Origin of the sequence: Nocardia donostiensis (genome assembly GCF_002081715.1) — a bacterium.
GTDB classification, from domain to species: Bacteria; Actinomycetota; Actinomycetes; order Mycobacteriales; family Mycobacteriaceae; genus Nocardia; species Nocardia donostiensis.
The window spans coordinates 115344-230686 of record NZ_MUKP01000002.1 but is presented as its reverse complement, the minus strand read 5'-3'; the positions used below and the strand labels follow the sequence as shown (position 1 = coordinate 230686).

Annotated in this window: 104 protein-coding genes (2 of these 104 cut by a window edge); 63 read left to right on the top strand and 41 right to left on the bottom strand. The window is 67.5% G+C overall.

What is annotated here, in order from left to right:
* Positions 1–259: the 3' portion of a PH domain-containing protein gene (locus B0T44_RS02535; RefSeq protein ID WP_081511485.1), read on the top strand. 251 nt of this gene lie to the left of the window's left edge; only the last 259 of its 510 coding nucleotides appear in the window; the start codon falls outside the window, past its left edge; the stop codon is at positions 257–259.
* A gap of 9 nt (positions 260–268) precedes the next feature.
* Here the strand turns inward: B0T44_RS02535 and ggt are convergent, their stop codons facing one another.
* Positions 269–2221 (bottom strand): gamma-glutamyltransferase, encoded by a 1953-nt coding sequence (ggt, locus tag B0T44_RS02530; RefSeq protein ID WP_077115065.1) that lies wholly within the window; start codon positions 2219–2221, stop codon positions 269–271.
* A 95-nt stretch (positions 2222–2316) separates the two neighbouring features.
* Here ggt and uvrC point away from each other — a divergent pair, with 95 nt between their 5' ends.
* The 7 genes from uvrC (at position 2317) to tpiA (ending at position 11139) form a co-directional block, all read left to right on the top strand.
* Positions 2317–4461: an excinuclease ABC subunit UvrC gene (uvrC, locus tag B0T44_RS02525; protein WP_077115064.1), complete on the top strand. Its 2145-nt coding sequence runs from the start codon at positions 2317–2319 to the stop codon at positions 4459–4461.
* A 153-nt stretch (positions 4462–4614) separates the two neighbouring features.
* A complete protein-coding gene (gene rapZ, locus B0T44_RS02520; RefSeq protein ID WP_077115173.1) occupies positions 4615–5535 on the top strand; it encodes an RNase adapter RapZ in 921 nt (306 codons plus the stop codon).
* Positions 5532–6578, top strand: coding sequence for a gluconeogenesis factor YvcK family protein (locus tag B0T44_RS02515; RefSeq protein ID WP_077115063.1), 1047 nt, complete (start codon positions 5532–5534; stop codon positions 6576–6578). The genes rapZ and B0T44_RS02515 overlap by 4 nt, the downstream gene beginning before the upstream one ends.
* On the top strand, positions 6569–7552 hold the full coding sequence (gene whiA, locus B0T44_RS02510; RefSeq protein ID WP_077115062.1) for a DNA-binding protein WhiA: 984 nt from the start codon (positions 6569–6571) through the stop codon (positions 7550–7552). The genes B0T44_RS02515 and whiA overlap by 10 nt, the downstream gene beginning before the upstream one ends.
* Before the next feature lie 545 nt (positions 7553–8097).
* On the top strand, positions 8098–9117 hold the full coding sequence (gene gap / locus B0T44_RS02505; RefSeq protein WP_077115061.1) for a type I glyceraldehyde-3-phosphate dehydrogenase: 1020 nt from the start codon (positions 8098–8100) through the stop codon (positions 9115–9117).
* A 12-nt stretch (positions 9118–9129) separates the two neighbouring features.
* Positions 9130–10353: a phosphoglycerate kinase gene (locus B0T44_RS02500; protein WP_077115060.1), complete on the top strand. Its 1224-nt coding sequence runs from the start codon at positions 9130–9132 to the stop codon at positions 10351–10353.
* A complete protein-coding gene (tpiA, locus tag B0T44_RS02495) occupies positions 10354–11139 on the top strand; it encodes a triose-phosphate isomerase (RefSeq protein WP_077115059.1) in 786 nt (261 codons plus the stop codon).
* A 429-nt stretch (positions 11140–11568) separates the two neighbouring features.
* On the opposite strand, the gene B0T44_RS02490 is transcribed toward tpiA, so the two are convergent.
* Entirely contained in the window at positions 11569–12378 is an 810-nt protein-coding gene (locus B0T44_RS02490) for an META domain-containing protein (protein WP_077115058.1), read from the bottom strand.
* A 126-nt stretch (positions 12379–12504) separates the two neighbouring features.
* Between B0T44_RS02490 and B0T44_RS02485 the strand changes: the two genes are divergently transcribed.
* Positions 12505–14109, top strand: a complete 1605-nt coding sequence (locus tag B0T44_RS02485) for an MFS transporter (protein WP_245839165.1) — start codon at positions 12505–12507, stop codon at positions 14107–14109.
* A gap of 110 nt (positions 14110–14219) precedes the next feature.
* Complete coding sequence (gene secG, locus B0T44_RS02480; RefSeq protein WP_077115172.1) at positions 14220–14453, top strand: preprotein translocase subunit SecG; 234 nt, start codon at positions 14220–14222, stop codon at positions 14451–14453.
* A gap of 17 nt (positions 14454–14470) precedes the next feature.
* Here secG and B0T44_RS02475 read toward each other — a convergent pair whose 3' ends face one another.
* Positions 14471–15316 carry an SDR family NAD(P)-dependent oxidoreductase gene (locus tag B0T44_RS02475; protein ID WP_077115056.1) on the bottom strand — a complete coding sequence of 282 codons (846 nt, stop codon included), beginning with the start codon at positions 15314–15316 and terminating at the stop codon, positions 14471–14473.
* A gap of 78 nt (positions 15317–15394) precedes the next feature.
* On the opposite strand from B0T44_RS02475, the gene B0T44_RS02470 reads away from it, so the two are divergent.
* On the top strand, positions 15395–16348 hold the full coding sequence (locus B0T44_RS02470) for an alpha/beta fold hydrolase (protein ID WP_245839164.1): 954 nt from the start codon (positions 15395–15397) through the stop codon (positions 16346–16348).
* A gap of 7 nt (positions 16349–16355) precedes the next feature.
* Here B0T44_RS02470 and B0T44_RS02465 read toward each other — a convergent pair whose 3' ends face one another.
* The 8 genes from B0T44_RS02465 to tkt form a co-directional block, all read right to left on the bottom strand.
* On the bottom strand, positions 16356–16829 hold the full coding sequence (locus tag B0T44_RS02465) for an SRPBCC family protein (RefSeq protein ID WP_077115171.1): 474 nt from the start codon (positions 16827–16829) through the stop codon (positions 16356–16358).
* A 458-nt stretch (positions 16830–17287) separates the two neighbouring features.
* Positions 17288–19588 carry a thiamine pyrophosphate-dependent enzyme gene (locus B0T44_RS02460; protein WP_077115054.1) on the bottom strand — a complete coding sequence of 767 codons (2301 nt, stop codon included), beginning with the start codon at positions 19586–19588 and terminating at the stop codon, positions 17288–17290.
* Between the two features lie 21 nt (positions 19589–19609).
* Positions 19610–19885, bottom strand: coding sequence for a DUF1330 domain-containing protein (locus B0T44_RS28445; RefSeq protein WP_217697426.1), 276 nt, complete (start codon positions 19883–19885; stop codon positions 19610–19612).
* A gap of 196 nt (positions 19886–20081) precedes the next feature.
* On the bottom strand, positions 20082–20843 hold the full coding sequence (pgl, locus tag B0T44_RS02450; RefSeq protein WP_077115053.1) for a 6-phosphogluconolactonase: 762 nt from the start codon (positions 20841–20843) through the stop codon (positions 20082–20084).
* Positions 20833–21744, bottom strand: coding sequence for a glucose-6-phosphate dehydrogenase assembly protein OpcA (gene opcA / locus B0T44_RS02445; RefSeq protein WP_077115170.1), 912 nt, complete (start codon positions 21742–21744; stop codon positions 20833–20835). The genes pgl and opcA overlap by 11 nt, the downstream gene beginning before the upstream one ends.
* Entirely contained in the window at positions 21744–23309 is a 1566-nt protein-coding gene (gene zwf / locus B0T44_RS02440; protein WP_077115052.1) for a glucose-6-phosphate dehydrogenase, read from the bottom strand. Before zwf ends, opcA begins: the two co-directional genes overlap by 1 nt.
* Positions 23310–23314: 5 nt before the next feature.
* Positions 23315–24454 (bottom strand): transaldolase, encoded by a 1140-nt coding sequence (tal, locus tag B0T44_RS02435; RefSeq protein ID WP_077115051.1) that lies wholly within the window; start codon positions 24452–24454, stop codon positions 23315–23317.
* 6 nt (positions 24455–24460) lie between these two features.
* Positions 24461–26602 (bottom strand): transketolase, encoded by a 2142-nt coding sequence (gene tkt, locus B0T44_RS02430; protein ID WP_077115169.1) that lies wholly within the window; start codon positions 26600–26602, stop codon positions 24461–24463.
* Positions 26603–26953: 351 nt separating this feature from the next.
* Here tkt and B0T44_RS02425 point away from each other — a divergent pair, with 351 nt between their 5' ends.
* Positions 26954–27967: a heme o synthase gene (locus B0T44_RS02425; RefSeq protein WP_425436818.1), complete on the top strand. Its 1014-nt coding sequence runs from the start codon at positions 26954–26956 to the stop codon at positions 27965–27967.
* Here B0T44_RS02425 and B0T44_RS02420 read toward each other — a convergent pair.
* Positions 27886–28395, bottom strand: coding sequence for an FAD-dependent monooxygenase (locus B0T44_RS02420; RefSeq protein ID WP_077115049.1), 510 nt, complete (start codon positions 28393–28395; stop codon positions 27886–27888). The two genes, B0T44_RS02425 and B0T44_RS02420, sit on opposite strands and share 82 nt — an antisense overlap.
* Positions 28396–28478: 83 nt before the next feature.
* On the opposite strand from B0T44_RS02420, the gene B0T44_RS02415 reads away from it, so the two are divergent.
* Positions 28479–29078, top strand: coding sequence for a TetR/AcrR family transcriptional regulator (locus B0T44_RS02415; protein WP_077115168.1), 600 nt, complete (start codon positions 28479–28481; stop codon positions 29076–29078).
* 6 nt (positions 29079–29084) lie between these two features.
* On the opposite strand, the gene B0T44_RS02410 is transcribed toward B0T44_RS02415, so the two are convergent.
* Positions 29085–30050 (bottom strand): quinone oxidoreductase family protein, encoded by a 966-nt coding sequence (locus B0T44_RS02410; protein WP_077115048.1) that lies wholly within the window; start codon positions 30048–30050, stop codon positions 29085–29087.
* A gap of 119 nt (positions 30051–30169) precedes the next feature.
* Between B0T44_RS02410 and B0T44_RS02405 the strand changes: the two genes are divergently transcribed.
* Both B0T44_RS02405 and B0T44_RS02400 read left to right on the top strand, forming a co-directional pair.
* The gene (locus B0T44_RS02405; RefSeq protein ID WP_077115047.1) at positions 30170–30520 is read left to right on the top strand and encodes a hypothetical protein; all 351 of its coding nucleotides are present in this window, start codon (positions 30170–30172) and stop codon (positions 30518–30520) included.
* 156 nt (positions 30521–30676) lie between these two features.
* Positions 30677–31915, top strand: coding sequence for a PucR family transcriptional regulator (locus B0T44_RS02400; RefSeq protein WP_077115046.1), 1239 nt, complete (start codon positions 30677–30679; stop codon positions 31913–31915).
* A gap of 9 nt (positions 31916–31924) precedes the next feature.
* Here B0T44_RS02400 and B0T44_RS02395 read toward each other — a convergent pair whose 3' ends face one another.
* Genes B0T44_RS02395 through mptB form a run of 4 tightly spaced genes read right to left on the bottom strand, consistent with a single transcriptional unit; the run spans position 31925 to position 36398 of the window.
* Positions 31925–32899: a COX15/CtaA family protein gene (locus B0T44_RS02395; RefSeq protein ID WP_081511491.1), complete on the bottom strand. Its 975-nt coding sequence runs from the start codon at positions 32897–32899 to the stop codon at positions 31925–31927.
* Positions 32900–32959: 60 nt separating this feature from the next.
* Positions 32960–33751, bottom strand: coding sequence for an ABC transporter permease (locus tag B0T44_RS02390; protein ID WP_077115044.1), 792 nt, complete (start codon positions 33749–33751; stop codon positions 32960–32962).
* Positions 33748–34680 carry an ABC transporter ATP-binding protein gene (locus B0T44_RS02385; protein ID WP_077115043.1) on the bottom strand — a complete coding sequence of 311 codons (933 nt, stop codon included), beginning with the start codon at positions 34678–34680 and terminating at the stop codon, positions 33748–33750. Before B0T44_RS02385 ends, B0T44_RS02390 begins: the two co-directional genes overlap by 4 nt.
* A complete protein-coding gene (gene mptB / locus B0T44_RS02380; RefSeq protein WP_077115042.1) occupies positions 34677–36398 on the bottom strand; it encodes a polyprenol phosphomannose-dependent alpha 1,6 mannosyltransferase MptB in 1722 nt (573 codons plus the stop codon). The genes B0T44_RS02385 and mptB overlap by 4 nt, the downstream gene beginning before the upstream one ends.
* A gap of 224 nt (positions 36399–36622) precedes the next feature.
* On the opposite strand from mptB, the gene B0T44_RS02375 reads away from it, so the two are divergent.
* The 13 genes from B0T44_RS02375 (at position 36623) to B0T44_RS02315 (ending at position 49553) form a co-directional block, all read left to right on the top strand.
* On the top strand, positions 36623–37654 hold the full coding sequence (locus B0T44_RS02375; RefSeq protein ID WP_175647933.1) for a helix-turn-helix transcriptional regulator: 1032 nt from the start codon (positions 36623–36625) through the stop codon (positions 37652–37654).
* Complete coding sequence (gene sufB, locus B0T44_RS02370; protein ID WP_077115040.1) at positions 37651–39087, top strand: Fe-S cluster assembly protein SufB; 1437 nt, start codon at positions 37651–37653, stop codon at positions 39085–39087. The genes B0T44_RS02375 and sufB overlap by 4 nt, the downstream gene beginning before the upstream one ends.
* Positions 39087–40265, top strand: coding sequence for a Fe-S cluster assembly protein SufD (sufD, locus tag B0T44_RS02365; RefSeq protein WP_077115039.1), 1179 nt, complete (start codon positions 39087–39089; stop codon positions 40263–40265). Before sufB ends, sufD begins: the two co-directional genes overlap by 1 nt.
* A 44-nt stretch (positions 40266–40309) precedes the next feature.
* Positions 40310–41080 (top strand): Fe-S cluster assembly ATPase SufC, encoded by a 771-nt coding sequence (sufC, locus tag B0T44_RS02360; RefSeq protein ID WP_077115038.1) that lies wholly within the window; start codon positions 40310–40312, stop codon positions 41078–41080.
* A gap of 1 nt (position 41081) precedes the next feature.
* Positions 41082–42347 (top strand): cysteine desulfurase, encoded by a 1266-nt coding sequence (locus B0T44_RS02355; protein ID WP_077115037.1) that lies wholly within the window; start codon positions 41082–41084, stop codon positions 42345–42347.
* A gap of 43 nt (positions 42348–42390) precedes the next feature.
* The gene (sufU, locus tag B0T44_RS02350) at positions 42391–42861 is read left to right on the top strand and encodes a Fe-S cluster assembly sulfur transfer protein SufU (RefSeq protein WP_077115036.1); all 471 of its coding nucleotides are present in this window, start codon (positions 42391–42393) and stop codon (positions 42859–42861) included.
* A complete protein-coding gene (locus B0T44_RS02345) occupies positions 42858–43253 on the top strand; it encodes a metal-sulfur cluster assembly factor (RefSeq protein WP_077115035.1) in 396 nt (131 codons plus the stop codon). The genes sufU and B0T44_RS02345 overlap by 4 nt, the downstream gene beginning before the upstream one ends.
* Before the next feature lie 906 nt (positions 43254–44159).
* Positions 44160–45680, top strand: coding sequence for an ATP-binding protein (locus tag B0T44_RS02340; protein WP_077115034.1), 1521 nt, complete (start codon positions 44160–44162; stop codon positions 45678–45680).
* Positions 45680–46114, top strand: coding sequence for a roadblock/LC7 domain-containing protein (locus tag B0T44_RS02335; protein WP_077115033.1), 435 nt, complete (start codon positions 45680–45682; stop codon positions 46112–46114). Before B0T44_RS02340 ends, B0T44_RS02335 begins: the two co-directional genes overlap by 1 nt.
* Complete coding sequence (locus B0T44_RS02330) at positions 46111–46458, top strand: DUF742 domain-containing protein (RefSeq protein ID WP_077115032.1); 348 nt, start codon at positions 46111–46113, stop codon at positions 46456–46458. Before B0T44_RS02335 ends, B0T44_RS02330 begins: the two co-directional genes overlap by 4 nt.
* Positions 46433–47056, top strand: coding sequence for a GTP-binding protein (locus B0T44_RS02325; RefSeq protein ID WP_077115031.1), 624 nt, complete (start codon positions 46433–46435; stop codon positions 47054–47056). Before B0T44_RS02330 ends, B0T44_RS02325 begins: the two co-directional genes overlap by 26 nt.
* Positions 47057–47070: 14 nt before the next feature.
* A complete protein-coding gene (locus B0T44_RS02320) occupies positions 47071–48321 on the top strand; it encodes a cytochrome P450 family protein (protein ID WP_245839163.1) in 1251 nt (416 codons plus the stop codon).
* Between the two features lie 11 nt (positions 48322–48332).
* Positions 48333–49553, top strand: coding sequence for a cytochrome P450 family protein (locus B0T44_RS02315; RefSeq protein WP_077115029.1), 1221 nt, complete (start codon positions 48333–48335; stop codon positions 49551–49553).
* A 37-nt stretch (positions 49554–49590) separates the two neighbouring features.
* Here B0T44_RS02315 and B0T44_RS02310 read toward each other — a convergent pair whose 3' ends face one another.
* Entirely contained in the window at positions 49591–52194 is a 2604-nt protein-coding gene (locus B0T44_RS02310) for a winged helix-turn-helix domain-containing protein (protein ID WP_175647932.1), read from the bottom strand.
* Positions 52195–52458: 264 nt separating this feature from the next.
* On the opposite strand from B0T44_RS02310, the gene B0T44_RS02305 reads away from it, so the two are divergent.
* Positions 52459–52869: a DUF7144 family membrane protein gene (locus tag B0T44_RS02305; RefSeq protein WP_077115027.1), complete on the top strand. Its 411-nt coding sequence runs from the start codon at positions 52459–52461 to the stop codon at positions 52867–52869.
* A 39-nt stretch (positions 52870–52908) separates the two neighbouring features.
* A complete protein-coding gene (locus tag B0T44_RS02300; protein ID WP_077115026.1) occupies positions 52909–53964 on the top strand; it encodes a glucose 1-dehydrogenase in 1056 nt (351 codons plus the stop codon).
* Here the strand turns inward: B0T44_RS02300 and B0T44_RS02295 are convergent.
* The 8 genes from B0T44_RS02295 to B0T44_RS02260 all read right to left on the bottom strand — a co-directional run bounded on the left by B0T44_RS02295 (position 53945) and on the right by B0T44_RS02260 (position 62947).
* Positions 53945–54817 (bottom strand): universal stress protein, encoded by an 873-nt coding sequence (locus tag B0T44_RS02295; RefSeq protein WP_077115025.1) that lies wholly within the window; start codon positions 54815–54817, stop codon positions 53945–53947. The genes B0T44_RS02300 and B0T44_RS02295 overlap by 20 nt on opposite strands.
* 46 nt (positions 54818–54863) lie before the next feature.
* A complete protein-coding gene (locus tag B0T44_RS02290) occupies positions 54864–55871 on the bottom strand; it encodes an Acg family FMN-binding oxidoreductase (protein WP_077115024.1) in 1008 nt (335 codons plus the stop codon).
* A gap of 76 nt (positions 55872–55947) precedes the next feature.
* Positions 55948–57198, bottom strand: a complete 1251-nt coding sequence (locus B0T44_RS02285; protein WP_139347663.1) for a DUF8176 domain-containing protein — start codon at positions 57196–57198, stop codon at positions 55948–55950.
* A gap of 99 nt (positions 57199–57297) precedes the next feature.
* Positions 57298–58050 (bottom strand): L,D-transpeptidase, encoded by a 753-nt coding sequence (locus tag B0T44_RS02280; RefSeq protein ID WP_077115022.1) that lies wholly within the window; start codon positions 58048–58050, stop codon positions 57298–57300.
* A 24-nt stretch (positions 58051–58074) separates the two neighbouring features.
* Positions 58075–60186 carry an amylo-alpha-1,6-glucosidase gene (locus B0T44_RS02275; RefSeq protein ID WP_077115167.1) on the bottom strand — a complete coding sequence of 704 codons (2112 nt, stop codon included), beginning with the start codon at positions 60184–60186 and terminating at the stop codon, positions 58075–58077.
* Complete coding sequence (locus B0T44_RS02270; protein ID WP_077115166.1) at positions 60183–61388, bottom strand: glycosyltransferase family 4 protein; 1206 nt, start codon at positions 61386–61388, stop codon at positions 60183–60185. Before B0T44_RS02270 ends, B0T44_RS02275 begins: the two co-directional genes overlap by 4 nt.
* A 226-nt stretch (positions 61389–61614) precedes the next feature.
* Entirely contained in the window at positions 61615–62001 is a 387-nt protein-coding gene (locus tag B0T44_RS02265; RefSeq protein WP_077115021.1) for a hypothetical protein, read from the bottom strand.
* Between the two features lie 283 nt (positions 62002–62284).
* Positions 62285–62947 carry a cyclodeaminase/cyclohydrolase family protein gene (locus B0T44_RS02260; protein WP_081511483.1) on the bottom strand — a complete coding sequence of 221 codons (663 nt, stop codon included), beginning with the start codon at positions 62945–62947 and terminating at the stop codon, positions 62285–62287.
* Positions 62948–63057: 110 nt separating this feature from the next.
* Here B0T44_RS02260 and B0T44_RS02255 point away from each other — a divergent pair, with 110 nt between their 5' ends.
* Complete coding sequence (locus B0T44_RS02255) at positions 63058–64098, top strand: LLM class F420-dependent oxidoreductase (protein WP_077115020.1); 1041 nt, start codon at positions 63058–63060, stop codon at positions 64096–64098.
* Positions 64099–64169: 71 nt separating this feature from the next.
* Here the strand turns inward: B0T44_RS02255 and B0T44_RS02250 are convergent, their stop codons facing one another.
* The 7 genes from B0T44_RS02250 to mftR form a co-directional block, all read right to left on the bottom strand.
* Positions 64170–64505, bottom strand: a complete 336-nt coding sequence (locus B0T44_RS02250) for an STAS domain-containing protein (RefSeq protein ID WP_077115164.1) — start codon at positions 64503–64505, stop codon at positions 64170–64172.
* Between the two features lie 222 nt (positions 64506–64727).
* A complete protein-coding gene (locus B0T44_RS02245) occupies positions 64728–67010 on the bottom strand; it encodes a SpoIIE family protein phosphatase (RefSeq protein ID WP_077115019.1) in 2283 nt (760 codons plus the stop codon).
* Between the two features lie 16 nt (positions 67011–67026).
* Positions 67027–67656: a SpoIIE family protein phosphatase gene (locus B0T44_RS02240; protein WP_077115018.1), complete on the bottom strand. Its 630-nt coding sequence runs from the start codon at positions 67654–67656 to the stop codon at positions 67027–67029.
* Complete coding sequence (locus tag B0T44_RS02235) at positions 67649–68047, bottom strand: anti-sigma regulatory factor (RefSeq protein WP_175647936.1); 399 nt, start codon at positions 68045–68047, stop codon at positions 67649–67651. Before B0T44_RS02235 ends, B0T44_RS02240 begins: the two co-directional genes overlap by 8 nt.
* Before the next feature lie 4 nt (positions 68048–68051).
* Positions 68052–68441 (bottom strand): STAS domain-containing protein, encoded by a 390-nt coding sequence (locus B0T44_RS02230; protein WP_077115016.1) that lies wholly within the window; start codon positions 68439–68441, stop codon positions 68052–68054.
* 12 nt (positions 68442–68453) lie between these two features.
* Positions 68454–69356, bottom strand: a complete 903-nt coding sequence (locus B0T44_RS02225; RefSeq protein WP_077115015.1) for an STAS domain-containing protein — start codon at positions 69354–69356, stop codon at positions 68454–68456.
* 124 nt (positions 69357–69480) lie between these two features.
* Positions 69481–70095, bottom strand: coding sequence for a mycofactocin system transcriptional regulator MftR (gene mftR / locus B0T44_RS02220; protein ID WP_077115014.1), 615 nt, complete (start codon positions 70093–70095; stop codon positions 69481–69483).
* Positions 70096–70154: 59 nt separating this feature from the next.
* Here mftR and mftE point away from each other — a divergent pair, with 59 nt between their 5' ends.
* On the top strand, positions 70155–70832 hold the full coding sequence (gene mftE / locus B0T44_RS02215; protein ID WP_217697431.1) for a mycofactocin biosynthesis peptidyl-dipeptidase MftE: 678 nt from the start codon (positions 70155–70157) through the stop codon (positions 70830–70832).
* A 15-nt stretch (positions 70833–70847) separates the two neighbouring features.
* A complete protein-coding gene (gene mftD / locus B0T44_RS02210; RefSeq protein WP_077115163.1) occupies positions 70848–72113 on the top strand; it encodes a pre-mycofactocin synthase MftD in 1266 nt (421 codons plus the stop codon).
* 218 nt (positions 72114–72331) lie between these two features.
* On the opposite strand, the gene B0T44_RS02205 is transcribed toward mftD, so the two are convergent.
* The gene (locus B0T44_RS02205; protein ID WP_077115012.1) at positions 72332–72802 is read right to left on the bottom strand and encodes a MarR family winged helix-turn-helix transcriptional regulator; all 471 of its coding nucleotides are present in this window, start codon (positions 72800–72802) and stop codon (positions 72332–72334) included.
* 204 nt (positions 72803–73006) lie between these two features.
* Between B0T44_RS02205 and B0T44_RS02200 the strand changes: the two genes are divergently transcribed.
* Positions 73007–74683 (top strand): fumarate hydratase, encoded by a 1677-nt coding sequence (locus B0T44_RS02200; protein ID WP_081511482.1) that lies wholly within the window; start codon positions 73007–73009, stop codon positions 74681–74683.
* 135 nt (positions 74684–74818) lie between these two features.
* Positions 74819–75310, top strand: coding sequence for a M15 family metallopeptidase (locus tag B0T44_RS02195; RefSeq protein ID WP_077115010.1), 492 nt, complete (start codon positions 74819–74821; stop codon positions 75308–75310).
* 167 nt (positions 75311–75477) lie between these two features.
* On the opposite strand, the gene B0T44_RS02190 is transcribed toward B0T44_RS02195, so the two are convergent.
* Positions 75478–76713: a helix-turn-helix domain-containing protein gene (locus B0T44_RS02190; protein ID WP_245839161.1), complete on the bottom strand. Its 1236-nt coding sequence runs from the start codon at positions 76711–76713 to the stop codon at positions 75478–75480.
* 206 nt (positions 76714–76919) lie between these two features.
* On the opposite strand from B0T44_RS02190, the gene B0T44_RS02185 reads away from it, so the two are divergent.
* Positions 76920–77225: a hypothetical protein gene (locus B0T44_RS02185; protein ID WP_077115009.1), complete on the top strand. Its 306-nt coding sequence runs from the start codon at positions 76920–76922 to the stop codon at positions 77223–77225.
* A 7-nt stretch (positions 77226–77232) separates the two neighbouring features.
* On the opposite strand, the gene B0T44_RS02180 is transcribed toward B0T44_RS02185, so the two are convergent.
* Entirely contained in the window at positions 77233–78126 is an 894-nt protein-coding gene (locus tag B0T44_RS02180) for a PAC2 family protein (RefSeq protein WP_077115008.1), read from the bottom strand.
* 154 nt (positions 78127–78280) lie between these two features.
* On the opposite strand from B0T44_RS02180, the gene metH reads away from it, so the two are divergent.
* From metH to hisG, 8 genes are all read left to right on the top strand, one after another.
* A complete protein-coding gene (metH, locus tag B0T44_RS02175) occupies positions 78281–81877 on the top strand; it encodes a methionine synthase (protein WP_077115007.1) in 3597 nt (1198 codons plus the stop codon).
* Between the two features lie 245 nt (positions 81878–82122).
* Positions 82123–83796 carry a serine/threonine-protein kinase gene (locus B0T44_RS02170; protein ID WP_077115006.1) on the top strand — a complete coding sequence of 558 codons (1674 nt, stop codon included), beginning with the start codon at positions 82123–82125 and terminating at the stop codon, positions 83794–83796.
* A gap of 23 nt (positions 83797–83819) precedes the next feature.
* The gene (locus tag B0T44_RS02165; RefSeq protein ID WP_077115005.1) at positions 83820–84521 is read left to right on the top strand and encodes an HAD family hydrolase; all 702 of its coding nucleotides are present in this window, start codon (positions 83820–83822) and stop codon (positions 84519–84521) included.
* Positions 84522–84611: 90 nt separating this feature from the next.
* Positions 84612–85472, top strand: coding sequence for a HalD/BesD family halogenase (locus B0T44_RS02160; RefSeq protein ID WP_077115004.1), 861 nt, complete (start codon positions 84612–84614; stop codon positions 85470–85472).
* Between the two features lie 34 nt (positions 85473–85506).
* Entirely contained in the window at positions 85507–86313 is an 807-nt protein-coding gene (locus B0T44_RS02155) for a class I SAM-dependent methyltransferase (protein ID WP_139347659.1), read from the top strand.
* 26 nt (positions 86314–86339) lie between these two features.
* The gene (locus tag B0T44_RS02150) at positions 86340–88154 is read left to right on the top strand and encodes a choline/carnitine O-acyltransferase (RefSeq protein ID WP_077115003.1); all 1815 of its coding nucleotides are present in this window, start codon (positions 86340–86342) and stop codon (positions 88152–88154) included.
* A gap of 85 nt (positions 88155–88239) precedes the next feature.
* A complete protein-coding gene (locus tag B0T44_RS02145; protein WP_077115002.1) occupies positions 88240–88503 on the top strand; it encodes a phosphoribosyl-ATP diphosphatase in 264 nt (87 codons plus the stop codon).
* A gap of 48 nt (positions 88504–88551) precedes the next feature.
* Complete coding sequence (gene hisG, locus B0T44_RS02140) at positions 88552–89412, top strand: ATP phosphoribosyltransferase (RefSeq protein ID WP_077115001.1); 861 nt, start codon at positions 88552–88554, stop codon at positions 89410–89412.
* Between the two features lie 27 nt (positions 89413–89439).
* Here the strand turns inward: hisG and B0T44_RS02135 are convergent, their stop codons facing one another.
* The gene (locus B0T44_RS02135) at positions 89440–90345 is read right to left on the bottom strand and encodes a RecB family exonuclease (RefSeq protein WP_077115000.1); all 906 of its coding nucleotides are present in this window, start codon (positions 90343–90345) and stop codon (positions 89440–89442) included.
* Between the two features lie 92 nt (positions 90346–90437).
* On the opposite strand from B0T44_RS02135, the gene B0T44_RS02130 reads away from it, so the two are divergent.
* The gene (locus B0T44_RS02130) at positions 90438–91271 is read left to right on the top strand and encodes a tRNA (adenine-N1)-methyltransferase (protein ID WP_077114999.1); all 834 of its coding nucleotides are present in this window, start codon (positions 90438–90440) and stop codon (positions 91269–91271) included.
* Between the two features lie 122 nt (positions 91272–91393).
* On the opposite strand, the gene B0T44_RS02125 is transcribed toward B0T44_RS02130, so the two are convergent.
* Positions 91394–91879, bottom strand: coding sequence for a WKL family lipoprotein (locus B0T44_RS02125; RefSeq protein ID WP_245839159.1), 486 nt, complete (start codon positions 91877–91879; stop codon positions 91394–91396).
* Between the two features lie 224 nt (positions 91880–92103).
* Between B0T44_RS02125 and arc the strand changes: the two genes are divergently transcribed.
* From arc to B0T44_RS02100, 5 genes are all read left to right on the top strand, one after another.
* The gene (gene arc, locus B0T44_RS02120; protein ID WP_077115160.1) at positions 92104–93864 is read left to right on the top strand and encodes a proteasome ATPase; all 1761 of its coding nucleotides are present in this window, start codon (positions 92104–92106) and stop codon (positions 93862–93864) included.
* Between the two features lie 190 nt (positions 93865–94054).
* The gene (locus B0T44_RS02115; RefSeq protein ID WP_077114997.1) at positions 94055–95593 is read left to right on the top strand and encodes a glycosyltransferase family 39 protein; all 1539 of its coding nucleotides are present in this window, start codon (positions 94055–94057) and stop codon (positions 95591–95593) included.
* Positions 95594–95614: 21 nt separating this feature from the next.
* The gene (locus B0T44_RS02110; RefSeq protein ID WP_077114996.1) at positions 95615–95983 is read left to right on the top strand and encodes an arsenate reductase family protein; all 369 of its coding nucleotides are present in this window, start codon (positions 95615–95617) and stop codon (positions 95981–95983) included.
* 246 nt (positions 95984–96229) lie between these two features.
* Positions 96230–96904 carry a TIGR00266 family protein gene (locus B0T44_RS02105; protein ID WP_077114995.1) on the top strand — a complete coding sequence of 225 codons (675 nt, stop codon included), beginning with the start codon at positions 96230–96232 and terminating at the stop codon, positions 96902–96904.
* 94 nt (positions 96905–96998) lie between these two features.
* Entirely contained in the window at positions 96999–97379 is a 381-nt protein-coding gene (locus B0T44_RS02100) for a nitroreductase family deazaflavin-dependent oxidoreductase (protein WP_077114994.1), read from the top strand.
* Between the two features lie 17 nt (positions 97380–97396).
* Here the strand turns inward: B0T44_RS02100 and B0T44_RS02095 are convergent, their stop codons facing one another.
* Entirely contained in the window at positions 97397–98560 is a 1164-nt protein-coding gene (locus B0T44_RS02095) for a DUF418 domain-containing protein (RefSeq protein WP_077115159.1), read from the bottom strand.
* 135 nt (positions 98561–98695) lie between these two features.
* On the opposite strand from B0T44_RS02095, the gene dop reads away from it, so the two are divergent.
* The 11 genes from dop (at position 98696) to B0T44_RS02040 (ending at position 111339) form a co-directional block, all read left to right on the top strand.
* Positions 98696–100195, top strand: a complete 1500-nt coding sequence (gene dop / locus B0T44_RS02090; RefSeq protein ID WP_077114993.1) for a depupylase/deamidase Dop — start codon at positions 98696–98698, stop codon at positions 100193–100195.
* 337 nt (positions 100196–100532) lie between these two features.
* A complete protein-coding gene (locus tag B0T44_RS02085; protein ID WP_040790983.1) occupies positions 100533–100727 on the top strand; it encodes a ubiquitin-like protein Pup in 195 nt (64 codons plus the stop codon).
* A 14-nt stretch (positions 100728–100741) separates the two neighbouring features.
* Positions 100742–101581 (top strand): proteasome subunit beta, encoded by an 840-nt coding sequence (gene prcB / locus B0T44_RS02080; RefSeq protein ID WP_077115158.1) that lies wholly within the window; start codon positions 100742–100744, stop codon positions 101579–101581.
* A gap of 118 nt (positions 101582–101699) precedes the next feature.
* The gene (prcA, locus tag B0T44_RS02075) at positions 101700–102485 is read left to right on the top strand and encodes a proteasome subunit alpha (RefSeq protein WP_077114992.1); all 786 of its coding nucleotides are present in this window, start codon (positions 101700–101702) and stop codon (positions 102483–102485) included.
* Between the two features lie 288 nt (positions 102486–102773).
* Positions 102774–104132 carry a Pup--protein ligase gene (pafA, locus tag B0T44_RS02070; protein ID WP_175647931.1) on the top strand — a complete coding sequence of 453 codons (1359 nt, stop codon included), beginning with the start codon at positions 102774–102776 and terminating at the stop codon, positions 104130–104132.
* A gap of 58 nt (positions 104133–104190) precedes the next feature.
* Complete coding sequence (locus B0T44_RS02065) at positions 104191–105186, top strand: helix-turn-helix transcriptional regulator (protein ID WP_077114990.1); 996 nt, start codon at positions 104191–104193, stop codon at positions 105184–105186.
* Positions 105187–105256: 70 nt separating this feature from the next.
* Entirely contained in the window at positions 105257–106243 is a 987-nt protein-coding gene (locus B0T44_RS02060; protein ID WP_077114989.1) for a helix-turn-helix transcriptional regulator, read from the top strand.
* Positions 106244–106382: 139 nt separating this feature from the next.
* Complete coding sequence (gene tatA, locus B0T44_RS02055; protein WP_077114988.1) at positions 106383–106646, top strand: Sec-independent protein translocase subunit TatA; 264 nt, start codon at positions 106383–106385, stop codon at positions 106644–106646.
* Between the two features lie 140 nt (positions 106647–106786).
* Positions 106787–107758, top strand: a complete 972-nt coding sequence (tatC, locus tag B0T44_RS02050) for a twin-arginine translocase subunit TatC (RefSeq protein WP_077114987.1) — start codon at positions 106787–106789, stop codon at positions 107756–107758.
* 3 nt (positions 107759–107761) lie between these two features.
* Positions 107762–110473 carry a DEAD/DEAH box helicase gene (locus B0T44_RS02045; RefSeq protein ID WP_077114986.1) on the top strand — a complete coding sequence of 904 codons (2712 nt, stop codon included), beginning with the start codon at positions 107762–107764 and terminating at the stop codon, positions 110471–110473.
* Between the two features lie 77 nt (positions 110474–110550).
* On the top strand, positions 110551–111339 hold the full coding sequence (locus B0T44_RS02040; protein WP_077114985.1) for a DUF4333 domain-containing protein: 789 nt from the start codon (positions 110551–110553) through the stop codon (positions 111337–111339).
* Between the two features lie 407 nt (positions 111340–111746).
* Here B0T44_RS02040 and B0T44_RS02035 read toward each other — a convergent pair whose 3' ends face one another.
* Positions 111747–112718 (bottom strand): 5'-3' exonuclease, encoded by a 972-nt coding sequence (locus B0T44_RS02035; protein ID WP_077114984.1) that lies wholly within the window; start codon positions 112716–112718, stop codon positions 111747–111749.
* 70 nt (positions 112719–112788) lie between these two features.
* Between B0T44_RS02035 and B0T44_RS02030 the strand changes: the two genes are divergently transcribed.
* On the top strand, positions 112789–113916 hold the full coding sequence (locus B0T44_RS02030) for a M24 family metallopeptidase (protein WP_077114983.1): 1128 nt from the start codon (positions 112789–112791) through the stop codon (positions 113914–113916).
* On the opposite strand, the gene B0T44_RS02025 is transcribed toward B0T44_RS02030, so the two are convergent.
* Entirely contained in the window at positions 113903–114307 is a 405-nt protein-coding gene (locus tag B0T44_RS02025; protein WP_077114982.1) for a PPOX class F420-dependent oxidoreductase, read from the bottom strand. The genes B0T44_RS02030 and B0T44_RS02025 overlap by 14 nt on opposite strands.
* A 437-nt stretch (positions 114308–114744) precedes the next feature.
* On the opposite strand from B0T44_RS02025, the gene dprE2 reads away from it, so the two are divergent.
* A protein-coding gene (gene dprE2, locus B0T44_RS02020; protein ID WP_077114981.1) for a decaprenylphospho-beta-D-erythro-pentofuranosid-2-ulose 2-reductase crosses the window boundary here: on the top strand, positions 114745–115343 show its 5' portion. The gene runs 166 nt beyond the window's last position; the window shows 599 of its 765 coding nt (coding positions 1–599); the start codon lies at positions 114745–114747; the stop codon falls past the right edge of the window.

Below are 115343 nucleotides of genomic sequence, written 5' to 3'. Positions count from 1 at the left end.
GCTGTTGTTGACGCGGCCGCGGGTGCGGGTGGGTCCGCGCGGGGTTGTGGTGCGTAATGTGCTGGGCGACAACGAGTTCGGCTGGCAGCATATTCGCGGCGTGTCGTTCCCGGATCGTAAGTCGTGGGCGCGGCTCGAATTGGTCGGCGACGAGTATGTGCCGATGCTGGCGATCCGTGCCAACGACAAGGAGTATGCGGCGGCCGCGTTGCAACGGTTGCGGGAGTTGGGTGCGAAGTACAGCGAAGCGGGTCGGTGACGCCGCGTTTCAGCGAGTGTCGCCGAGTACTTCGCCCTCGCGGCGCGGGTCGGCGCCGCCGATCCATCCCGCGTCCCCGTCGCGTTGCAGGGTACTCAGTCCGCTGGACTGCGGTGCGACCGACACTTGATGGCCGAGTTCGCGTAATCGCTGTACCAGCGGGTCGTGGGCTCCGTCGTCGCGGGGGTTTATCGATGGATGTTCACCGCCGACGCCGGTGACGGGCGTGTTGGCCGCACCGAACGCTACCGCCGAGACCGCCTGCTGGGGGTCGAGCCCCCAATCCAACATCCCGACCAGTGTTTTCACCACGAACTGGATGATCACCGAGCCGCCGGGGGAACCGGTGACATGGGTGAGCGCGCCACGCTCGCCGTCGGGGCCGCGGTCGAACACCAGGGTCGGGCTCATCGAGCTGCGGGGACGTTTTCCGGGTTCCACGCGGTTCGCGACGGGCAGCCCGTCCGCACCGAGCGGGTCGGCGGCGAAATCGGTGAGCTGGTTGTTGAGCAGAAAACCGTCGACCATGTGGAACGAGCCGAAAGCGGATTCGACGGTGGTGGTCATAGCGGCCGCGTTGCCGTGGGAGTCGACGATCGAGATATGGCTGGTGCCGTGCTCGGGAGGTTGCGGTCCTACGCCGACGGGGACGGGGCCGAAATCGCCGGGTTGCGCCGTGCCCATACTGCTTTCCGGATCGATGAGTTTCGCGCGCTGGGACAGGTAGCCGTCATCGAGCAGGGTCTGCGCCGAATTGCCTGGCAGTGGTACGAAATCGGTATCGGCGACGTATTTGTCGCGGTCGGCGTAGGCCAGACGTTCGGCCTCGGAGATCAGGTGCACCGCCTCGGCTGTCGGTTTCCCGCCGTTGCGGTCGACGTCGTGCGGGCCGATCGCGGCGAGGTCGAAGTTCTCCAGGATGCCCAGCGTCGCGGCCACGGTGATCCCGCCCGACGACGGTGCTGGCATACCGCAGATCTCGTGTTCGCGGTAACCGGTGCACAATGCGGTCCGTGTCTTCGGCTGGTAGCCGGCGAGGTCTTCGGTGGTGATCAGGCTCGGGGTGCGGTCGCCGGTCTGCGACGTCGCGACTGCCACTATGTCGCGGGCGATGGGGCCGGTGTAGAAGGCGTCCGCGCCGTCGGCGGCGATGGAGTTCAACGTTTTCGACATCGCCGGATTGGTCAGCATCGTGCCCGCAGGCTTCGCCGAGCCGTCCGGTTCCAGGAAATAGTCCGCCGCGGCGGGGTCGCGGGCAAGGTCACCGGCGGATGCGGCGATCTGGCTCGCCAGCCGCGGGCTGATCTGGAAACCTTGGTCGGCCAGTGACACCGCCGGTTCGAACAGGTCCCGCCACGCGGTCTCGCCGTGCTCGCGATGGGCCGACTCCAGCATGCGCAGTACGCCGGGCACGCCGATCGACCGACCGCTGGCACGGGCATTGGGTTTCGGTTCACTGCGGTCGGTGTCGCTGATCCAGCGCAGATAGTTCTGGGTGGCTGCCGCGGGCGCGGTCTCGCGACCGTCGTAGGCGGTGACGGCGCCGTCACCGGCATCGTAATACAGCAGGAAGGCGCCGCCGCCGATACCGGAGGCCTGCGGTTCCACCAGACCCAGCACGGTCTGGGCGGTGATCAGCGCGTCGGCGGCGGTACCACCGTCGCGCAGCACCCCGCAAGCGGCCCGGGTGGCCAACGGATTGGCGGTGGACACCGCGTAGCTCGCCGTGCGCACCGCCGTCATATCGCTGCGGTAGCCGGTCGCGATCTCGGGATTGGTGGCGAGGTTCTGCGTTGTCGGCGAGCTCGTGCCCGGCGCTGCGGTGGTGGCGACCGGGGTGCCGTTGGGCACGCTCACACATGCGTCCGCCCGATCGGTTTCGCTGGAACATCCGCTCGTCACTCCGGCGATCAGCGCCAGCGCCAGCGCCGCCCCACCCCAGATCCGTCGCGCTCGCTTCATAGGCGGACTGTAACCGCAGCCACCGACACCCGACACGGTTTTCGTCGCGCCCCGGCCCTGCCCAGGCTGTCGGTGCCGCTCGATAGGCTGGTTTCGTGGCAGATCCCGCGACGTACCGGCCGAAGCCGGGCACGATTCCCGTCGAACCCGGTGTCTACAAATTCCGCGACGGGTACGGCCGAGTCATCTACGTCGGCAAGGCCAAGAGCCTACGCGCCCGGTTGAACTCCTACTTCGCCGATATCGCGTCCCTGCACCCGCGGACCAGGCAGATGGTGACCACCGCGGCGAGTGTCGAGTGGACGGTGGTGTCCACCGAGGTCGAGGCGCTGCAGCTGGAATACAACTGGATCAAAGAGTTCGATCCGCGGTTCAACGTGCGTTACCGCGACGACAAATCCTATCCGGTGCTGGCCGTCACCCTGAACGAGGAGTATCCGCGTCTGTTCGTCTACCGCGGGGCACGCAAGAAAGGCGTCCGCTATTTCGGCCCGTACGCGCATGCGTGGGCCATCAGGGAAACGCTGGACCTGCTGCTGCGAGTGTTCCCGGCGCGCACTTGTTCCAGCGGCGTATTCAAACGGCACAGCCAGATCGGGCGTCCCTGCCTGCTCGGTTACATCGACAAATGCTCCGCGCCGTGTGTGGGCCGGGTGGATGCCGTCGAGCATCGGCGCATCGTGGACGACTTCTGCGATTTCCTCGCCGGACGCACCGACCGGATGGTGCGTGATCTGGAGAAGCGGATGCATGCCGCCGCCGAGGAGCTGGACTTCGAAACCGCCGCCCGGCTGCGCGACGATGTGCAGGCGCTGCGCCGCGCCCTGGAGAAACAGGCGGTGGTGCTCGGCACCGGCACCGATGCCGACGTCATCGCCTTCGCCGCCGACGAGCTCGAGGTCGCGGTACAGATCTTCCACGTCCGCGACGGGCGGGTGCGTGGCCAACGCGGCTGGGTGGTCGACAAATCCGGCGACGCCGTCGACGTCCCGGAAGCCGGCGGTGAACTGGCCGCGCTGGTCGAACAGTTCCTGCCCCAGTTCTACGGCGAACAGGTGGCGGTGGCCCAGCAGAGCGCAGGCGAACAACCCGCCGCCGTGGTACCGCGCGAAGTGTTGGTGCCCGCGCTGCCCGCCGACAGCGAAGAACTGCAGGAGTGGCTGACGCGGTTGCGCGGGTCCGCCGTGCAGCTGCGCGTACCGCAGCGCGGGGACAAGAAAGCGCTCGCCGAAACCGTGCAGCGCAATGCGCACGAAGCGCTGGCCCAGCACAAGCTGCGCCGCGCGGGCGACCTGACCTCCCGGTCGGCCGCCCTGCAGGATATCCAGGACGCACTCGACCTGGACACCGCGCCGTTGCGTATCGAATGCGTCGATATCAGCCATGTACAGGGCACCGATGTGGTGGCATCCCTGGTGGTGTTCGAGGACGGGTTGCCGCGCAAATCCGAATACCGTCACTACGCGATCCGGGAGGCGGCCGGCGAAGGCCGCTCCGATGACGTCGCCAGCATCGCGGAGGTGACCAGGCGCCGATTCATCCGGTTACGCCGCGACCGCGACGCCGCCGAACGCGCGGAACTCGACACCGCGGAGACCTCCGGCGGGCACACGATCACCGGGAGTGTCACAGACACCGGCACTGCCGATAGTGCGCGCGACCATGCGACCGTCCCTGGCCTCGCCGAGGAAGAGACCGGTCCGGCGGATCCGGGCATCGGTTCGGGTGGGCTGCTCGACACCGACGCCGAACTCACCTCCCGGCCCGGTATAGACCCGCAGACCGGCCGCCCACGAAAATTCGCCTACCCGCCCAACTTGTACGTGGTCGACGGCGGCGCACCGCAGGTCGCGGCGGCCGCCGAGGTGCTCGACGAGCTGGGTATCACCGACGTGGCAGTGATCGGCCTGGCCAAACGCCTCGAAGAAGTATGGGTGCCGGGCGAACCGGACCCGGTGATCATGCCACGCACCAGCGAAGCGCTGTATCTGCTGCAGCGGGTGCGCGACGAGGCACACCGTTTCGCAATCACCTTCCACCGCAGCAAACGCTCGCGCCGGATGACCGCATCCGCTCTGGACTCGGTGCGCGGGCTGGGCACGGCACGACGAACCGCGCTGGTCACGCACTTCGGTTCGGTGGCCCGAATCAAAGAAGCGACGGTGGAGGAGATCACCGAGGTACCCGGTATCGGCCGGGCAACCGCCGAAGCGGTGCTGGCCGCGCTGCACGGAAGTTAGGGGCGGGCTATGCCCGGCGACGCCCATCGGGGTGCGTCGCGTACGTTGTGTCTGCGCCGGATAGCAGTACCGGTGCGGGATGATCGAAAGGCAGCCTAGACACAGATCCGGTGGTACATGACACGCGTCGAATCGAACAACAGTGCGGCAAACATGGGGGACCGAGCCAGACAGCTCGGCGCTCGGGTGGAAGTCGTCATGGTCACCGGGCTATCCGGTGCGGGACGCGGTACCGCCGCCCGGGTGCTGGAAGATCTCGGCTGGTACGTCACAGACAACCTGCCTCCAGAGCTGATCGGGCGGATGGTCGAACTGGGCGCCTCGGCGGACCCGCCGATCCGGCGGCTGGCCATCGTGATGGACGTGCGCAGCCGGTTCTTCACCGGTGACCTGTCCGTCGTCACCGAACAGTTGCGGGCGCGCGGCGTGCCCACCCGGGTGCTGTTCCTGGAAGCCTCCGACGATGTGCTGATCCGCCGCTTCGGTTTCGCCCGCCGCCGCCATCCGCTGCAGAGCGAAAGCGACGACGGCACCCTGTCGGCGGGTATCGCCGCCGAACGGGTCCGGCTCTCGACGGTGAAAGCCGCGGCCGACGTCGTCATCGACACCACCGAACTGTCGATCCACCAGCTGCACCGCAAACTGGAAGAGGTCTACGGCGGCGGCGCGCCCGCCGCGCTGCAACTGACGGTGCAATCGTTCGGATTCAAGTACGGTGTCCCGCTGGACGCGGACATGGTGTTGGATGTGCGTTTCCTGCCCAATCCGCATTGGGTGCCCGAACTCCGGCAGCACACCGGGCAGGAGACCGTGGTCAGTGAGTACGTGCTGTCCCGACCGGGTGCCGAGGATTTCCTGCGCACCTGCCACCACCTGCTCGACCTGACCACGAACGGTTACCGCCAAGAGGGGAAGCGATACATGACGGTCGCAGTGGGCTGCACCGGTGGTCGGCACCGCAGCGTGGCGATCGCCGAGGCGCTGGGCCAACTGATGGGCGACGGCATCGAAACCGACAGCGATGCTCCGGTCGACGTGGTGCGGGTGGTGCACCGGGATCTGGGGCGCGAATGACGGGCTGGGAGGCCAACCCCGCCATTGTCGCCCTCGGCGGCGGGCACGGCCTGTACGCGACGCTGAGCGCGGTACGCCGATTGACGAGGAAGATCTGCGCGGTGGTCACGGTCGCCGACGACGGCGGTTCCTCGGGCAGGCTACGCGCCGAACTGGGCGTGCCGCCGCCGGGCGATCTGCGGATGGCACTTGCGGCGCTGGCCGCCGAATCCGACGGCGTATGGACCCGCACCGTGCAGCACCGGTTCGGCGGGACGGGGGCACTGGCCGGTCATTCGGTCGGCAACCTGATCCTGGCCGGGCTCACCGAGGTGCTGGGCGACCCGGTGGCCGCCCTGGACCAGATGGGGACAATGCTCGGGGTGACCGGGCGGGTGCTGCCCATGTCGTCCATCGCCCTCGACATCGAGGCCGATGTCTCCGGACTGGAAGCCGACCCCCGCGTGAGTCGCTGTATCCGCGGCCAAGTGGCTGTGGCCACAACGCCGGGCAAGGTGCGGCGGGTGCGGTTGATCCCATCGGACCCGCCCGCCTGCCCCGCAGCCACCTCGGCCATCGAACACGCCGACGTGATCGTGCTCGGCCCCGGATCATGGTTCACCAGTGTGATACCGCACGTGCTGGTGCCGGAACTGCGCGACGCACTGGTGTACACCAGGGCGCGAAAAGTGCTGGTGCTCAACCTCGCCGCCGAACCCGGGGAGACAGCCGGATTCTCCGCGGAACGGCACCTGCATGTATTGTCCCAGCACGCACCGGATTTCGCGGTCGACGATGTACTGGTCGACGCGGGATGCGTGCGCGAGGGCCGGGAACGCGAACATGTGGCAAGGGCTGCCGAACAGTTGCGGGCACGAGTAGTCTTTTCCGATGTCGCCGACGCGGGAACGGACCGGCATCATCCCGGGAAACTTGCCGCCGCACTGGATCAACTGATCCGGGAACCTCGGCCGCAAATGTCAGGGCTTCGAGTCGAGGGACGGCACATGGGTCAGGATGTGCGGTCCGGGTTGGGTGGAAAGGAGCGCGTCTCGTGGCGATGACAGCCGAAGTGAAGGACGAGCTGAGCAGACTCGCCGTAACACAGGTGAGCGCGCGCAAGGCGGAGCTGTCCGCCTTGCTGCGGTTCGCCGGAGGCCTGCACATCGTCGGTGGGCGAGTGATCGTCGAAGCCGAAGTGGACATGGGCTCCATCGCGCGCAGGCTGCGCCGCGAAATCTTCGAACTCTACGGTTACGGTTCGGATGTACATGTGCTCGGCGCGGGTGGGCTACGCAAAACCTCCCGCTACGTGGTACGAGTCTCCAAGGAAGGCGAGGCACTGGCCCGCCAGACCGGGCTGCTCGATGTGCGAGGCCGGCCGGTACGCGGACTGCCCGCCCAAGTCGTCGGCGGCAGCATCGGCGACGCCGAAGCCGCATGGCGCGGAGCGTTCCTCGCCCACGGTTCACTCACCGAACCCGGCCGCTCCTCAGCACTCGAAGTCAGCTGCCCAGGACCCGAAGCAGCGCTGGCTCTGGTCGGGGCGGCCCGCAGACTCGGCATCTCCGCCAAAGCCCGCGAAGTACGCGGCACCGACCGAGTCGTAGTCCGCGACGGCGAAGCCATCGGCGCGCTACTCACCAGAATGGGCGCCCAAGACACCCGACTGACCTGGGAAGAACGCCGAATGCGGCGCGAAGTGCGCGCCACCGCCAACCGACTGGCCAATTTCGACGACGCCAACCTGCGCCGCTCAGCTCGCGCCGCCGTCGCCGCAGCCGCCCGAGTGGAACGCGCCCTGGAACTACTCGGCGACGATGTACCCGCCCACCTGGCCGCGGCAGGCAAATTGCGCGTCCAACACCGGCAAGCATCCCTGGAAGAACTCGGCCAGCTCGCCGATCCACCAATGACCAAAGACGCTGTAGCGGGCCGTATCCGACGACTGCTGTCGATGGCAGACCGGCGCGCCAAGGAACTCGGGGTGCCCGATACCGAATCGGCAGTCACCGCAGAGCTGCTCGACGAGGCTTGAGTTTATGGTCGCGCCTCCGGCGCGACGGGGTTTGCGGCCCCTTTGTGGCTCGCGTTTCAGCCCTCGCGACTCGCGCTTTCGGCGCATGCGCTGCGAGGGTTGAAACGCGAGCCGGGCCGCAAACCGGAGGGGGCTGGGAGTGGGGAACGGGCCGCGGTTCAGGAGCTCCAAGGAGTGCGGCGCGGGGGCTGCGAGAGCGGAACCGTGAGCTGGGCCGCAAAACGGGTGAGCATTTCCGCGATTCGCCAGGTCTCGGGTCGGTGCAGCGGTATCGGAACAGCGCCTCGCGGCGAGTGTGCTGACAGCGGTCGTAGCCGGTACGGGGGCGCTTCCGGTGCGATGCCGGGTTTGCCTGAAATCGCATCGGCTGTCCGGTGGTGAGCGTGCCGGGCTCGGGTATATCGGAATCGCCCTTCGTATGGTGCTGCGCTGCCCGGGCTCGGAGGGTACCCATCGGGGCGAGCCGCATGCCGGTGAGGTGAGGGCCGGGCACTACTGTAAACAGACATCGGAACAAATCCGTTTGAAAGCTGAGGAGCGATATCGTGACTGTCCGGGTAGGCATCAACGGCTTCGGTCGTATCGGCCGTAACTTCTTCAGGGCGGTCGAAGCGCAGAAGGCGCTCGGCACCACCGACATCGAGATCGTCGCGGTCAACGACCTCACCGACAACGCGACCCTGGCCACGCTGCTGAAATACGACTCGATCCTGGGCAGGCTGCCCAAGGAGGTGTCGCTCGACGGCGAGGACACCATCGTGGTCGGCGACCAGCGGATCAAGGCGCTGGCCATCAAGGAAGGCCCCGCCGCGCTGCCGTGGGGCGACCTGGGTGTCGACGTCGTCGTCGAATCGACCGGCATCTTCACCGACGCCACCAAGGCCAAGGGCCACCTGGCCGCCGGCGCCAAGAAGGTCATCATCTCGGCCCCCGCCAAGGGCGAGGACCTGACCGTGGTGATGGGCGTCAACGACAGCGCCTACGACGGCAGCCAGAACATCATCTCCAACGCGTCCTGCACCACCAACTGCCTCGGCCCGCTGGCCAAGGTGCTGCACGACGAGTTCGGCATCGTCAAGGGCTTGATGACCACCATCCACGCCTACACGCAGGATCAGAACCTGCAGGACGGCCCGCACAAAGACCTGCGTCGCGCCCGCGCCGCCGCGGTGAACATCGTGCCGACCAGCACCGGTGCGGCCAAGGCCATCGGCCTGGTGCTGCCCGAACTCAACGGCAAGCTCGACGGCTACTCGCTGCGGGTGCCGATTCCCACCGGCTCGATCACCGACTTGACCGCGGACCTCGAGAAGAAGGCCACGGTCGACGAGATCAACGCCGCGTTCAAGGCAGCCGCCGAGGGTCCGCTGAAGGGCATCCTGAAGTACAGCGTCGACCCGATCGTCTCCAGCGATATCGTCACCGATCCACACTCCTCGATCTACGATGCGCCGCTGACCAAGGTCATCGACGACCAGGTGAAGGTCTACTCCTGGTACGACAACGAGTGGGGTTACTCCAACCGCCTCGCCGACCTCATCGGCCTCGTCGCCAAGTCGCTCTAGGAACCGGCGACAGTGACTGTCAAAACTCTGCAAGATCTGCTGGCCGACGGGGTCGCAGGCCGGGGCGTGCTGGTGCGCTCCGACCTCAACGTCCCCCTCGACAACGGCGTCATCACCGACCCCGGCCGCATCATCGCCTCGGCGCCCACGATCCGGGCACTCGCCGAGGCAGGCGCCAAGGTCGTGGTCACCGCGCATCTGGGCCGCCCGAAGGGCGAACCGGATCCGGCCCTGTCGCTGGCGCCGGTCGCGGACCGGCTCGGCGAGGAACTGGGCCGCAACGTCCAGCTGGCCGGTGATGTGGTCGGCCAGGACGCCCTCGCCCGATCCGAAGGCCTCACCGACGGTGATGTGCTCCTGCTGGAGAACATCCGCTTCGATCCGCGCGAAACCAGCAAAGACGACGCGCAGCGGGCAAAACTGGCTGTCGCGCTGGTGGAACTGGTCGGTGACGACGGCGCGTTCGTCTCCGATGGCTTCGGTGTGGTGCACCGCAAGCAGGCCTCGGTCTATGACGTGGCGAAGCTGCTGCCGCATTACGCGGGCACCCTCGTCGCCGCCGAGGTCGATGTGTTGGCCAAGCTGACCGAGAACACCGAACGTCCCTACGCGGTGGTGCTCGGCGGCTCCAAGGTGTCGGACAAGCTGGCCGTGATCGAGGCGCTGGCCCCGAAGGTCGACACCCTGGTCATCGGTGGTGGCATGTGCTTCACCTTCCTTGCCGCGCAGGGGCTTTCGGTGGGTTCGTCGCTGCTGCAGGAAGAGATGATCGACACCTGCACACAGCTGCTCGAACGCTACGCCGATGTCATCCATCTGCCTCGCGATATCGTGGCGGCCGCCGCGTTCGGCGCCGACGCGGAGGCGAAGATCGTCCCGGCCAACGAGATTCCCGACGGTTGGATGGGACTGGACATCGGGCCGGAATCGGTGGACCGCTTCGCCGCATTGCTCACCGAGGCACGCACCGTGTTCTGGAACGGTCCGATGGGCGTGTTCGAGTTCGAGAAGTTCGCCGCGGGCACCCGTGGTGTCGCCGAGGCGATCGTGACCGCCACCGGTAAGGGTGCGTTCACCGTTGTCGGCGGTGGCGACTCCGCGGCCGCGGTGCGGGCACTTGGGTTGCCGGAGGACGGTTTCTCGCATATCTCCACCGGTGGCGGTGCGTCGCTGGAGTACCTGGAGGGCAAGGAACTTCCCGGTATCAGCGTGCTGGACGAGACGGAGGAAACGTAGATGGCCAGGAAACCGCTCATCGCGGGCAACTGGAAGATGAACCTCAACCATCTCGAGGCCATCGCCCTGGTGCAGAAGATCGCGTTCGCCTTGCCGGACAAGTACTTCGACGCCGTCGATGTCACGGTCATCCCGCCGTTCACCGATATCCGCAGCGTGCAAACGCTGGTGGAAGGCGACAAACTGCGCATCACCTATGGTGCGCAGGATGTTTCGGTGTACGAGGCGGGCGCCTACACCGGCGAGGTCAGCGCCTCCATGCTGGCCAAGCTGGGCTGTTCGTTCGCGGTGGTGGGGCATTCGGAACGACGCCAGTACCACAACGAGGACGACGCCACGGTGCTGGCCAAGGCCAAACAAGCGCTGAAGAACGAGATCACCCCCATCGTGTGCATCGGTGAGGGACTCAACGTCCGGGACGCGGGCACGCATGTCGAGTACAACCTCGAACAGTTGCGTGGTTCGCTCAAAGGGCTGACGGCCGAGCAGATCGCGCAGGTCGTCATCGCCTACGAGCCGGTGTGGGCGATCGGCACCGGCAAGGTCGCCACCCCTGCCGACGCCCAAGAGGTGTGCGGCGCCATCCGCGGCGAGCTGGCCCAGCTGGCCTCGCCGGAGGTGGCCGGGGAGGTACGGGTGCTCTACGGCGGTTCGGTGAACGCCAAGAACGTCGGTGAACTCATCGCGCAACCCGATATCGATGGCGCCCTCGTCGGCGGCGCGTCACTCAAGGGTGACGAGTTCGCCACCCTGTCGGCGATCGCGGCGGGCGGGCCACTGCCCTGACCCTGGCGAGCCGACCGCTCGAACGGGATATCGACACGATGCCCGGCAGCGCGATTCGTAACCGCGCTGCCGGGCATCTGCCGTTTCGTGTGCGGCATTCGCCCTGCGTAGTTTCTGAGTCGATCTGCTGGTGTCGGGGCGCACCTTCACGACTTATCCGCCGAGTCGCAGTTCTCCGATGCGCTGCCATGGGGCGCCGCGGTGCAAGGCCGGGACGAACGCCGCGATCAGCACTGGTTTCGCCTGAGGGCCGGAGATGAGCTGCCGAACAAGTATGAACAGGGCCAGCGAAGGCAACCAACGCCGAGGATCTGCCGCAGAACGAGTTCGCGAACTCGGATGAGCAAGGGTTTCGTCGAGGTCACCTCGGCGAAGGTGAGCGGAGCGTCCCGGGACAATTGAGGAGGGGCCGCCTCGCCAGGGTTGCCCTCATTGCGCGCGCAACTCGAGGCCATACCCGTTCGCGTTACGCAGGGTGAGGGTGTCGGATTCGATGGTGGCTCGCACCGTGCCGTCGAGCGCGCGGAGCACCGCCTGCTCGACCTCCATCACCTCCGGCGGGCACATCGTCTCGGTGGTGGCGACACGGAAGGCGATCTCGGTGCCGTCGGAGGTCTCGGTGACCGTGGCCTGTCCGGTGATGTCGTTGCAGCCGGTCGAACCGGAGAGCGCGCCGTCCTCGGCGATGGTGAGGGTGGGTTTCGATTCCTCGATGGTCCGGGAGCGGATATGCGCGTCGGGGGTGAGCAGGGCGTTGACCGTCCAGGTTGTGCCGCGTAGCGGGCGGTCCGGATTCACCACACGCTGATCCAGCATGGTGACGGTCGACTCGTCGTTGCGCAGGATCAGGGTGCTGTCGTCGAGTTCCCACGACGGCGTGGAACTCAGCAGGCCGACGAGCCATTCGTCGGCGTGCCTGCGCTCGCCCGGACATCCCATCAGGGTGCCCGCCAGATCCGATACCGCGACCTTGTGGTCGGCGAGTTCGACCGAACCGGAATGGGTGTTGCAGCCGGCCGAGCCGGAGATCCGGTCGTCCCGGAAGGTGAGTTTCAATGGGCCACCGCCGGGAATGGGTGGCCCCTGCACCTCGGTGGAGACGAAGGTGCGCCCCATCGGCGTCGCGGGTTCCTCGCCCTTTTCCCCGGAATCCTCAGTGCAAGCGGTCCCCACGGCGAGAGTCACCGCAGCGAGTGTGATCGCCAGGACCGGACCCCACCGCAGCCAGTTCGCCGACATACGGCCGATCCTACCGATGCAGGGCACCCGCCCGCTGGAACGGCGGAGAACGACACTCTCGACGAGCCGCCGCCCGGACACTCTCGGCCGGAGGGAGGGCACCCGAGCCCGACTATGCTCTGATTGGTGACCACGACAGCACCGTCCACCTGGGCGCCGCTGCGGTCGCGGGTCTACCGGGCGCTGTGGATCGCGCAGCTGGTGTCGAACCTGGGCACCTGGATGCAGACGGTCGGAGCACAGTGGGTCCTGGTGGACGAACCGAATGCGGCGGCGCTGGTCGCGTTCGTACAGACCGCGACGACGCTGCCGGTGATGCTGCTGTCCATTCCGTCGGGAGTGATCGCCGACCTGGTCGACCGGCGCCGGTTGCTGCTCGGCGCCCAGTCGGCGATGGCGCTGGTGGCCGCGGTGCTCGCGGTAACGACCGCGACCGGGCGGACCACGCCCGCGGTGCTGCTGGCGCTGCTGTTCCTGCTCGGTTGCGGGCAGGCCCTCACCGCCCCCGCCTGGCAGGCGATCCAGCCCGAACTGGTGCCGCGGGAACAGATCCCCTCCGTCGCCGCGCTGGGCAGTATGAACATGAATATCGGCCGCGCGGTCGGTCCTGCCGTCGCGGGTGTTCTGGTCTCGCTGTCCGGGCCGACGCTGGTGTTCGCTCTCAACGCGCTGTCGTTCGGCGGGATAGTGGCCGCGCTGACACTGTGGCGCAGGCCTGCGGTGGCTCGGTCGCTGCCCAGCGAACGGCCGCTGGCCGCGTTGCAGGCCGGTACCCGCTTCATCCGCGCCGCGCCCGCGATCCGGCGTGTGCTGCTGCGGTCGATCCTGTTCATCGCGCCGGGCAGTGCGCTGTGGGCGCTGCTGCCGGTTGTCGCGCGTGACGAACTCGGTCTCGGTTCCTCCGGTTACGGGTTGATGCTCGGCGCGCTGGGCGTCGGCGCGGTACTCGGCGCGCTCTTCCTGGCGCGGCTGCGCTCTCTGTTGACGCCCACCCAGCAGTTGGCCGTCGCCGCCGTGCTGTTCGGCGTGGCTACCACCGGCTCCGCGCTGCTGGACCAGGTAGCGCTGGTGTTGGGGCTGCTGGTGGCGGCCGGGCTGGCCTGGCTGCTCGCGTTGTCGACGATGAACTCGACCATGCAGTTGCTGTTGCCCGCGTGGGTGCGGGCGCGCGGTTTGTCGGTGTACATGCTGGTGTTCATGGGTGGGCAAGCGCTCGGCTCGTTGCTGTGGGGACTGGTCGCGGGCGCGTTCGGGGTGGTCACGACACTGCTGGCGGCTGCGGTACTGCTGGGTTGCTGCGCGCTCAGCACGGTGTGGCTGCCGATCCGGCACGACGCCGAGGTGTTGGATCTGACCCCGTCGGCGTTCTGGCCGGAACCGCAGCTGGTGGTGGAGCCCGACCCCGATGACGGACCGGTCATGGTGTTGCGTGCCTACGAGGTGCCGCCGGAAGACCTGCCCGACTTCTTGTCCGCGATGGCCTATGTGGGCCGGTCCAGGCAACGCACCGGCGCTATGGAGTGGCGGCTCTACCGCGATGTGGGCGAGGTCGATCGCTATGTGGAGTCGTTCGTGGTGCGTTCCTGGTCGGAGCATATGCAGCAGCATCAGGTGCGGTTGACCGCGCAGGACCGGATCAGGGAGCGTGCGGTCGCCGGATACGCTCGCAGCCCGGAATCGGCCACGCATCTGGTGTCGATGCCGGTGCGCCAGCTCCGGGCCATGCGCTGATCCGTGCCCGCCCCGGGTCGCCCGAGCCGGACTGGCCCCGGTCTGCGTCGGGTACTCGGCCCCGGCGGGCGATTCGGCTACTGCGCGCGGTGGCGCATACACTGTCGGCCATGCGGATGTTCCTGGATATCCTCCTGATCATCACCAGCGTGCTGCTGGTGCTGCTGGTGCTGCTGCACCGGGCCAAGGGTGGAGGTCTGTCCAGCCTGTTCGGTGGTGGGGTGCAGTCCAGCCTGTCCGGTTCGACGGTCGCCGAAAAGAACCTCGACCGCGTCACCATCTTCGTCGGCCTGATCTGGTTGATCGCCATCCTGGGCATCGGCTTGGAGATCAAGTTCGCCTGATCGACTCGCAGGCCGGGTCAGTTGCGTGGCACCCGCCCGTCCACATCGGTGAAACCGTAGACGTCGGCGAGGTCGGCCACCCGCCACGCGCGGCCCGTGCGCTCGAGCCGGCTGGAGTCGGTGGCCAGCGCCACCACAGCGCGGCCGGGGAAGCGGGGTGTTTCCGCGCAGGTCAGGTCGAAGGTGCCCTCACCGGGCAGCGTCACCTGACGCCTGCCCTGCTCGTCGGCGGGGATCAGCTGCAGTAGTTCGGTGTCGACGATGCCGGGCCACAGCGAAACGACCGTCACCCCGGTGTCGGCGAGGTCGTGCGCCATATCCGCGGTCAGCCGATCCAGCGCTGTTTTCGCGACCCCGTATACCGCGTTGTGCATATAGCGTTCGGCTCCGGGCGAGGAGATATTGACGATCAGCCCGCCGGATTCCCGTAGCAACGGGGCCGCGAACACACTCGCCGCGTAATGGGAGCGGACGCCGACATCGAACGTCTCATCCCACGCCGCCGGCGGCACCTCCCAGAACGGTTTGCCCAGCCAGCGGGCCGCGGCGGGAGAGTTGTAGACGTTGTTCACCAACACATCGAGCCTGCCGTGCTCACTGCGGACCAGATCGAACAACCGCTCGGTCGCATCGTCATCACGGTGGTCGCAGACGAACGGCACGCCGGTACCACCGAGTTCGTCGATCGCGGCCGCCGTCTCGTGCACGGTGCCGGGCAGTCGTGCCGGGGTCGCCGACCGTCCGGTGACATACACCGTGGCCCCGGCCGCACCCAGCTCTACCGCAATGCCCTTGCCGATACCGCGGCTGGCTCCGGTGACGACCGCGACCCGGCTTTCGAGTTGTTTGGGTATTCCGCTCACGGTCCGGGAACATTACCGTGAAACTGAAACGCGTTCTATATTTTCGGGAGGTTGCCGGTGGAACCGACACATCGCTTCGTGACGGTCGACAGGACCCGTCTGCATATCGCGGAGCAGGGCAGCGGTGTTCCCGTGATCTTCTGTCACGGTTTCCCGCACACCTGGTTCGTCTGGCATCGCCAGCTCGCGGCAGTGGCGGCCGCCGGCTATCACGCGATCGCGCCGGACCTGCGTGGCGCAGGCCGCACCGACACCCCGGACGAGGTGGACGCGTTCACCAACCAGGCGGTGATCGGTGATCTGCTCGCCCTGCTCGACGATATCGGCGCAGAACAGGCGGTGTTCGTCGGCGTCGATTTCGGGGCCGCGCTGCTGTGGGAGCTGGCGTTGCGCGAACCGCAGCGGGTGCGCGGGCTGGTGGTGCTGAACAATCCTTTCGTCCCGCGGCTGACCCGCCCGCCGTCGGGGCTGTGGGCGAAAATGGCCCAACAGCATTTCGTGCACCTGCACTACTTCCAGCAGCCCGGCGTCGCCGACGCCGAACTCGCGGCGCACCCGCGGGAATTCCTCGCCCGCGTGTACTACGCGCTCAGCGCCGACTACCACTACCTCGACACCTGGCAATTCCCACCCGGCAGCCGGTACCTGGAGGCGCTGCCCGAGGCGCCGCCGCTGCCATGGCCTTGGTTGTCGGTCGAAGAGTTCGACACACTCGCAGCAGACTTCGAGCGGACCGGGTTCACCGGCGGACTGAATTGGTATCGCGCACTGGACCGCAACTGGGAGCTGACCGCCGAATACGCCGGCGCCGCGCCCAAGGTCCCCGTCTATTTCCTGTACGGCGAGCACGACCCGGATATGGAAGGCTTCAGCGGCCGCGACCCGCTGGAGGTGATGCGTGCGCTGCTGCCGGATCTGCGTGCCGTGGAACGGGTCGCCGGAGCCGGGCATCTGGTCCAACTGGAACGCACCGCAGACGTCGACGACTTCCTGAAACGCAGCCTTGCCGACCTCGCCACGGACACCCGCTGACAGACACTCAGCGGTATTCGGCGGTCACATCGGGATACTCGGGCCAACGGGGCACCGGCTTGCGCTCCAGATAGGCGGTGAACCGGTCGAGCAGGAACTGCCAGCGCGGGCCGACGACGGCCGCCGCGCCCGCGTGGATACGCCGTCGCACGAGTTCCAGATTGGTTACCACCCCGACCTGGTCCAACCGCAGCTCCAGCGCAGCATCACCGATCTCGGCGACGAGTTCGTGCGGAGCGATACAGCGTTCGATGCGCAGCTCGATGGGCTCATGGAACGGTCCGTCGACCGGTTCGACGGACCGTTCGTTGCCGCTGCCGCTGATCGCACCGAGCCAGCACAGCAACTGCCGGGGTTCGGTACATGCCGCCCACACCTCGAGCACCGGCCGCCGGAACGACCGCAGATAATGCAGCGACACCAGGTCGCCTGCGCAGTCGTGCTCCGGCCGTACCTCACCCAGCGTCGACATCGTTGCCATCACCGCACCTCCTGCCGCAGGTATGCCCGTCATCGCCCACTGTATTTCCACCGTCGCATGCTCGAACCCGTACGCCGCCGATCGTCGAGATCGTGTCCTGTTGGTCCCACCGTCGTCGACGTCCAGCGGACCACAGATCGTTCGCGAATCAACCGGCACGCAGTACCAGAGGTGCCCCGGCAGAGTGAAAAGTCTTCACCGCGGGCGGCCAACAGGGGTGCGACCGGGCGGCTGAGGCCCGATGTACAACAAGACGACCTGCTCGGCGGTTCTGACGGGGAGCCGAGTCGTTTGGCAGCGGCCGACCGCGCTGTGGCAGTCGTGCGATGGATGGCGACGCCGGCGTGCCGGGCGAGGTGGGCCGGTGTCTTGCGCGCCTTCGAACGTTGCGGCAATGCGGTGAGAGGGCCGATCGCGGGGATTTCGACGAGTTGCTCGGTGACCGGCGGTGTACCGGCTCACTCTGCGGTGGCAAGAGCGTGGGCGGCGGTTTCCACGTCGGACTCGCCGAGCAGCACAGTAGCCGCTGCGGGACCGAGAGGAACGAAGCTGTCCGCGCTGGTCACCCGAACCAGTTTGCCGGTGAACCCGTCGTCGTTCAGCGCGGTGCAGACCGTCTCGGATACACCGCCGCTGCGCCGGGTTTCGTCGGCGATGAGGACCCGGCCGGTGATCTCGGCGTGCCGGAGCAGATCCGCGCGGGGGAGTGGGGACAGCCAGCGCAGGTCGAGGACGCGGGCGCCGATACCGCGGTCGGCGAGCCGGCGCGCGACGCGCAGGCTCATCGGTACCGAGTTGGCGAAGGCGACGATCGTCAGATCTGTTCCGTCGCCGTAGACGCGAGCCCGGCCGATCGGCACGTGGGCACCGGTAACCGGCGCCAGCCACCGTTCGTCGCCGGGTGCGTACAGGTCACGGGTGTGGTAGAGGGCGATGGGTTCGAGGAATACGCAGACCCGGCCGTCCACCCTGGCGGCGGAAACACAAGTGCGCAGCATGGCGGCCGCGTCGTCGGCGCGGGCGGGGGATGCCACCACCACACCGGGAATATCGCGCAGCGCGGCCACTGAATTGTCGTTGTGGAAATGCCCGCCGAAACCCTTCTGGTACGCGTACCCGGCGACCCGCACCACCATCGGGTTGCGGTAGCGCCCGGACGAGAAGAACGACAACGTCGCGGCTTCACCGCGCAACTGGTCGAGCGCATTGTGCAGGTAGGCCAGGTATTGGATTTCCGGGATCGGCACGAAACCTGCCAGGCCGGCACCCAGGGCGGTGCCGAGAATGCTTTGTTCGTCGAGCAGCGTGTCGAACACCCGGCGGGCGCCGAACTGGGTGCGCAGTCCCTTGGTCACGCCGTAGACGCCGCCCTTGCGGGCAACATCCTCGCCGAAGACGAGTAGGTCGGAATCTCGCTCCAGTAATGCGGCGAGGGTGCGGTTGATCGCTCGAGCCAGCGTCACCGGAGGTGGAGTGGGCATCTCTGGGAAGGCGGGGCCGCTGTCCGCCGCGCCGTCTCCGGTATCCGTGGTGTCTTCACGCCGAGGCACCGTATCGTCCGAGGAGCGCATCGCGGCCGGGCGGGAAAGGTGATCCGTCGCAGATACCGTTCGATCCAGCGGTTTCTTCCGCTGGACATCATCGCGCACCTGCTCCGGATGTGCGGGCGCCAGCGGTGCGATCACCGCGTCGGCGGCGGCGAGCTTCGGTTCCGCGCGCACCTGTTCCGCGGTGGCGGCTACCCGCTCGGCGATGCGGTCATAGCGGCCGAGGACTTCGTCCGGCGTGCATACGCCCTCGGTGATCAGGAGCCGGGCTGTCGCGATAACCGGATCGCGCGCCAGATCGGCGTCGATGGCGGCTGGTTCGCGGTAGGCGGTTTCCACATCCGACCCGGCATGCCCGAATAGCCGCACCGTGCGCAGGCGCAGGAACGCCGGGCGGCGGTGGCTGCGAACCCAGTCCACTGCTGCGGCGGCGGTGGTGACGGCGTCGAGGAGTGCACAGCCGTCGGCGGTGAAATAGCGCAGGCTCGGGCGGTGCCCGTAGGCGTGCTCGATCCAGTCGGGTGGGGTGGGCACACTGATCCCGATCCCGTTGTCCTCGCAGACGAACAACACCGGAACTGCGACTCCGAGATGCGCGGTGTGTATCGCCGTGTTGATCGCGCCTGCCGCGGTGGAATGGTTGGCCGAGGCATCCCCGAAACTGCACAGCACCACCGAATCCGACTGCCACGGGCAGGCGATACCAAGCCGTGCGGCGCGATCGATCGCGAAGGCCAGTCCCAGTGCGCGCGGCAGATGTGAGGAGATAGTGGAGGTTTGCGGGATAACGTGCGCCGCCGCACTGCCGAACACCTTGTGCCGACCACCGGAGATCGGGTCGGCCGCGGCGGCGACCACCCCGAGAAGCAGATCCCGGACGGGGTCGGCACCCCCCGCCCGGCGGACTCGATGTATGAAGAGCGCACCGGAACGGTAGTGCGGCAGTACGGGATCGGTGACGCGGCTCGCCGCGGCCAGCGCCACGTTACCCTCGTGGCCGGAGGATCCGATGCTGTAGAAGCCGTGCCCGCTCGCGGTCAAACTGCGTGCGGCCAGGTCGGCGTGGCGGCTCGTCACCTGAGATACGAACAGCTCGAGGCACTCTCGGCCGGTGATCCCGGGAGCGAGTTGCCGGTCGGGAGTTATCGACGGCGCAGCCCGCAGCTCCGCGATCTCCGCACGGAACCGCTGCTCGGCCTCCTGGGTACTCACTGGACCCTCACCGCTACCAGCCTAAGGCGTATACGGTGATTCAAGGGTGTTGTCGCGGCACGTCGTGAGTCTGCTGTCCGGGTGTCCGCGCGCGGTTGCCGGGATCGAGGGTGTGGTGAGGACGAGACCGAGAAGCCCTCGGGCGGCGCTCCCTCGGCGAACAGCATCTGCACCCACACCTTGCCGTCCCGGATCTCCCGGGGCCCGCCGGTACTCGGGGGAGTCGTACCACTGCCGAATCCGAGCCATACCGGGGAACTCGATGATCAGGATCCAGGTGACTCCCGGTCGCCCCATCCGGTTTGCGGCTCGGCTCGCGTTTCAGCCCTCGCAGCTTGGAGTGCCGGGGCGGACGAACGTCCGACACTCGCTGGGAGCGCCGGGGCGGACGAACGTCCGACACTCGCGCATGCCCCGAAGGCGCAAGTCGCGAGGGCTGAAACGCGAGCCACCAGGGGGCCGCGAACCCGCCGCGACGAAGTCGCGGCCAAAATTACAGCGCGCCCGCAGCGCCCTGGTCGAGTAACCAGGTGGTCGATTCGCTCCCGCTGGCCCCTGCCGCCGGTATGTCCACAGCCTGTGCCCCGTTGAGCGCGGCAGCTACTGCCTCGGCTTTCCCTTCGCCGGACACCACGAGCACCACGTGCCGGGCTCGGCGGACCGCGGGCAGGGTGAGTGTCACCCGCACCGGCGGGGGTTTGGGGGAGTCGGTGACGGCGACGACGAGTTCGTGGTCTTCGCGTACTGCATCGGTGTGCGGGAACAGCGAGTTGATATGCCCTTCCCCGCCCATCCCGAGCAGATGCAGATCGAATCCGTCGTGTGCGGCGAGGTGCGCGTGCACGGTCGCGGAGTATTCGGCTGCGGCTTCGACGGGGTCGGGGTATTCGCTGTCGGAGGTGGCGACTGGGTGGACGCGCGCGGGGTCGACCGGCACGTGGTCGAGTAGCGCTTCCCGCGCCTGTAGCTCGTTGCGTTCGGGGTCTCCGGCGGGGACGAATCGTTCGTCGCCCCAGAACACGTCCAATCGGGACCAGTCGATATCACCGGGTGATCGGCGCACTCGTTCGAGCAGCGCGATACCGGTCCCGCCTCCGGTCAGCACCACCGACGCGGTGCCGTGGGCGGTTTGTGCGGCGGTGATGACGCCGACGAAGCGGGCTGCGGCGGCGTCGAGCAGCGCGTCGGTGTCGAGGTGGACTTCGACGGTGTCGCCGGGGAACGAGGAGTCGGTGCTACTGGCGCTACTGGTCATAGGTCACCCTTTCGATTCCGGCGAGCGCTTCGGCGTAGATATCGTCCGCGTCGAGCCTGCGTAGTTCTTCGGCGAGACAGTCGCGGGTTTCCCGGCGCGCCAACGCGATCCGCTGGTCAGGCTCCCCGGTGCGGGTCAGGGTGGCGGTGACGCCGGTCTGCGGGCGGGCGATGGCGATCGATACCGATGACCGGCGCAGTTCGACGCGCAGCGGACCGGTGCGCCGGTGGACCGCGCAGTCGAGCCGGGAGGCCAGCCAGCCTGCGAGTATATCCAGGGCGGGTTCGTCGCGGAGGCCGGAGACGGTCACCGACCGTACGGGCTCGTAGGGCGGCTCGTCCATCGCGGCGGTCAGCAGCGCCCGCCAGTAGGTGATCCGGCTCCACGCCAGGTCGGTGTCACCGACGGCGTAGGAGCAGCGGCGGCGTTTGATGGTTGCTTGCGGGTCGGCGGCGAAAGTGGCATCGGTGATGCGCCGCGCCGCCAGCCGTCCCACCGAGTCCTGGGACGGGAATTCCGGCGCTCCGCGCGGCCACCAGGCCACCACCGGGGTGTCGGGCAGCAGGAAGGGGATGACCACGCTGTCCTCATGGTTCACCAATTGGCCCTGTAACCGCAGCACGATCACTTCGGCCGCGCCCGCGTCGCCGCCGACCCGGATCTGGGCGTCCAGCCGGGTCTCGGTCTCCCGGTCGCCGCGGGCGAGTACCACCACCCGGCAGGGGTGTTCGTGGCTGGCCTCGTTGGCGGCTTCGATGGCGCCCTCGGCTTCGGAGCTGTCGAGGGTGCAGACGACGAGGGTGAGCACGCGGCCCATGGTGATGACGCCGAAGTCCTCGCGCAGCCGCACCAACCGTTTGGTGACCTCGCCGGTGGTGGTGCCGGGCATATCGATGATCATTACGGCCGCCGCCATTCCCGGCCGGTACGGGCCAGTATCTCGTCGGCGGACGCAGGCCCCCAGGTGCCTGCGGGGTACTGTTCGGGGGCGCCGTCGGCGGCCCAGTGTGCCAGCACCGGGTCCAGGATGCTCCAGGACAATTCGACCTCCGCGTTGACCGGGAACAGCGACGGCTCTCCGAGCAGGACGTCCAGGATGAGCCGTTCGTAGGCTTCCGGCGAGGATTCGGTGAATGCTTCGCCGTAGCTGAAGTCCATGTTCACGTCGCGCACTTCCATACTGGAGCCGGGGACCTTCGACCCGAACCGCATGGTGATGCCTTCATCCGGCTGCACCCGGATGACCAGCGCGTTTTCGCCCAGTTCCTCGGTCATGGTGGCGTCGAACGGTAGATGCGGTGCGCGTTTGAACACGACCGCGATCTCGGTGACCCGCCTGCCAAGCCGTTTACCGGTGCGCAGATAGAACGGAACACCCGCCCAGCGGCGGGTGTCGACCTCGAGGGTGATCGCGGCGAAGGTCTCGGTGCGCGAGTGCGGGTCGAAACCTTCCTCGTCGAGCAGGCCGACCACCTGTTCGCCGCCCTGCCAGCCGGCCGCGTACTGGCCGCGGGCGGTGGTCTCGTCCAGTGGTTCGACCAGTTTGGTGGCGGAGAGGACCTTGATCTTCTCCATTTGCAGCTGTGCGGGGGCGAAGCTGATCGGCTCCTCCATCGCGGTCAGCGCGAGCAGTTGCAGCAGATGGTTCTGGATGACGTCGCGGGCCGCGCCGATACCGTCGTAATAGCCCGCGCGGCCACCGAGCCCGATGTCCTCGGCCATGGTGATCTGCACATGGTCGACGTAGTTGGCGTTCCAGATCGGGTCGAACAGCTGGTTGGCGAACCGCAACGCCAGAATGTTCTGAACCGTCTCCTTGCCCAGGTAGTGGTCGATACGGAACACCGTCTCCTCCGGGAACACCCGGTTGACCAGCGCGTTGAGCTCGCGGGCGCTGTCCAGGTCGTGCCCGAACGGTTTCTCGACCACCACCCTGCGCCACGGTTCGCGGCCGGTGCCGTGCACCGATTTGGCCAGCCCGTGTTGGGAGAGCTGGTCGAGCACCACCGGGAACATATCCGGTGGTATCGACAGGTAGAAGGCATGGTTGCCACGGGTGCCGCGTTCGGCGTCGAGCCGGGCCAGGGTGTCGGCCAGCTGCGCGAACGCCGCGTCGTTTTCGAACGTGCCCTGGACGAAGCGGAAACCCTCGGCCAGGTGGTCCCAAACTTCCTGCCGGAACGGGGTCCGCGCATGCGCTTTGACCGCATCCAGCACGATCTGCGCGAAATCCTCGTCCGCCATATCCCGGCGGGCGAACCCGATCAGCGCGAAACCCGGGGGCAGCAGCCCCCGGTTCGCCAGATCGTAGATGGCCGGCATCAGCTTCTTACGTGACAGATCACCGGTGACCCCGAAGATCACCATGCTGCACGGGCCCGCGATGCGGGGTACCCGCTTGTCCCGTTCGTCACGCAGCGGGTTGCGCCATCCGGCCGTGGTCGCCTGCTCCGCGATGCCGGCCATCGGTGTCAGTTACCTCCGGAGGTGGATGCGGCCTGCAACTCCTCGGTCGTGGCGGTCAGCAGCTCTTCCCACGACTTCTCGAACTTGTCCACGCCTTCGCGTTCGAGCACGGCGAACACGTCGTCGAGGTCGATGCCGACCGCGGCGAGTTTGTCGAAAATCGCTTGCGCGGCTTCGGCGGTACCGGAGACGACGTCGCCGCGCACCTCGCCGTGGTCGGCGACGGCTTCCAGAGTTTTCTCCGGCAGCGTGTTCACCGTGTTCGGCGCGACCAGTTCGGTGACGTAGAGGGTGTCGGGGTAATCCGGGTTCTTCACCCCGGTCGACGCCCACAGCGGCCGCTGGCGGTTACCGCCGACAGCGGCCAGATGCTGGTAGGTCGAGATGTGCGCGCCGCCGTCGAACACATCCTGGTATTCGGCGTAGGCGAGGCGGGCGTTGGCGACCCCGGCTTTCCCGCGCAACTCCAGCGCCTCCGGGGTGCCGATGGCTTCGAGTCGCTTATCGATCTCGGTATCGACTCGGGACACGAAGAACGAGGCAACGGAGTGGATCGTGGCCAGATCGTGGCCCGCCACCTTGGCCTTGCGCAGTCCGTCCAGGTAGGCACCCATCACGGCGCGGTAGCGCGCGACCGAGAAGATCAGCGTGACATTGACGCTGATGCCCTGCGCCAGCGTCGCGGTGATCGCGGGCAGCCCCTCCTCGGTGGCCGGGATCTTGATGAACAGGTTGGGCCGGTCGACGATCTTCCACAGCTCGACCGCCTGCGCGGTGGTCTTCTCGGCGTCGAACGCCAGCCGCGGATCGACCTCGATGGATACCCGGCCGTCTACTCCGCCGGTTGCGGTGAACACCTCGGCCAGCACGTCGCAGGCCGCGCGCACATCGTCGGTGGTGATGGTGCGGATCGCGGATTCGGTGTCGGCGCCCTGGGCGGCCAGTGCCTTGACCTGCTCGTCATAGGCGTGGCCCTTGCTGAGTGCGCTCTGGAAGATGGTCGGGTTGGTGGTGACCCCGACGACGCCGCGGGTGGCGATCAGCTCGGCCAGGTTGCCGGAGTTGATCCGGTCCCGCGACAGGTCGTCCAGCCACACCGACACCCCGGCGGCGGCCAAGGCGGCGATGTTCTCGTTCTGTGCCATATGCGCTTATCCCTTCACGTTGTCGAGCGTGCGCTGCGCAGCGGCCACGACAGCTTCCGGTGTGAAGCCGAACTCGCGGAACAGGGTCTGGTAGTCGGCCGAGGCGCCGAAATGCTCGATCGAGACGATCTCGCCTGCGTCGCCGGTGAACCGGTGCCACGGCATCGCGATTCCGGCCTCGACGGCCACCCGGGCGGCGATCGCCGGGGGCAACACCTCGTCGCGGTAGGCCCTGTCCTGTGCGTCGAACCACTCCACACATGGCATCGAGACCACCCGGGTGCCGATGCCCTGCTCCTCCAGCGTAGTGCGGGCGGCGACGGCGAGCTGCAGCTCCGAACCGGTGGCGATCAGGATGACCTGCGGGACACCGGTGGAGGCTTCGGCCAGGATGTAGCCGCCCTTGGCGACACCGTCGTAGCTGGTGCCTTCCAGCACGGGCAGATTCTGGCGGGTCAAGGCCAGCGCGGCGGGGCCGCCGGTGCCGACCGCATCGGAGGAGACGAACGGCGAGTTGTGCTTGCCGCTGTGTTTGTCGATGACCGCACGCCAGGCGTACGAGGTTTCGTTGGCATCGCCGGGGCGGACCACGCTCAGGCCGGGGATGGCGCGCAGCGCGGCCAGATGCTCGATGGGCTGGTGGGTGGGGCCGTCCTCGCCGAGGCCGATGGAGTCGTGGGTCCAGACATAGGTGACCGGGACCCGCATCAGCGCGGCCAGCCGCACCGCCGGACGCATGTAATCGGAGAACACCAGGAAGGTGCCGCCGTAGGGACGGGTCGGCCCGTGCAGGGCGATGCCGTTGAGGATGGCGCCCATCGCGTGCTCGCGCACCCCGAAGTGCAGGGTACGGCCGTACGGGTTGGCCTTCCACATGCCGGTGGAGATCGATTCGGGGCCGAAGCTGCGTGAGTCGGGGATGGTGGTGTTGTTGGATTCGGCGAGGTCGGCCGAGCCACCCCACAGTTCCGGCAGCACGGGTCCGACGGCGGCGAGCACCTTCGCCGAGGCCTTGCGGGTGGCCAGTCCCTTGGCGTCGGGTTCCCAGACCGGCAGATCGGCGGTCCAGCCGTCGGGCAGCTGACCGTTGAACAACCGATCGAACAGCTTCTTGCCTTCGGGGACCCGCTGCGCCCACGCCTCGAATTCCACGATCCAGTCCGCGTGGGCCTGCGCGCCGCGCTCGGCGGCCTTGCGGGTGTGCGCGATGACGTCGTCGTCTACGGCGAAGGTGCGCTCCGGGTCGAAGCCGAGTGCCTGCTTGGTCGCGGCCACCTCGTCCGCTCCCAGAGCGGCGCCGTGCGAGGCACCGGTGTTCATCTTGTTCGGCGCCGGGTAGCCGATGATGGTGCGCAGCAGGATCAGCGACGGCTTGCCGGTTTCGGCCTTCGCCGCGGCCAGCGCCGCCTCGATCGCGACGACGTCCTCACCGCCCTCGACCACCTGCACGTGCCAGCCGTAGGCCGCGTAGCGCGCCGCCACGTCCTCGGTGAACGCGATGGTCGTATCGTCCTCGATGGAGATCTTGTTGTCGTCGTAGATCACCACCAGGTTGCCCAGTTGCTGGGTGCCCGCGATCGAGGACGCCTCGGAGGTGACTCCCTCCTGCATATCGCCATCGGAGGCGACCACGTAGATGTGGTGGTCGAACGGGCTGGTTCCCGGTGCTGCGTCGGGATCGAACAGCCCGCGTTCGCGCCGGGCCGCCATCGCCATGCCCACCGCCGAGGCCAGGCCCTGGCCCAGCGGCCCGGTGGTGATCTCGACACCCTTGGTGTGGCGGTACTCCGGGTGGCCTGGAGTCAGCGAACCCCAGGTGCGCAGATTCTTCAGATCGTCGAGTTCGAGCCCGAAACCGGCCAGGTACAGCTGGATGTACAGCGTCAGGCTGGAGTGCCCGCAGGACAGCACGAAACGGTCGCGCCCGACCCATTCCGGGTCGGCGGGATCGTGGCGCATCGTCCGCTGGAACAGGGTGTAGGCCAGCGGTGCCAGGCTCATCGCGGTGCCGGGGTGGCCGTTGCCGGCGTTCTGCACCGCGTCCGCGGCCAGCACCCGGACCGTGTCGACGGCTTTGGTGTCCAGATCCGTCCAGTCGCCGGGGTGGTTCGGCTGGGTGAGGGCGCGGATGTCGTCTGTCACAGACACGACGGTGTTTCTCCTGACGTTGATTTCGTCGACGATGGCGGTAGGGGCGGCGAACGCACGACGACCGCGCATGGTGCCGCGTACACCACATACCCTAAATGCGCCCGGCTACCCCTGCGCACGACCCCTCTGTTGTTCGGCCGCTGCTCGCCTCGCGCCGCTGCGTCCCACCGGTTCGCCGGTCGGACATGGGATGAACTGCGGCGGAGCGAGCGCATGAGTGCAGGGGCATCCGTGGTGTGCGCCGGATCTCGAGGGGCGCGGGGCGGGACGCTGCGGCTGTGGGTCTACCATCGGCTGTAGTAGTGGCCGCGTCGCAGCCGTGCGCTGCTCGTTCCACAGCCGGATGCGATGCACAGCGTGCGAGGAGAAACAGTGCGGATCGGTCAACAGCCGGGGGTCGGGAGCGCACACGGTTCCGCACCGGCGTTCGCGGATCGGATGACAGGCGACGGCCCGCTTTCCCGGCTTCTGCGTCGGCCCCTGGCCTATCTGGCACTCACCAAACCGCGGGTGATCGAGCTGCTGCTCGTCGCCACCATCCCGACGATGCTGCTCGCCGATCGCGGCACTATCGACATCGGGCTCATCCTGGCCACCCTTTTCGGTGGCTGGATGGGCGCGGCCAGCGCCAACACCCTCAACTGTGTGGCCGACGCCGATATCGACAAGGTGATGAAGCGGACCGCAAAACGCCCGCTGGCCCGCGAGGCGGTGCCGACATCGCACGCCTTCGTGTTCGGTCTGCTGTTGGGCATCGGTTCGTTCGCCTGGCTGTGGTGGCAGGCCAACCTGCTCAGCGGTGTGCTCGTGGTGGTGACGATCCTGTTCTACGTTTTCGTCTACACCCTCGGCCTCAAACGTCGCACCGCGCAGAACGTGGTGTGGGGCGGTGCTGCCGGATGTATGCCCGCCCTGGTCGGCTGGGCGGCGGTGACCGGGACCATCGGCTGGCCTGCGCTGGCGCTGTTCGGCGTCATCTTCTTCTGGACTCCGCCGCACACCTGGGCGCTGGCCATGCGTTACAAGGAGGACTACCGCGCGGCCGGGGTGCCCATGCTGCCGGTGGTTGCCACCGAACAGACCGTCACCAAGCAGATCGTCGTCTACACCTGGCTCACCGTGCTGACCACGCTGGTGCTGGTCCCGGCCACCGGCGTCGTCTACGCCGCGGTAGCGCTGGTGGCCGGGGCCTGGTTCCTGCTGATGGCGCACCAGCTCTACTCGGGTGTGCGGCGTGGGGAATCGGTGAAACCGCTGCGGTTGTTCCTACAGTCGAACAACTACCTGGCGGTGGTGTTCTGCGGTTTGGCCGTGGACTCGGTGCTCGGCTGGACCACCATCGGCGACATTCTGTTCGGCTGACCGGGGTCGTCGGCCAGTATCACGCGTCCGGCCGGTACTCCCGGACGGGCCCGCGAGTGGGCGATACTGCGCCACACCAGGTCGCGGCCGTCGTCCGCGCCGATCAGGTAGGAGAAGCGGGCGGTCTCGGTGCCGCCGGATCGGGCCAGCACAGCTGTGACGCCGGTCTCGTCCTGCTCCAGTGACAGCAGCGTGGTGTCCAGATCGACCGCGACGCCGAAGTCGGCCAGCCTCGCGGGCAGCGCGTCGGCGATCCGACGGCGGTCGGCTGCGGTCATCTGGGCCATGGCCGCGGCAAGGCCCGGTTGAGCGCCTGCCGCGAACAGGCTTTCGGCGGCCTCGATGACGCGCACCGCGATACCGCGCCGGGACAGTGTGGTGGCCAGGGGCAACCCGATCGGTCCTGCCCCCACGATGAGCACCTGCACGGCACCCTCCTATGAATTAGGATTCAATGAATGTGTATTCATAGTGGGAGTTGGTACGTTTCGCTGTCAAGGAGGTGGTGTGGGTGACGAGCCGCCGGGAGCGTTCGGCCGAGACCGAACAGGCACTGAAGGACGCGGCGCGGCGAGTGTTCGCCGAGCGCGGATACCTGAACACCAAGATCACCGACATCACCGCGGCGGCCGGTCGTGCCGCAGGATCCTTCTACAACCACTTCACCGGCAAGGACGATCTGCTGCGGGCGTTGCTGGAAGATATGGCCGTCCAGAGCAGCGGCCTGGGCGGCGAACCGGGGCACAACCCCGATTTCAGCGACCCCGAGGCGGTCCGCGCCCATATCGCCGACTACTGGTCGTTCGCCCGGGCCAACGAACCCGTGCTCCGGGCGATGAACCAGGCGGCGATCATCAACGACGAGTTCGCCCGGCTCGTCGCCCGCTTCAGCGCCGATGTGCGCCGGGATGTCGCCGACCATCTCGACGGGCTGGCAGACAAGGGCTTGACGCTGCCTGCCGCGCCCGACGCGAGCCTGGCCATGGTGTTCCTGGTGGTCAGCCAACTACTACAGGCCGTGGTCGACGGTACGGTCCAGATCAGCGACGAGCAGGCCGTCGACGGCCTCACCCGTTTCGTCTACCGGGGGCTCACGGGACGCGACTTCTGACCGGGGTCAGGGCAGCAGCACGATCGAACCGGTCGTCTTGCGGCCCTCCAGATCGCGATGGGCCCGTTCGGCCTCGGCCAGCGGATAGGTGGCGCCGACCCGAATGGCCAGCGAGCCGTCCGCGATCGCCTCGAAAACCTCACCTGCCCGCCACAGCAGTTCGGCGCGATCGCGGGTGTAGTGGGCCAGCGTCGGCCTGGTGACGAACAGCGAACCGGCCTGATTCAGCCGCTGCAGATCGAACGGCGGCACCGGCCCGCTGGCCGCACCGAACAAGGCCAGCATGCCCCGGACCCGCAACGAGGCGAGGCTGGCCTCGAAGGTTGCCGCGCCGACACCGTCGTACACCGCGGCGACTCCGCCCCCATCGGTCAGGGCCCGCACCCGCTCGGGCAGATCGTCGCCGTAGCGCAGTACCTCCCACGCCCCTGCCGCCCGCGACAGCGTTTCCTTCTCATCCGATGACACGGTGGTGATGACCTTGACCCCGCGTGCGGTGGCCCACTGGGTGAGCAGCAGCCCGACCCCGCCGGCGCCCGCGTGTACCAGCACCGTATCGGTCTGCTCCGGCCGGTACACCGACTCGAGCAGGTAGTGCGCGGTCATGCCCTGCAGCAGCGCCGACGCCGCCACCGGCGCATCGACCCCGTCGGGCACCGCGACGGCGACCGCCTCGTCGACGGCGACCAATGGCGCGTAGCTGCCTTGCGCTGCCGCCCACGCGACCCGGTCGCCGACCGCGAATTCGGTGACGCCTGTGCCGACCTCGGCCACCACGCCGGTGCCTTCCGAGCCCGGGATATAGGGGAGTTCGCGCGGATAGGCGCCGGTGCGGAAATAGGTGTCGAGGAAATTGATGCCGATCGCCTCGGTCTCGACCAACAGTTGGCCCGGACCGGCCTGCGGGTCCGATACCTCGGTGTAGGTGAGCACTTCGGGACCGCCGTGTTCGGAAACCTGGATGGCGCGCATGGGTTCCAGTTGTACACCGGGGCACGGTGGTGTGGTTCGCGCATCGCCGCCCCGGGGCGGGATGGACCGTATGGCCCGGCGGGCGTGTGGCATGTCTACTGGCCGGTAAACTCCCGGGCATGAGTGCAGATGTCGCTACCGTCGCCACGCGGGCCCCGCGTGCAGTTGTGGACTCGGTCAAGGGGTTTGTTACCGAGCACGGAGGCTCCGCGTCCGCGGTGCTCCAGCCGGTGGGCCGGGCCGGTGTCCGGATCACCCTGGTCGGTGCCGATGGTGTCCTGGGTGACCGGATGGTCGCCGATCTCGAGACCGCGCAGGCACTGGTGGAATCGATCGACGGGCTCACCGAGGCCGAGGAATGGGACCGCGAGTTGACCTCGGTGGTCACTCCGCGTCGCGGCCACTGGGCCAAGATGGCGGGCTGGGTGGCGAAGCAGAGCCGTTTCCCCAAGGCGCGCAACGAGAAATGAGCTCGCGGGCGAGCGGTCGCGCCGCTGTGTGCGATCACAGACGTGAGCGGTGTCCCTCTGGCCGAGGGACAGATTCGTCGCCAATACCTACTGACGGGTAACCGTTTTGCGATACCGTTATCGCTCCGAGATCCATTGGGGGCAAAAGGAGTCGATATGACGGTTATTGATCCGGCACGCTCACGTCTCACGGTGTCCGGCCGTCCGATTTCGGCTCACCTGCGAGACATTTCGACCTTGTCGCGACAGATGGTCGGCCATTTCGCCGAAAACGTCGCGCCCTGCGGCACGCTGCCCGGCGACGCGCTGCAGGGCGATGTCACCGCGGTGACCAGAGTGTGCCTGGAACTGACGCTCAGCAGGCTCGACGGGCAGGAATTGCCGGAGCAGGTCGAACAGATCCGCGATGCGGCAGCCGAATGGGCGCGGGAGGGCATCCCGATCGACACCATCAACCACGCCATCCACGAGGGCTTCAAACTCGGTTTCGACCGGATCCTGTCGAACGCATCACCCGCCGACTCCGCGACCCTGGTCGCCACGGCGCGGCGGTTGCTGGAGATCCTCGACACCATCACCTCGGCGGTAGCGGTGGCGTATGTGCGCGAAAACCGCATGGTCGTCGGCGAACACCACACCGCCGTGCACACGCTGACCTCGGCGCTGCTCGGCGGGCACAGCACCTCCACCATGGCCCGCGAATGCGGTATCGAGATCGCCGAATCGTATTCGGTGCTCGCACTGGCCGTTCCGCCGCATCCGGACGAGTCCGAGCCCGATGTCAACGGCGCCGTGGTGGCCCGCCGCAAACTGCGCCGTGTCCAGGCCGAACTGGCGACCCGCTGTGGGGACCGGGCACTGTCGCTGCTGAGCGTCGACGGCGGCACCCTGCTGCTGCCTGCCGACGACTTCGCCGGAGACACTCTCGACGAACTGATCGCCTATCTGTCGGAGGCGGCGCGGGTGCCGATCACCGCGACCGTGGTCACCGCCGCGCCCGCCGATATCCCCGCCGCCACCGAGCAGGCGCACGAACTGCTCGACACGGTGCAGCGGCTGACCGGCGGCGGGGGACTGCACCGCTTCAACGACCTGGCGCTGGAATTCCAGATCACCCGACCCGGGCCGGCGCGCGAACATCTCAGCTCGATACTCGATCCCCTGGACGAGCATCCCGAACTGCTCGACACGCTGCGCCAGCACATCGCCAACAATTTCAACCGGCAACGCACGGCCCGGCTCATGCACATGCACACCAACACCCTCGACTACCGGCTGAAACGGGTGCGTCTGCTCACCGGTTTCGACCCGACCACACCGTCGGGGCTGTGGTATCTGACCTCGGCACTGGTGGCACGCAGCTATCGCGCGCCACAGGCGAAGACCGGCACGTGAGGTAACGCGTCAGGCCGGTTGTGCGGCGGCGTCGGGCAGTGACGAAGGCACCGGTTCCCGGGTTCGCAGCGAGGCCCACACCGCGGCGGTGGCAGCCGTGCACAGCGCGGCGCCGCCGACGTGCACGGCCACCAGCGCGGCGGGCACGTCGGTGAGGTACTGCACGACCCCGACGAGCGCTTGCGCGGCCACCAAGCCCAGCAGCACCCAGATCCGGGTGCGCACCGCGGCAGTGATACCGACGGCGTAGAGGCCGAAGGCGAGCCCGATCAGCAGAGCGAGATAGCCGACGAGCAGTTGTGAGTGCAGGTGCACCAGGGTCACGATCTCGACTTCGAGCCGCGCCACCGGACGGTCGATGCTCTTGTCGCCTGCGTGCGGTCCGGCCGCGGTCACCAAGGTGCCCGCGATGAGTACGGCGGCCAACGCGACTCCGCTGAGCGCGGTGAGCCAGCGCAGCGGCGCGGGCGCGCGCACCGTTTCCACTCCGTCGTCGGGTTCGCTGATCTTGGCGTACATGACCACCGCGATCCACACCATCACCATCGACGCCAGCAGGTGCAACGCGACCGTCCACCACAGCAACCCGGTGAGCACCGTGATCCCGCCGATGATCGCCTGTACCGCCGTGCCGCCCGGCATCAGCCACGCGTACACCAGCACCTCGCGCCTGCGCCGGGCCCGGGTGACGGCGAGCACGATCAGGGCCGCGAACAGCGTGACCACGAACGTGAGCAACCGGTTGCCGAACTCCACCGTCTGGTGCAGGACCGGAACCTCCGATACCCCGACCGGGGTGAAGCTGCCGGGGAAGCACTGCGGCCAGGTCGGGCAGCCGAGTCCGGAGGCGGTGACCCGCACCACCGCGCCGGTCACCGAGATGCCTGCCTGGGTGGCGATCACCGCGAGCGCGAGCAACTGCTGCGCGCGCAGCGAGGGCAGCGGAAGGCGGTCGACGAGTCGCAAGAAGGCGCGATAGAGCACGTCACGATGGTAGCCCTCGGCCATCACGCCCGATCACCCGGACTACTACAAGGCGTCGTTTCAGTCGAAGCGGAAGAACCGGGACGCAAGGAAACCCGCGCCCACACCCCAGACCGCGAGCACCGCGAGACCGAACCAGTCGACGCTGGTGCGCAATGCGTCGTCCAACGCCTCGGCGAGTGCGCCGGAGGGAACCAGCCGGACGATGACGTTCACCGCGGTAGGCAGATCGTCGGCGGCGAACACCACGCTCGCCACGCCGAGCATCACGAACCAGAGAATATTCGCCAGCGCCAGCACGATCTCGGCCTTGAGAGTGCCGCCAAGCAGCAGTCCCATTGCCGCGAAGGTCGCGGTGCCTGCCACGATCAGCACCGCGCCCAACGCCAAGCCCGCCGGGCTCGGCCGCCAACCCAGTGCGACACCGATCGCACCGAGCAGCACCGACTGCAGGATCACCACCAACAGCACCGCGGCGCTTTTACCGGTGACGATGCCCCAGCGCGGCAGCGCGGTCGCGCCCAGCCGTTTGAGCGCGCCATAGCGACGATCGAAACCGACCGCGATGGCCTGACCGGTGAACGCGGTGGACATGACGGCCACCATCATCACCGCGGGCACGATCCGGTCCACCCGGTGCTCGCCCATCTCACCGAACGGCAGCAGGGTCAGCCCCACCAGCAGGGTGATCGGGATGAACATGGTGAGCAGCAGTTGTTCACCGTTGCGCAGCAGCAGCACCAGTTCGAGCCGGGTCTGCGCGGCCAGCATCGGGATCCGAGCGTTGGGGCGCGGAGCAGGGGTGAAAGTGCCCGCTGGGAAACGGTTGCGGCTCGTGTCAGGTGTGGTCATCCGCGCAGATCCCGTCCGGTCAGCTCCAGGAACACGTCTTCCAGGCGGCGCTGGTCGATCCGGATATCGGTGGCCAGCACATTCACCCGCGCGCACCACGCGGTGACGGTGGCCAGCACCTGAGGATTGATCTCACCCTCCACCAGGTATGAGCCGGGGCTGGTCTCGCGCGGGGCGAAACCTTCCGGCAGCGCCGACTCCAGCAGGCTCAGGTTCAGCCGCGGCGGCGCGCAGAACCGCAGCTGACCGGCCGCGCCGTGTGCCGTTACCTCGGCGGGGGTGCCGGAGGCGACGATCCGTCCCTGATCGATGATCACCAGCTGGTCGGCCAGTTCCTCGGCCTCGTCCATCAGGTGGGTGGTGAGCAGCACGGTCACTCCGTCCCGGCGCAAGGCATCGATCAGCTCCCACACCATGAGCCGAGCCTGGGCGTCCATGCCCGCGGTCGGCTCGTCGAGGAAGACGATCTCCGGCCTGCCGACCAGCGCGCAGGCCAGCGACAGCCGCTGCTGCTGGCCGCCGGAGAGTCTGCGGTAGGGGGTGCGCCTGCTGTCGGACAGTCCGAGCGTGCGCAGCAGCCAGTCCGGGTCGAGCGGGTCGGCGGAATAGGAGGCGACCAGGTCGAGCATTTCCCCGGCTCGGGAGCCGGGATAGGCGCCCCCACCCTGCAGCATCACCCCGATTCGCGCGCGCAGCCGCTCCGAATCCGCGATCGGATCCAGGCCGAGCACCCGCACCGAGCCGGCGTCGGGTGTGACGAAACCTTCGCACATCTCGACCGTGGTGGTCTTACCTGCGCCGTTGGGGCCGAGCAGGGCGAAGACCTGAGCGTGTTCGACATCGAAACCGATTCCGTCCACGGCTGTGGTCTCACCGTATTTTTTGACGACGCCATCCACGCGCACGGCGGAGGCGGAGGCAGCGGTCACGATGTGACACCGTAAGCGCTGGCCTCCTGTGACGGAGCCGACACCCCCGGCTGGCCCCGCCACGGCAGCGCATTGCGGGTCACCACGATGAACAACACCGATACGGTGACGGTCGCGATCGCGGCCCCGACGATCTGGAACACCTCCAGGTCGGCCCCGCGCGGCATCAGGATGACGCTGACCACCGCCGAGAACGCGACCGCGGGCACCCGGAACACCGGCCGGGTCGCCCATGCCGCCAGCGGCACGATCGCCCACAGCAGGTACCAGGGCTGCACCACCGGGAACAGCAGCACGATCGCGCCGAGGGACACCCCGAGCGCGCCGACCGGATGCAACCGCCCGGTCCAGGTGGCCACCAGCATGCGCACGGTGATGAAGGCCGCCACCACCGCCGCGATCGGGCGTGTGATGCTCAGCAGCGCCGTGGTGTGATCGCCGAGGCCGAGTAGAACCCCGCCGAAACCGGTGATGATGCCCAGCGCGGTGGGCAGCGACATCCAGCTGCGCACCGCACTCGCGGTGTTGAGAGTGTGTACCCAGCCGAAACCGAGTCCGCTGACAATGCTGACCAGCAGCGTGGTCAGCACCGCGATCACGCCCAGCAGCGCCGCAGCGGTACACAGCGCGCGTAACCCGCCACCCCATCGCCTGGCCAACGCCATCCCGACGAACCCGAGCGCGATAATGGAGGTGATCTTGATCGAGGACGACAGGCTTATCGCCACCGCACCCCCGATGAGCAGCGCGTACCCGCGGCCGTCCAGCGGCGGCCGCACCGGCGAATTCGCGTCGCCGTGCATGGCGCGCAGCGCGAACTCCAGCCCGGCCAGCATCAGGCCCAGCATCAGCGCGTCGTTGTGCACCCCGCCCACCAGATGGAACAGCACCAGCGGATTGGCCGCACCCAGCCACAGCGCGCTCACCGGTGCGACTCCGCAGCGCACCGACAGCCGGGGCAGCGCCCAGACGATCAACGCTACCCCGGCCAAGGCCAGCAGCCGGTGCACCCAGACGCCGGCGATGATGTTGTCGCCGGTCAGATGCGCAATACCTCTGCCGACCCACAGGAACAGCGGCCCGTAGGGTGCGGGCGTGTCGCGCCAGATCGTGGGGACATTGTTGGTGAGCACGTTATCGATGCCCAGGCCCGCGACCGGCCCCTCTTTATAGGGGTCGATGCCACGCGCGGCGATCTCGCTCTGGGCCAGATACGAGTAGACGTCGTTGCTGAACAACGGCGGCGCGACACTGAGCGGGATGATCCACAGCAGCAGCGTGCGGTCCAGTTGCGAGCGGGTCAGCCGGTGGAGCGGGGAGCCGCCGATACCGCCCACCGCGAACCGGCCGAGCAGCAGCCAGGCCAGCACCACCGTGACTGTGCCGACCATGCACATGGCCAGTGAACCGGTGTGTGCGCGGGCGAAGATGCCGAGCACCCGCACACCCGATGTCGGGTTCTGGTGCACCGGCTGCGCCCCGATACCGAGCGCACTGATCGCCATGAGCACGGTGCCGGTGGCGCCCATCAGCCGGATCCGGTCCAGTTGCGCCAGCTCCTTGCGGTTGAGGCCGGGGGCTTCGGACTCGTCCCGGTGCAGTACCGCGATGGTGTGGTCGGCGGTGGGTACGTCCAATCCCAGCGCCCGACGGCCCAGTGTCACTGTGTTGCGTCGCAGTGTCAGCGTGCTGCGCCGTGCGTCCTCCAGTACCGCCACGACGAGCAGCCTAGTTCGCGCACGCGCCGCTCACGCGGTCGGTCGGGCGCTCGAAGGGGACCGGAGTGGCTCGCCGCGCTGCGCTCACCGGCGTCCGCGGCGGCCCTCGTGGCACCCCGTTCCCGGCCGGGTGAGTGAACGTGATGTGCTTCACTCGGCGATCTCATGCGGGTGCCCTATCTGCATGTCCCTCGTAAATCCGGTGGTCGGGGGCGGGTCGGGTGATGGCGCGGGCACGTGGCCCGAGGCAAGCCAGGTCACCCTTATTGGATTTCGGGAACGAATTCCGACACACTGATGTTGTGAAAACCGTGGGTTTGCCGAACACTGACGAAAGGGCTGGTCGCCGGGCCGGTACCCTGTCGGCTGCCGTCCCTGCGGTGCGTGGGGGAGAGGGCCACACCCGGGCGGCGATCATACGACTGCTGCTGGAGGAGGGCCCGATCACCGCGACAGCGATCAGCACCAGGCTGGGACTGACCCCGGCCGGTGTGCGCAGGCACCTGGACGCGCTCATCGATTCGGGCCAGGCCAGGGCGAGTCGCTCGGCGCCGTGGCAACAGAAGGGTCGCGGACGTCCGGCCAAGCAGTACCAGCTCACGGCCGCGGGCCGCGGGCAGCTCGGCCACGCCTACGACGATCTGGCCGGTGCGGCCATCCGGCAGCTCGGCGAGATCGGCGGCGATCAGGCGATCACCGAGTTCGCCCGCAAACGTGCGCGGACCATTGTGGCCGGGATCGAACCGCTGCGCGAGCACGGACCGCAGATTCCGAGCCGCGCTGCCGACGAAGCCGATCCCGCTGGGGCCGAGGCTGAGACTACGGCCGAGGCTGAGACTACGGCCGAGGCTGAGACTACGGCCGAGGCCGGGATGGTGGCCAAAGCCGAGGAGATCGCCGGAGCGCTCAGCGACTCCGGGTTCGCCGCGAGCACCCGCAAGGTGGGCGCGGGCGTGCAGATCTGCCAGCACCACTGCCCGGTCTCGCACGTGGCCGAGGAATTCCCGCAGCTGTGCGAGGCCGAGCTCGAGGTGTTCCGGGAACTGCTCGGCACGCACGTGCAACGCCTGGCGACAATCGCCAACGGCGACTGTGCCTGCACCACGCACGTCCCGCTCACGGCGGTACCCGCCGCCGGGCGGACCGCGCAGGCGAAGGCCCGCGCATATACCGAACCGAAGACAACTTCCCCATCGGCCGTTGCACAGCCCGCAACGGTAGGAACGAACGACGACTCCGGAAGGAGTGCCGAATGACGACGACCACCGACCAGGTGCAGCCGCTCACCCAGGAAGAGACCATCGCGTCCCTGGGCAAATATGGTTACGGCTGGGCCGACTCGGATGCGGCCGGCGCCAGTGCGCAACGAGGTCTGTCCGAGGAGGTCGTCCGCGACATCTCGGCCAAGAAGAACGAGCCGGAATGGATGCTGGAAAGCCGGCTCAAGGCGCTGCGCATCTTCGACCGGAAACCGATGCCGCACTGGGGCTCCAACCTGGAGGGCATCGACTTCGACAACATCAAATACTTCGTCCGCTCCACCGAAAAGCAGGCCGCCAGCTGGGACGATCTGCCCGAGGACATCAAGAACACCTACGACAAGCTGGGCATCCCAGAAGCGGAGAAGCAGCGGCTGGTTGCCGGTGTCGCCGCCCAGTACGAGTCCGAGGTCGTCTATCACCAGATCCGTGAGGACCTCGAAGCCCAGGGCGTGATCTTCCTCGATACCGACACCGGTCTGCGGGAGCACCCGGAGATCTTCCAGAAGTACTTCGGCACCGTGATCCCCGCCGGGGACAACAAGTTCTCGGCGCTGAACACCGCCGTATGGTCGGGCGGCTCCTTCATCTACGTGCCGCCTGGTGTGCACGTCGACATTCCGCTGCAGGCCTACTTCCGGATCAACACCGAGAACATGGGCCAGTTCGAGCGGACCTTGATCATCGTCGACGAGGACGCCTACGTGCACTACGTCGAGGGCTGCACGGCACCGATCTACAAATCGGACTCGCTGCACTCCGCAGTGGTGGAGATCATCGTGAAGAAGGGCGGCCGCTGCCGCTACACCACCATCCAGAACTGGTCGAACAACGTCTATAACCTGGTCACCAAGCGGGCCAAGGCCGAGGCGGGCGCGACCATGGAATGGATCGACGGCAATATCGGTTCCAAGGTGACCATGAAGTACCCGGCCGTGTGGATGACCGGCGAGCACGCGCGCGGCGAGGTGCTGTCGGTGGCGTTCGCGGGTGAGGGCCAGCACCAGGACACCGGTGCGAAGATGCTGCACCTGGCCCCGCACACCTCCTCGACCATCGTGTCCAAGTCGGTGGCACGCGGCGGCGGCCGGGCGTCCTACCGCGGCCTGGTCCAGGTGAACAAGGGCGCCTACGGCTCCAAGTCCACGGTGAAGTGCGACGCGCTGCTGGTGGACACCATCAGCCGCTCCGACACCTACCCCTACGTCGACATCCGCGAGGACGACGTGACGATGGGCCACGAGGCCACTGTCTCCAAGGTGTCCGAGGATCAGCTGTTCTATCTGATGAGCCGCGGCCTCACCGAGGACGAAGCGATGGCGATGGTGGTGCGCGGCTTCGTCGAGCCCATCGCCAAGGAACTGCCGATGGAATATGCCCTCGAATTGAACCGCCTGATCGAACTGCAGATGGAAGGAGCCGTCGGCTGATGGCCGTCGAGAATGTCGCCGAAGCCGCCGAGGCGAAGACCCCAGCGATCAACAAGGGCGAGGTCTTCACATCGTTCGACGTGAACGCGTTCGAGGTGCCCTCGGCCAAGGACGAGGCGTGGCGGTTCACTCCGCTGCGCCGGTTGCGCGGACTGCACGACGGCAGCGCCGCGGCCGACGGCATCGCCACCGTCCAGGTGACCCCCACATCGGGTGTGACCGTGGAAACCGTCGACCGCGACGACACCCGCCTCGGCGAGGCCGGCGTGCCTGCCGACCGGGTCGCTGCCCAGGCGTATTCGGGATTCGCATCGGCCACCGTCGTCTCCGTCGGCAACGAAACCGAGATCGACGACCCGGTCGTAGTCACCGTCACCGGCCCCGGCGCGGGTAAGACCGCCTACGGCCACCTGCAGGTCCGGCTCGGTGCCTTCGCGAAGGCCACGGTCGTGATCGACCAGCACGGTAGCGGCACCTACGCCGAGAACGTGGAGTTCGTGCTCGGCGACAGCGCCCAGCTGACCGTGGTCGCCGTCCAGGAATGGGACGACGACGCGGTGCACGCCACCGCCCATCACGCCCGGCTCGGGCGCGACGCCACCCTGCGCCACACCGCGGTCACCCTCGGCGGCGACCTGGTGCGCCTCACCGGCACCGTCCGCTACGACGGCCCCGGCGGCGACGCCGAACTGCTCGGCCTCTACTTCGCCGACGCGGGCCAGCACTTCGAACAGCGGCTGCTGGTGGACCACGCAGTGCCCAACTGTAAATCCAATGTGCTGTACAAGGGCGCGCTGCAGGGCGATCCCGCATCGTCCAAGGGCGACGCACGCACGGTATGGGTCGGTGATGTGCTGATCCGGGCGGCCGCCGAAGGCACCGACACCTTCGAGATCAACCGCAACCTGGTGCTCACCGACGGTGCCCGTGCCGACTCGGTGCCCAACCTCGAGATCGAAACCGGTGAGATCCTTGGTGCCGGGCACGCCTCGGCCACCGGACGTTTCGACGACGAGCAGCTGTTCTACCTGCGTGCGCGTGGTATCCCGGACGAGGTCGCCCGCCGCCTGGTGGTACGCGGCTTCTTCCACGAGATCATCCAGAAGATCACCGTCGAACAGGTCAGACAGCGGCTCGCGGAAGCGATCGAAGCCGAACTCGCCGCCATCGGCGCCTGACCCGACCCCCGACTGCACAGCCCCGCAAAGGAAATCGGAAACCTATGACCACCCTGGAAATCAAGGACCTGCACGCCGAGGTAGCCACTCCCGACGGCGAGACCGTCAAGATCCTCAACGGCGTGAACCTCACCGTGAAATCCGGCGAGACGCACGCCATCATGGGTCCCAACGGCTCAGGTAAGTCCACGCTGTCCTACGCCATCGCGGGTCACCCCAAGTACACCGTCACCTCCGGGTCGATCACCCTCGACGGTGAGGACGTGCTGGCCATGTCGGTGGACGAGCGGGCGCGTGCCGGCCTGTTCCTGGCCATGCAGTACCCGGTCGAGGTGCCCGGTGTGTCGATGTCGAACTTCTTGCGTACGGCCGCCACGGCGGTGCGAGGCGAGGCCCCGAAGCTGCGGCACTGGGTCAAGGAAGTCAAGGAGTCGATGAGCGAACTCGACATCGACGCCGCCTTCGCCGAGCGCAGCGTGAACGAGGGCTTCTCCGGTGGTGAGAAGAAGCGGCACGAGATCCTGCAACTCGGCCTGCTGCAGCCGAAGATCGCGATCCTGGACGAGACCGACTCCGGCCTCGACGTGGACGCGCTGCGCATCGTGTCCGAGGGCGTGAACCGCTACAAGGAACGCAACGACGGTGGTGTCCTGCTGATCACCCACTACACCCGGATCCTGCGCTATATCCAGCCACAGTTCGTGCACGTGTTCGTCGGCGGACGCATCGTCGCCGAGGGCGGCCCCGAACTGGCCGAGGAACTCGACGCCAACGGTTACGTGCGCTTCACCCAGACCGCTACCGCCGGAGCGTGATATGACCACAGCACCCATCACTGGTCACACCCTCGATGTGGCCCACATCCGGGCCGACTTCCCGATCCTGAACCGCACGGTCCGGGACGGGAAACCGTTGGTGTACCTGGATTCCGGTGCGACCGCGCAGCGGCCGGTGGCGGTGCTCGAAGCCGAACGCGACTTCCTGATCACCCGCAACTCGGCCGTGCACCGTGGCGCACACCAGCTGGCCGAGGAGGCAACCGACGCCTATGAGGGCGCGCGCGCCGATATCGCCCGGTTCGTCGGTGTGGACGCCGACGAAATCGTGTTCACCAAGAACGCGACCGAATCACTGAACCTGGTGACCTACGCGTTCTCCGACGACCGGTTCCCGTTCCATCTTGGGCCCGGCGACGAGATCGTCATCACCGAGCTGGAACACCACGCGAACCTGGTGCCCTGGCAGGAACTAGCCCGGCGTACCGGGGCGACGCTGCGCTGGTACGGCGTGACCGACGACGGGCGTATCGATCTCGATTCACTGGAGCTGTCGCCGGCCACCAAGGTCGTCGCCTTCACCCATCAGTCGAATGTCACCGGTGCCGTGGCGCCGGTGGAGGAGCTGGTGCGCCGCGCCAAGGCGGTGGATGCGCTGGTGGTGCTCGATGCCTGTCAGTCGGTGCCGCATATGCCGGTCGATTTCCGTGCGCTCGACGTCGATTTCGCGGCTTTCTCCGGGCACAAGATGCTGGGTCCGTCCGGTGTCGGTGTGCTGTACGGGCGCCGCGCGCTCCTGGCCGACGTGCCCCCGTTCATCACCGGCGGTTCCATGATCGAAACCGTCACCATGGAGGCCACCACCTACGCCCCGCCGCCCCAGCGGTTCGAGGCCGGTGTACCGATGACCTCCCAGGTGGTCGGGCTCGGCGCGGCGGTGCGATATCTGGACGATATCGGGATGAAGGCCGTCGCGGCGCATGAGCACGAGCTCGTCGCTGCGGCGCTGGAAGGCCTCGGCGGTGTCGACGGGGTGCGGATCATCGGCCCGACCGAGAACGTGGACCGCGGCGGCGCCGTGGCGTTCGTGGTGGACGGCATCCACGCGCACGATGTCGGCCAGATCCTCGACGACGAAGGGGTCGCGATCCGCGTCGGTCACCACTGCGCCTGGCCGCTGCACCGGCGTTTCGGTATCGCCGCGACGGCGCGGGCCTCGTTCGCGGTGTACAACACCCTCGACGAGGTCGACAAGCTGGTGGACGCGGTGCGCAAGGCGCAGAAGTTCTTCGGAGTGAGCGACTGATATATGCGAGTGAACGACCACTAGATAGGGCGCTGGATTCCTTATGCGTATGGAGCAGATGTACCAGGAAGTGATCCTGGACCATTACAAGCATCCGCATCACCGCGGGCTGCGGGAGCCGTACGGCGCCGAGGTGCACCATGTGAACCCCACCTGCGGTGACGAGGTCACGTTGCGCGTGCAGCTGGACGACAACGGTGATGTCGCCGATGTCTCCTACGACGGCCAGGGCTGTTCGATCAGTCAGGCCTCGACCTCGGTGCTCACCGATCAGGTGATCGGGCTTCCGGTACAGCAGGCGCTGAAGGTGGTCGATTCGTTCAGCGAGATGATCGGCAGCCGAGGCACCGTCGAGGGTGATGAGGACGTGATCGGTGACGGTATCGCCTTCGCCGGTGTCGCCAAGTACCCGGCGCGGGTCAAATGTGCGCTGCTGGGCTGGATGGCGTTCAAGGACGCGGTGGTCCGGATCGACACCAACGGCGCAGACAACAGGAACGGGGAAACGATATGACCGAGACACCGGCAACCGAAACGACCGGACAGCTCGCGGACGCGGCGCAGACCGAGCAGGCCGAGCTGTCGCCCGAGGACATCAAGCATCTCGAGGACCTCGAGGAGGCCATGCGTGATGTGGTCGACCCCGAGCTCGGTATCAACGTCGTCGACCTGGGCCTGGTGTACGGGCTGAAGCTCGAAGGCCAGACCGCCGTCATCGACATGACCCTGACCTCGGCGGCCTGTCCGCTCACCGATGTCATCGAGGACCAGTCTCGTAATGCCCTGGTGCGCAGCGGCCTGGTCGACGAGCTGAAGATCAACTGGGTCTGGATGCCGCCGTGGGGTCCGGACAAGATCACCGAGGACGGCCGGGAACAACTGCGCGCTCTCGGCTTCACCGTCTAGGCCCTGGTCTCGCGGTCACCTACATGCCCACCGCCCCATCGCGATGTAGTTCGCGGTGGGGCGGTGGGCGCTTGCTGTGTCGCAGAAACGAAAGATACGCCCATGCCGGCCCATGGTTCGCGGCATGGGCAACGGAGAAAGTCTCGATGTTCACCGACGGCGCCCGAGTGACGCACTAAAGCGGTGTCGAGTCGAATGCGGTTTCCGGCCGGAGGTATCGGAGCATTCGCGGTGAATGGGGTTCTGGGGGTTTGTCGGGTTCTGCGTTTCCGCGTTTCTGTGAGCGGTTGTAGATCCCCGGAGCCCGGCCCTTCGATAACTGACATTTCATCGATTCGGTGTACGTCTGTGCTCTGTATAGCAGTCGTCGGCGGACGGAAGCAATTTCTCTGCAAAGGCTCCCGGTATGCCCATAGCGGCCGACCGACCGGTTCGCTCTGGTGAGGGCTCGGGCAGGTCGCACCATACTTCCGCCCGCGCGCGGGCGGGCGCGCGAAGCGCTTCGGGCCGTGCATGTGCGCGACTGGGGCCGGGATCGCTACCGGCCCAATATTTTTGCGCATTTTTCGAGGTGGCGGGCGTGCGATGGGCGGAAGGCCTTTAGTTCTTACCCGGATACGAAGAGAGTTCCCAACATTGCTGCTAGTGTTGGCGCGTCGTCGGGTTCGGGCTACTGGATCGGCATGTTCCGGTAGGTCGGCGATTGGTCGAATGGCTTGACTCTTGGTTACTTTGGAGTAACAAAAGAGGGTGGGTTTCGATGCTTCGCCGGGTACCCGGCGGCGGACCTCATCCGGCCAGGGGCAGTCATGGTCGGCGTCGCGAGGAAGGCGAGACGAGCGCTGTGGCAGAAAGCTGTGGCATCGCGTGGCGCACCCTCGAGCCCTGTCAACGACGAGAAAGCTGATGAATCTGAATACCGCCGTGCTGCTTCCCTGGATCCTCGCCCCCCTTCTGGTGCTCGGCGTGGCCTGGTACGCCGTTCGGACCGTGCGCGGGCAAAACGCCCGTATCTCCGCGCTGGAACGTGAACTGGGTGTGCGCGAGGACGCTCTCGAACATCTTGCCGCCGCAACCCTGCCTGCGCTGACGGAATCTGTCCGGCGCTACGAGCAGACCGCCATCGGGCCGGAAGTCCCGGCGGGTCTGGAGAACTCACGCTTCGCCCAGTGCATGCTCTGGATCACCGAGCGCGTCACCGAAGACCTGCGGCTGGTGCAGTCCGAAACACGCGACAGCACTGTCCGTGAGGCCGAGGAGCAGACGCGCCAGGCCGTCACCGCAGCCGAGGCCGCTGTCCGCTCGGAAGTCGAAACCGCTCGCACACAAGTCGAAACGACTTCGCGGGAGGCGACCAGCGCCGCGGTCCGCTCCTTCGGCACCTCTGTGGTCAGCCTCGGCGCGGACGTCAGCCAGGTGGTCAGCGCCGCACTGCGCGAACACCGCGACGACCGCGTCTACGAAACGCTCATCCGCATCGACCACAGCGTCCAGCAGATGATCCGTCAGGCGCAGTCCTACGTCATCGTCTGTGGTGGTCTGCCCGGACGTCGTTGGCCTGCGCAGTCGCTGACCGATGTGGTCGGCGGCGCGAGCGGCCGGGTACGCGACTACCTGCGGGTGCGTGCGGGCCAGCTCGACCGGATGGTCATCAGTCGCGCGGTGGAGCCGCTGGTGCACACGCTGGCCTCGCTCATCGATAACGCACTGCGTTACTCCCCGCCCACCTCGTTCGTCGACATCAGCTTTCAGGAAGGCCATCACGGCGTCACCGTGATCGTCGACGACGCTGGTGTGCGCATGAACGCCGAGCAGATGGAAGAGGCCAGGCAGATCCTGGCCAACGAGCGTCCGGTCGACATCCACCAGTTGGGCCCGGCCCCCAAGGTCGGTTTCCCGGGTATCGCCGCGCTGTCGCGCCGTTACGGGTTCACCGTCTACATCGATGGCCCCAACGCCTACGGCGGTATGCGCGCCATGGTCTACATTCCGGAATCCCTGCTGGTTGCACCGCGTGCTGCGAGCGAAGGGGAGAACACCCTCGCCGCCGCGCCGCCCGCACCGCGGGAACTCGCCGCGGTATCGGCCGGACCGAACGCCACGGCCGCGGCCGGCGCCCCGGTGGCCGATACCAGGGTAGCCGACAAGAGCACGCCGACCGGCCCGACGACGACCGGGGGAAGCGCCATGGCCGGAGCCGCCGATCGATTCACCGACAACGACCAGCCGACAGCGGTGCACGACATCACCAGCGGCGGTCTGCCCAAGCGGCGCCGCAGGGCCGCGGTGCTACCCGCCGACAGCGGAACATATGGCGCCCGTAACGAACCGGCGCCCGCCCGACCAGAGATCGCAGCCGCCTGGCACAGCGGCTCCAAGAGCGGCCGCGCCGCCGCATCCGACGACACCGAAGGGATGACATCCTGATGGGCTCACCGAGAACAGTAGTGAACGACAGCACGAACAAATTAGGCTGGCTACTGGACGATCTCGAGGTTCCCGGCGTCCGGTTCGCCGTCCTGCTGTCCGAGGACGGGCTGCGCATCGCGCACTCGAACGGTATCGCCAAAGACGACGCGGAACGGTTTGCCGCCGCCGCCTCCGGCCTGCGCTCGCTGGGCAAAGCGCTCGGTGAATTCTGTGGCCAATCCGGAAACAACGTGCGGCAGAACATGACCGAGTACGACGAGGGCATGATCATGATCACCGCCGCAGGTGAGGGCGCGTTGCTCGGTGTATCGACCATGACCGATATCGATGTGGGCCTCATCGCGCACCGCATGAACGAACTGGCGGGCCGGGTCGGCCACGAACTGGCCAGCCAGCCCCGCAGAGGCGGCGAAGGCGGCGGCGTGCAATGAGCGGGTCACGGCGTGATCCCGACCTGGTCCGCGCGTATGTGCGGACCGGGGGACGCTCGCGTCCGACCCGTGAACTGGACCTGGTCACTCTCGTCGTCGCCGCCAAGGATCCGGCACAGGGAGCCACACCCGACGCCCGGCGGGTGATCGAGGTCTGCGGCCACGGTGCGCTGTCCATCGCCGAGATAGCGGCCTATCTCGACCTGCCACCATCAGTGGTCAAGATCGTCGCCTCCGACCTGCTGGACAGCGAACATCTGATCATTCCCACCCCGGCCGAAATCCTGCCGGAGATAGCCCTGCTCGAGGAGGTACTCAATGGGCTCCGTGCTCTCCCGGCCTGAGCGGCCCGCAGGCTACGGCCGCACCGTCGACTATGTGCCGGACACTGTGACACGGTCGGTGAAGTTGCTGGTGGCAGGCAACTTCGGCGTCGGCAAGACGACCTTCGTCAGCAGTGTCTCCGAAATCAAACCGCTGCGCACCGAGGAGACCATCACCGAGGCCAGCGTCGGCGTCGACGATATGGCCGGACTGCCCGGTAAATCGCAGACCACCGTGGCAATGGATTTCGGCCGCATCACACTCAATCCCGAACTGGCACTGTACTTGTTCGGTACACCGGGTCAGCAGCGTTTCGTCCCCCTGTGGGAAGAGCTGGCCCGCGGCGCGCTAGGCGCCCTGGTCCTGGTCGACACCCGGCGTATCGAAAAAGCCGACGAGGTGCTGTCGGTCCTAGAGGAACGCGGCGTGCCGTATTCGGTGGCAGTCAACGAATTCGAGGGCGCCAACCGCTTCCCGCTCTCGGAGATCCGTGACGCGCTCGACCTGGCCGAGGACACCCCGCTCACCGCACTCGACGCACGCGACCGCGGCACCTGCCTGCGTTCGCTCATCACCCTCGTCGAGTTCTTGTTCCACCGTCTGGAGTCTCGTCTTTGACACCCCATGAACCTTTGACTTCGAGCCAGCAACGCTTCGCGACCTGCCCGGTGGCGCACGGATCGCCGGTCGATTCCGATGGCCCCCGTGTCCCGCTGTATTCGGAGGAGTACGCGGCTGACCCGCACGGCCATTACCGTGAGATGCGCCGCCAGTACGGTTCGATGGTACCGGTCGAATTGTCGCCGAATGTGCCCGCGACGCTGGTGATCGGTTATCAGGACGCGGTGCGGATCCTCAACGATCCCGAACATTTCCCGGCCGACCCGCGGGCGTGGCAGGATCAGTGCCCCGACGATGCACCGGTCAAGCCGATGCTGATGTGGTATCCGAACGCGCTGCGCAACGCGGGCACCACCCACGCCAGATACCGGCAGGCATATGTTGCGGCCATCGACGGGATCGATCTGAACGCGCTGCACGCGGCGGTGGAGCGGATCGCCATTCCGCTGATCAACACGTTCTGCGAAAAAGGTTCCGCGGATCTGCTCACCGAGTACGCCTTCCCTCTGGTCTTCGAGGTGCTCAACCAGATGGTCGGCTGTCCGCCGGATATCGGGCAGCAGGTCGCGGCCGGGATGGCCGCGCTGTTCGACGCGGTCAACGCCGCCTGGGGCATGCAAACCCTGTCCGAGGCGCTGATGACGATGATCACGATGCGCAAGGCCGAGCCGGGTGACGACGTCACGTCGCGGTTGGTGCAGCATCCGGCGAATCTCAACGACGAAGAGTTGCTGTCCAACCTGATCAGCTTCTACGGCGCAGGCCTCGAGCCCCAGCAGAACCTGATCGTCAACACCCTGCGGCTGATGCTCACCGACGCTCGTTTCGGCGGCGATATGCTCGGCGGCAGCCTGTCGACCAGGGACGCGCTCGACGAGGTGCTGTTCAACGACCCGCCGATGGCGAACTTCAGCGCCACCTACCCGCGCCAGCCGATCCTGATCGGAAATACCTGGCTGCCCGCGCATCAGCCGGTCCTCATCAGTCTGGCCGGCTGCAACAACGATCCCCAGATCCGCGGCGGCGACCGGACCGGTAACCGCTCGCATCTGGCATGGAGCCTCGGACCGCATGCCTGCCCGGCGCAAACGGTGGCGTTCGTGGTCGCCCAGGAGGCAATCGACCAGTTGCTCGACGCGCTGCCGGAGATGGAGTTGGCGGTGCCCGACGAGGAGTTGACCTGGCGTCCAGGCCCCTTCCACCGTGCTTTGGCGTCGTTACCGGTCGTCTTCCCGAAGTCCCCTCCGTTGAACGTGGTGTAAGGAGCCTGAAGATGGAGCGTGAACCGATAGTTCTGGACATGAGTGGCGCGGATACCCAGGGGGAGTCCGCACGCTTGCGCGAGCGCGGGCCTGCCACCCTCGTGGAATTACCCGGTGGGGTGCTTGCCTGGTCGGTCACCCACGCTGCCACGCTCAAAAGTCTTCTGGCCGATCCGCGAGTGTCGAAGGACCCGGTTCAGCATTGGACAGCCTTCACCAACGGCGAGATCACTCAGGACTGGCCGCTGTTCACCTGGGTGGCGGTGGACAACATGTTCACCGCCTACGGAGCCGAGCATCGCAGGCTCCGCAAACTGGTCTCGCCCGCCTTCACCCACCGCCGCACCATGGCGTTGCGCCCGCGTATCGAGGCGCTGATCGAGGAGCTGCTCGGAAAACTGGCCGCGACGGCTCCGGGCGAAGTGGTCGATCTGCGCGAAATGTATGCCTATCCGGTGCCGATTCAGGTCATCACCGAACTGCTCGGGGTGCCCGACTCGATTGCGCCGGGGCTGCGGCGCTGCGTCGACCGCTACTTCGACACCACCATCAGCCAGGAGGAAGGCCTGGCCAACTACACCGAAATGTATGGGCTGGTCAGCGAATTGGTGGCGTACCGGCGGACGAATCCGGGCGAGGACATCACCAGCGTGATGATCGCGACCCGCGACGACGACGGTTCGGCGCTGACCGAGAAGGAGCTCGTCGACACCCTGATGCTGGTCATCAACGCCGGTCACGAGACCACGGTCAACCTGCTCGATCAGGCGATCGTGGCGCTGCTGACCCATCCCGAACAGCGCCGGGCCGTGCTGGAGGGGCGGGTGAGCTGGTCGGACGTGGTGGAGGAGACGTTGCGCTACGAATCCCCGGTCGCGCATCTGCCGCTCCGCTATGCCGTCGAGGACATCGATATCGACGGCGTGCACATCAACAAGGGTGATGCGATCCTGGCCTCCTACGCAGCGGCCAGCCGGGACCCGAAGGTGCACGGGCACACCACGAACGTTTTCGACCTCTCCCGGCCGAACAAGGACCATGTGGCATTCGGACACGGCGTGCACCACTGCATCGGATCGCCGCTTGCCCGGATGGAAGGGGAAATGGCGCTGCCTGCACTGTTCCAGCGTTTTCCGGGCCTGCGACTGGCGGTCGAGCCGAGCGCGCTGGAGCCGGTGGTCAGTTTTGTCTCCAACGGGCACAAAACTTTGCCGGTGTATCTGGGGAACTAGCGGACCGGCCGTGACGGCCGGTGCACCGGGCCGGAGGTCACAGCAGGCCGAGTCGGCGTGCGCGGTCGATTGCCTCGGCGCGTGAGGCGGTGCCGAGTTTGTGGTAGATACCGCGCAGATGCGTTTTGACGGTGTTGATCGACACACCCAGATCGCCGGCCACGAGCTGGGTGGTCCGCCCGGACGGCAGTTGGCGTAGCACGGTCAGTTCCGTCTCGGTGAGCCGGACCTCGGTCGTGGTCCGGCCCACCCGCGCCAAGGCGCGGATGGTGTCGGCCAGCCGGTCGTGGTGGCCGAACCGGCCGGTGTGCGTGTCGAGCAGTTCGGGGGTGCCCGCCGTCTCGAGGAACGGGCGGATCAGCCGGTCGACAGCGGCCCGCTCCAAGGCGCACCGCAGAGCGTCGTACACCTTGGCGGGGCGGTCCAGTCGATCGCACGCCGAGGCATGTAGCAGCCAGGCGGTCACTGCCGTCACCGAATGCAGCTGTTCGGATTCGGTCAGCCACGGCTGCAGCAGGGACACGGTGACCGCGGGGCGGTGCTGGTATTCCGACAGCGTGGCCCGGGCCACGGCCACCTCGGCGGTCTCGCCGAGTACGTCGGCGGCGTGGTCGGCGAGCCTGCGTGCGGGATCCTTTGCATGCAACCGGAGCAGTGACCGGACGACAGGGGCCAGCAAGCCCGCGCTGGTAGCGGGGGAGGTGTCGAGCAGGCGATGCATATCGGTGCGCAAGGATTCCCCGGATTCGTGCCGGTCGGCGGCGGCGTCGAATCCGATGAGCCGCGCGATGACCCTGGCGTGCCTGCCCGCGGAGTGGGCCTCGGATTCCGGGGCCTGATGATACCGCTCGCCGCGTAGATGGGCAGCCAGCGCGACCATCGCCGCCGCATGCCCTGCCTCGGGCAGCCCGGCCAGATCCGGCGTCCCGGCGCGGGCGAGCGCCCGGCGTGCGCGTTCCCCCATGGTCGATATACCGCCGTGGAGTCCCGCCGACACCGCGAGCAGGGTGTGGGCACGCAACCCCAGACGTGGCAGCCCGGCCTGATCGGCCAGTGCCATCGCACGGTGCAGATCGGGTTCGCCGCCCGCACGGCGCAGCACGCGGCATGCCCCGGCATACAGTGCGAGATAGCAGTCGAGATCCGGGTGCCCCGTGCTGGGCACGAGATCGTCGAGACCGGTACCGGCCTGCTCGCCGGCGGCGGTCGATACCGCGCGGGCGAACGGCCGCAGCCAGGTGTCGGGAACGATCGCCGAACTCTGCCCGTCGCGGACCCGTATCAGCTCCAGATACGCCGTCGCAGCTGGAATATCGCCACGCTCGACCGCATCAGCGCCCCGCAGCAGCCAGACGTAGGGGTCATCAGCCAGATCGGGAACACGGTCGAGGTGATCGAGCTGGTCGAACAGCGCCGCTCCTGCGCCGTCGAACACCATATGGGCACCGTGTTCGCGCAGGAACGGAGGCAACTGCGTATCGGAATCGGCCAGCACATGCGGTAACGCCGCCGTCCGCCGGCCTCCGGCCAGATACCAGCGAGCCGCCGCACGGTGTAGTCCGGGAAGTTGCCATGGTCGGCGCCTGCGCAGCTCGGCACGCAAGTAGGTGCGCAGCATCGGGTGATAGGCGTACCACAGCTGCCCGTCGGCGGCAGTCACTTCGATGGGGAAGTTGATCCGTTCCAGGCTGTCCAGAATCCGCGCCGCCTCCGGCTCGCCCAGTTCGGCGGCCAGCGAGGGGGTGAAGGCCGCCGGTACCGAGGTCACCAGCAGGAAGCGCAGCGTATCGACGGGCAGCACCGTCAACAGTTCTCCGACCAGGAAATCGGCCACTTGATGCGGCGGCCGGGCCAGGGCGGCGAGCGCGGTGGCCCGGTCACCGGGATGCGCACTCAGGTAGATCGCCGCGAGCCGGACCAACGCCGCCCAGCCCTGCGTCAGCCGCGTGACGACCGCGAGCTCGGCCGCGGTCAGCCGGCATCCGTGCTGGCGCAGCAGCGTGGCCGTCTGCCGTTCGCGCAACGCCAGCTCTGCCGCACCGATCCGGAGCAGCCGGCCGGAAACGGCCAGCGCATGCCAGCGCAGCGGCGGATCGAACCGTGCGGACAGGATCGGAGTGAGGGTGGGCGGCGCGTGTTCGAGAAAATAGTCCAGACCGGCGAGCGCGAGCGGATCGGTGAGCAGATGAGCGTTGTCGATGACCAGCGCGGTCGGTATCCGCCGCGCCGTGAGCTGCTCGATCAGGTTGCCGGCGGCCCCGATCGAGTCGACCGGTCCCCAGGTCCGCGCCGCCGCGGGCAGACCCAGGCAGGCGCCGATCGCCTGCCACAGCTGCGTGGCCTCGTTCGTTCCGCGGGTGAGGGCGAGCCAGCGGATATCGAGTTCCGGGATGCGGCCGCCGCGTCGCCGAGCCCAATCGGCCAGTACTGTCGTCTTTCCGGTGCCCGCGGCCCCGCAGAGCAACACCACCTGGCCGGGTTCGGCAGCGGCCCGGTCGAGCAGTCTTCCTGCGCCGACGCCGAGGGGAGTGAAGGACAGGCGCGGCGGCGCAGTACCGGCTATGCCATCGGTGCCTGCGCGCACCCTACTGGCCTCTACCTGCGCCAACGGCTGCTGAGCCGACATATCGGTAGCAGGCATTCCGTCTCCTCGAGCTGCATCGTCAACGCGTTGTCGGTACCACATCACGCACAGCCGCTGATGTCTGCAACGTACCGGGTGATCACTGGGGGCCGACGGATCGTAATGACTTTGTGTTACGGACTTGCCCGCTGCTCCCCCGCGGCGTGCCGTCGCGGTCATCACCCGCGACGGGTGAAGCGCGACCGGCCTGCGTGCGGCAGATTCGTGGCTGTCCGCCGCGATAGGCACGGCACCATTCGCTACCTACGAAGGGACGAACCGATGTCGCACTCCACCGGTACCGAACGCCCGGTGCGCCAGGGCATTGCAGCAGGCACCTCGATCGGCGCCGCGATACTGCTGCTGACAGTCGGTGTGCTGTCGATCCTGCAGGGGATTTCGGCGGTAGCCAAGGACGAGTTGTTCGTGGTCGGGGTCGACTACGTCTACAAGTTGGACACCACCGCCTGGGGTTGGATTCACATCATCCTCGGCGCCATCCTGGTGATATGCGCGCTGGGCCTGATGACGGGCACCACCTGGGGCCGGGTCGCGGCAGTGACCATCGCCGCCCTGTCGATCATCGCGAACTTCCTGTGGCTGCCCTACTATCCGGCGTGGTCGATCCTGGTCATCGTGCTGAACGTCGTCGTCATCTGGGCGGTGGCCACCTGGAGTCCCAGCCAGCTCTGAACAGCGGGTAGGCGCGCGGAACCGGGGTACCCGACCGGCATGCTTGCGTTGACCGTGCGCCCGGGTAAGCCCGATTCCCTTCGTGTCGACAACGTGCCCGATCCGGTTCCCGAACCAGGCCAGCTGCTGATCGAGGGGCTGGCGCTGGGGATCTGCGGCACCGATGCCGATATCGTCTCCGGCCTACACGCGCAGCCGCCGCCGGGCCGGGACACCATGGTGCTCGGACACGAAGCGCTGGGCCGGGTGGTGTCGGCACCGGATGGTGCCGGGTTCGGCCCGGGCGATCTAGTGGCCCCAGTAGTGCGGCGGCCCGACCCGGTGCCGTGCGGGGCGTGCGCACGCGGGGAATTCGATATGTGCCGCAACGGCCGGTACCGCGAACGCGGGATCAAGGAACTCGACGGCTACGGCAGCCACTATTGGCTGGTGGAACCCGAGTACGCGGTGCTGGTCGCGCCGGAACTCGCCGAAACCGGGGTGCTGGTGGAGCCGGCCAGCGTCGTCGCCAAAGCGTGGGAACAGATCGAACGGGTCGGTGCGCGCAGCTGGTTCGAACCGCGGCGGGTGCTGGTGGTCGGTGCGGGGCCGATCGGGTTGCTCGCCGCGCTGTTCGGAGTGCAACGCGGCCTGGACGTGCATGTGGTGGATCTGGTGCGCACCGGGGCGAAACCGGAACTCACCCGGGCCCTCGGCGCCACCTATCACACCGAGGAGCTCTCGCAGGTCACCGCGGACTGCGAGCCGGATGTGGTGATCGAAGCGACCGGTTCGCATGCCACCGTCGCCGACGCGATGGCGGGAACCGCGGCCTACGGCATCACCTGCCTGACCGGCGTCTCGGCGAGCGGACGCACGATGGATCTCGATATGGGCACGCTCAACCGCACCATTGTGCTGGAAAACGATGTGATCATCGGGTCGGTCAACGCCAACCTGCGCCATTTCCGGGAGGCGACGCTCGCGCTGAGACGAGCCGACCCCGCCTGGCTGGCGGCCGTGATCACCCGGAGGCTGCCGCTGGAACGCGCGGCCGAAGCTTTCGACGACTCCGGCGGTGACGGTGTGAAAACGGTCATCGATCTCGATCGCTAGCACGGGCGATGAGCACAGGGCAGTGCGCCGCGTGCAGCACCGCCTGACTCACCGAGCCCAGCGTCATACCGGCGAAACCACCGCGGCCACGGCTGCCGACCACGAGCAGCTGCGGGTCGGTGGCCGCATCGAGCAGTGCCCGCGCCGGGCGATCCGCGACGATGGTACGGCGCACCCGCAGATCCGGGTATCGCTCACGGTAACCGGCCAGATTCTCCGCCAGCAGCCCCGCAGCTTCTTCCTGAAGCTCGTCCCGGGACAGATACCGGTAGAACTCCGACCAGGCGTGCACCGCGACCAGTTCCACATCGCGACGGGCCGCCACAGCGAAGGCGATCTGGATGGCTCGGGCGCTGTACGGCGAGCCGTCGACGCCGACAACCACGGGACCGCGCGGATCCGGTGGGTGCTCCGGCACGACCGCGACCGGGCATCGAGCGTGCCGGGCCAGCGAGGTGCTCACCGAGCCGAGTAACCCGCGCCGGAACGCGCCGAGCCCGCGGGTCCCGACCACTAGCAGCCGAGCGTGCGCTGAACAGTCGCGCAGCAGTGGTACCGGGGCAGCGTCCGCGACGAAGGTCTCGATCTCGATATCGGCGATCGGGACGGCGGCCGCTGTCGCCACATCGCGGGTTGCTTCGGCCGTGACCTGCCCGGCCCGCCTGCAGGTTTCGCCGTCGATCGGTGCGTAACCGAAGGTCGGTCCCACATCGATCGGTACGCCCACCGCGTAGACGATATGCAGGGCGCAGCGCTGGCATGCTGCTTCGTGCGCGGCCCAGCGCACCGCCTGCATCGCGGCGGGCGAACCGTCTGCACCGACGAGGACGGGCGCACGAACACTACCGGGCATACAGTTGATTACCGCCTTCCCGGTTCATCGGATCGCCGGTCGGGCCTCAGGCGGGCGCGGCGCGCAGCTCCAAGAACTCCGACACCGCGCGGCGTGGGGTCGGCGGCTGTTCGGGCTCCTCCGGTGCGGTACCGACACGGATCAGCACCTGAGGTTGGCCGGGCCGGGTGGTCAGCCCCGAAATGATCCGTCTGCTCGACATCAGCTCGGTGATATGGGTGAGCGGACACGTCGCCAGTCCCGCCGCGGTGCAGTCCAGCAGTATCGTCGACAATGTCTCGCCGGTGTGCAGCCACTGTTGCGGCGTATCGCCGCTGGAGCTGAGCACCAGCAGCCGGGAATGATCGTCGAGGTCGCCGCGGCGCAGCGACCGCGGCGCCGGCGGGAACGCCCGACCCACCCCGACCTGCGACAGTTCCGCTTCGGAAGCCAGCGCCGACACCGGAACTCCGTCGGCGGGGCTGTGGTGGCCCGACCACCAGCGCAGTTCGTTCTGGTACTGCATGTCGTAGCGGCGTAGCGCCACCGACTGTTCGGAAGCCGCCACCAGCCGCGGGCGCACCCCCTCGTCGAGCACGCCGAGTTCGGTATCGTGGCGCGCCGCCGCATCCCGGGCTGCGCGCGTCGTCTCCTCCCAGTGGTGCGGTGGCAGCATCGGCAGCCGGTCGGTGCGACGCCGGTCGATGGCCTGCACGCGGGCACGAACCTGCGCAGGCGGGTTTTGCCACGGCCGGAAATCGATAACAGCCAGATAGTCGTCGCGACCGGGTTCGGGCAATCGGGTGGTGTCGGTATGCCAGCCCTGCGCGGCGAAAGCGGTGCGCACATGGTCCAGCATCGCCCCACAGCTGATCACCAGCTGCCTGCCCTGCGGGTCGGCCGAGGACAGTTGCCTGCTCGGGTCGCCGAACAGATACAGGCGGCTGCCGTCGAACACCCACCGCCACGGTTGCGTGTTGTGCACCGACGGCGCGCGGCTACCGAGCCGCAGCGCGGCGAGCACCGTCGGATGGTCCGGTACTACAGCTGTGCTGGTGTCGTCCGTATCGTCCATACCCTGAGTCTGGCCGGTGCGTAGGCCATCGACCAGGGTCTTCGGTCCTTCCCGCGGTAGGACAGTGTCCCGGGCTTCAGGGCATGGGGCCGATCCCGGTGATGACGGTGCGGCCACCCGTGTCGGCGGTGGTCACCAGCTGCGGATTGTAGGTGATCGGCGCTGACCCGGGCCGGTACTCGGTGACGATCACGGTGTACTGGCCGACGAATGCGCCGGGGGTGATGGTCAGACAGTGTGTGGTCCCTAGGGGGATGGTGTCGATGCCCTGCTGGATGTCCTGCGCCGAAGGCACGGTCGCGTTCTGGGCGACCACTGCTCGGGCCTGTTCCCCCGACCGGGTGACGTAGTAGGCGTGCTGGAAAGCGAAAATCACCGCCGCACCGGAGTCGTCGCTACCTGCCCCGTTGCCGCGGATACTGCTGCCCACCCGTTCGGCTGCGCACAGCAGAGCCGCGACCGTCGACACCGGATTGTGCACGCCCGCCACCTCGGTGGTCTGCCCGTCGCGGCTATCGCCGAACTGGAGGTAGGCGGCGGCGAAAACCGTGGCCGCACCGAGCATCCCGAGCAAGGTGGGAGCCCACCGGCGTCGGTTCTGTTCCGTACGCCCCCGCCCGCGGTGCACCGGCCGTGCTGTGTTCTGCCTGCCCCGCCGCAGTCGCTGCAGCGCCGCGACCCCCTCGGGGCTCGGCTGCGGCTGTTCCGCTTCCACGGATACGGGCGTACCGGAATACCGCATCGGCTCGTCCGGCACCACTGCGGTCGTATCATCGTGAGCGTCGTAGCAGGACTGACCAGCGGTTCTAGTGGGCCGTTCGTCGGGGTGGTGATGGTAGGCGGGGGCGCCGGGAAGCCCGGCGTCGAACGTCCGGTTGTGGCGGTCGGGGCGATGCGGCGGCGGCATGTCGGTTGCCCGAGCAGGGAAACGGCGGCGATCCCCGCCTGCGGTTCCGGAAGACTGGCTGTGTGGGCGCCCGATATTGCTGCCCTGGCCCCAGGCCCCGCCCGTCCGGTCTCGGGGCATGAGCCGACGTGCGGTGGGGGTCGTCCCGTAGGGGTCGGGAAACCGGGGGTTGGCGGGCCGTCGCTGCGGGAACGGACGATCCGGACCTGCTGAGCCGGTGGTACGGCGCTGAGGGGGCGCGGGCCGATACGGCGCAGGCAGCGGTGCGGTGACATGTTCGGCCACGTCGTACGGGCCTGGCGGATCCGGTGGGGTCTGCGACGGCGGCGTGGGATACGAGATCTGTGGGTAGGGAATGCGGATCGGCGTTGTGGGATACGGGTCGCCCTCGGGTTCGGTGAAATCCCCCGGTCGATTCATCGTGTCCCGCCTTCGTCGGTTCCGCCGCCAGTTTTCTTCTCATTGTTCTAGCCGATCATCGGGCCGGGTGTGGTGGCACCGGGGAGATCGGCAGCGAATTCACCAGTGCACGGTCACCGGGTCGCCGATTCCGACCACCTCGTAGTACCAGGCCGCGTCACCGGGGGCGAGGTTGATGCAGCCGTGGCTGACGTTGGCGTTGCCCTGCGCATCGACCGACCACGGCGCCGAATGCACGAAAACACCGCTCCAGGTCAGCCGTACGGCGTATTCGCCGTCGAGCAGATATCCCTCGGGCGAGTCGAGCGGGACACCTATGGTCCGGGAGTCGAACACGATATGGCGGAACTTCTCCAGTACCGGATAGGTGCCGACGGGGGTTTCCCAGCCGGGTTTGCCCATCGACGCAGGCATTGTTCGCGCCACCTGTCCGCCGATGCTGACGGTGAAAGTGTGGGCAGACATATCCGCATCGGCGACCACGCCCGCGTTGGTGCGGAACTTTGTGCGCGAATCTCCCACGCTGACCGTGATCGGTGAGCGGGCGGGCAGATAGCCGGTGGAGGTCCAGATGAGTTCCCGGTCGCCCCGCCAGGAGAACGTGCCGTCCAATGGCTCGGTGGCAGCGACGGTCACCGATCTTTCGGCCCTGGCTCGGTCGGTGATATCGGTGGCGAACCGGATGGTCACCGGATGGCCGATACCCACTTCCCGGCCGCCCGAGGGAGTCACCGCTGCGACGGGTAACCCCGCCGCTCTGTCGACCAGCACCGCGTTCGCGCCGACGGAGCAGGCCGCGACCAGCGTGACGACTGTTGTGGCGAGGAACAGGGATCGGACTACGTTCCTCATGGCTCACCCCCTTCTCGAGACGGGTCAGTCGGTCACCAGTTCCCAGTCCTCGGGCAGGCCGTGGACGTGCATTGTCGATCCTTCGGCTTGAATGCTGACGGTCGCCCGGCCCAACCGCAGATCGGTGAGCACGAGCTTGCCCCATTCCCGCGGCAGATGCGGGGTCACCTTCAAGACACGACCCGGTACGCACGGGTTCAAACCGAGGAAGGAGCGCACCAGCAGCAGCGGCGCCGCGCTGGCCCACGCCTGCGGCGAACACGAGGTGGGGTAGGGGATCGGCGACCGGAAATCGGTACGGGCGAAACCGCAGAACAACTCCGGTAGCCGCCCACCGAAATCGGTAGCCGCGTCGAGCAGCCCGGTGGCGAGCCGTTCGGCGAGCTCTCCCGCGCCAGGCACATGCCGGTAGCGCAGCAGTCCGGCCACCGCGATCGCGGTGTCGTGCGGCCACACCGATCCATTGTGGTAGCTCATCGGATTGAACGCGCCCATGGTCGAGGCCAGGGTGCGCAACCCGAAACCGCTGTCCATGCTCGGGTCGGCGAGCCGGTCGACCAGTTCGGCGGCGCGGTCCTCGCCCACGATCCCGGTCCACAGGCATTGGGCTGCGTTGCTGGTCAGAGCATCGACCTGGTTCTTCTGGCCGTCCAACGCGACCGCGTACCAGCCGTTCTTCTGCACCCAGAACGCCTCGTCGAACCGGCTTTTCAGGTCCTCGGCCTGTGCGCGCAACGTGTTCGCGGTCTCGGTGTCGCCGAAATGGTCGGCCAGTTCGGCGCGTGCCAGCCGTGCGGCGTACACATACCCCTGCACCTCGCACAGCGCGATGGACGGTTCGGCCAGGTGCCCGCTCGAATCGTTGATCGCGTCGAAGCTGTCCTTCCACCCCTGGTTGGTCAGGCCGCGGTCGGTTTTGCGCCGGTATTCGACGAACCCGTCGCCGTCGGCGTCGCCGTACTCGTCGATCCAGGCCAGCGCCGCATCGGCGGCAGGCAGCAACTCCTTGATCACTGATTCGTCGGCGCCCCAGCGCCAGCATTCGGCGAGCAGCATCACGAACAGCGGGGTCGCGTCCACCGACCCGTAGTACACCGTGCCGCCCAGTACCGCCCCGCTGGCGGGACCGTGCCGCATCTCGTGCATGATGCGGCCCGGTTCCTCCTCGGTGATCGGATTGACCGTTTTGCCCTGCAATTTCGCGAGTTGGCGCAGTGTGCCCACCGCCAGCGCGGAGTCCAGCGGCAACGCCATCCACGAGGTGAGCAGGCTGTCGCGCCCGAACAGCGTCATGAACCATGGAGCGCCCGCGGCTACATAGGCCGGGGAATCGTTGTCGCGGCCGTCGATACGCAGCGCGCCCAGATCGCTTTCGGTGCGTTGCAGCACCTCGGTGAGGTTGGGGTCGGTGGCCGTCAGGTCGGTCGCCGTTGCCCGCCAGGCCTTGAGCCGGCTGATCGGGCTGTCCTCGTCATCACCGAAAGCCATCTGTACGCGCCGATGCGACAGCACCGGCTGGGCCAGGATCTCGGTATGCCACCGGCCGTGCGCAGGCACCACCACCTGCCAGTTGACCGTGCCGGGCAACATGACCGGGCCGGCCGTAGCGCTGATGGTCAGGCCACGGCCGGGTTCGGCGTGATCGGTCAGGTGCAGTTCGCCGTCGGCGGCGACCTGTTCGGCGCTGCCCACGTGATTGCGGCCTTCCTTGACGGCGAACAGATCCGCGAAATCGGCGTCGGTGAACAGCGTGATCGTCATCGCCGTGTCCTCGTGGCCCAGATTGTGCACGGTGATGGTTTCGCGCATCCCATCCCCGATGAGCCGGCGGCGCACCACCAGCACCGTGCTGTCGGCCACGCCAGGCCGCGGCGGCTTACGCAGGATGAACCTGGCCTTGAATGCCTCCGGAGTGAGGACGGTCAGATGTTCGGCAGGCTGACCGTCCAACCGCAACTCCCAGCGCGAGATCACCCTGGCATCGCGGAAGAACAAACCTTGCGAGGTGCCGGAGTGGATATCACCCAGATGGTCGGACAGGCAGAACGTGCTCGCCTCGACCAGGGTGACAGTCCCACCGCCACCATTGATGGCGGTGGGCTGACCGGAGTTGAGGACTCTGGGCGGTACGATCATGCTCGGCTCCATACCGGGGTCGTGCCGGTTTCCGCCCGCGTATTGTGCGTTCCGCTGCGGCGGTGCCCGACGGCCGTCAATAGCTCACCCTTGCTGTGGGATTCGTCCCATGCATCGAGTATGCGGTAATAGGCGGCCTCATATCCGGCTCCCAGCTGATCCACGCCGAAAAGATCTTCGACACGCCGACGGCAGGCGTGCGGATCGAGCTTGCTCGCCTCGGCGATTGCGGCGGGCAGTTCCGACGGTTCGTCGCAGATGATGCCGGTGACGCCGTCGGCGACCACCTCCTCCACCGCGCCGCCGCGCAACGCGACAACCGGTGTACCGCATGCCATCGCCTCGATCATCACGATGCCGAACGGCTCCTCCCACTGGATGGGGAACAGCAGGCAGCGCGCGGAGGCGAACAGTTCTCGTTTGGCCACCGCGTCCGCCTCACCGAAGACGGTGTCGTTTTCGGTGAGCAGCGGCTCGATCTCCTTGGCGAAGAACGCCTTTTCCGGCGGTTCGTTGCATTTGCCGGCGAGGATCAACGGCACCCCGGCAGCGTGCGCGGCCTGCAGCGCCAGATGCGGGCCCTTGTACGGTGCGTAGCGGCCGAGGAACAGGGCGTAGTCCTTCTTTTCGGTGCGGAACGGCCATTCGCTGGGCCGAAGAGCGTTGTGCACCCGACCGATCCAATTGAAATCCGGTGCCAGCGCCCGCTGCCGATCACTGATCGCGATCAGCCGGGTGTGTTCGTCGAGCGCGCCGTAGTACTCCCACATATCGTTGTCGACCGGACCGTGCACGGTGACCGCGGTGGGGATGCCGAGCGCTTCGTAGGCGGGGGCGTTGAGCGGGCCGGCGAAGGTGTGATCATGGATGATGTCGATATGCCTGGCCTTGGCCAGCTTCTCCACGATGCGCCGCACCTTCAGCGCGTTGACCACCTCCGGGAACGGGTCGCCGAGCCGGTCGGCCTGGGTTCGGTCCCATACCGGGACGAACTCGGCGTCGGTACCGGGCTTTCCGGTGCCGAGCAGCGTCACCCGATGCCCGCGGGCGACCAGAGTATCGGCCAGTTCGGCAACGACGGCCTCCACACCCCCGTACCCGCCGGGGGGAACATCGAAATACGGCGGAGCGACGAGAACGATGTTGAGCCGGTGGTGGCGACCCGACCCGGAAAACCTGACGCGCCGTGGTTTTCGCGCCAGTAAACCGGAATCGGTGTCTTCGGTCGAGAATATGGTGCTCAACGTATTCCTCCTCAGCTGGTGGCCGCAAAGCAGATGGAAATAGCCGTCCGGCCAGTGGGATGGAGCTGATCAAGAACCATTCGATTGTCAGGTGAACTGGTTTTCGAGCTGCACCGTTTCTATTCCGGCGCACGCCGATAGCGCAATGTGCGACGAACACATAGAACAGGCGCCCATAGTCGAATCAGTCGGCGCCGATCCCCGTCCGATCGGGGGAAATATCTAACGCGGGATCGCCTGGAGCGAGCGCGTTCATCGTGACCTCGGCCCGTCTGCGGACCAAGCACTCGGGTGAACAGTAGCGGTGGATGACGTGGGCGCGCTCGGCTTGTCCTGCGGTCAGCGCACCCGGGTCGGCCGAGCAGTCGGCGATATTGGAGACGACTTGCCGTTCGGCGACGACATCGATACCGGTTTCCTCGCCCACGTGGCGGGATAAACCCTCTGAGTCCGGCGGTGAGCCCTCGACCGCGGTGGGGTGGCTGTTGGTCGTGGGAGACGAACCTGCCGCCCGGCGCAACAGCTCGTCCGGTTCGAACGCCAGCGGCGCCGATGTGTACCCGATCCTCACCGTTACCTCCTGCACTGTCGAGCTGGAGCAAACAGTTCCGTGATGTCCGTGGGCGGCCGCGAGTTCCGGCCGTCCGGTCTAACGGGTGGAGCGTGGAGCTGGTAACTCGTCGAGCTTGGTAGAGCAGGTGATGCAGTCGAGCAGTTGGAAAATCCGGGTCAACCGACCCCATCCCATTCTACGCTGAAACCGTAACTTGCCGAGTCGATCGGAATTCCTCGCAGGCTGATACAGCTTTTCGCCTGCGAAAACGAGATCGCAAACAGTGGTAAACGCGTGTCGTTCAACGACCGCGTACTGCGCTCAGCACATCGGCGTGCAGCGCGTCGGCGCGGGCGGAGATTTCCTCGATCCTGGCCAGCGTCGCGGCGAAGGCGGCGCCCTGGGCTTCGGGCAGCGAGGACGTGTTGATTTCGATATTGAGCTGCGAACTCGCCGCGGCGGCGCGGGCGGCGTCGGCGGCGGCCCCGATATCGGTGACGACGTTCGGGTTGCCGATGGGCAGCAGTTCGGCCGCCAGCGAGAGCACCTCGTCGGCTTCGTCGACCACGGCGGCGGGGACGCGCGCGGCCTCGACCAGCGCCGCGGTGACCGCGGCATTGCGGTCGGCGCTCTCTTCCTCGGTGGTTGCAGGCAGTTTGTAGGCTGCGCCTACGGCGGTGAATGCCGACGCGTCGGCATCGGCGAGGGCCAGGGCGCGCTCGCGAGCGGCGTCGGCGGCGGCGATGATGCGGTCCACCGCAGGCCGGTGCTCGGCGTCCTTGGCGCGCGTGGTGTAGCGGGCGACCATCGCCACCAGCGCCGCGGCCTGGGCAACGTGCAGGGCCGCGACAGCCCCCCCGCCCGGGGCAGGTACCTTCGCGGCCAGTTCGGTCAGGTACCCGCCGATCGTCCAGCCGCCGAAGGTGGTCGCGGTGTCTCGGGGCGGCGTGGTGGGCTGCGACACGGGCTGGCCTTTCGATCGTTCTGTTGTGGGTGGGTACGACGATCACCGTACCGTCTCGGGCGGCGTGGCCGGTGCCTGGCCGCTCCGTAGCCGTGGTTATGTTGAGTGCTATGCGGATCGGATTGGGTATCAACTATTCGGGCGGTTTCACTGAAGCCGCGGCCGAGGTGGCCGACCTGGAGCGGGCGGGCCTGGACATCGTTTTCGTGCCCGAGGCGTACTCGTTCGACGCGGTCAGCGCGCTGGGATACCTTGCGGCCAAAACCACCAGACTGCAGCTTGCTTCGGGCATCCTGCAGCTCTACACCCGCACACCGAGCCTGACCGCGATGACCGCAGCAGGTCTGGATTTCGTCTCCGACGGCCGTTTCGTGCTCGGCCTCGGCGCGTCGGGACCACAGGTGATCGAAGGCTTCCACGGTGTGCCCTACGACGCGCCCATCGGGCGTACCAGGGAGGTCGTGGAGATCTGCCGGAAGGTGTGGCGCCGGGAACGGCTGGAATACCAGGGCAAGCATTATCAGATCCCGCTGCCGGAGGGTCGGGGCACCGGTCTCGGAAAACCGTTGAAGCTGATCAATCGACCGGTGCGCGAACGTATTCCGGTGCTACTGGCCGCGCTCGGCCCGAAGAACGTGGCGCTGGCCGCCGAGATCGCCGAGGGCTGGCAGCCGATCTTCTTCCTGCCGGAGCAGGCCGAGCAGGTGTGGGGGGACGCACTACGGTCCGGGCTGGCGAAAAGGGACCCGGCGCTGGGGCCGCTCGACGTGTACGCCGGTCCCGCGCTGGCGATCGGCGAGAACGTGACGCCGCTGCTGGAATTCGTCAAGCCGACGCTCGCCCTCTACATCGGCGGTATGGGCGCCAAGGGCAAGAACTTCTACCATGCGTTGGCCACCAACTACGGCTACGGCGCAGCGGCCGACCGCATCCAGGAGCTGTACCTGGCAGGTAGGAAGCAGGAAGCCGCCGCGGCGGTACCCGAGGACCTGGCCCGGGATGTGTCGCTGATCGGCCCGGCTGGTTTCGTGAAAGAACGTATCGCCGCTTTCAAGGAAGCAGGTGTCACCGTGCTGAACGTGTTGCCGATGGCCTCGACCGCAGCCGAGCGGGTCGCGCTGATCGAACAGTTGCGCACGCTCTGCGGCTGAACCGGTTGCGGGCGCGGCCGCAACGACGGGTCCGAGCCGAAAGCCTCCGGCCCGCCGCGTGGGGTGCCGTCTCAGTTGCCGCGCAGACCTGCCAGGGCGTCGTCCAGGGTGGTGTGCAGGGCAAAGACCCGGTCGAGGCTGGTCATCTTGAGCTGGCGGCTGGTTGCGGGGCCGTCGGCGACAACGGCGATCGACGTTGTGCCCGCGCGCTGGTGTGCGGCGACCAGTGCGGCCATCCCGGCCGAGGCGAGGAAGCTGACCGCGGTCAGATCGATGACCAGACCCGCGGGCTCGGCGCCGAGGATCGCATCGATCGCGTTCTCCAGCGCGGGGGCGGTGGCCAAGTCGACCTCGCCGGTCACGGTGAGCACTGTCACGTCGTCGTGCGTCTCGACAGAGGTGGTCATCGTGTCCGTGAGGGGATACGCGTCTCCGGAAGTGTTTGTCACATCATCACAATCTGCCATGAACTCGCCGATCTTGCTGCACTGACACGGAATATGCGGCAGGCACACGCGCCGAGCTCGTGTTCATTGCGGTCGAAATGCTACCGTCCGCCGCCGTGTACTGGCCAACGGCGCAGGTCGGAGGTGCTGTACCCGGTCGACGGCACGGCACGACACGGCCGGTCAGCGGGTGATACGCCGGTTGGTGCCGCGTAACGCATTGGCCACAGGGAAGGTGATCGCGGGCAGCGTCACCGACATGCGCACCCGGGTGCCCTGGTCGCTGTGCTCGATCTCGAGCTGCTCGGTGAGCGCGTTCATCATATCGATACCGCGGCCACGTGGCCCGGGGTCGGCCGACCGCGGTTTCCAGCGCCCGTGGTCGGTGACCTGGATGACCACGGCCTCGGTGCCGCACTCGGCTTCCAGCTCCACCCCGGCCGTCGCTTCGGCGCCGAGGTAGGCGTGCTCGATGCTGTTGGTGCACGCCTCGTTGGTCGCGGCGATCAGGTCGGAGGCCAGATCGTGGGGCACCGCCGCAGCGGTCAGCCAGGACCGGAGGGTGCGCCGCAACACCGACAACTGATCGGGGCGGGCAGGCAGGTCCAACCGCAGGGGGGCGGGCGGCTGCCGGTACACGACCATGGCGACGTCGTCGTCGTAGCCGCCGTCGGGGCGTAGCGCCGACAGCACCGCATCGGCCACCTCGCGCGGCAGGCGCTCGGGCGTGCCTGCCAATACGGCCGAAATCTTGGCGAACCCCTCGTCGATATCTTCGCCGCGCCGCTCCACCAGACCGTCGGTGAACAGCACCAGCGTCGATCCGGGGGGCAGCGGGGTGGTGGCCTCCGGGCGCCGCGGCATTTCGAAGGTGGCCAGCGGCACCGAACGCCCGCCTTCGAGCATGCGTCCGGTGGTCCCCACATCGGCGAGGATGGGCGGCATATGGCCCGCATTGCTGTAGCGCACCAACCCGCGCACCGGATCGAGAACCGCCGCGCACACCGTGGTGCACACCGCCCCCGGGATACGGGCCGCGACCGGGTCCAGTTCGGACAGCAGCTGCGCAGGCCCGGCGCCGCGCAGCAGCAGCGCGCGTGCCGCGGTGCGCAACTGGCCCATCACCACGGCCGCGGACAGGCCACGGCCCACACAATCGCCGACGACGATACCGATCGCGCCGTCCTTCAACGGCACCACGTCGTACCAGTCGCCGCCGATCTCCAGCGGCGGCAGCGCGGGCTCGTAGTGCACCGAGAACCGGGGTGGCAGGTCGATCGGGCCGAGCATCGCCCGCTGCAACGTCAACGAGGTCGAACGCGCCTGATCGAAGTTGCGGGCCCGCTGCACTGCCAGGCTCAGATGCCCGATGAGCAGCGAGAACAGCGTCCAGTCAGCGGCGCCGATGGTGCGCGGCGCGGCGAAGCGCAACCACAGCGCAGCGTCGCCGGTCTCACCGAGCGGGGCCACGATCCCCTCGGTGCCCTCCGCGCCCTCGGGGATGGCGACCAAGGTCCGGCCCGGGCGCAGCCTGGCCCGTTCCAGCAGCGCCTGCGTCCAGTTGTCGAGCGCCGTGCCCGCGGCGGGCGTCGCCACACTCTCCGAGGCCACCGCCGCACCCGAGACATACACCTCAGGCGCGGTATTCCTGTTCGTCCACACCGCGACGACCGCGGTCTCGGCATCGACGGTGCGGCGCAGTTCACCGAGACCCACCTCGAGTACCTCGGCGACGCTGGTAGCCGCGGCCACGGCGGTGGCAAGCCGGGATGCGGCTTGGTCGCGGGCGTGTGCGTCGTGTTCGGCGGTGACATCGCGGATGGTGCCGACGAAGATCCGCTCGTTGCCGTCCGGTTTGACCAGCGCGCTGGTGCTGACCGCCAGCCAGCGGTCACGGCCGTCGTGGTGGCGGATGGGCAGGACGAACCGCGCCGCCTCGGTGCCCAGATCCGGATAGCGCGGCCCTTCCGGGATCGACCACGGATGCGGCAGCGCATAGGGCACATCGGCCGCGCCGTACCCGGTGAGTTCCCCGAACGCCGAATTCACCTCGATGATGGTGCCGCGCGCGTCGGCGACGAAGAAACCGTCCTGCAACGATTCCACCAGCGCGGTGCGGAATTCGTCGCGCCCGGCCAGATCGTCGGCACGGGAGCGCTGCTGTTCGTAGCGGCGGGTGCCGTCCAGATAGCCGCGAGTGGCGACGTCGAGGGTGATCAGGGTCTGGAGCAGGAATTCCAGCGCTTCCTCATCGAGGTGGCTGTCGGAGTCCGCGCCGAGCTCGGCCTGAACCTGTTTGACCACCCGGAAGTGGTGCTCGGTGAGGTCGAGCAGGCTGATGCCCTCGACCAGCGCCCGCCTGCCCAGTTCGTGCCCCTCGGCCAGCCCGTCGAGCGCGGGGGAGGTCAGATGCTTGCGTAACGCCACGCCGTAGGCGTCCAGGAATGCCGCGAGTACCGCGCTCATCACATACCTCGGGTGCTCATGACGCACCGTTGGGCGCACCGCGTACCCGCGCCGCGAGTACCAGCGCGTCGTCGGTGTCCTTGGCGTTGCGGTCCAGCAGGTCAGCAGTGATATCGGCGGTCGACTTCGACAGGTCGATACCTTCGCCCCGTTCGGTGACCACGCCATCGGTGGACATCAACAGCAGATCGCCCGGCCGTACCCGAATCGTCTGCGCCTGCAGATTCGCCGGTAATCGGTAGCCGACGATGCCCCCGGTCAGCAGCGCGGTCGCCCGTACGGTCGGTCCGGTAGGGCCGACGGTGAGCACCTGCGATTCGACATTGCCGACACCGAGCCACTGCGCCTGGTCGGCGCCGAAACGAGCCAGCGAGACCGCCGCCCCGCGGGTGTTCTCCATCGCGCGATGACACATCAGCATCAGTACGTCCAATGGTTCGGTCCGGTTGTCGGCGAGCACCTGCGCGGCCTGGTCGACCGCGGCGGCCGCGGCTGCACCGTGACCGAGTCCGTCGAGCACCGCGAACAACGCTGTCTCCGCGCCGGTGTCGAGCACCGCGCAGCGATCGCCGGAAACCTGCTGTCCGGGTAGCGCCCGACCGGCCACAGCCCATTCGATCCGGCCGATGAACCCGTCCTCATGCACTGTTGGGTACCCACTTCCACATTTCCACCAACGTGCCGTGACCGGGCTTCGATTCGACGGTCAGACCATCCATCAAACGTTTCGCACCGGGCAGGCCGAGGCCGAGGCCGAGCCCGGTGGAGTAGCCGTCGTCCATCGCGCGATCGATATCGATGATGCCGGGCCCCTGGTCCTTGGCCTGCACCACCAGGGCGCGGCGGCCGTCGCGTTCTTCGACCAGCAGCCGGATCTCGCCGGTGCCCGCGTAACTGGTGATGTTGCGGGCCACTTCGGAGATCGCGGTGGAGATCATGGTGCGGTCGGTGAGCGAGAAGCCGAGCTCCTCGGCCAGTTCGCGTCCGGCCTGACGTGCGGTCACGATGTCGTTGGACATCTTCACCGCGATCACCATGTTCTCAGCGGCCACTGTCACGACCGTCTTGCTGGTGCCGGGCGGGGGCTTTGCGGTTCAACCAGGCCAATCCCTCTTCGAGGTCGAGTGCGGTGTGCATGTCCTCGAAAGTGAGCCCGAGTTGCACCATGGCGAAGGCGACCTCGGGCTGCAGCCCGACGATCACCGTTTCGGCGCCGCGCAGCTGCGTCATATGCGCGATGGTGCGCAATGATCTGGCGGCGAACGAGTCCATCACGTCGATGGCGGTGACATCGACGATGATGCCCTGCGCCCGGTACTTGCTGACCTGTTTCATCAGGTCGTCCTGTAAGCGCTCGGTATCGGCGTCGGTCAGCGCGGACTGCACCGACGCGATCAGGTATGTGCCTTGTTTGAGGATGGGAACCGGCATCAGTCCCCCCGGTCAGCGGCCATCGCGTTCGGCACGTTCGGTCACGCGGGACAGCTCGTAGCCCAGCAGCCTTTCCGCCTCCTCGATACCGCCTTGCAGGTCGCCGACCGCGTTCATCTTCGACAGGTCCAATCCGATGGTCACCAGTGTCAGCGCGATCTCCGAGGACAGGCCGGTGATGATGACGTTGGCGCCCATCAGCCCGGACGCGTCGACCGTCTGCACCAGGTGGTTGGCCACGGTGGAGTCGATATCGGGCACACCGGTGATATCGATGACGACCACCTTCGCGCGGTTGGCCCGGATCGCGCGCAGTAACTGTTCGGTGAGCTGGCGGGCACGCTGACTGTCCAGTACGCCGATTATCGGCAGAATCAGCAGTTGCTCGCGCACCTGTAGCACCGGCGTCGACAGTTCGCGGATCGCCTCTTGCTGCTGGCGGATGACGCGCTCGCGTTCCTGCACGAAGGAGACGGCCACCGTGTTGGCGATGCGATTGGCTGCCGGTTCGTAGGCGTCGAGCACCGCGTTGAGCAGTTCGAAGTTCGACTGGTATTTCTCGAACAGCGAGCGAGCCAGGACATCGCGCAGTAACAGCACGATGCCGAGGACTTCGTCGGTTTCGACGCCTCTGGGGATGATGCGCTCGGACAGATCACGCGCATAGGCCTGCAGTGCTTCGACGCTACCGGTTTCGAGGACCTCGACGTAGTTGTCGTAGACCGACGTGGCTTCGGAGAAGATCTCCTCCGGCGTCATCGCCGTCAGCAGCCGGGCGTCGGTGATACGCCGGGCCCATTCTTCACGTAGTGCGGTTCGGTTCTGTCGCAGGTGCTCGACGAGCTGCGGAAGCAGATTGTCGACAGGTCCTGCGGCCAATGAGTCCGCCGAAAGGCTCATGGACACCTCGGACATGGAAACTCGTGCCCCTTTCGGACGGCTGGTCGGGTTCATCGTACGTTTCGGCGGGCGTGCCGATACCGAGCCTAGTCATACCCCAACCGGTTTATTCATGAAACCTGGAGACGGGTATCGGTGATCAGCGGCACGACCTGGGCGTTGGCGGGGTCGAGGTGAATCCGCGTTCCAGGGCGGCGAGCGCCTGGTCGAGATAGACGGTGAGGTCGGCGTCGGCCCGGGTGAGCCAGGCATCGAAGGCGGCGCGGGCGGCGGCGAGTGCGCAGCGTCCGATGGCCATGGGGATCAGGTCGTCGGCGGTGGTGTCGAGGCGGGTGGCGGCGAACTCGCTGACCGCCTGTTCCCAGGCGTCGTAGTGGGCGCCCGCGGTGGCGGCCAGCGCGGGGACGGTGGCGACGAGCCGCATCCGGGTGCGCAGTTCGGGCACGTCCTCGGCGCGGTAGCGGTTGGCGTTCACCACGACTCGGCGCACCGCGGCCATGAGTGGTTCGGTGTCGCCGACCGTGGCGAAGTCCGCGCGCAGGGCGGCGACTTCGTCGTCGAACGAGTACCACAGCACCTCGGCCTTGCCGGGGAAGTACCGGAAGAAGGTGCGGCCGCTGATCCCGGCGGCTGCCGCGATCTGTTCGACGGTGGTCTCGTCGAAGCCCTGCTCACTGAACAACCGCATGGCGATCAGTTCGAGTTCGCGCTTGGTCGTCCCGCGCGGGCGTCCCCGGGTGCTGTGTGCCGTCACGGCAGTCGATTATGTCGAGTATTGATTATGTCAGTCGCTGACGTTAATCTCGCCGCATGATGGTGGCGGACCTCACATGGCCGGAGGCGGGTGAACACTCCGGTGCGATTCTGGCCGTCCCGGTCGGCGCAACCGAACAGCACGGCCCGCATCTACCGCTGTCCACCGATACCGATGTCGCTGTGGCTCTGTGCACCCGGCTGGCGGCGCTGCGGCCCGACGTGTTCGTCGCGCCCGCCGTCGCCTACGGTGCCAGCGGCGAGCACGCGGGCTTTCCCGGAACACTGTCGATCGGGCGTGCTGCGCTGGAGTTGCTGATCGTCGAACTGTGCCGCTCGGCCACCGACACCTTCCCGCGGGTCCTGATCGTGAGCGGCCACGGCGGCAACCTGGACCCGCTACGCGCCGCGGTGGATCTGCTGCGCACCGAATCCCGCGACGTTCGTATGTACCTGCCCAACTATGCAGGTGATGCGCACGCAGGCCGTTCCGAAACCTCGCTGCAGCTGGCGCTGGCCCCACATCGGGTACAGGCCGACCGCGCCGAAGCAGGCGACACCAGGCCGCTGGGTCAACTGCTGCCGCTGCTACGCAGCGGGGGAGTACGCGCCGTGAGTCCCAACGGCGTGCTCGGCGATCCGACCGGCGCGACCGCCGAGGAGGGCGCCGCGCTGCTGAACCAACTGACCACCGACCTGACCAGCGCCGTCCGGCACTGGTGGCCGGATGCGCCCTGACGAAAGGACCCGATGATGAACCCCTGGTTCGAAACCGTCGCCGAGGCCCAGCGCCGCGCGAAGAAACAGCTACCGAAATCGGTGTACGGCGCCCTGATCGCCGGCTCCGAACGCGGCCAGACCATTGACGACAACGCAGCGGCCTTCACCGAACTCGGTTTCGCGCCGCATGTGGCGGGGCCGATCGGCGAGCGCGATCAGTCCACCACCGTGCTGGGGCAGCAGATCTCGATGCCGGTGATCATCTCGCCGACCGGCGTGCAGGCCGTTCATCCCGACGGTGAGGTGGCAGTGGCCAGGGCCGCGGCGGCGCGCGGTACCGCGATGGGGCTGTCGTCGTTTGCGAGCAAACCGATCGAAGAAGTGATCGCGGCCAATCCGTCCACCTTCTTCCAGCTCTACTGGTGTGGCAGCAAAGACGACATCACGGCCAGGATGGCGCGGGCGAAGGCGGCGGGCGCTGTCGGGTTGATCCTCACCCTGGACTGGTCGTTCTCGCACGGCCGTGACTGGGGCAGTCCGCTCATCCCGGAAAAACTGGACCTGCGCACGATGATGACGTTCGCGCCGCAGACCCTGGCGAAACCACGCTGGCTGAGCCGCTATGTGCGCTCGGGCGCACTGCCCGACCTGACCGCGCCGAACATGGCTCTCGGTGACGCCCCCGCACCGGGCTTCTTCGGCGCCTACGGCGAGTGGATGGGCACCCCGCCGCCCGACTGGGACGATGTGGCCTGGGTGGTCGAACAGTGGGACGGGCCGGTCATGCTCAAGGGTGTGATGCGTGTCGACGACGCGTTGCGGGCCGTCGACGCGGGCGTCTCGGCGATCTCGGTGTCCAACCACGGCGGCAACAACCTCGACGGCACTCCCGCCTCGATCCGGGCGCTGCCGGTGCTCGCCGACGCGGTCGGCACGCAGGTCGAGGTGCTGCTCGACGGCGGCATCCGCCGCGGCAGCGATGTGGTCAAGGCCGTGGCGCTGGGGGCGCGCGCGGTGATGATCGGCCGCGCCTACCTGTGGGGCCTGGCCGCCAACGGCCAGGCGGGCGTGGAGAACGTGCTCGACATACTGCGCGGCGGTATCGATTCGGCGCTGCTCGGCCTGCGCAAAACCAAGGTTACCGACCTCGACTGCGGCGATATCGTGGTGCCGGACGGCTTCGAACGCGCCCTGGGTGTGCCGGAGACCAGGGTGGCCTCCGCGATACCCGCGTCCTCGGGCGAAGTGTCGGCGAACGGAGCCACGGGGGCGGCTGCCGAGCCAGCGCGCTCGAACTGAGCGAACCGTGTTGTGTCCGGGCCTGCTGCCGCGGCCCGGACATGCCCACGGCTCCGGCGGGCCGGTCGCGTCGATCTCGTTCGGCGTCCCTGCCGTTCTGCGCACTCGGCGAACACCGCTGAACAGAGCCGACCGAGGTCGCGCACGCGGTGCCGGGTTGCCCCGCTAGGGGCGGTCGACCTCCTCATGCACCCGTGCTGCACCTGGAGGCTTGCGCGCTACGTTCGCTGGGTCAGCGAGCGATGGTGGTCGAGCAAAGTGTCGTAGATATCGGCGAGCGCGTTGAGCTGCTGCCGGTCCAGCACGTCGATCATATGCCTGCGCACACTGCGCACATGGGCGGGCGCGGCGGTGGCCAGCACCCCGACGCCGTGCGGCGTGAGCCGGGCGGCGGTGCGCCGGGCGTCGTCGGGAATGGGCTCGCGGCAGACCAGGCCGCGTTTCTCCATCCGCGTGATCTGGTGGGACAACCGGCTCTGCGACCATTCCAGCCGGGCGGCCAGCTCGGCGAATGTCAGCCGGTGCTCCGGATCCTCGGCCAGATACGCCAGCACCGAATACTCGACGTAGGTGAGGTTGGATTCTCGGGTCGAATCTCGTCCGACGGCCGCGGCGATCAGATCGCGGGTACGCACGAATCCCACCCAGGCCCGTTTTTCGACGTCATCGAGCCAGTGGGGGTCGGTCACGGTCGCTCCAAACTCCGACGTATCAGGTGAGGCGCCGCGCCCGGGCGGGTGGCGGAACCTGTTTCGAACGAGAGTTAGCACTCTCGGGTTGAACGTGCAATCTTGTGCGAGATTATCGGACATAGGGTTGCCTAACCGCAGGAGTGGCCCCGATCGGTCGCTAGGCTCGCTGTGCTTCAGCCCCACCTCGAAGGAGTGCGATCCGTGACCGCCCCGGACTTCCGCTACTCGGACCTGTTGCCGATCGGCGCCGACGACACCTCGTACCGCTTGCTCACCACCGAAGGGGTCAGCACCTTCGAGCACAACGGCCGGACCTTCCTCCAGGTGGACCCCGAGGTGCTGCGGATGCTCACCGCCGAGGCGATGCACGACATCAGCCACTATCTGCGCCCGGCGCATCTGAGCCAGCTGCGCAAGATCATCGACGACCCGGAGTCCAGCGGCAACGATCGTTTCGTCGCGCTCGACCTGCTCAAGAACGTCAATATCTCCGCGGGCGGCATCCTGCCCATGTGCCAGGACACCGGTACCGCGATCGTGATGGGCAAGAAATCCGAAGGCGTGCTGACGGGCGTGGACGACGCCGAATGGATCAGCCGCGGCGTATTCGACGCCTACACGAAACTGAACCTGCGCTATTCGCAGCTGGCCCCGCTGACCATGTGGGACGAAAAGAACACCGGCTCGAACCTGCCCGCGCAGGTCGAGTTGTACTCCACCGCAGGCGATCCGACGCACCCGTCCTACAAATTCTTGTTCATGGCCAAGGGCGGCGGTTCGGCGAACAAGTCTTTCCTGTACCAGGAGACCAAGGCCGTCCTGAACCCCAGCCGGATGCTGGAATTCCTGGACGAGAAGATCCGCTCGCTGGGCACCGCGGCGTGCCCGCCGTACCACCTCGCCGTGGTCATCGGCGGCACCAGTGCCGAATTCGCCCTCAAGACCGCGAAATACGCCTCCGCACACTATCTGGACAATCTGCCCACCGAGGGCTCGCTGGCCGGGCACGCGTTCCGTGATCTGGAACTCGAAGAAGAGGTGTTCAAGCTCACCCAGTCCTTCGGCATCGGCGCGCAGTTCGGCGGCAAGTACTTCTGCCACGACGTGCGCGTGGTGCGGCTGCCCCGGCACGGCGCCAGCTGCCCTGTCGCGCTTGCGGTCTCGTGCTCGGCCGACCGTCAGGCGCTGGCTAAGATCACCCCGGAGGGCGTGTTCCTGGAACAGCTCGAACGCGAGCCCGCGCAGTATCTGCCGGAGCAGACCGATGCGATCCTCGGCGGCGACGTGGTGCAGATCGATCTGAACCGTCCGATGTCGGAAATCCGCGCCGAACTGTCGAAATACCCGGTGAAGACTCGGCTTTCGCTCACCGGCCCGCTGGTCGTCGCCCGCGATATCGCGCACGCGAAGATCAAGGAACGCCTCGACGCGGGCGAGCCGATGCCCGACTATCTGCGCGATATGGCGGTCTACTACGCGGGGCCGGCCAAAACGCCGGAAGGCTATGCTTCGGGCTCGTTCGGCCCGACCACCGCCGGGCGCATGGACTCCTATGTCGACCAGTTCCAGGCGGCGGGCGGCTCGTTCGTCATGCTGGCCAAGGGAAACCGGTCCGCGCAGGTGACCAAGGCGTGTAAAGAGCACGGCGGCTTCTACCTCGGCTCGATCGGCGGGCCCGCCGCGCGCCTGGCGCTGGACTGCATCAAATCCGTCGAGGTGCTCGAATACCCCGAACTGGGTATGGAAGCGGTGTGGAAGATCGAGGTCGAGGACTTTCCGGCCTTCATCGTCGTCGACGACAAGGGCAACGACTTCTTCGCTGAAACCCAGAAGCCGATCGCGCTGCGGGTGCGGACTCGCTCCAAGGAACGCGTCTGAATCCCGTTGCCGCACCCATCGTGATGGCCGCAGCGCACGCCTCGGGCGCCCGGCCGCGGGCACGTTAGGATCGCCGCCATGCGCCAGACGACCCGACCGCACACCGACGGAACCCGGAACCGATCAGCGGCGTTGATGCCGCTGGTGGCGGCCCTGCTTCCGGCGACTCTGGCCGCGGGCATCGCCGTGGCGGCGCCCGCCCACGCCGCGCCCGCGGTCGAACAGTGGGTGGCGGCCGGGTCGAGCGCGGGCACCGAGGGGCTGGACCCGGCGCTCGCCCTCGCCTACACCCTCGCGCAACAGCAGGCCCAGGCGGCGGGAGTGCCGATGTGGATCACCTCCGGTTACCGCAGCCCAGCCGAACAGCAGCGCATGTGGGAAGAGGGCCTGCGAACCTACGGCGGCCCGGAGGAGGCGCGCCGCTGGGTGCTGCCCCCGGACGAATCCACCCACGTCACTGGGCGTGCCATCGACGTCGGTCCCCGCGAAGGCGCGCAATGGCTGGAGGCCAACGGCCACCGCTGGGGTTTGTGCCGGATCTTCGACAACGAGTGGTGGCACTTCGAGTTGGTCACCGTCCCCGGTGCGCCCTGCCCGCCGCGGGTGCCCGACGCCAGCGTGCGCTGATCCCGCTGCACCGCAGAGCGCCGTATCCCCGTTGCGATGAGTCCGGGAGTTGCCTGACCCGTCGGGCGCTAGGGCAACGCCGGTAGGACCGGGCAGTTGTCCCCGCACCAGCCGGCTCGCACGGCTGTCGAGGTCGGCGCCGTGGGCCGCTGTCGTGACTAGGGCGGCTATTCCGCCGATACGGTTCGCAACTGGTCCAGAAACGCGTGGGTGCGAGGATCGTCCGGGAAACGTTCGACGATTTCGCGCGCGGCCTCCCCGGCGATCCACAGCAGCGAAGGTAGCGAGCGGCGGGAACTGCTGAACGCGTGGACTCCTTCGGCGACAGCCAGTTCCAGATCGCGGTTGCGCGTCGCGACCACCGCCAGCGTCAGGTGAGCTTCCGAGACGCGCATCGGGTTGCGGATCGTGCCGTCGAAACCACCGGTGGCGTCCTCGATCACCTGGCGTGCGTAGTCTTCGGCGCGCGTGTTGTCACCCGCCACGCGGCAGCAGTCCATCGCGTAGAAGTCGAATTTCTGCGGGTCGACGACGAAATGATTGTCGATATCACTCGGGTAGGCGATGCGTTCGAGGATCGCACGCCCGTTGTCCAGGGATTCCTCGGCGGCGCGGCGGTCACCGAGCCGCGCCCATGCCTTGGCGCGCTGGGCGGCCAACTGCACACCGACGCCCAACCCGGAGCAGCCGGGCAGTACCGGATCCACAGCTTCGAGCACCCCGCGGTAGTTGCCCTGGGTCAGGGCGAACCAGGCAGCCAGTTCCGCGCTCCAGCCGATGATTTCGCGGTGGTCGGCTTCCTGGCCGAGCGACAGCGCCGCCTGCCGGGTCGCTTCCGCGGCCGAGCGTCTGCCCAAGTCGTACTCGACACAGCCGACCAGCAGCGCCACCCAGCCCGCCAGCACCAGCACCTCCCGATGCTGAGCGAGGGTGAGCCTGCCGTCGAGCAGCGAGATGATTCGCCGCAACCAGCCGACACCGGCGCGGTGCAGTTCGTGCGGATCCGTATAGGAGTATTCACAGCACAATCGTCGCGCCGTGATGCCGAGCGCCTCCACTGTGGCCGGGCTGATATCGGACATCCGCAGCCTGCCGATGAATTCGACAGTGTCCATACCGGTGGCCGACAGTAGTTCGTCGTCGCGATTGGGTCTGGCCTTCGGGAAGAACGCCGCCGTGACGGTGTCGAACGCGGCAGCGATGATCGGGGCATAGAAATCGTCCGGCCTCGATTCGCCGGATTCCCAACGGCGCCAATTGCGTAGCAGCGTGCTGTCGGTCGGTAGATTGTGCGAGGACTTGGCGCGCATCGCGCGCACGGCTTCGGCCTGTGACCATCCCCGCGCATCACGCTCCGAGCGCATCCGGACAGCCCAGACAGGTCGATCATCGGCAGCAGTCACGCTTGCAGTATCGCACCAGCTAACTTTCCGCGGACCATATAGGGCATGTCGATGTCACCGGTATGACACCTGTTGCGGCGGCTTTTGGTCTGCCATGCTGGAAACGGGCCGCCGACAGGCCCATTGGACGCAACATCCCCGCAAACGCGGGTGGATTCCCGGAGCAGTAATGGTCCCCGGATAACGGGGAGATTCAGGAGGTTCGGGTGGAAGCGTTGATCTACGGCTATCTGCGCGACGATCTCGTCGAGGGCCGCAGCGAAGAACTGGAGGCCGAACTACAGGGCCTGGCCCGCTCTCAGGGACTGTGCTTCGCCGCGACATTCCACGAATCCACCGGTGGTGACGGCACGGCGTTCGCCGAACTGACCCGGGAACTGCGCCGCGCCGACGCGCACCACGTCGTGGTTCCGTCGCTGGACCACCTTGCCGGCCAGACGATCCCGCGGGACCTGCTCATCGCGAAACTGGCCAGAGATGCCGCGGCGCGGTTGTGGACGGTGAGCAGGTAGGGCGGAATCAGCGGCCGAAGCTGCCCGGCCCGCGCCTGCGCAGATATTTCTCGAACTCGGCGGCAATGGCGTCGCCATCGATCTTGGCCATGGTCTCGTTCAAGTCGATGGCGGCGTCGCCGCGTTCCTCCAGCGAACGCACGTACTCGCTGATCTCCTCGTCGCCCTCGGTCATCTCGTTCACCGTGGACTCCCATTCCTCGGCCTGCTGCGGCAGCTCCCGCAGCGGGACCTCGATATCGAGCACGTCCTCGACCCGGTGCAGCAGCGCGATCGTGGCCTTCGGGTTCGGCGGCTGGGAGACATAGTGGGGGACCGCCGCCCAGAACGACACCGCGGGCACGCCTGCTTTGACGCATTCGTCCTGCAGTACCCCGGTGATCCCGGTCGGCCCCTCATAGCGGGTCTGCTCCAGATTGAACCTGGTCGCCGCCTCTTTGCTGTAGGCGGAACCGGTCACCGGAACAGGGCGGGTGTGCGGGGTGTCGGCGAGTAACGCGCCGAGGATGACCACTGTCTGCACGCCGAGTTGATCGACGAACTCGAGCAGATCCGCGCAGAACCGCCGCCAGCGCATATTCGGCTCGATCCCGCGCAACAGCACCACATCGCGCTCGCTGCCCGGTGGTGAGCACACCGAGAGCACGGTGGCCGGCCAGACGATCTCCCTGGTCACGCCGTCGACCTGGCGCACCATCGGCCGGTTCACCTGGTAGTCGTAGTAGTCCTCGGAATCGAGTTCGGCCAGCGGCCTGGCATCCCAGATCAGCTCCAGGTGTTCCACGGCTGTGCTGGCCGCATCGCCCGCGTCGTTCCAGCCCTCGAACGCGGCGACGAGCACCGGGTTGCGCAGCGGCGGCCGTTCCGGATCGGGCGATGCCGGGGATTCACTCGGGTTCATCCGTGCCAGCCTACGACCAGAGCGCGGTGCCCGCCCCGGCGACGCGGGTATTGCCGGTCCCGCACGACAGCCGCAGCGGGCGCAGTGTGGTAGCAGGCACAGCCGGGACAAGCCGGTGCGCCTGGATGTCGGTACCGGCCACTACCCTGGACCCATGTCTGCGCCCACTCCCGCCGAGTTCGACACCACGCTACTCGACACGCTGAACCAGCGTGTCGTCATCGGCGACGGCGCGATGGGCACCATGTTGCAGGCCGCGGACCTTTCCCTCGACGATTTCCGCGGGCTGGAGGGCTGTAACGAGATCCTCAACGACACCCGCCCCGACCTGCTGCGCGATATCCATCGCGCCTATTTCGCCGCGGGCGCCGACGCCGTAGAGACCAACACCTTCGGCTGCAATCTGCCCAATCTGGCCGACTACGGTATCGCCGACCGCATCAGGGAACTGTCGGAGAAAGGCACCCGGCTGGCCCGCGAGGTCGCCGACGAGATGGGACCGGCCGGCGACGGCAGCCCCCGGTACGTACTGGGTTCGATGGGGCCGGGTACGAAGCTACCCACCCTCGGCCACGCGCCCTACGCGACACTGCGCGACGCCTACACCGAGGCGGCGCTGGGCATGCTCGACGGCGGTGCCGATGCCGTCCTCATCGAAACCTGTCAGGACCTGCTGCAGGTGAAGGCCGCGATCACCGGGACCACACGGGCCATGAGCGCCGCGGGCCGTCGTATTCCGATCATCACCCACGTCACCGTGGAGACCACCGGCACCATGCTGGTCGGCAGCGAGATCGGTGCGGCGCTGACCGCGCTGGAACCGCTCGGCATCGATATGATCGGGCTCAACTGCGCCACCGGGCCCGACGAGATGAGCGAACATCTGCGGCATCTGTCCCGGCATGCCGGCATCCCGGTCTCGGTGATGCCCAACGCGGGCCTACCGGTGCTCGGCGCGAACGGAGCGGAGTACCCGCTGACGCCGGAGGAGCTGGCCGTCGCGCTGCGAGGTTTCGTCAGTGAATTCGGGCTGGCGCTGGTCGGCGGCTGCTGCGGTACCACCCCGGAGCACATCCGGCAGGTCACCGAGGCGGTGCGCGAGCTGGAGCCGTCGCTGCCGCCGATCGGACAGCGGCGTACGCCCGAACACGAGCCAAGCGTGTCGAGTATGTACACGGCGGTGCCGTTCGAGCAGGACGCGAGCGTGCTGATGATCGGCGAACGCACCAACGCCAACGGCTCCAAGGCGTTCCGGGAGGCGATGCTGGCGCAGGACTGGCAGAAATGCCTCGATATCGCCAAGGATCAGACCCGTGACGGCGCGCATATGCTCGATCTGTGCGTCGACTATGTCGGCCGCGACGGCAGCGCAGATATGCGCGAGCTGGCGTCCCGGTTGGCCACCGCGTCCACGCTGCCGATCATGCTGGACTCCACCGAACCCGCCGTGCTGCGCGCAGGCCTGGAACATCTGGGCGGACGTTGCGCGGTCAACTCGGTGAACTTCGAAGACGGTGACGGCCCGGATTCGCGCTACCAGCAGATCATGCGCCTGGTCGCCGAGCACGGCGCGGCGGTGGTCGCACTGACCATCGACGAGCACGGCCAGGCCCGTACCGCCGAGCACAAGGTGCAGATCGCCGAACGCCTCATCGCCGATATCACCGGAACCTGGGGGCTGGCCGAAAGCGACATCATCGTCGACACCCTCACCTTCACCCTCGGCACCGGCCAGGAGGAGTCGCGCCGCGACGGCCTGGAAACCATCGCGGCGATCCGCGAACTCAAACGCCGCCACCCGGATGTGCAGACCACACTCGGTCTGTCGAATATCTCCTTCGGACTCAACGCGGCCGCCCGGCAGGTGCTGAACTCGGTATTCATGCACGAATGTGTGCAGGCGGGCCTGGACAGCGCAATCGTGCACGCCTCGAAGATCCTGCCGATGAGCCGCATCCCGGACGAGCATCGCGAGGTCGCCCTCGACCTGATCTACGACCGCCGCCGCGAGGGCTACGACCCACTGCAGAAACTCATGCAGCTGTTCGAGGGTGTTTCCGCGTCGGGGGCCAGTGCGTCCCGGGCCGAGGAGTTGGCGGCGCTGCCGCTGTTCGAGCGGCTGGAGCGGCGCATCGTCGACGGCGACCGCAACGGGATGGAAGCCGATCTGGACGCGGCGATGACCCAGGTGCCGCCGCTGCAGATCATCAACGAAACCCTGCTGTCGGGGATGAAAACCGTCGGCGAACTGTTCGGTTCCGGTCAGATGCAGCTGCCGTTCGTGCTGCAGTCGGCCGAGGTGATGAAGGCCGCCGTCGCGCATCTGGAACCGCATATGGAAGCCACCGACGACAGCGGCAAGGGCCGCATCGTGCTGGCCACGGTCAAGGGCGATGTGCACGATATCGGCAAGAACCTGGTCGACATCATCCTGTCCAACAACGGCTACGAGGTGGTCAACCTCGGCATCAAACAGCCGATCGCGACCATTCTGGACGCGGCGGTGGACAAGAAAGCCGATGTGATCGGCATGTCCGGACTGCTGGTGAAGTCGACCGTGGTGATGAAGGAAAACCTGGAGGAGCTGAACGCCAAGGGGGTCGCCGACCAGTTCCCCGTGCTGCTGGGCGGTGCCGCCCTGACCCGCTCGTACGTGGAGAACGACCTCACCGAGGTCTACGAGGGCGATGTGCATTATGCCCGGGACGCGTTCGAGGGGCTGCGGCTGATGGACGACATCATGAGCCGTAAACGCGGCGGCGGCCCCGACCCGGACAGCCCGGAAGCCATCGCGGAGCGGGAGAAGGCGGCTGAACGCAAGCGTCGCCGCGAGCGGTCCAAGCGGATCGCCGAGCAGCGCCGCGCCGCCGAAGTCCCGATCGATGTGCCCGAACGGTCGGATGTGGCCGCCGAACTGCCGGTCCCTGTCCCGCCGTTCTGGGGCACCCGCCTGGTCAAAGGGCTGTCGGTGCACGAGTATTCGGGGTTGCTCGACGAGCGAGCGCTGTTCCTCGGGCAGTGGGGCCTGCGCGGGCAGCGCGGCGGCGACGGCCCGAGCTACGAGGAACTGGTGGACAGCGATGGCAGGCCGCGGCTGCGCGCGTGGCTGGACCGGCTCAGCACCGAAGGGGTGCTCCAGCACGCCGCCGTGGTGTACGGGTACTTCCCCGCGGTGTCCGAAGGCGACGACGTCATCGTGCTCAGCGAACCCGAACCCGATGCGCCGCAGCGATACCGGTTCACCTTCCCGCGCCAGCAGCGCGACCGGTTCCTGTGCGTCGCCGATTTCATCCGGTCCCGCGCCTACGCGCGGCAGACCGGGCAGGTGGACGTGCTGCCGTTCCAGCTGGTCACCATGGGCCAGCCCATCGCCGATTTCGCCAACGAACTGTTCGCGGCCGACAACTACCGCGACTATCTCGAGGTGCACGGAATCGGAGTGCAGCTCACCGAGGCGCTGGCCGAGTACTGGCATCGCCGGATCCGGGAAGAACTTGTGCTCGACGGGCAGGCGGTTGCCGACTCCGACCCCGACGACGTCACCGAGTACTTCAAACTCGGTTACCGGGGTGCGCGTTACTCGTTCGGCTACGGCGCCTGCCCGAACCTGGAGGACCGCGCGAAGCTGGTCGATCTGCTGGACGCAGACCGCATCGGCGTCACGCTGTCGGAGGAACTGCAGCTGCATCCCGAACAGTCCACCGACGCATTCGTCCTGCTACATCCGGAGGCAAAGTACTTCAATGCCTGACCGGCCGGAGCCTGCTGCCGGCTGACATCTGCCGGCCACTGGGAGCGGCCGCATGGCTGGAAGGACGGCCGGACCTGTCGGCCTCCTATGCCATTGTCTATCAGATACCGCTGCCGATCGGCAGCGGTGGATACGTCGGACCAGCCGCATATGGGAAAGAGTTCGACGCGTAGGATTTTCACAAGTTTTCCGGGCTTGCGCGCGGAGCGCTGAGGACTCGCGGTGAGCAGGAGGAGCACAATTACATGACGGCGGATCGGTTGATCGCTGGACGATATCGGCTCACGGATCCGATCGGCACCGGCGCGATGGGTGTCGTATGGCGCGCCAGCGATATCCGATTGCGGCGCACCGTCGCGGTGAAACAGGTGCTGGTGGGGCCCGGGTTGACGCGGGAAGCCGCGGAGGAGGCGAAGCGGCGTGCGATGCGCGAAGGCCGGATCGCAGCGCGGTTGCATCATCCGCATGCGATCACGGTGTTCGACGTCGCCGATGAGGACGGCCAGCCCTGGCTGGTCATGGAATACATGGACGCGCCGAGTCTGGCGTCCCGCCTGTCCGTACGCCGCACGCTGCCGCCGCAGGAGGTGGCGCGGATCGGTGCGCAGGCCGCATCGGCGCTGGCCGCCGCCCACGATGCCGGGATCGTGCACCGTGACGTGAAACCGGCGAATCTGCTCGTCGCCGACGACGGCACCGTCAAGATCACCGATTTCGGCATCTCTCGCGCAGTCGGCGATGTGACCGTCACGGCCACCGGCTTCCTGGCAGGCACCCCGGCCTACCTCTCGCCGGAGGTGGCGCGCGGTGAGGACCCGGAACCGGCCTCGGATGTTTTCGCGCTCGGTTCCACCCTCTACACGGCGGTCACCGGCAGCCCGCCATTCGGCGAGGGCGACAACCCCTTGGCCGTGCTGCACGCTGTCGCGCGTGGCGAAGTGCGCGAACCCGAGAACGCGGGCGCGCTCGGGCCGGTGCTGATGCGGCTGCTGGCGACGAGTGTGCAGGAGCGCCCGACCATGCACGAGGCACGGCGGATGCTCGAGGACGTCGCGGCAGGCCGGGCACCGAAACCGGTCCCTGCGGCCACGAAGGTCCTCCCCGCGCCCGGTGCCGCCGGTCCGGCGAACCCGTCGGGCCCCACGCGGGTGCTCGCCGGAGATGGTGCGAGCGCAGAAGGCGGCACGGGCGGTGCGCCCGCCGGAGCGCGGCCCGGAAACGGCGGCGGTCCGGCGCCGTCGACGGCAGTGCCTCCGCCCCGGATGCCCTCGGCTGCACCGCCTGTGCCCGGGCCGGTGGCGCCGAATGCGGCTACCGCAGGCCCGGCCGGTGGGGGCTCCTCCGGCCGTGGCCGTCTCATCATGATCGGCGTAGCTGTGCTCGGGGTCGTTGCGGTGCTGGGTGGGATCATCGCGGCCAGCGGCGGAGACGACACCGCGGGCAGCCCATCCGGCACGGTCGCGAGCAGCGACCCGCAGGGGGATGTCCTCCCGCCGGATCCTGCTGACCAGGGCACGAGCGAACCGGGGACGCCCGCCGAGCCGACCACTTCGACGAAGACCAACACGACGTCCGCATCACCGGCTCCGACCACCACCCGCACCGGTCCGCCGTCCGCTGGGCAGGCCGAGCAGTTCGTGCGTGGCTACTATGAGATGCTGCCCGGCAATGTCTCCGCGGCGTGGTCGCAGCTCTCGCCGTCGTATCAGGCCGCCACCGGCGGCTACGACGCGTACTCCCAGTTCTGGTCCACCATCGGCTCGATCACTGTCGACGAGGTGACTTCCCGCGGCGAGGGTCAGGTCGTGGCGAACCTCACCTATACGCTGGCCGACGGCTCGGTCACCTCGGAGAACAGATGGTTCCGCGTGGCCGGCGACGACGGCGGGCGACTGGTGATCACCGATTCTGGGACATGAGACCGGCGGCGACGAAAGGAAACATGGTGGCGGTGCGCCCGGCAGGTGTGCTGTGGGACATGGACGGCACCCTGCTGGACTCGGAGAAACTGTGGGATATCGCGGTCCGCGAGCTGGCGGTCGAACTGGGCGGCGAGATGACCGACCAGCTCCGGTGCGCGCTGATCGGCGCATCCGGGCCGAATGCACTGCGCACCATGTTCACCGGGCTCGGTGTGGCACCGGACCCCGATGCGCTGCACGCAGCGGGCACCTTCCTGGAGCAGCGGGTCACCGAACTGATGACCGGAAACATCCCGTGGCGGCCCGGCGCGGCCGACGCCCTGGACATGGTGCGCGCGGCGGGCCTGCCCACCGGTCTGGTCACCAACACCAAACGGAGTCTCACCGAGCTTGCGCTGAACACCCTGGGCCGCCACCGCTTCGACGTCTCGGTCTGCGGTGACGAGGTGCCCCACGGCAAACCGGATCCTGGCGTGTATCTGCGCGCCGCTGAACTACTCGGTCTGGACCCCACAGCATGTGTGGCGGTGGAGGACTCACCCACCGGTGTGGCGGCGGCGACGGCGGCGGGCTGCGCGGTACTCGTAGTGCCCTGTGAGATCGAGGTGACCGTCGCGGCCGCACAGACGTTGCGCCGGAGCCTGGTCGGCCTCACCGTCTCCGATCTGGGGCAGGTCCTGCACGCCGCGGTCGCGCCGTCGAACGGGCTGCCGGCAGGCTGATACACGATACCGACCGGTTCGTGACGCTTGTCACCGCGAATATCGGCCATTGACCGGGCGTGTCGGGAATACTCCGATAACAATGTCGCTATGACTGCGTCGGTGGCCCTGAACGAGATCGTCGACACCTCTCGCTATCCTCTCTCCGATCCGGACAGTGCGGGCTGGCGGGCGGCGGTCGCCACGGCACGAGCCGACCTGGCCGAGGACGGATGTACCGTACTGCGCGAATTCATCCGCCCCGAGCTGCATGAGCGGCTACGCGAGCAGGGCGAGCAGATGGCGCCGCACGCTTACTACCGGATGGAGCGGGTCAACGCCTACAACATCCCTCTCGACGCCGACCTGCCCGACGATCACCCCGGCCGGATCGTGCTCGAACGCGGCAACGCCTTCGTCCCGCGCGACCACATCCCGGTCGGCGCACTGATCCACCAGCTCTACACCAGCGCGCTGTTCCAGCGGTTCGTCGCCGACTGTTTCGGCCTGGCCGGACTGCACGAATTCGCCGACCCCCTGGCCGGTTTGGTGCTCAACGTCGTCTCGCCGGGTATGTCGCACCCCTGGCATTTCGACACCAACGAATTCACCGTCAGCATGCTGACCCGATCGCCCGAGGCGGGCGGGATCTTCGAGTACTGCCCGAATATCCGCTCCCCGCACGAGGAGAACCTCGACGACGTGCGTGCCGTGCTCACCGGAGCGGGAGAGCACCTTGTCCGGCGGCTGACGCTGCGACCGGGCGATCTGCAGCTCTTCCAGGGCCGTTTCTCGCTGCACCGGGTGTCCCCGGTCGACGGCGAGGGCCCGCGGCATACCGCGATCTTCGCCTACAGCGACCGGCCCGGTGTCATCGGCACCGTGGAACGCACCCGCCAGTTGTTCGGGCGGGTGCTGTCGGACCACCTCGCCGCGGCCGACGCCGTGCGAGGTGACCGGCTGCTCGACTGAGCAGGTCAACGCCCGACCCGAGAGGAAGACGTTCGTGCCAGTGCCGTTGGACACCACCGGAAAAGCCTCCTTCGACGAGATCTACACCCGCCCCGATCCGCGCGAGTACTACGCGCGGATGTCCGAACTGGACTACCGGATACCGGAATTGGCGAAACCACAATTCCAGGAACAGATCCGGCAGTGGCGCGTAGCGCACGACGGCGCCGATCCCACCGTGCTCGATATCGGCTGCTCCTATGGTGTGAACGCGGCACTGTTGCGCCTGGACGTCGGTATCGAAGAACTGGCCGCGAGCTACGACGACCCCGCGGCCGACCCGGCCACACTGATCGCCAGGGACCGCGCCCGGATCGCCGCCGCCGACGCGCTGCCCGGCGTCCGCTTCATCGGGATGGACGCGTCCGAACCCGCACTGAACTACGCGCGGTCGGCCGGCCTGCTGCACGGCACCGTGCACGCCGATCTGGAATCCACCGAGCCCACCGACGAACAGCGCGAACTGCTGGCGAGCGCGGACCTGGTCGTCTCCACCGGCTGTATCGGCTACGTGACGGAGAAAACTCTCGCGCGCGTGGTGAGTGCTCACCCGCAGCGCAGGCCGTGGATGGCACACTTCGTGCTGCGCATGTTCTCCTTCGCGCCGATCGAGGCCGAATTGGCTGCGCTCGGCTACCGCACCGAGCAGTTGTCCGGTGCATACGCCCAACGTCGGTTCGCCTCCGCCGAAGAACGTGCACAAGTACTGAATACACTGTCCGCCAATGGCATAGACACCGCAGGCCGGGAGGACGAGGGCTGGCTGTACGCCGACCTCCACGTGTCGCGGCCGCTGACCTGACCACCGACCCAGACCGAGGATTCGACTTGACCGAACGCACCTTTGCCGCCGAAGAGCATCTACCCCGGGTGCCCTTACCGACGCTGGAGGACAGTTGCGCGCGTTTCCTGCAGTGGTGCACACCGCTGCTGACCGCCGACGAGCTGGCCGCCACCGAGGCCGCGGTTGCCGATCTGCTGCGGCCCGGCGGCCCGGGCCGCACCCTGGACGACGAGCTGCGCGCCTATGACGCCACCCCCGGCGTCGGCAGCTGGCTGGACAGGTTCTGGCCGTCACGCTATCTGGGCCGACGTGACCGGATCGCGCTGAACGCCAACTTCTTCTTCCTGTTCCGCGACGATACCGCGCTGGCCGCATCCACCCCCGCCGATCAGGTGCACCGGGCGGCCGGGATCATCGGTGCCGCTGTCGACTACAAGCTGGCGCTGGACCGGGAGGAGATCCCGCCCGCCACCCAGCGCGGGCAGCGGCTGTCGATGGGGCAGAACAAATACCTGTTCTCCGAAACTCGTATCCCCGGCGAGGAACAGGACACCGTCCGGGTGCCCTACAGCGACGACTGGCCCGGTCCGTCGGACGCCCGCCACATCCTGGTCTTCTACCGCGGCAACATGTTCCGAATGGACGTGCTCGGACCCGACGGCGCACCGTACTCGTTCGACGATCTCGCCGACGGGCTGCGCGCAGTGCTCAAGGCCGGTGCCCGGCCGGTGCGTACCGATACCGCGGTCGGTCATCTGACCACGCTGGCGCGCGCCGACTGGGCACGGGCCAGGGCCGGGCTGCTCGCCGATCCGGGTAACGCCACCGCGCTGGACACCGTCGAAACCGCGCTGTTCGCCATGTGCCTGGAGGATTTCGCACCCCGCGACGAGCTGCACGCCTGCGACAACCTGCTGCACGGCGACAGCGCCAACCGGTGGTTCGACAAATCGGTGTCGTTCATCGTGTTCGCCGACGGGCAGGCCGGGATCAATGTCGAACACTGCGGACTGGACGGCACCACCATCCTGTCCTTCGTCGACACCCTGCTCGGCACCTCTGCCGCCGAGCACGCGCAGCGCAGCGGCGCCCGCGGCCAGGGACTGCCACCGGTGGAGCCGATCGAGTTCCGGCTCGACGAGGCCCAGCGCTCCACAATCGCCGCGGCGGGCGCCTCGTTCTCCCATTACGCGGCCGAGAACGCCACCACCACTGTCTCGTTCCCTGATTTCGGGACTGCGCGGGCCAAACAGCTCGGCATCTCCCCGGATGCTTTCGCCCAGCTCAGCTACCAGCTGGCGCATCGGCGCAGTAAAGGGATCACCGGAGCGACCTACGAGTCGATCGCAACCAGGCAATACCGCAACGGCCGTACCGAGGCCATGCGGGTGGTGACCCCGGAAATGGTGGCGTTCGTCGACACCATGCAGGACCCCGCCGCCGACAACGCCGCCAAACTGGCCGCCGCCCGCACCGCCGCAACCGCACATGTGGAGCGGGCCAAACAGTGCCAGGCGGGCGCCGCACCCGAACAGCATCTGTGGGAGCTGGAATGGATCCAGCGCCGCCGAGGGTCCCAGCTGGGCGTCACCGACCCGATCCCGCTGTACACCAGTCCGGGCTGGACGATCATGCGTGACGACTACCTGAGCACCAGTTCCGCACCGTCGGTGAACATCAGCTACTTCGGTTTCGGGTCCACCAGCTCCCGTTGTATCGGCATCGCCTACGTCTTGCTGCCCGACCGCTGGAACCTGTACCTGGCCACCCCGGCCCCGGTCGCCGACCAGATGCACGCCTTCGCGGGTCAGCTGCACACCGCCGTCACCGAACTGGAAACACTGCTGGCTTCGGCCTGATCCGCCCCCGCCGAGTGGCGCCGGCGGACACCCGCGCCCCACTCGGCCGGAAACGGTTTGCAGGGGTCTGAAACAATGAGACCCCGTGAAGACTTTCGAGGCCCTGTTCGCCGAGCTCCAGGATCGCGCCGTCGCCCGCCCGGAAGGGTCGGGCACGGTCGCCGCGCTGGACGCCGGCGTGCACACCCAGGGCAAGAAGGTGCTCGAGGAGGCCGGCGAGGTGTGGCTGGCCGCCGAACACGAGAGCGACGAATCGCTCGCCGAGGAGATCTCGCAGCTGCTGTACTGGGTGCAGGTACTGATGGTGGGCCGTGGGCTGCGGCTAGAGGACGTCTACCGACATTTGTGAGCACCGCGCTCGCAATCCCGTAGCCGTTCCCCCTGAAAGGACCAGCCAATGCTGCGCGTCGCAGTCCCCAACAAAGGCGCACTCTCCGAATCGGCAGTCGCCATCCTGGCCGAGGCCGGATACCGCAAACGTACCGATTCCCGCGATTTGACCGTCCTCGACCCGGCAAACGGTGTCGAGTTCTTCTTCCTGCGTCCCAAGGACATCGCCATCTACGTCGGCTCCGGTGAACTCGACCTCGGTCTCACCGGTCGCGACCTCGCCTTGGATTCCGGAGCCCCGGTGCGGGAACGACTCGCCCTCGGCTTCGGCAACTCCACGTTCCGCTACGCGGCCCCGGCCGGGCAGGAGTGGACGGTCGCGGATTTGCAGGGCAAACGCATCGCCACATCATATGCGAACCTGGTGCGCTCGGATCTGGCGCGCCGGGGAATCGACGCCGAAGTCATCCGGCTCGACGGGGCGGTGGAGATCTCCATCCAGCTCGGTGTCGCCGACGCCATCGCCGATGTGGTGGGGTCCGGTCGCACTCTGCGCCAGCACAACCTCGTAGCGTTCGGCGAATCGCTGTGCGATTCCGAAGGTGTGCTGATCGAGCGCGCTGACCGTGATGGCACAGAATCCGACGACCGGGTGCGCAATCAGCTCATCGCCCGCGTCAAGGGGGTGGTGTTCGCCCAGCAGTACCTGATGCTCGACTACGACTGCCCCAAGGAACTACTCGACCGCGCCGTGCGCATCACCCCGGGCTTGGAATCGCCCACGGTGTCCCCGCTGGCCGATCCCGGCTGGGTGGCGGTGCGTGCGCTGGTGCCACGCAAACTGGGCAATACGATGATGGACCAACTCGCCGACATAGGTGCCAAAGCCATCCTGGCCACCGATATCCGCTCCTGCCGCGCGTTCTGAACCGAGCGGGCCGGAATCGAACCCGTCTCAGTCCGATACCGATTCCGCGAAGGTTTCGGCGGCGGTTTCCCCGCCGGTCGGCCAGCCCGGATACGGTGGGGGAGCGCCGCCGTATTCCGGGCACAGGTTCCGGTACTCGCAGTAACCGCACAGCCAACTCTGGTTCGGCCGGAAATCACCGGTGCGACCTGCCTCCAGCACCGCATCCCACAGCGCGGACAGGGTGCGTTCGAAACGCAGCAACTCCTCCTCGTCGGGGGTGTAGGTGAGGATCTGCGCATCGGCCAAATAGATCAGCCGCAGCTCGGTGGGCACGATCCCGCGCTCACGCAACAGCATCAGGGCGTAGAACTTCAGCTGGAACAGCGCCTTGGTCTCCTGGGCGGGACCCGGGGCCCGTCCGGTCTTGTAGTCGACAACCCGCAGCTGTCCCGTCGGCGCGACGTCGATACGGTCGACGAAACCGCGCAGCGGCGCACCGCCGGGTAGCTCGACTTCTATTCGGGTCTCACAGGATTCGGGATCGAAACCGGTCGGGTCCTCCAACCGGTAGTAGGTGCGCACCAGCGCGCGCACCTCGTCGAGGAAGACCTCCACCTCGTCCTCGGCGAGAAGCTCTGCAACCTCCGGCCTGTGGGCAAGGACCCGGCGCCACGCAGGCCGGGCCAACTCCTCGGCCCGTTCGAGCAGCCGGTGGTCGGCGGGCAGCGCATACAAATCCTCCAGCACAGCGTGTACCACGGTGCCGCGGACTGCGTGCAGCCGCGGCGGCTCCGGAATCCGGTCGATGGTCCGGAGCCGGTATTTCAGCGGGCACTGTTTGAAATCGTTGGCCCGGGAAGGCGACAGCGCGGGCCTCGACCGGGCCGCGACGATCTCGGCCTCGGCCCCGGCCGGGCCGCCGGTAGGGGGTGGGGATACGCGCGCTGACATACCTGGCAGGCTATCCCGCGGCACCGACACGGCGCCGGGCGGCGACCGCACGGTCGGCGGCGAACCTCATATCAACCGCGGAACGGAGATACATGACGGCCAGACGGACCGGGCCATTCACCATCGGTGACCGGGTGCAGCTGACCGATGCCAAAGGCAGGCTGTACACAGTGCTGCTGGAACCGGGTAAGGAGTTCCACACCCACCGCGGGGCGATCAGGCACGACGACCTGATCGGCGCAGACGAGGGCACCGTGGTGAACTCCACCAACGGCACCCCGTACCTGGCCCTGCGCCCGCTGCTGGTCGATTACGTGCTGTCCATGCCACGCGGCGCCGCGGTGATCTACCCCAAGGACGCCGCCCAGATCGTGCACGAGGGGGATGTGTTCCCCGGGGCGCGGGTATTGGAGGCGGGCGCCGGATCGGGTGCGCTGACCTGTTCGCTGTTGCGTGCTGTGGGCCCGCAGGGTGAGGTGATCTCCTACGAGATCCGCCAGGACCACGCCGAGCACGCGGTGCGCAATGTCGAACGGTTCTTCGGGGAGCGGCCCGCCAACTGGTCGCTGACCGTGGGTGATATCGCGCACTACGATGGGCCACCGGTCGACCGGGTGGTTCTGGACATGCTCGCGCCCTGGGACGCACTCCAGGCGGTGTCCGCGGCGCTCGCACCCGGGGGAGTGCTCATCGTCTATGTGGCGACGGTCACCCAGTTGTCGAAGGTGGTGGAGGCATTACGCGAACAGCAGTGCTGGACCGAACCGCGCTCGTGGGAGTCGATGGTACGTGGCTGGCATGTGGTGGGGCTGGCGGTGCGGCCCGAACATCGGATGCAGGGGCATACCGCGTTCCTGGTGAGCGCGCGCAGGCTGGCCGAGGGAACGGTCGCGCCCAAGCCGCAGCGTCGTCCGTCGAAGGGCTGACGCCGTCCGGTCGCGCGGCGAGCCGACCGGGTGTGGTCACGGAAGACATCGGTGGGGGTACGACACATAAGAAACCGCCCGTGACCGAGTATCGGTCACGGGCAGCCGGCGGATACCCCCGCTCAGGCGGGTGCGCAGGGAGACTGGGCGAAGCTGAACAGCACGCAGCCGCTCGCGTCCGACAGCTTCCAGGCGCCGTCCACGTTTTCCCAGGTCAGCGGGAGGGCGGGGGCGGCGCCGTGCGGAGAGGTGATGGTGACCTGCGCGGTCGCCGTATCGCCCTCGGTGACGACGTCGGCAACGGCGAAAGTGAGCGTGCCGTAGCCGGCGAGCGCGGTGTTCATCTGCTCGATATTGGCGGTGCGCTTCTCGCCGTCGACGATCAGCTTCGTTTTCTCCTCGGGCGCGACGGCCGGGTCGGCCAGGGTGTCCAGGGTGGCCTGCAGCGTCTCGGGAGAAGGTGCCTCGCCCGCCTGCTCGCCGTGGTCGGCAGTACTGCTCGTGCTGGTTACCGCCGTGCTGGTGGCGGTCGCCACGCTGTCGGAACCCTCCTCATCGGACCCGCAGGCGGTGAGCCCCACCGAGAGAGCGACGGCCGCTGCGGCCACCGCCACGGTCCTTGGCAAGCGCAGTGTCCTCGCGGGAAGGAGCATGACTGGCAACCTTTCAGCTAGTCGGCGAAATATCTCGCCGTAAACAGGTTAGGGCAGGCTAACATGGATAATCCGGCAGTTGGCCACAGCCCAGATGTGATCACGACGAAACCATGTCGGAAAGCGCGAACGGGTTGCGCCCGGTAGCGTTGATAGACCGGGACTGGGAGGAGCAGCACATGAGCCCCATCGAGAATTCGGATTCGGCGGCCTGGAGAGAGCTCGAGGCGGTACGCGCCGAAGCGGCTGCACTCCGGAGGCAACTCGCCGATTCACCGGATCGGTCACGGGAATTAGAAGCCCGTATCGATTCGCTGACGATTCGCAACACCAAGTTGATGGATACCCTCAAAGAGGCGCGGCAGCAACTCGTGGCGCTGCGTGAGGAGGTCGATCGGCTCGGTCAGCCGCCCAGCGGATACGGCGTGCTGATCGGCGTGTACGAGGATCAGACCGTCGACGTGTTCACCTCCGGCCGCAAGATGCGGCTGACGTGCTCACCGAATATCGACACCGAGACCCTGGAATACGGCCAGACCGTCCGGCTGAACGAGGCGCTCACCGTTGTCGAGGCCGGGCATTTCGATGCTGTCGGCGAGATCGGCACCCTGCGCGAGGTCCTCGACGGTGGCCGCCGTGCCCTCGTGGTCGGCCATGCCGACGAGGAGCGGGTGGTGTGGTTGTCCGGCCCGCTGGCCAAGGTCGCCGAGGACGACGATCTGGCCGACCCCGAAGCCCCGATCCGCAAGCTGCGCCCCGGTGACTCACTCCTGGTCGACACCAAAGCCGGTTTCGCCTTCGAACGCATCCCCAAGGCCGAGGTCGAAGACCTGGTGCTGGAGGAAGTGCCCGATGTCGACTACAACGACATCGGTGGCCTCGGCCGCCAGATCGAGCAGATCCGCGACGCGGTGGAGCTGCCGTTCCTGCACAAGGACCTGTTCCGCGAATACGCACTGCGCCCGCCCAAGGGTGTCCTGCTCTACGGCCCGCCGGGCTGCGGTAAGACGCTCATCGCCAAAGCGGTCGCCAACTCGTTGGCCAAGAAGATCGCCGAGGCGCGCGGTGAGGATGCCAAGGAGGCCAAGTCCTACTTCCTCAACATCAAAGGCCCCGAGCTGCTGAACAAGTTCGTCGGCGAAACCGAGCGCCATATCCGGATCATCTTCCAGCGGGCCAGGGAGAAGGCGTCGGAAGGGACGCCGGTGATCGTGTTCTTCGACGAGATGGACTCGATCTTCCGTACCCGCGGTTCCGGTGTGTCCTCCGATGTGGAGACCACCGTGGTGCCGCAGCTGCTGAGCGAGATCGACGGTGTGGAGGGTCTGGAGAACGTCATCGTGATCGGTGCGTCCAACCGCGAGGACATGATCGACCCCGCGATCCTGCGGCCCGGCCGCCTGGACGTGAAGATCAAGATCGAGCGCCCCGATGCGGAATCGGCGCAGGACATCTTCTCCAAGTACCTCACCGAGGAGCTGCCGCTGCACACCGACGATCTGGCGGAGTTCGGCGGCGACAAGGGCGCCTGCATCCGCGCAATGATCGAGCGGGTAGTGGACCGGATGTACGCCGAGAGCGAGGACAACCGCTTCCTGGAGGTCACCTACGCCAACGGTGACAAGGAAGTCCTGTACTTCAAGGACTTCAACTCCGGCGCCATGATCCAGAACATCGTGGACCGCTCCAAGAAGTACGCCATCAAGTCGGTGCTCGATACCGGCAATCCGGGTCTGCGCATCCAGCACCTCTACGATTCGATCGTGGACGAGTTCTCCGAGAACGAGGACCTGCCCAACACCACGAATCCCGACGACTGGGCGCGCATCTCCGGTAAGAAGGGCGAACGGATCGTCTACATCCGCACGCTGGTCACCGGCAAGAACGCCAGCGCCAGCCGCGCGATCGACACCGAATCCAACACCGGCCAGTACCTGTAGGTCCGGCTCCGACCCGAGGGCCGCGTTTCCCACCGGAAGCGCGGCCCTCGTCGGTACCTGGAGGATGACATCGAACTGCTGTGGCTACGCCAGGATGACCAGTCTCGTTCACCCCGTGGAGGGACGGCCGGACCGGGTGGTTCTCGCTACCTTGTACAGGTCGCGTTGCGGGACCGGGAGGAGCGAGCAGGTGACCACGGCTGTGGAGGTAGCGGAAAGACCGGTAGCCGAGGGCGAGCCGCCCGAACTGGCCGTGCGGCCGGTGGTAGCGGTCGCGGTGGTTTCCGCGGTCGTGTTGCTGCTGTCGGCCACCAGGTACGGGTACTTCGGCGACGAACTGTATTTCCTGTCGGCGGGTGAGCGGCTCTCCTTCGGCTACGCCGACCAGGGGCCGGTACTGCCGCTGCTGGCCCGGCTCATGGACACGATCGCTGCGGGGTCGCTGGTCGTGCTGCGGCTACCCGCGATCGCGTTGACCGTGCTGGCGGTGGTGCTGAGTGCCTGCATCGCCAGGGAGTTCGGCGGCGGGCGAGGCGCACAGGTACTCACTGCCCTCGCCTACGCGACCTCGCCGTTCCTGCTGCTCCAGGGCAAGAACCTGTCGACGAACGCGATCGATGTCGCGCTGTGGGTGGTGATCACCTGGCTGGTGGTGCGCTGGGTGCGCACCCGACGCGACCGGCTGCTGCTGTGCGCCGCGCTCGTCACCGCCATCGATATGCAGGTCAAATGGCTGATCCCGTTCTTCTGGATCGCGGTAGCGGTCACGGCGCTGGTGTTCGGGCCGCGGGACCTGGTGCGCAGGCCGCTGCTGTGGCTGGGCGGCTTCATCGTGCTGGTCGCAACCACACCGACGTTGCTCTGGCAGGCTCGGCACGGCTGGCCTCAGCTCGCACTGGGAACGGTGATCAGCGCAGAGTCCGACGTCGTCGGCGGCAGGTTCCTCTTCGTCCCACTGGCTGTCGTGCTCGCGGGAGCGCTCGGCGCGGTACTGCTGTGTTACGGGGTATGGGCACTGCTGCGTGCCCGGTCGTTGCGCCCGTACCGGTTCCTGGGAGCAACCACCCTGCTGCTGGTCGTGGTCTTCATGATCCTCGGTGGCCGCATGTACTACCTGGCGGGGATGTACGCGGTCGCTATCGCGGCGGGTGCGGTCGGACTGGTGGACGTGGTGCGGCGAGCTCGCTCTGCCGGGCGCAGGCGTGCCGCGACCGGAGCGGGTTTTGTGCTCGCCGCCGGCTCGGTCGCGCTGGTGCTGTGGTCCACGCCGTGGCCGGACCCCGCCCAGGTACCCGTCCCCGCCAGCGAGACCGAAGCGGCCATCCAGATCGGTATATACGGCGAATTCGGCTGGCCGGAACTCGCCGACGGAGTCACTGCCGCCTATGCGGCGCTCGATCCGGGCGACAAGGCCCGGGCGGTGGTGGTCACCGACTCCTATTGGCAGGCAAGTGCGCTCGACCAGTTGGCAGGCGACCGCCTGCCGTCGGTGTACAGCCCGTCCCGTGGTTTCGGCTACTTCGGGGCGCCACCGGATACAGCGAGCACGATCCTGTACGTCGGCGGCGACGAGGAATGGCTGCGCACGCAGTTCGCGGTGGTCGAACCGGCCGGCCGGGTCGACAGCAGGTTGGGCTTCCTGGGTGTCACCCGCGATGTCAGCGTGTGGAAGTGCGTGGACCCGCATACGCCGTGGTCGCGGCTGTGGCCGGAATGGATGCACCTCTAGCCGCGGGACTATCCTGCGATCATGACCACCGGGAACACCGAGATCTGGCACAACCCGCGCTGCTCCAAGAGCCGCGCCGCGCTCGAACACCTCGACACCGGCGGCGCCGCCTACACGGTGCGCCGCTACCTGGATGACCCGCCGACCGCCGACGAACTCCGCGATGTGCTGGCCCGTCTCGGCGCCGAACCCTGGGATATCACCCGGACCGGCGATCAACTCGCCAAGGACCTCGGCATCCCCGGCTGGGGTCGTACCGACGCCGACCGGGATCGTTGGATCGAGGCGTTGGCCGCCCACCCGGCACTCATCCAGCGCCCCATCGTGTTGACCTCAGCCGGTACCGCTGTCGTCGCGCGGGACGAGGCGGCGTTGCGCTCGCTGAAGTAGCAGTCGCGTCCGCGTACCGTCACTAGTCGTAGCGTGCGGCGGCACCTGCGTGCCCGCGCCGACCCGGCGCAGGTGCACCCGGCGCGGCAACCGGACCACCGGACTGCGCCGGGGCAACCCGTTGACCCGGCGCGCAAAAGCCCTGGACCGGCTGCGATCTGCCGTTCTCTGCGCAGACCAGGCAGGTGACAGTGCACTGACCCGGACCGCGGCGGCCGGGGCTCGGCGCGGGTAGGCTCCGGGTTCATGAAAGTGGAGTTGCGGCACAACCCGTCCTCGACGGTGGCGCGGTGTGTGCTCGCGGGCAATGAGCCGGTCCGGGTGGAAAGCGGTGCCATGGTGGCACATTCGGCGAATGTGACACTGCAGGCGAAAGCCGAGGGTGGCATCATCGCCGGGTTGAAGAGGTCGGTGCTGGCCGGGGAGTCGTTCTTCGTCTCCACGTTCACCGCGCCCCCGCAGGGCGGCTGGGTCGATGTCGCGCACGCACTGCCCGGCGATCTGCTGCCGCTGTCCATCACCCCCGACCGCCCGTTCTTCATCAGCCGCGGCGCGTGGATCGCCAATTCCCCTGGCGTCCAGGTGGAAAGCAAATGGGGTGGGTTCGCGAATCTGTTCGGCGGCGAGGGCGGATTCGGTCTGCGCGCACACGGCGAAGGCGAGGTCGTGGTCGGTGTCTTCGGCGCCATCGACGTGATCGATCTACCGCCCGGTGAGCCGGTCACCATCGACACCGGTCACGTCGTCGCCTACGACCTGGCGATGAACTTCGCCATCCGCCGGGCTGTTTCGGGCCGTTCCCTGCAATCGCTGAAATCGGGGGAGGGGCTGGTCTTCGATTTCGTCGGCCCCGGCCGAGTCCTGCTGCAAACCCGCAACCCGAGCGCCTTCTCCTCCTGGATCGGCTCGGTCGTATCGTGACGGCCGGCTCGGGTGGCTCTGGCGGGAGCGACCGCGCCGACACCACTCGAAGGTAACCTGACGCGCGTCGAACCACTCGTCGAGAGGACCGTCCATGGTGCTTCCCCGTGCATTGGCGAGATTCAACCGTCAGGTCACCAACCCGGTGACCGGGCTCGTGGCGGGTCACCTGCCCGGCTGGGGGATCGTGATCCACAAGGGCCGCAATTCCGGCCGCGCCTACCGCACCCCCGTCATGCTCTTCACCCGCGACGGCGAGTACCGCATCGCGCTCACCTACGGACGCGACGTCGACTGGGTGAAGAACAGCCTCGCCGCGGGCGGTCTCGCCGTCGAAACCCGCGGCCGCGTGGTGCAACTCACCGATCCTGTCGTACACCACGATCCGTCGGCGTCGTGGGCTCCGCCCGGTGTACGGCAGGTATTGACGGGGCTCTCGGCCGAGTACTACCTGGAGGCCAGGGCACACGCATGAGTCCGCTGCTGGGGCAACTATGCTCCCGCGCCGGCGAGCTTGCGGTAGCTGTAGTTCCACAGCATTTCGACCGGGCCGCGGTCGAAACGGCGCAGCCACAGGTGGGCGAAGGCAGCGATAACGGCGATCACCGCCATATAGACCCCGATGGTGAACGGAACACGCGCCTCGGGTGCGAAACGGGCGGCGAGGCCGAAACCCCAGCCGTAGCAGAGGATCGCCGCAACCAGATTCTGCAGGATGTAGCAAGTGAGGGCGGTGCGGCCGACCTCGCTCAGGCGGCGGCCCGCGAAGCCGGTGCCCGGGCGGCGTAGATAGAACTCGGCAACCAGCGCGAGTATGCCCAGCGAAACGAACGGGGCGATGGCGTAGCGGGTCACCAGCACCATATCGCCGCCGATGAACAAGCCGATCCCCAGATCGAGCGGGGCGGCGACACCGAACCCGACGATCATCAGGCGCCTGCGCAACCCGGCACCCTCGGGGGTGAACACCCCGGCACGGAACAACCGGGCGCCCAGCAGGAACAGGGCGATCGACATCGGCAGAATGAACACCGCCTCCAACCGGAAACCGACAGCATTGTCCAGCCGGAACACCACCAGGTCCCAGAACGAGCCGTCGGCGTAGGGGTTCGGGTCCAGCGGTTGCGGGTCTGCTGCGCTCGACGACTGCTCTCCGCCAGCGGCCATGGCGGCGGCCAGCAGGGTCAGCATCGTGAGGTGGACGGTCGCGGCGCCTACCAGCCAACGCCGCTGCGCACGTGGGCCGGTGGCGAGCAGGAAGGCCACGATGAGACCGGTGACGGCATAGCCGGTGAGCACGTCGAACTCGGCGATCAGCACGAAGTTCAGCACACCGTCGAGGAAAAGCAGCGCCGCCCGCCAGGGGTACTTCCCCGGCCAGCGCCTGCCCGCCCGCTGCGCGGAACGCTGCTGGATGGCCAGCCCGATACCGAACATGATGGTCAGCAGGCCCAGAAATTTGCCTTGGACGAGTTGCTGCAGCACCCGTTCGGCCCACATCCACCCGTCGGTCGCGGCGACGCCGAGCCGGTCGAGGTAGCCGATGATGCCCTCGGGGTCGGTGAGGATCCAGATATTGGTGCCAAGAGTGCCCAGGATGGCGATACCGCGCAGTACGTCCAGTGCCACCAGTCGGGTAGGCACGGGTGCGGCCATCGGTGTGGCGGCCGCGCGGGAGCCGGTCAGCGAATCGGTCATGACCCGAATGATCGCGCGACCCGGCACGCCGACGGGTCCTCCCGAAGTACCACCTGAGGTATGACTTTCGTTTCGTCGCCTAGGCTCGATGGCATGCATCGCATCATCGGCATCGAGGTCGAGTACGGCATTTCCACCCCGACCGAACCGTCGGCGAACCCTATCCTGACCTCCACCCAGGCAGTGCTCGCCTACGCGGCCGCCGAAGGGGTCCCCCGCGCCAAGCGGACGCGCTGGGACTACGAGGTGGAATCGCCGCTGCGCGATGCGCGCGGTTTCGACCTGAGCCGGATGAACGGACCGGCGCCGGTGATCGACGCCGACGAGGTCGGCGCGGCGAACATGATCCTGACCAACGGCGCGCGGCTGTACGTCGACCACGCCCACCCCGAATACTCCGCGCCCGAGGTGACCGACCCGTTGGACGCCGTGATCTGGGACAAGGCGGGCGAGCGGGTGATGGAGGCCGCGGCCCGGCACGCCTCCAGCGTCCCGGGCGCCCCGCGCCTGCAGCTGTACAAGAACAACGTCGACGGCAAGGGCGCCTCCTACGGCACCCACGAGAACTACCTGATGAAACGGGATACGCCGTTCAACTCGATCATCGCCGGGTTGACGCCGTTCTTCGTGTCCCGGCAGGTGATCTGCGGCTCCGGCCGGGTCGGCATCGGCCAGTCCGGTGATCAGCCGGGCTTCCAGCTGTCCCAGCGCGCCGACTACATCGAGGTCGAGGTCGGCCTGGAGACCACGCTCAAACGCGGCATCATCAACACCCGCGACGAACCGCACGCCGACGCCGACAAATACCGCAGGCTGCACGTGATCATCGGCGATGCCAACCTGGCCGAGATGTCGACCTATCTGAAGGTCGGCAGTACCGCGCTGGTGCTGGACCTGATCGAAGCAGGCGAGGACCTGACCGATCTGCAGCTGGCCCGCCCGGTGACCGCCGTGCACACCATCAGCCACGATCCCACCCTGCGCGCCACGGTCGCGCTCGCGGACGGCCGGGAACTGACCGGGCTGGCCCTGCAGCGGCTCTACCATGAGCGGTCCGCCAAGTTCGTCGACCGTGAAGGCATCGACGACCCGCGAGTCCGCGATATTCTCGACAACTGGGCCATGGTGCTCGACCGGCTCGAACGCGATCCCATGGAATGCGCCGACCTGCTGGATTGGCCAGCCAAACTGCGCCTGCTCGAAGGTATGCGCAGCCGGGAGGGCCTCGGATGGGCCGCACCCAAACTGCACCTGATGGACCTGCAGTACTCGGACGTGCGACTGGACAAGGGGCTGTACAACCGTCTGGTCGCCCGGGGATCGATGCGTCGCCTGGTCAGCGAACAGCAGGTCCTCGACGCGATGACCCAACCGCCGACCGATACCCGCGCCTTCTTCCGTGGCGAGTGCCTGCGCCGCTTCGGCGCAGATATCGCGGCCGCGAGCTGGGATTCGGTGATCTTCGATCTGGGTGGCGACTCGCTGGTGCGGATCCCGACCCTGGAACCGAGCCGCGGCACCAAGGCGCATGTCGGCAAACTGCTCGAAGGTGTCGACACCGCCGCCGACCTTGTCGAACAACTCACCACCTGAGGACGCGACCAGACGCGTTCCACCTCACCCGCGCCCGCCTGAGCGAATGCGAAAGTGTACACAAATGAGTACGGCCGAGCGAAGGGGAGAAGGTACGCATGCCGCACGTTCGGCGCAAAGGCGGTAGATAGGTAGACCCTGGCCAGCTGCGCAAACATGAAAGGCACACATCAATGCGCACGGCCGGAGCGAAGGCGGAGGTACGCATACAGGTGGATTCCGACTACGTGTCGGTGCGGCTGGGTAGTGTTGAAGGACGAGCACACAAACTGCTCATGATCCGACCGGTGCTCACCGAGGGCCTGGTCGTGGTGAGAAACAGAGGAGGTCGGCTGCCATGGCACAAGAGCAGACCAAACGCGCCGGGGGCGGCGATGAGGATGAGGGCCCCGACGGTGTCGACGCTGCGGGTCAGGAACGGCGCGAGAAGCTGGCGGAGGACACCGACGACCTGCTCGACGAGATCGATGATGTGCTCGAGGAGAACGCCGAGGACTTCGTCCGCGCCTACGTGCAGAAAGGTGGCCAGTGACCGCAGGTGACCCCATGCGTCTCCACCCGGGGTACGCCCTGTCATCATTTTCCGAACATCTGCGCATGCACGCGCCGGAACTGTTGCCCGCCAACAGGTTCGCCGCTCACGACGCCGCCGCCGGAATCACCGGCGGCGGCGCCGCGCGGGATATCGCCCCGCATGGCACCACCATCGTGGCGGTGACCTATCGCGGTGGCGTGCTCATTGCGGGCGATCGCCGCTCCACTCAGGGAAACCTGCTGGCCAGCCGCGATGTGGAGAAGGTCTACATCACCGACACCTATTCGGCTGCCGGTATCGCGGGCACCGCGGGTATGGCCATCGAGATGGTGCGGCTGTTCGCGGTGGAACTGGAGTATTACGAAAAGATCGAAGGGGTGTCGCTGACCTTCGACGGTAAGGCCAACAAGCTGTCGAAGATGGTGCGTGACAATCTGCCTGCCGCCCTGCAGGGCTTGGCCGTGGTGCCGGTGCTGGTCGGTTTCGACGAGCAGGCAACCGATCCGGACACCGCGGGCCGGATCATCTCCTTCGACGTGGTCGGCGGACGCAGCGAGGAACGGTTCGGCTACACCGCCGTCGGTTCCGGCTCCATGTTCGCCAAGTCGTCACTGAAAAAGCTGTACGCCAAAGGGATCGATGAGCAGCGGGCGCTGCGCATCGCCGTCGAGGCATTGTTCGACGCCGCTGACGACGACACCGCCACCGGCGGCCCCGACCTGTTGCGCGGTATCTACCCGACCGCCATCACCATCGGTGACGACGGCGCTGCCGAGGTGACCGAGGATCGGCTCGAAGAGATCACCCGCGGCATCGTAGCCGACCGCGAGGCGGCGCAGGAGGCGTCATGAGGCATGATTTCGCCGCGCCCGTCCCGCCGTCGGGCCGCACGACGAGCAGCGGGGACGCCCGCCCGACCCAGCCCCGCCCGACCCAGCCCCGCCCGACCCAGCAAGGGGGAGCCCGAGCATGACACTGCCGTACTACGCGTCGGCCGAGCAGATCATGCGCGACAAGACCGAGCTCGCGCGCAAAGGTATCGCCCGCGGTCGCAGTGTTGTGGTCCTGGTGTACGACAAAGGCGTGGTGTTCGTTGCGGAGAATCCGTCGGCCACCCTGCACAAGGTGAGTGAGTTGTACGACCGCGTCGGGTTCGCGGCCGTCGGTAAATACAACGAGTTCGAGAACCTGCGTCGCGGCGGTATCCTGCAGGCCGATCTGCGCGGCTACCAGTACGACCGCCGTGATGTCACAGGTCGGGCGCTGGCCAACGCCTACGCTCAGACCCTGGGGACGATCTTCACCGATCAACTCAAACCATACGAGGTGGAGATCTGCGTCGCCGAGGTCGGCTACCCGGAACAGACGCCCGAATCGGTGCTCTACCGGATCACCTTCGACGGTTCCATCGTCGATGAACGCGACTATGTGGTGATGGGCGGGACCACGGAGCCGATCGTGACCGCCCTCAAGGCGTCCTACCGGCCCGGGCTCGATCTGCCGACCGCGGTCGACGTCGCGGTGCGGGCGCTGCAAGCGGCTGTGCCCGAGGGCGCCGACAAGGAGAAGCGGTCCCTGGGTGTCGGCTCGCTCGAGGTAGCCACCCTGGAACAGGCACGTCCGCGGCGCGCGTTCCGGCGGATCGGGCGTACCTCGCTGGAACGACTGCTCGGCCCCTCCGGAAACGGCGCGGCCGGCACGGATGGCGCGGACGCAGGCGAACCGGCAGAAGCGGAGTCCACCGACAAACAGTGACCCCCCGACGGTCTCTGCGGGCCGCGCACCTGGTTGTCGTGCGCGGCCCGAACCATGTCCGGGTGGGTTCGGACAGCAGCGGATCAGCGTTGTATTCGGTCTCTCTCCGGGGGGATCGCGCTGCAACGGTGAGGGCGATCGACGCACGAATCCTGGCTCGGCACCACAAAATCGACGGTGTCAAGAGGGAGTTGTCGAACGAATGCCGCCCGAATCGTTGTCAAGACGTATACATCGAGGTTCTTCAAGCCCCACCGGAGCCCCTGACATGGCTGTACTGTCGATAGTGTGCAGCGACGAATCATGGGGATCGAGACCGAATTCGGTGTGACGTGCACCTTTCACGGCCACCGTCGGCTCAGCCCCGACGAGGTGGCCCGGTATCTGTTCCGCCGGGTGGTGTCCTGGGGACGTAGCTCCAATGTGTTCCTCCGCAATGGTGCACGGCTCTACCTCGACGTCGGGTCCCACCCGGAGTACGCGACGGCCGAATGCGACAGCCTGGTGCAGTTGGTCACCCACGACCGAGCCGGTGAGCGGGTGTTGGAGGAACTGCTGATCGATGCCGAACAGCGGCTCGCGGAGGAGGGGATCGGCGGCGATATCTACCTGTTCAAGAACAACACCGATTCGGCGGGCAACTCCTACGGCTGCCATGAGAACTTCCTGGTGGTACGCGCGGGTGAATTCTCCCGGATCTCCGATGTGCTGCTGCCGTTCCTGGTGACTCGTCAGCTCATCTGCGGCGCGGGCAAGGTGCTGCAGACGCCGAAAGCGGCCACGTTCTGTCTGTCGCAGCGCGCCGAGCACATCTGGGAGGGGGTGTCCTCGGCGACGACCCGTTCCCGCCCGATCATCAACACCCGCGACGAGCCGCACGCCGACGCCGAGAAGTACCGCAGGCTGCACGTGATCGTCGGCGATTCGAACATGTCCGAGACCACCACGATGCTCAAGGTGGGTACCGCGTCGCTGGTCCTGGAGATGATCGAGGCGGGCGTCTCGTTCCGCGATTTCGCATTGGACAATCCGATCCGCGCCATCCGCGAGGTCAGCCACGACCTCACCGGACGCCGCCCGGTGCGCCTGGCGGGCGGCAGGCAGGCGAGCGCGCTGGATATCCAGCGTGAGTATTACGCGCGCGCGGTCGAGCATCTACGCAACCGGGAACGCGATCCGCAGATCGACCAGGTGGTCGACCTGTGGGGCCGCGCCCTCGACGCAGTCGAAGGCCAGGATTTCGCGAAGGTCGACACCGAGATCGACTGGGTGATCAAGCGCAAACTGTTCCAGCGCTACCAGGACCGCTACGGTATGGAGCTGTCCGACCCCAAGATCGCCCAGCTCGACCTGGCCTATCACGACATCAAACGGGGCCGCGGCGTGTTCGACCTGCTGCAGCGCAAGGGACTGGCCAAACGGGTCACCGAGGACGACGCCGTCGACGCCGCCGTGGACAACCCGCCGCAGACCACCAGGGCCAAACTGCGCGGCGACTTCATCACCGCCGCCCAGGAGGCGGGCCGCGATTTCACGGTGGACTGGGTGCATCTGAAACTCAACGATCAGGCGCAGCGCACGGTGCTGTGCAAAGATCCGTTCCGTTCGGTCGACGAACGCGTCGACCGGTTGATCGCCTCGATGTAGCCGGATCAGTCGCGCGCCGGGTGATGACCCGGTTGCCGCGCGCATTACGCTGTGTCGCGTGGCGATATCCAAGGTCGAGCGGCTGATGAATCTGGTCATCGCGCTGCTGTCGACCCGGCAGTTTCTGACCGCGGAGCGGATCAGGGAAAGCGTCGCGGGTTATGAGGACTCGGCCAGCGACGAGGCGTTCAGCCGGATGTTCGAGCGCGACAAGAACGAACTACGCGATCTGGGCATCCCGCTGGAGGTGGGTCCGGCGGGCCAGTTCTCCACTATCGAGGGCTACCGGATCAATCGGGATGCCTACGAACTCCCCGATATCGATCTGACCAGCGAAGAAGCCGCCGCTGTCGCGGTAGCGGTGCAGATGTGGGGGTCGCCGGAGCTGGCCACCGCCGCGGACGGTGCCTTGCTGAAGCTGCGGGCTGCGGGGATTCATGTGGAGACCGATACCGTGATGGCGTCGGTGCCCGCCGTGCCTGCGCATACGCGCGGCTCCGAACCGGTGCTCGGCAAACTGTTGACCGCCATCGACGAAGGCCGGGCCGTGCGGTTCGAGCATCGTGGCGCGGTCACCGCCCCGTATCTGATGCGTGAGGTGGAGCCGTGGGGTGTGGTCACCTATCGCGGCCGCTGGTATCTGGTCGGCCACGACCGCGCCAAGAACGCCACCCGCACCTTCCGGCTGTCCCGCATCGGCGATGAAGTGACCCCGTTCGGGCCCCGCAACGGGGTGCGCAAACCCGATGACGTGGACCTGCGCGAGATCGTCACCCGGGTCACCGGCACCGCGCCGGTGACCGGTGCGGCGACGGTATGGGTGGCCGAGGGGCGCGGCAGGGAGATCCGCAGGCTCGGCCGTGTGCTCGGCGGCAAAACCATCGGCGGCCGCGTGGGCAGCGTCGTGGAAGTGCCGATCCGTTCGCGGGACTGGATCGCGCGGCTGGTCACCGGCCTCGGCCCCGATGCGGTGGTGCTGACCCCGCCGGAACTGCGCGACGATGTGATCGCGCGGCTGCGTTCGGTGCTCGACCGAACGGAGGTCACCGCATGAGCGGTCAGCGCCCGGAGGCGGCAGCTTGGGTCACCACGGAGGGCGCCCGCTCATGCGGAGAGGAGTCAGTATGAGCAGTCGCCTGTCGGTTCGGTTGTCCCGGCTGCTGAACATGGTTCCGTATTTCATCGCCAACCCCGGGATCAGCGCCGCCGAAGCCGCCGCCGATCTCGGCGTGACCACCAAACAGTTGATGAGTGATCTGAATCAGCTGTGGATGTGCGGTCTGCCCGGTTATGGTCCCGGTGATCTCATTGATCTGTCGTTCTCCGAGGAGAGCGTCGAGGTGACGTTCTCCGCCGGGATAGATCGCCCGCTGCGGCTCACCTCCACCGAGGCCACGGCCTTGCTGGTGGCGTTGCGCTCGATTGTCGATATGCCGGGCATGGTCGATCCGAGCGCGGCGCATTCCGCCATCGCCAAAATCGAGTCCGCCATTTCCGGCGGCGCTCCTGGCGCTTCGGTCGCGCAGCCTCCGGTGGAGGCGCCCACGGTGGCTGCCGTGCGGGCGGCGCTGGTAGGCAGGTATGCGGTGCGGCTGGTGTACTACTCGGCCAGCCGTGACGTGGTATCCGAGCGCGTGGTCGACCCGATCCGCATCGTGCTCGTCGACAACAACAGCTATCTGCAAGCCTGGTGCAGGCAGGCCGAGGGGGTGCGGCTGTTCCGTTTCGACCGGATCGAGGCCGCCACTGCGCTGGACGAACCGGCACGTCCGCCCAGCCACGCCACCGACGCCGATGCCGGTCTCGATCTGTTCCAGGACGATCCCGCCGTCCCGCTGGCCCGGCTGCTGATCAGCGCCGACTACGGCTGGGTGATGGACCAGTATCCGCTGCATCGAGTTGCGGTGCGCCCCGACGGCAGCATGGAGGCAACCATGCGCTTCGCCACCCTGGACTGGATGGCGCGGCTGCTCCTCGGGTTCGGTTCCGGTGTGACAGTGCTCGGCCCGCCGGAGTTGGTCGCGGCGGTGCGGGAACGCTCCGACGCCGCGCTCGCCGCGTACGCGGCTGCGGACGCCGACATCGACACTGAACCGGCCGGTTCTTCCTGACCCGCCTGTCTTCCGGTTGCCGGTCGGCGCCCTGGATCCGCACCCGAGGGTGATGTGCTGCACCCGGCCCGCCGCCGCGTTCGCCCACGTCATGGGGGCAGGTAGCATCGGAACCACCACAGTCTTGGGAGGTAAGCACATGGGCAGTCTGAGCATCTGGCACTGGCTGATCATCGCGGTGGTGTTCGTGGTGTTCTTCGGCGCGAAGCGGATGCCCGACGCGGCCCGCAGCCTCGGGCGGTCACTGCGCATCTTCAAGAGCGAGGTCAGCCAGATGCAGAACGAGGGCAATGCTTCGGCGGGTTCGCCGGGCACAGCGGCGCAGCAGCCGCCGCAGCAGTTGCCTTCGGGGCAGCAGGCGACCACCGCTCCGGAGACCCGCAGCGAGTCGAAGACGCTCTGAGGCCGGACAATCCTCGGGGCGGGCGCAGGCCGGCCCCGGGCACAATACTGTTGACCCGGTGCTGCTGACCGAGGCCGGGTCGCGGATATTGCCGACGGCCGAGCGGAGCGAGGCACGCGAGCACAGGGGCATCCACACATATGCGAATTCCGTTCGACCCCCGGCGCAGTAGGCGCAGGACGAATCCCGACGGCACCATGTCGTTGGTCGAGCACCTGCGGGAACTGCGCCGACGACTGCTGATCTCGATCGCCGCCGTCCTCGCCACCACGGTTGTGGGGTTTCTGTGGTACGCGCATTCGTTCCTCGGGGTGGAAAGCCTCGGCGAGATCCTGCGCGGTCCCTACTGTGATCTGCCGCCGGAAACGCGCGCCGCGCTGACCGCCGACGGCGAGTGCAGGTTGCTGGCGACGGCACCGTTCGAGCAGTTCATGCTCCGGTTGAAGGTCGGCCTCACCGCCGGTGTGGTGCTGGCCTGCCCGGTGTGGCTGTATCAGACGTGGGCGTTCATCACGCCGGGCCTGTATCCGAAGGAACGCAGGTACGCGGTCGGGTTCGTCGGTTCCGGTTCGGTGCTGTTCGTGGCCGGTGCGGTGCTCGCCTACGTGGTGATCGCGCACGCATTGGGTTTCCTGCTGACCATCGGCGACAACGTGCAGATCACCGCGTTGAGCGGTTCCCAGTACTTCGGCTTCATCATTCAGCTGCTGGTCATCTTCGGGGTCAGCTTCGAGACACCGCTGCTGGTGGTCGGCCTGAATCTGATCGGGGTCCTGCCCTACGAGCGGCTCAAAGCGTGGCGGCGCGGCATCGTGTTCGGACTGTTCGTGTTCGCCGCCATCGTCACCCCGCAGGATCCGTTCTCGATGCTGGCTCTGGCCTTCGCGCTGACGCTGTTGTTCGAGGTCGCGGTGCAGTTCGCGCGGATCAACGACAGGCGCCGGGCGCGTAAGGAGCAGGCCGAGGGCCTGGGCGAGCTGACCGATGAGGAAGCGTCTCGGATCGGTGCGCCCGAGCCCGTCACCCCTGCCGACCCGGTCGATGCTGCCGAACCCGTGGCCGGGACCGGCAAAACCCCACGACCCGTGTCGGACTACTCCGATACTCTCTGACGGGTGACACAGAACGGGGTGGTAACCACGGAACTGGCTCGGTTTTCCGGCGAGCTGAAGTTCAGCCTTGATCCTTTCCAGCGCGATGCGTGCACCGCTCTGGAGAACGGGCACAGCGTGCTGGTCTGCGCGCCGACCGGCGCGGGGAAGACCGTTGTCGGCGAGTTCGCGGTGCATCTGGCGCTCGCCTCGGGCGGGAAATGCTTCTACACCACCCCTATCAAAGCCCTGTCGAACCAGAAGTTCGCCGACCTCACCGAACGCTACGGGCGCGGCAAGGTCGGGCTGCTCACCGGCGACCAGACCATCAACCCCGACGCCCAGGTGGTCGTGATGACCACCGAGGTGCTGCGGAACATGATCTACGCATCCTCCGCAGCACTGGCGGATCTTTCCTATGTGGTGATGGACGAGGTGCACTATCTGGCCGACCGGTTCCGCGGCGCGGTCTGGGAAGAGGTCATCCTGCACCTGCCGTTGGAGGTGCGGCTGGTCAGTTTGTCGGCGACGGTGTCCAATGCCGAGGAGTTCGGTGCGTGGATGGAAACCGTACGCGGCGATACCGCGGTGGTGGTGGACGAGACCCGGCCGGTGCCGCTGTGGCAGCACGTCATGGTGGGACGGCGGATGTTCGATCTGTTCGACACCAGCTCCTCGGATCAGAAGGTGATCGTCGACGAAGACCTGGTGCGCTATATCCGGCACCGGGAGACCGCCGACCGGATGGCGGGCTGGGGCGGCCCGCGCAACGGCCGGGGTGGACCACGCCGCTTCTTCCGCCCGTTGCCGCGCCCGGAAGTGTTGGCCCGGCTCGACGAGGAAGGGCTGCTGCCCGCGATCACCTTCATCTTCAGCCGTGCAGGCTGCGACGGAGCGCTGGCGCAATGCCTGCGTTCACCGCTGGACCTGAGCGGCGACAGCCTAGGCGCGGATATCGACGCCATCATCGACAAGCACACCGGTGACCTGCCGAAAAGCGATCTCGAGGTGCTCGGCTACTGGGAGTGGCGGGAGGCGCTGCACCGCGGTATGGCCGCTCATCATGCGGGGATGTTGCCGGCGTTCCGGCACGCGGTGGAAGAACTGTTCGTCAACGGGCTCGTGCGGGCGGTGTTCGCGACCGAAACCTTGGCGCTCGGTATCAATATGCCTGCGCGCACGGTGGTGCTGGAACGGCTGGTGAAGTTCAACGGCGAATCACATGCCGAGCTCACTCCCGGCGAATACACCCAGCTCACCGGCCGGGCTGGGCGACGCGGCATCGATGTCGAAGGCCACGCCGTCGTGCTGTGGCAGCCTGAGGTCGACACCAGCGCTGTCGCCGGTCTCGCCTCCACCAGAACCTACCCGCTGCGCAGCTCGTTCAAGCCCGGCTACAACATGTCGATCAACCTGATCGACCGGATGGGTGCCGACGAATCGCGAGCGTTGCTGGAGCGCTCCTTCGCCCAGTTCCAGGCCGACCGTTCGGTGGTGGGGCTGGTGCGCGGTATCGAACGTAACGAAGGCCAGCTGCGTAAGCTCGCCGCCCAGCTCGGTGGTGAGGAGGGCGGGGAGGGCGGGGCCCTCGGATACTTCCGGTTGCGGGAGCGGATCAAACAGCGCGAACGGGCACTGGCCCAGCAGAGCCGTTCCGATCGGCGCGGCGCCGCCGTCGCGGCACTGACCGAACTGCGCCGCGGCGATGTCGTGGCCATCCCGTCGGGGCGGCGCGCCGGGCTCGCCGTCATCCTCGAACCCGATGCCACGCCGGGAGATCCGCGTCCGCTGGTGCTCACCGAGGACAAATGGGCGGGCCGCGTCTCGGTGGCCGATTTCCCGGTGCCCGCCGAAGCGCTGGGGCGGATGCGGTTGCCCCGGCGGGTCGACCATCGCACTGCGCGCACCCGCCGTGATCTGGCTTCCGCGCTGCGCAGCACGGGAATCACCGCGCCGGGCCGCCCCCGCCGCGACCGGCGCTCTCGCGCCGTCGACGATCCCGAACTGACCACCCTGCGCCGCAGCCTGCGCGCCCATCCGGTGCACAAACGCCCCGATCGCGAACAGCTCGCCCGCATCGGGGAACGCTACAACCGGCTCGGCCGGGACACCGAGGCGATGCGGCAGAAGGTCGCCGCCACCACCAATTCGCTGGCGCGTACTTTCGACCGAATTCTGGGTTTGCTGGAAGAACGCGGGTTCGTGCACGAGGGCGAGGTGACTGCCGACGGCCGCAGGCTCGCGCGCATCTACGCCGAAAGTGATCTGCTGGTCGCCGAATGCCTGCGCCAGGGTTTGTGGAAAGGGCTCGGTCCTGCGGAGCTGGCGGCGGTCGTGTCGATTCTGGTGTACGAAGCCCGCCAGGAAGGCGGTTACCTGGGTGCTTCCGGGCCGACCGCGCCGATCCGGCGGGCCGTCGCGGACACGATCGGGGTGTGGTCGCAGCTGCGTTCGGATGAGGCCAGGCATCGGCTGGCGCCGACCAGGGAACCGGATCTCGGGTTCATCTCCGGTATCTATCTGTGGGCGCGTGGCGGCGCGTTGGCCGATGCGTTGCTGGCCGGAGGGGATCAGCATGCACCCCAGTCCGCAGGTGATTTCGTCCGCTGGTGCAGGCAGGTGATCGACCTGCTCGATCAGATCCACAACACCGCCGACGACCCGGAAGTGGCGGCGACGGCAGCCAAAGCGGTCCGCGCCATCCGGCGCGGTGTCGTCGCGGTGGACGCGGCGTGACCGATGGGTTTGTGATTTGATTTCAAGCGCACGCGGGGGGCTACCGTGTGTATGACGATGCGAGTGGAGGCAATCAGATGAGCGGCCCGTACGGACCGAACGACGCCCCTGGTCCAGGGGAGGGACGCAACGACCCGACCCAGATGTGGGGTCAGCAGGCGCCCGGCGTGGCCGGGCCGCAGCAGCAATGGGGTAGTCAGCAGCCGTCTCAGCCGCATCCGCAGCAGCCCGATCCGCAGCAAGCTCAGCCCACCCAGCAGTGGGGCAGTAACCAGGGTGGCCAGCAACAGTGGGGTCAACCGCAGCAGCAGTGGGGTAGTCAGCAGCCGTCTCAGCCGCATCCGCAGCAGCCCGATCCGCAGCAAGCTCAGCCCACCCAACAGTGGGGCAGCAATCAGGGTGGCCAGCAACAGTGGGGTCAACCGCAGCAGCCGCAGCAGCAGTGGGGGCAGCAGTCGAACCAGGATTGGGGTCAGCCGCAGCCGCAGCCGCAGCCGCAGTGGGGTCAGCCGCAGCAGCAGTGGGGTCAGCCCGCCCAGCAGCAGCCCGGCGGCGGTAAGAAAACCGGTCTGGTCATCGGCCTTGCGGTGCTCGCGCTCGCCGTGATCGGCGGTATCGTTACGCTGATCCTGCTGCTCAACGCCGAGGACGAACTGGACAAGGCCGCCGTGCAGGACGGTGTGCAGAAGGTGCTGTCGGAGTCCTACGGCATCGAAGACGTCAGCGACGTGTCCTGCCCCGCCGGTCAGGAAGTGAAGGTGGATGCCACTTTCACCTGTGATCTGAAGGTCAGTGGCGAGGCCAAGACCGTCAGCATCAAGATCACCAAGGAGGACGGCACCTACGAGGTCGGCCGCCCCAACTGACCCCACACCCAGCTGGTTCGATCCAGCGAGCGCGTACGCCGATGAACCTGTCCTCATCGCCGAGCCGACAATCGTCGGCGCCATCCGTTTATTGATCGCCCGTTGCCGCAACCGTCGGCCGGTTCCGATCGAGGAATCGAGGTGGGGAGAGCGGTCATGAGTGTCGAGGTGGTGTGGTCGGGCTTCCGGGAACGCGTGCACTGTAGGTCGGTGGTGATCACACGACGCCGTATTGCTGCGGGCCGAGCCTGCGGCTCTGCGGCAGCGTTCGCAGCCGCAGAGGTGGACGCCGCTCTAGCACGTGTGTCACATGCGTGACGTGCTGCTATGCGGCGTGAGCCGTTTCGCGCGACGTTCCTGGCGTCGGCCCATAGGATGCGAGAACGGGTCGAGTGGCCGATCGCCGGTCAGCTGCCGGTGGTTTCGAGGGCGGTGATCAGACGGGTGATCGGGCTTTCGGCGTTGTAGGCGAGGGCTAGTTCGCGCAGCCGTTCGTGGTGGGCGGGGAGCGTGGGCAGGGTGTCGGGACCCGACAGCGTGACGTCGGCGTCGCGCACCACCCGGACCACGGGGGCGGCAGCCGCCAGGTAGGTGCCTGCGGCGCGGAGTTTGGCCCGCATCCCCTGGGCGAGATCGGCGGCCGGGTCGTCGACGGCGGCGATCAGCGCTTCCAGGGAACCGAAACGGGTGATGAGCGTGGCCGCGGTCTTCTCGCCGATACCCGCTGCGCCGGGCAGGCCGTCGGAGGCATCGCCACGCAGCGCCGCCATATCAGCGTAGGCGGGGCCCGCGTTTCCTTGCGGCACCCCGTATTTGGCGGCGACCTCGGCCGGGCCGAACAGTTCCGCCTTGGCCAGGCCGCGGCCCGTGTAGAGCACCCGCACGGGTGGGGCGGGAGTGTCGCGCACCAGTTGCAGGAGATCGCGGTCGCCGCTGACCACCACGACCTCGTCGGCGCGCTCCCTGGTGGCGAGTGTGCCGAGCACATCGTCAGCTTCCAACCCGTCCGCGCCGCCGGTGGCGATACCCGCTGCGGCGAGGACCTCGAGGATCATCGCGACCTGCGGTGTGAGCCGGTCCGGTACCACCTCGGCACCGGGCGCGGCCCCCTCGGAAGTGTCGAGGCGGTGGGTTTTGTAGGTCGGCACCAGGTCGACCCGGAACCGGGGCCGCCAGTCCAGATCCAGGCACACCACGAGCCGGCTCGGCCGGTGCTTGGTGATCAGCGAGGCGACCATATCGGTGAATCCGCGCAGCGCGTTCACCGAACGACCGTCGGGCGCGGTGATCTTCTCCGGGATGGCGTGGAACGCACGAAACCACAGGCTTGCCCCGTCGAGCAGCAGCAGCGGGCCCTGGGAAGACGCAGCGGAAGTCACGCGCCGAAGGCTACCTGCCGCCACCGACAACCGGCGTGTAACGGCTCGGCTTCCGGGTAACGTCGAGCACATGAGCTCGCATACGGAGTCACGATTCGCGGCCGACGTCTATGCCGACCGGCTGGAGCGGGCGGTGCAGCTGATGCGCGAAGCACATCTCGACGCGCTGCTCGTCACCCCCGGACCCGACCTGCACTACCTGATCGGTTCGGCCGCACAATCCTTCGAACGGCTGACCTGCCTGGTCATCACGTCCGACAAGGCCACCCCGTCGGTGGTGATTCCGAAACTGGAACTGGCGTCGCTGGCCGATTCCGCGGTCGCGGAACTCGGACTGCAGGTGCTGGACTGGGTGGACGGCACCGACCCGTACCAGCTGGTCAAATCGTCACTGCACGTCGGATCCCGGGTGGCGGTCACCGATGTCATGCCCGCATTGCATCTGCTGCCGCTGGCCGAATCGTTCAGTGGGCTGCCGGTATCGGCGACGCCAGTGCTGCGCGAACTGCGCATGATCAAGGACGCCGCCGAAATCGATGCGCTGCGCCGGGCGGGCGCGGCCATCGACCGCGTGCATGCGCGGATGGGGGAGTGGCTGCGCGCGGGACGCACCGAAGCCGAGGTCGGCCGGGATATCGCCGACGCCATTGTCGCCGAAGGGCATACCGAGGCGGCGTTCGTGATCGTCGGCGCGGGCGAGCACGGCGCGGACCCGCACCACGATGTGTCCGACCGGCGTATCGAACCCGGGGATGTGGTGGTCGTCGATATCGGTGGTCCGGTGGCGCCCGGCTACTACTCCGACTCCACCCGCACCTATGTGCTCGGCGAACCCGCCCCGCAGGTGGCCGAGCGTATCGCCGAACTGGAACGTGCCCAAGCGGCTGCTGTTGCCGCGGTCCGACCGGGTGCGCGGGCCGAAGACGTCGACGCCGCCGCACGAAAGCCGTTGACCGCGGCCGGGCTCGGCGATGCTTTCGTGCACCGCACCGGCCACGGGATCGGCCTGTCGGTGCACGAGGAGCCCTACATCGTCGGAGGTAACCAGCTCGAGCTGCGGCCGGGAATGGCGTTCAGTGTCGAGCCGGGCATCTACTTTCGCGGTGAATGGGGCGCCCGTATCGAAGACATCGTGGTCGTCACCGAAGACGGCTGCGAGTCGATGAACCAGCGCCCACACGGCCTCACCGTGCTGTGAGCGGCCCGCTGCACAGCGCCTTACGCACCTGGATCTCGATCACCACGCGCGTCGGGTTCTCCCGCGGCACCCGGTACCGCTGCGCGTAACGCCGCACCGCCTCGGCGACGCTGTCCGCGTCGTCGAGGACGGTCGCCGGGCCCTCCAGCGTCAGCCACCGGATCCCGTCGACCTGACTCACTGCCGCATACCCCGACCTGCGCACATTGCGCACCTTCACCGATCCGTCGTTGGTGATGATCCGTGCGAGGCCCGCCTGCTGATCCCAGGTGAAACCCACCGCGACCACATGCGGGGTTCCGTCGGCCCGCAGGGTGGTCAGGGTGGCCAGATGCCGCTCGGTCACGAATTCGACCGCGGCCGGGGACAGTTCGACAGTGCTGATCGCCATGAACTCGACGGTATCGGCTGCCGAGCCGGTGGCCGCAATCGGTGCCTGGACCTGGCGGCTCCGGACCGCGCGGGATGTTCGCGGCTCCGCAGCACCGTGTCCAGGTCTGACCTGCCTGCGGGCGGTGCAACCCGCAGCAGTAACCGGGCCGTTCCGGGACCGGCTATCCGTTGCCCACATCGGGGCGGCGTCGCCGATCGCCTTGCCCAAGGGTGCCGCCGCGACCTGGACATCACACGGACGGCGGTGTCGCCCAGCCGGTCTTCCCGAGTTCCGGCGCTACCGACTCTCCCGCTGGAACAGGGCGAACAGCAACCAGGCGCGGGGAACCGGATGGGGCGAGGGCTTCGTGCCTACTCGGCGAGGACACATCGCTGCCTGCTCCAGGCGGTCCGGTGGCCGTGTAGCCGGGGTATACCGGATGACAGACTGATGCTATGGGATTGCGTGGTGGGCGAGGGATCGATGCCGGGGCGGTGCTGTTGCTCGGCGGGCGGAGTGAGATCGGGCTGGAAGTGGTGCGGCGGATCGCGCCGGGCAGGGTGGTGGTGCTGGCGGCGCGCCGCAGCGGCGAACTGGCGGCCGAAACCGCGCTGATCGAAGCGGCGGGTGCTGCCGCCGTGCATCGGGTGGAGTTCGACGCCGACGACACCGGAAGTCACCCGGCGCTGCTGGAGAAAGTGGCAACCGAGCACGGCCCGATCGGTGTCGCGGTCCTCGCATTCGGGATCCTCGGCGATCAAGCACGCGCCGAAAAGGACCCCGCTCATGCGCTGGCCGTCCTGCACACCGACTACAACGCGCAGGTCAGTGTGCTGACCGTGCTCGCGAACCAGCTGCGCGTCCAAGGTAGCGGCCATATCGTCGTGTTCAGCTCGGTCGCGGGCGCCCGGGTGCGGCGAGCCAACTACGTCTACGGTTCGGCCAAAGCCGGATTGGACGGTTTCGCCAGTGGTCTGGGTGATGCCCTGCACGGCAGCGGTGTGCACCTGCTGCTGGCGCGCCCGGGATTCGTGATCGGCCGGATGACCGAAGG

Coding starts and splice junctions, on each gene's coding strand:
- ggt (WP_077115065.1), bottom strand. CDS start 2,221: ATGAAGCGAGCGCGACGGATCTGGGGTGGGGCGGCGCTGGCGCTGGCG.
- rapZ (WP_077115173.1), top strand. CDS start 4,615: ATGGGGGACCGAGCCAGACAGCTCGGCGCTCGGGTGGAAGTCGTCATG.
- B0T44_RS02515 (WP_077115063.1), top strand. CDS start 5,532: ATGACGGGCTGGGAGGCCAACCCCGCCATTGTCGCCCTCGGCGGCGGG.
- tpiA (WP_077115059.1), top strand. CDS start 10,354: ATGGCCAGGAAACCGCTCATCGCGGGCAACTGGAAGATGAACCTCAAC.
- B0T44_RS02490 (WP_077115058.1), bottom strand. CDS start 12,378: ATGTCGGCGAACTGGCTGCGGTGGGGTCCGGTCCTGGCGATCACACTC.
- secG (WP_077115172.1), top strand. CDS start 14,220: ATGCGGATGTTCCTGGATATCCTCCTGATCATCACCAGCGTGCTGCTG.
- B0T44_RS02465 (WP_077115171.1), bottom strand. CDS start 16,829: ATGGCAACGATGTCGACGCTGGGTGAGGTACGGCCGGAGCACGACTGC.
- B0T44_RS28445 (WP_217697426.1), bottom strand. CDS start 19,885: ATGGGGCGACCGGGAGTCACCTGGATCCTGATCATCGAGTTCCCCGGT.
- pgl (WP_077115053.1), bottom strand. CDS start 20,843: ATGACCAGTAGCGCCAGTAGCACCGACTCCTCGTTCCCCGGCGACACC.
- opcA (WP_077115170.1), bottom strand. CDS start 21,744: ATGATCATCGATATGCCCGGCACCACCACCGGCGAGGTCACCAAACGG.
- zwf (WP_077115052.1), bottom strand. CDS start 23,309: ATGGCCGGCATCGCGGAGCAGGCGACCACGGCCGGATGGCGCAACCCG.
- tal (WP_077115051.1), bottom strand. CDS start 24,454: ATGGCACAGAACGAGAACATCGCCGCCTTGGCCGCCGCCGGGGTGTCG.
- B0T44_RS02425 (WP_425436818.1), top strand. CDS start 26,954: ATGCACAGCGTGCGAGGAGAAACAGTGCGGATCGGTCAACAGCCGGGG.
- B0T44_RS02410 (WP_077115048.1), bottom strand. CDS start 30,050: ATGCGCGCCATCCAGGTTTCCGAACACGGCGGTCCCGAAGTGCTCACC.
- B0T44_RS02405 (WP_077115047.1), top strand. CDS start 30,170: ATGAGTGCAGATGTCGCTACCGTCGCCACGCGGGCCCCGCGTGCAGTT.
- B0T44_RS02400 (WP_077115046.1), top strand. CDS start 30,677: ATGACGGTTATTGATCCGGCACGCTCACGTCTCACGGTGTCCGGCCGT.
- B0T44_RS02390 (WP_077115044.1), bottom strand. CDS start 33,751: ATGACCACACCTGACACGAGCCGCAACCGTTTCCCAGCGGGCACTTTC.
- B0T44_RS02375 (WP_175647933.1), top strand. CDS start 36,623: ATGGCGCGGGCACGTGGCCCGAGGCAAGCCAGGTCACCCTTATTGGAT.
- sufB (WP_077115040.1), top strand. CDS start 37,651: ATGACGACGACCACCGACCAGGTGCAGCCGCTCACCCAGGAAGAGACC.
- sufD (WP_077115039.1), top strand. CDS start 39,087: ATGGCCGTCGAGAATGTCGCCGAAGCCGCCGAGGCGAAGACCCCAGCG.
- sufC (WP_077115038.1), top strand. CDS start 40,310: ATGACCACCCTGGAAATCAAGGACCTGCACGCCGAGGTAGCCACTCCC.
- B0T44_RS02355 (WP_077115037.1), top strand. CDS start 41,082: ATGACCACAGCACCCATCACTGGTCACACCCTCGATGTGGCCCACATC.
- sufU (WP_077115036.1), top strand. CDS start 42,391: ATGCGTATGGAGCAGATGTACCAGGAAGTGATCCTGGACCATTACAAG.
- B0T44_RS02345 (WP_077115035.1), top strand. CDS start 42,858: ATGACCGAGACACCGGCAACCGAAACGACCGGACAGCTCGCGGACGCG.
- B0T44_RS02340 (WP_077115034.1), top strand. CDS start 44,160: ATGAATCTGAATACCGCCGTGCTGCTTCCCTGGATCCTCGCCCCCCTT.
- B0T44_RS02335 (WP_077115033.1), top strand. CDS start 45,680: ATGGGCTCACCGAGAACAGTAGTGAACGACAGCACGAACAAATTAGGC.
- B0T44_RS02330 (WP_077115032.1), top strand. CDS start 46,111: ATGAGCGGGTCACGGCGTGATCCCGACCTGGTCCGCGCGTATGTGCGG.
- B0T44_RS02325 (WP_077115031.1), top strand. CDS start 46,433: ATGGGCTCCGTGCTCTCCCGGCCTGAGCGGCCCGCAGGCTACGGCCGC.
- B0T44_RS02315 (WP_077115029.1), top strand. CDS start 48,333: ATGGAGCGTGAACCGATAGTTCTGGACATGAGTGGCGCGGATACCCAG.
- B0T44_RS02310 (WP_175647932.1), bottom strand. CDS start 52,194: ATGCCTGCTACCGATATGTCGGCTCAGCAGCCGTTGGCGCAGGTAGAG.
- B0T44_RS02305 (WP_077115027.1), top strand. CDS start 52,459: ATGTCGCACTCCACCGGTACCGAACGCCCGGTGCGCCAGGGCATTGCA.
- B0T44_RS02300 (WP_077115026.1), top strand. CDS start 52,909: ATGCTTGCGTTGACCGTGCGCCCGGGTAAGCCCGATTCCCTTCGTGTC.
- B0T44_RS02295 (WP_077115025.1), bottom strand. CDS start 54,817: ATGCCCGGTAGTGTTCGTGCGCCCGTCCTCGTCGGTGCAGACGGTTCG.
- B0T44_RS02290 (WP_077115024.1), bottom strand. CDS start 55,871: ATGGACGATACGGACGACACCAGCACAGCTGTAGTACCGGACCATCCG.
- B0T44_RS02285 (WP_139347663.1), bottom strand. CDS start 57,198: ATGAATCGACCGGGGGATTTCACCGAACCCGAGGGCGACCCGTATCCC.
- B0T44_RS02280 (WP_077115022.1), bottom strand. CDS start 58,050: ATGAGGAACGTAGTCCGATCCCTGTTCCTCGCCACAACAGTCGTCACG.
- B0T44_RS02275 (WP_077115167.1), bottom strand. CDS start 60,186: ATGATCGTACCGCCCAGAGTCCTCAACTCCGGTCAGCCCACCGCCATC.
- B0T44_RS02255 (WP_077115020.1), top strand. CDS start 63,058: ATGCGGATCGGATTGGGTATCAACTATTCGGGCGGTTTCACTGAAGCC.
- B0T44_RS02250 (WP_077115164.1), bottom strand. CDS start 64,505: ATGACCACCTCTGTCGAGACGCACGACGACGTGACAGTGCTCACCGTG.
- B0T44_RS02245 (WP_077115019.1), bottom strand. CDS start 67,010: ATGAGCGCGGTACTCGCGGCATTCCTGGACGCCTACGGCGTGGCGTTA.
- B0T44_RS02235 (WP_175647936.1), bottom strand. CDS start 68,047: ATGGTGATCGCGGTGAAGATGTCCAACGACATCGTGACCGCACGTCAG.
- B0T44_RS02230 (WP_077115016.1), bottom strand. CDS start 68,441: ATGCCGGTTCCCATCCTCAAACAAGGCACATACCTGATCGCGTCGGTG.
- B0T44_RS02225 (WP_077115015.1), bottom strand. CDS start 69,356: ATGTCCGAGGTGTCCATGAGCCTTTCGGCGGACTCATTGGCCGCAGGA.
- mftE (WP_217697431.1), top strand. CDS start 70,155: ATGGTGGCGGACCTCACATGGCCGGAGGCGGGTGAACACTCCGGTGCG.
- mftD (WP_077115163.1), top strand. CDS start 70,848: ATGAACCCCTGGTTCGAAACCGTCGCCGAGGCCCAGCGCCGCGCGAAG.
- B0T44_RS02195 (WP_077115010.1), top strand. CDS start 74,819: ATGCCGCTGGTGGCGGCCCTGCTTCCGGCGACTCTGGCCGCGGGCATC.
- B0T44_RS02180 (WP_077115008.1), bottom strand. CDS start 78,126: ATGAACCCGAGTGAATCCCCGGCATCGCCCGATCCGGAACGGCCGCCG.
- metH (WP_077115007.1), top strand. CDS start 78,281: ATGTCTGCGCCCACTCCCGCCGAGTTCGACACCACGCTACTCGACACG.
- B0T44_RS02170 (WP_077115006.1), top strand. CDS start 82,123: ATGACGGCGGATCGGTTGATCGCTGGACGATATCGGCTCACGGATCCG.
- B0T44_RS02165 (WP_077115005.1), top strand. CDS start 83,820: ATGGTGGCGGTGCGCCCGGCAGGTGTGCTGTGGGACATGGACGGCACC.
- B0T44_RS02160 (WP_077115004.1), top strand. CDS start 84,612: ATGACTGCGTCGGTGGCCCTGAACGAGATCGTCGACACCTCTCGCTAT.
- hisG (WP_077115001.1), top strand. CDS start 88,552: ATGCTGCGCGTCGCAGTCCCCAACAAAGGCGCACTCTCCGAATCGGCA.
- B0T44_RS02135 (WP_077115000.1), bottom strand. CDS start 90,345: ATGTCAGCGCGCGTATCCCCACCCCCTACCGGCGGCCCGGCCGGGGCC.
- B0T44_RS02130 (WP_077114999.1), top strand. CDS start 90,438: ATGACGGCCAGACGGACCGGGCCATTCACCATCGGTGACCGGGTGCAG.
- arc (WP_077115160.1), top strand. CDS start 92,104: ATGAGCCCCATCGAGAATTCGGATTCGGCGGCCTGGAGAGAGCTCGAG.
- B0T44_RS02110 (WP_077114996.1), top strand. CDS start 95,615: ATGACCACCGGGAACACCGAGATCTGGCACAACCCGCGCTGCTCCAAG.
- B0T44_RS02105 (WP_077114995.1), top strand. CDS start 96,230: ATGAAAGTGGAGTTGCGGCACAACCCGTCCTCGACGGTGGCGCGGTGT.
- B0T44_RS02100 (WP_077114994.1), top strand. CDS start 96,999: ATGGTGCTTCCCCGTGCATTGGCGAGATTCAACCGTCAGGTCACCAAC.
- B0T44_RS02095 (WP_077115159.1), bottom strand. CDS start 98,560: ATGGCCGCACCCGTGCCTACCCGACTGGTGGCACTGGACGTACTGCGC.
- dop (WP_077114993.1), top strand. CDS start 98,696: ATGCATCGCATCATCGGCATCGAGGTCGAGTACGGCATTTCCACCCCG.
- B0T44_RS02085 (WP_040790983.1), top strand. CDS start 100,533: ATGGCACAAGAGCAGACCAAACGCGCCGGGGGCGGCGATGAGGATGAG.
- prcB (WP_077115158.1), top strand. CDS start 100,742: ATGCGTCTCCACCCGGGGTACGCCCTGTCATCATTTTCCGAACATCTG.
- prcA (WP_077114992.1), top strand. CDS start 101,700: ATGACACTGCCGTACTACGCGTCGGCCGAGCAGATCATGCGCGACAAG.
- B0T44_RS02060 (WP_077114989.1), top strand. CDS start 105,257: ATGAGCAGTCGCCTGTCGGTTCGGTTGTCCCGGCTGCTGAACATGGTT.
- tatA (WP_077114988.1), top strand. CDS start 106,383: ATGGGCAGTCTGAGCATCTGGCACTGGCTGATCATCGCGGTGGTGTTC.
- tatC (WP_077114987.1), top strand. CDS start 106,787: ATGCGAATTCCGTTCGACCCCCGGCGCAGTAGGCGCAGGACGAATCCC.
- B0T44_RS02040 (WP_077114985.1), top strand. CDS start 110,551: ATGAGCGGCCCGTACGGACCGAACGACGCCCCTGGTCCAGGGGAGGGA.
- B0T44_RS02030 (WP_077114983.1), top strand. CDS start 112,789: ATGAGCTCGCATACGGAGTCACGATTCGCGGCCGACGTCTATGCCGAC.
- B0T44_RS02025 (WP_077114982.1), bottom strand. CDS start 114,307: ATGGCGATCAGCACTGTCGAACTGTCCCCGGCCGCGGTCGAATTCGTG.